Here is a 114852-nt window from a genome sequence, read left to right on the forward strand (position 1 = left end):
CCCGTCAGCGGGTCGCCGTGGTGATCCCGGCGAAGGACGAGTCCCGGCGGATCGCCGCCACGGTCCGCTCCGCCCGGGCGATCCCGCACGTGGACCTGGTCCTGGTCGTCGACGACGGCTCCGAGGACAACACCCAGCACGTGGCCCGCGAGGCCGGTGCCGTGGTGGTCCGGCACTCGCACAACCGGGGCAAGGCGGCCGCGATGGAGACCGGCGCCGCCGTGGTCGCGATGCGCGACGCCCCGGACCGTCCGCCCCGCCTGCTGCTGTTCATCGACGGCGACCTGGGTGACACCGCCGTCAACACCGCACCGCTGGTCCCGCCGGTGCTGGAGGGCACCGCCGACGTGTCGATCGCGCTGCTGCCGCCCCAGCCGGGTGCCGGTGGCCGCGGCATCGTGGTCGGCGCCGCCCGGCGGGCGATCCAGTCGATGACCGGGTGGACGCCCACCCAGCCGCTGTCCGGCATGCGCTGCCTGACCCGGGAGGCCTTCGAGGCGGCGACCCCGCTGGCCCGGGGCTGGGGGGTCGAGACCGGGATGACCATCGACCTGCTGCGCAAGGGGTTCGTCGCGGTCGAGGTGCCGTGCGACCTGCGGCATCGCCCGTCCGGGACCGACCTGCGCGGTCAGCTGCACCGTGCGGCGCAGTACCGGGATGTGCAGCTCGCGGTTGCCGCGCGCCGGGTGCGGTCCGTGGGCGGCAAGCGCCGCTGACCCCGCGCTCGGCTGCGCCGCCGAGTCGGCGAGTCCGAAGGCCCGCTCCGGGGTGCCACGATCGGCCTCAGGGCCCGCGCCGCCCGGGTCAGGGGTGGGTCGTGGGTTCCAGACCCGCCACCGTCCCGCGCGGCTGCAGCGTCAGCATCCAGGTCGCGCACGCCGCCACCAGCAGCGGCACCGCCATCCCGATCCCGGTCGCGGGCACGACCACGCCTGAGTCGTTCAGCGCGAAGCCGAGGAAGAGCGTCACGCCCAGCCCGACCAGCCCCGGCATCAGCACCGGCGCGTCGGTGGCCAGGCGGCGCAGCGGGGCACCGGCCGACAGCCAGGCGTAGGGGCCACCGTCGGGGGCGTCGACAGCCATCCGGGCCGGGCGGCCGAGCAGCAGCACGACCAGCAGGACACCGCCGATCGCCAGCAGGGTCTGCTCGCTGCCGAACAGGATGCCGAGGTTGGCCTGGCCCTTGCGCAGCAGCACCGTCCAGAGGCCGCCGTCCAGCACCGTCTCGATGAACCGGCCCAGGTGGGTGCGGTCGTCGGCGGGTCGGGCGTAGTCGATCAACGCGAGGCCGATCACCACGACGGCGCCCGCCAGCAGGACGCCGAGCACCCGGCGCCAGTTCAGTCGGACCCCGGCGACCAGCAGGGCCATGATGGCGAAGCCCGGCACCAGGGCGGGCGGGCCACCGAAGTCGGCGCCGATGGACGGCATGCCGTCGACGACGGTGGCGACGATCCCGAGGACAGCGACCACCCCGGCGGCCGCCCAGCGGCGACCCCGGCGCACCAGCGGATTCGCCAGGGCCAGCGCCACGAGCACCATCGCGGCCGCGAACAGCGCGAACGCCGGGTTGCCGAAGCCGTAGAACCGTCCGGCGACCAGGGATCCCGGCCCCATCATCGAGTCCAGGGCCAGGCGCGCACCGGTGGCGACGTCCCAGGCCAGCACCAGGGCGGTGATCCCGGCGACCGTGCCCAGCGGGCCGAGGAAGCTGGTCCGCCACGGCGGCAGCAGCGCGATCAACGCGATCAGGACGGAGAACAGGGCGACCACCCCGGCCAGCGCCCAACCCTGCGATCCGGCGCGCCACCAGGGCACCAGGTTCGCCAGGAAGGTGGAGACCGGCACCGCGGCCACCACGACCGCCGCGGCGCGCAGGATGCGCAGCACCCGGTCGGGTGTCACCCGGAGCCGGCCGCGTACGCGGTTCGGGCGCCAGCGGTCCAGCAACCGGACGAACCACTGGCCGACCCGGTTGTTCAGCCCGACGGTGACCAGGGCGTAGAGCGCGAGGTTCAGCGCGACCCAGAGCACGTAGAACGAGCTGACCAGCGGCTTCGCTGCTTGGGCGTGCCGGTTCTGGTCGATCAGGTAGGCGACCCGTGCCGTGGCGGTGTCGTCGTCGATCCGTTGGCCGATCACGCTGCCGACCAGGGCTCCGCCGGGTGCCTGGTCCCGGATGCCGAGGGCGGTGAGCAGGGTCGGCGCGAGGTCGGTGACCTGGAGGTAGCCGTCCTGCCGGGTCGAGCCGGAACGCAGCATGCCGCCGGTGTACTCGCCCCCGCCGATCGCCGGGCCGCTGGCCGCCGCGAGTTGGAGGTTCGCCCGCCGGGAGGAGTCGGCCAGGGACATCACGTAGACGGTGGCCTCGGTGCCGGAGTCGTCGAGGCCGTCCAGCACGGCGGCGATCCGGGCGTCGATCTCCTGCACCTGCTCGGCGCGGGTCGGCTCGATCACCACATCGGTGCCGGAGACGTCCGGGGTCTCGCCCTCGCCCTCGGCCGTCTCCCCGTCGCTGCCGGAGCGTCCGCGGGTCTGGTAGCCCGGGTCGCGCACGGTCCCGGCGTCGACCACCAGCAGGTGGGAGTCCGCCATCGCCGATGCGACCTGATCCGCCAGCTCGTCGGTGTCGGCGGGGCCGCGCAGATGGGTACCGACCGGCATGCCGTCGGCGTCGGCCAGCGCGATCGCGGCGCCCGGGCCGATGCCGGTGGCGGTCAGCCCGGCCGTGGCCACCGTGTCGCCGAGCAGGCCGAGCCGGGAGTCGTAGCCGGAGGCCTTCGTGGCGGTGACGTAGTCGTCCCAGCCGGGCACGCCGCCGTCGGGGAGCGGATCGCGCAGCGTGCGACAGGTCCCGTCCGACACCGACAGGTCGTCCGAGCGGCCACCGGCCGACACCGCGAGCCAGCCCGCGGACGGGCAGGTGAAGGAGCGCTTGGAGCGGACGACGCTGGTGCCCACCGACCCCTCGCGGGACAGCGACCACAGCGCCGGGGTGGTCAGCGAGCCGATGTCGTCCCAGCGCAGGCCGGTCACGCCGACCAGCACCACGGGGGCGTCGGTCTCCTGCTCGGCTGCGGCGGCGGGGGATGTCGGGCCGAGCCCGGTCAGCAGCACCACCAGGGCCAGACCGGTGGCCAGCAGCCCACGCAGGGGTCGTCGGGACACGGCGGCAGGCAGGATGGACGTCGGCACCGACCCAGCGTACGGGCGCACTACTCTCGGCAGGGTCGCGCGCCGGGGCTGTGGACTGCATGTGCACGCCCGTCCCACGGGGCGCGCACGCCCTGGACACACCCGCTCGGAGGAACGCTGCGATGACTCGACCTCGGTACGCCTACCTCGGCCCGGCCGGGACCTTCACCGAGGCGGCCCTGCGCCAGGTGGTGTCGGAGCACGAGGCCGACTTCCTGCCGCAGACCGATGTCACCTCGGCGATCGAGGCGGTCAGGTCCGAGGACGCGGACTACGCCGTCGTGGCGATCGAGAGCACCGGCGAGGGCGGGGTGACCGCCACCCTGGACGCGTTGGCGGTGGGCAGCCCGCTGGTGCTGCTGCGCGAGATCCTGGTCCCGGTCGCCTTCACCTTGGTCGCCCGGCCCGGGATCGCGCTGAGCGATGTGCGCCGGGTCAGCGCCCACCCGCACGCCTGGGTGCAGTGCCGCCGCTGGCTGGCCGAGCACCTACCGGCGGCCGTGCACGTCCCGGCGACCTCGAACACCGCCCCGGCGGCCCTGATCGCGCAGGATCCCGAGGGTGCCGGAGCGCTGGGCTTCGACGCCGCGCTGGTGCCGCCACCGGCCGTCGCCCTGTACGGCCTCGACGTCCTCGCCGACGGCATCGCCGACAACCCGGACTCGGTCACCCGGTTCGTGCTGCTCGGTCGGCCGGGGGTGGTGCCGGAGCCGACCGGTGCGGACAAGACCACCCTGGTGGTGCACCTGCCGAGCAACGAGTCCGGCGCGCTGCTGGCGATGTTGGAGCAGTTCGCGGTGCGCGGGGTGAACATGTCCCGGATCGAGTCCCGGCCGATCGGCGACGCGCTGGGCCGGTACTCGTTCTCCATCGACATCGAGGGGCACATCGCCGAGCCACGGGTCGGTGAGGCGCTGATGGGGCTGCACCGGACCTGCCCGCAGGTGCGCTACCTCGGGTCGTACCCCAAGGCGGACGGTCGGGCGACCGACATCCGGCTGGGCACCGGCGACCAGGAGTACCAGGGTGCGCTCGCCTGGGTCGCGGCGGTGCGGAGCGGTCAGGCGTTCTGACCCGACGGCGGGGCGGCGTCGCCGGTCACCAGGGCCGGTCGACCCCGCCGCCGGAGCCGTCGCCCTCGTCGCCCTCGTCCTCGCTCTCGGAGCCGCCGCCGCCCTCGCCCTGGTTGCGCTCCTGCAACTCCTGCTGGCGGTCCTGCTCCTCCTGCTGTTCCTGCTGCTGTTGCTGTTCCTCCGACTGCTCGCCCTGCTCCCCTTGCTCGCCCTGCTGGCCCTGATCGGTGTTCGGGTTCAGCTGGTCGCCCAGGTCCTCCGCGCCGTCGGCCTTGTCCTGCAGGTCCTGTGCCTGGTCCTCGGCCTCCTGCTGCTCGGAGTCGGAGCGCTGGTCGTCGCAGCTCGGGTCCAGCAGCGCCTCCGCGGCGGCCGCGTAGTTGTCCTGCGCCTGCTCGGTCAGGTCCTGACCGGCGTCGACCAGCTCGCCCAGGGTCCGGTCGCCCCACTCCGGGTCCTCCGGCAGCGGCTCGCCGGAGCCGCGCAGCCGGGACAGCTCGGCGATCCAGACCGCGTACTGCCCGGCCTCGGCCATCGCCTCGTCGGCGACCCCGGACAGCGCGACGGCGCGGTTGGTCTGCACGTCGCACCGGGCGTCCTCCGGGGCGAGTCGCAGCGCGCGGTCGAAGGAGTACAGCGCCAGGCGGGCCGATTGGCCGTCGGCCATCCGCGCGGTGCCCTCGTCGTAGGGCGCCTTCCACTGTTCCATCGGTGCCCACTGGTCGAGCCAGGCGAAGGTGTCGGCGCCCCGGCCCGCGTCGCCGTCCCGGTATGCCGAGGCGGCCGACCGCGCCGACAGGGTCATGCCCAGCAGCAGGGCGGCAACCACCAGGGCGGGCAACCAGACGAACGCCGACCAGCCGATCAGCGCACCACGGGCCGGACGCCGGTCGCGCGGGGGCAGCAGGGGACGTCGGCTCATCTCTCCACCCGTCCCTTCCTGCGCATCGGCACCCAGCCTCGCACCAGCAGCCACGCCTCGACCAGCAGGATCAGGGCCAGGGCGATCGCCGCGGGCCAGACCACCGGGTTCCAGATCATGATCTGTCGGCCCTCGGCGCGCAGCTCGCTCTCCGCCTGCACGTCGCCCACCAGGTCGGTCAGCTGCGCCTGGTCCGGGCCGACCCGGTGCACGTAGGGGATGCCCAGCTCGGAGGCGACGGTCTGCAGGGCGGCCTCGTCGATCACCGACACGGCCTCGGCACCCGCGGAGTCGGTGATGTACCCGCTGCCGTCGTCCTTCTTCATCCGGCCGCCCTCGGTGGTGCCGTAGCCCAGCACCGCACCACCGTCGACCAGCGAGGCCATCGACGCGTAGGACGGGACCTCCTCGTCGTCGGTGGACTCGCCATCGGACAGGAAGAACACCAGGCGCACGTGATTCGGCTGCGCCTCGGCTGCGCTCTGCAAGGCGTCGGCCAGCAGCTCCACCGGGCGGCCGACATTCGACCCGCGGGACTGGGCCGTCGGCTCCTGGCGCAGGGTGTCGGCCCAGCTGCGCACCGCCTGGCCGTCACTGCTGAGCGGCAGCTGCCGGGTCGCCGACGAGTCCCAGGACAGGATCGAGTAGCGCGCGCCGGGCACCGCCTGGACCAGCGCCGGGAGGTCCTGCTGCACGCCGGACAGTCGGGTGCTGCCGTCCACGTAGTCCTCGGCGACCATCGACCCGGTGCGGTCCACCACCAGGAACACGTCCACCCCGACGCCGACCTCTTGGCTGCTCGGTCGGCTGACCGAGGGACCGGCGCCGATCACGGCCAGGGCGATCACCGCCACGATCCGCAGCACCCAGTGCCCGGTGCCGCCGATGGTCAGGCCGCGCCCGGAACCACCGGACGAGGACCTGCGTTGCACGAACGCCTGCCAGACGCAGAACGCCAGCAGCGGCAGCAGCAGGACGACCAGCGCTGCCACCGGGATCAGGGGACGCAGCGTCATGACCTCACCCGCCACTGCAGCACCCAGAAGCCCGCCAGCGCGAGGACCAGTCCGAGGAACCAGGTGCGCGGGGTGTCGGTGATCCGGATCTCCGGGTCGGTGTCCAGGACGGCGGTCTGCTGCTGCACCACCTCGTCCAGGATCCCGTTGATGGCATCGGCGTCGTCGGCGAACCAGGTGTGCCCGCCCGCGTCCTGGATCAGGCTGCTGAACTCGATCTCCAGCGCACTGCCGCGCAGCGCGGCCGGTCCGCCGTACAACCCGAACAGGGTGATGTCGCGCTCCGAGGTCAGGTCGATGGCCTGGGCCAACGAGTACACCGGGTCGCCCAGCAGCTCGTTGTCGGTGACCAGGATGATCGACCGGGACCGGGTGTCGTCCTCCTGGTCGAACAGCAGACCGCAGGACGCCAGACCGTCACCGATCAGGGACGCCTGGTCGTCGCCGAGGTTGATCGTGCCCGCCGTCCAGCGCTCGTAGGCGTCCAGGGCCTCGGTGGAGAAGAACCCGCCGGAGACCCCGTCCAGCACCCGCGCGCCCTCGTCGATCTCGTCCAGGGCGATCGGGTAGTCGTCGGTCAGTGGGAAGACCGTGCGGCTGGTCGAGTTGAAGATCGACAGCCCGACCCGCTCGCCGCGGAAGTTCTCGATCAGCTCGGTGAACCGGTTCAGCACCGCGGCGTCGTAGTCGACCATCGACCCGGACACGTCCAGGCAGATCACGATGTCCCGGGTGCCGAGTCGCTCGGAGATGGTCTGCTGGTGCATCGGCCGGGCGATCAGCACCGCGGCGCAGGCCAGGCAGACCGCCAGCATCCCGGCGCCGAGGGCGCGCAGCCAGACGTACCGGCGCAGGGCGGTCCTGACCTCGGGGATCGCATCCAGGTCGGCGGTCGACGCCACCCAGCGGGTACGGCCGGTCCGCCGACGGTCGCGGCGCAGCCAGGCCACCCCGGCCACGGCCAGGGCGACGACGGCCACCACGGCCAGCAGCCAGGGCCAGACGAGTCCGGAGGTCACCATCGGGTGATCACCTCCCGGGCGCGCTCGACCGCCGTCTGCGCCGAGCCGGGCGTCGCACCGGGGGCGGAGAACGCGGGGTCGAGCAGGGCGGCGACCAGCTCGCCGGCGCCGCCGGTCCAGCCCAGTCGACGCAGCTCGGTCGCGGTCAGCGGTTCGGCCTTCACCCCGCGCCGCACACTGGCGAACTCGCGCAGCACCGCCGCGACCTCCAGTGCTGCCACCCGCGGTTCGACCTCTTCGGCGCGCAGTCGGGCCGCGATGTCGTCCAGGTCGGCGAGCCGACGCGACCGGGCACCGGCATAGGGGTCGGTGGGCGTGGCGCCCTGGAGCGGGTCCACCTCCGCGGACCGCTCGGCGCGACCGTCGGCCGGACGGCGGCCCAGCAGCCAGGCGGCGACCAACCAGCCCACGACCAGCAGCACGACGGCGAGGGACCCCCACAGCCAGCCGGCGCCGTAGGTCTTCGGGTCGAGCAGATCGTCAACGCCCACGACGCCTCCGATCCAGCGCCGCCGCCAGTGCGGTGATCGCGTGCTCGGTGTCGAAGACCGTGGCCTGCGGGACACCGAGTCGACGCAGCATCTGGTCGCGGAGCGCCGCCTGGTCCGCCCGGTGCCGGGCCAGCGCCTCGCGGGCCTTCCGATTGCCGCGCAGCACACCGGGCACCGCCCAGCCGTCCAGCACGTCCTGCGAGGGTGCCGCCGCCGGGTCCAACGGATCGGCGTCGGCGACCACCAGGGCGACCACCCGGTGCCGACCGCCCAGCAGGCGGGTGATCGCGGGTGCCGCCGCCGGGGTCAGGCCCGCGGCGTCGGTGACCAGCACCACCAGCGCGGGGGTGCGGGACAGCGCACGCACCCGCTGCAGCACCCGCACCACGTCCGGCGCGGGACCGTCGGTGGTGAGCACCTCGTCCAGACGGCGCAGCAGCAGCTCCAGGTTGGCCCGGCCAGTGCGCGGCGACACCCGGACCAGCCGCTCGGCGTCCCCGGCGACCAACCCGACCGGGTCGCCGCGGTCCAGACCCAGCGTGCCGACGATCCCCGCCAGGTGCCGGGCGATGTCCGCCTTGGTCTCGCCGGAGGCGGCGGTGGCGGCCATCGTGCGGCCGGAGTCCACCACCACCAGCACCGGAGCGGCGGCGTCCCGCTGGAACCGCTTGATCACCGGCACCCCGGTCCGGGCCGACGACTTCCAGTCGATGTCCCCGACGTCATCGCCGGGGGTGTAGAGCGCCAGGTCGTCGAAGTCCTGGCCGTGACCCTGGAGCGTGGAGGCGTGCAGCCCGTCGCGCAGGCTGGTGGCGCGGCGCACCGTGGGCAGGCTCAGGACCGCCCTGGCCTGATCCACCCGTGCCGCCACCGCGTCCAGCGGCGAGCCCTCCTGCTCCTCGGTCATGTCGCGCTCAGGGCGTGGGCACCGCGGCGAACACGGCGTCGATCAAGCTCTCCGCGGTGACCCCGTCCACCAGGGCGTCGAGGGTGCGCACCAGCCGGTGCCGGAGCACCGAGTGCCGCAGCGCCTTGACGTCCTCCGGGATCACGTACGCCCGACCGGCCAGCACGGCCAGCGCCTGCGCGATCTGCATCAGAGCGATCGACCCACGGGGGCTCGCGCCCACCCGGACGTGCCGCTGGAGACCGGCGATCGGAGCCGGGCCGCCGCCACGGGTGGTCGCGACCAGCGCCACGATGTACCGCCGGATCGCATCGTCCACGTACACCCGACGGGTCAGGTCCTGCAGGAACCGGACGTCGTCCAGCGCCACCGGCTGCCCGGTCATCGGCGCCGACTGCGCACCCGAGGAGATCCGACCCAGCACCTCGATCTCCTCCGGCGGCGCCGGATAGTCGAGCACCTCCTTGAGCAGGAAGCGGTCCATCTGCGCCTCGGGGAGGACGTAGGTGCCCTCCTCCTCGATCGGGTTCTGGGTCGCCAGCACCACGAACGGCTTGGGCAGCGGGTGCACCTCGCCGCCGATGGAGGTCTGCCGCTCCTGCATCGCCTCCAGCATCGCCGACTGGGTCTTGGCGCTGGACCGGTTGATCTCGTCCAGGAGCACCACGTTGGCGTGCACCGGACCGAGCTGCGTGCTGAACGCGCCGGTGGAGTAGTTGAGGATCTGGGTGCCGACGATGTCGTTCGGCATCAGGTCCGGCGTGCACTGGATCCGGTGAAAGCTGCCTGAGATCGACGCGGCGAGCGCCTGGGCGGCGGTGGTCTTGGCCAGACCGGGGACCGACTCCAGCAGGATGTGCCCGCCCGCCATCACCGTGCACAGCAGGGCGGTGCGCAGATTGCGCTGGCCCACGACCCGCTGGTCGAAGAAGTTGCCGATCTGCCCCACGAGCGCCTGGGCGTGCTGCAACTCCCGCTCGCTGATCCGGGTGTCCCCGTCGGTCATGGGTGGCCTTCCTGTGTGCCGGTACGTCGCCGCGGGCAAGTATGTCCTGCCGAGAGGCCCGACGGGCGGCCGACAGGTAGTGCGGCCGGGTGTCGTGTGACCCGAATGAGTGGTGCTGGTGGGTGGAGCACGGCTCATGAGGTGGGTATGGGGGCGGGGGTGAAATAGCGCTCGGGGTGCTCGCGGTCGTAGGTGAGGATGTCGTCGGGCGGGGTGAAGCACGGGGTCGAGACGTCCAGGTCGATGTAGTTGGCCCACCCTTCGTCCAGTCCCGCTCGGGTGACGCCGCTGATGACGATTCCAGCGTCGTGATAGTCAAGGGTGACCGACGGCGGGTTCCCGTGGTCGCGATCGTCGCGAACGATGACGGCACCGTCGTTGAGGTAGTCGGCGATGAAGTCGTCGATCAGATCGAGGCCGGGCCGGTCGGTGTCGATCGCGAGACGGGGGCCGGTGGACCACCGGATGGATGCGGGCGGTTCGCCCTGGTCGCGCGGGGTCCAGGTGCAGTCGAACCAGTACTCGCCCTCGTAGTACGAGCGGTACACCTCGATGGGGATGTCGGGGAAGGTGTCGCGGAAGTGCTGGATCAGGTCGTCGGTGACGGTGACGGCGTTGCGGTAGGCAGCGTCGGAGGTGGCGCGCAGGGCGTTCTGGTCGGGTTGTCGGTTGCACCAGGCGGAGGTGGCGAGGACGGCGACGATGAGCAGTCCGATCAGGATCTGGCGGCGGGTCATGGCACATCCACCGTCGGCGGCACGAAGGTCGGGTCGGCCATGGGGTACTCGACGTGATTGCGCAGTTCTCCGCCCGGGCCGCGGTCCCAGACCTCCTGTGGTGGGGTCCAGGTGGTGACGTCACCGCCGATCAGCACGCTGTAGATGTTCTGCCAGGCATCCGGCTTGGTGTCCGAGCCCTCGGTGCCGAAGACGCCCGAGTGAGCGGGGCCGCCCTGGACCAGAGGGCTGTGCGGGTCGGTGCTGTCCACCCGACCGGTCTCCAGGCGGGTGATCCCGGGGAGGACGTTCGGATCGGTGCCGTGACCGAGCGGCCCGACGGACATGCCCTGGGCGTAGATGATCGGGTCGTTCGGTGCCGTCATGACGTAGCGCGGGGTGTCCGGTGCCGCATAGTCCTGAGGGGTGCTGACCCCGGGTCCGGACCCGGCCGACTCGACGTGCAAGACCCGGTCGACGACCATTCCGGCAGCCTCCGCGGCACCGACCACCGACCCGCCGTACGAGTGGCCGACAGCCGTGACCGTCGCCCCGGTGGTCGCCCGGACACCATTCGCGAAGGCCGCCAGGTGCGGGGCGATCGCGCGGGCATAGGCGGAGTCGGCTGCCTCGGCGTAGCCACCGTGCGGCGGATCGGGGGCGATGGTGGCGATGTTCTGCGGCATCGGACCACCGAGGTAGGCGATCACCGCCAGGCCGCCCCCGGCCTCCTTCACGAACTCGGACGCGCGGTCGCGCTGATCCGGCATGTTCTTCAGGTTGGTTCCGGTCCCGCCGACCAGGATTCCAATGCTGGTGGCCTGCACATCGCCGACCACCTCGCCGAACCGGCCGGCATCGGGCTCGAAGAGCACCACCTGATGCCCGGCCGTGTGCCGCGCATCACGCTCGCCCACCACCCAGTAATCGCTCGACTCCGCCAGCAGCTGCCCATACCACCCCTGCCGCGCCTGCAGGTCCGCGATGCTCCCCTCCAACTCCCGCCGCATCGCCACCTGCAGCGGGTCGTTCCCGGTGATGGCGGCGGTCTGCCGTCGCACCCCGGCGATCTGCTCCTCCACGTCCAGGATCGCCGCCCGCACAGCCGTCCGGCTCGCCGCGATCCGCACCGGCAGCGGCATCCCGTCCAGGTTGTGCACCACCCCGGGCCAGGCGCGCGCCAGGTCGGCGAGCTGGTCCGGGCTCATGGATGCGCAGGCGCTCATGACGGCCGCGATCCGAGCATCCGCGTCGACCACACCGAGCGCCGTCGCCAGCGTGGGGTACTCGGCGCCGAACACCTGCCGGTTGCTGTCGCTCATCAGCCGGGTCGCGAGCGCGGGGCAGGCTGCCAGGAGAGCGTCGAGGTCCTGGTCGGAGAGCTGGGTGGCCAACCACCGTAGTGCGGCGTCACCCTGCGGACCGTCGGGCAGACCCCGCGCCCAGGCGGCGATGTCGTGGGTGCCCCGGGCGAGAGCGGTGGGTGGCAGCGTCCCGGTGAGTGTGCCGCCACCTGCCACCCAACTGGGTGGCATCGACCGTTCGAGTCCGGCGCGCAGGCCGTAGTCGGCCTGCTCACGCTCGTCGTCCAGCCGGTCGAGACAGGAGCGGGCACCGCGTTGGTCGTCCTCGCAGCGCTGGACCCGGGCGAGCGCCTGCCAGCGGTCGTCGTCGGTGCTGGACGGGTCGGCGCGCACCCGGTCGAGCTCGTCCTCGGCGCGGGACAGGTCCAGGGTGGTCTGCTGCCACTCGGCGAGGGCCGGAGTGGAGCGGCCCTTGATGCTCGCCACGGTGTACAGGTACAGGTTCAAGGTCTCGGCGCCGACATGTGCTGCGTCGTGGAAGTCGCGGATCGCGGTCACCCTGGGTCGGGCGGTGTCCTCCCATGCGTCGGCACTCCGACCGGACCAGCCGTCGGCGGCCGTGCTGATCGCGCGGTCAGCACGCTCGGCACCCTCCGCCAGATCGGGCAGCACCCGCCCGACCAGGTGGTAGAGCACCTGATCGAAGCTCTCAAGGTCGCAGACTCCTGGGTGGTCCCGGTCCCAGACTCTCATCGCGCGACCTGCACACCGGTGGTCGCCAGACCGTGAGCCAACCGGCCGTCCGCCTCGCCGAGGATCTCGGCAGCTCGCGCAACCTCCTGCGCGCTGACCCGCATCCCTCCCGCCACCGCCCCTGAGGTGACCGACAGCCAGTCGAACCAGGAGTCCACCGCTTCCTGGGCGGAGGTCGACCCAGTGTCCGGCACCGCGGAGCGCAGATCGTGCACCAGATCGTTCGCGACACCGTGCAACTCGCGGTGTGCGGACAGTGCCGCGTCGTGGGAAAGCTCCAGATCAGCCATGCCGAGCAGGGTTCCGGTCGTCGGGCCGCCACGTCCCGGGTTTCGCCGGAATTAAGTAGTGGATCGACGAACTTTGAGTGCGATCACCCAGTCATCGTGCGCCGACCCGGACCACCAGGGCACCCGGGTCCACCCGGGCCGACAGCTCGGTGACCTCGCCGATGACATCGCCGTCCACCTGGACGTGCTCGCCGCCGGCGATGGACACGTGCACCTCGCGGGCGCGGGCGTGGTCGATCCGGCCGATCTTGGCCGGCAGCTGCGGTCGCACCCCGACCCCCTGCAGCACGACCTCGCCGAACAGTTGCGCCCAGCCCGCGACCCCGCCGCGGGTGTCGATGGCGGCGATGTCCAGCCAGCCGTCGTCCAGTTCGGCGTCGGGCAGCAGGGTGATCCCGCCGGGCAGTCGGCCACAGTTGCCGATCAGGAGGCTGCGCACCCGGGTGGGTTCGGTGTCGGCGTCGTCCAGGCGCACGGTGGTCCGCAGCCGGCTGCCGTGCAGGTGCTTGATCCCGGCCACGAAGTAGGCGATCCAGCCGACCTTGGCCTTGAGCTGGTCGTCGGCGTCGGCCACCATCGCGGCGTCGAAGCCGACCCCGGCGATCACCAGGAAGATGTGGTCGCGGGGGATGTCGGTGTCGTCCGGCAGGTCGTCGGAGGCCTCGGCGATGTCGTCGTCGACATTCGACTCGAACTTCAGGACCCGCAGCCAGCCGACGTCGATCGTCCGGTCCATCCCGTCCAGCGCGAGCTGGAACGCCGCCTGCGGGTCACCGATCGGGATGTCGAGGTTGCGGGCCAGCAGGTTGCCGGTGCCGACCGGGACCAGCCCCATCGGCACCCCGGTGTGGGCCAGCGCCTCGGCGACCGCGCGCACGGTGCCGTCACCGCCGAGGGCGACCACCAGGTCCGCGCCCTGCTCGATCGCCTGCTTCGCCTGGCCGATCCCCGGGTCCTCCGGCGTCGTCTCCAGCCACAGCGGCTCGGGCAGGTACTGCTCGGCGCACATCCGGCGCAGCTGCGGGCGCAGGTCGGGCACCCCGGTCTTGGAGGGGTTAGCGACGAAGGCGACCAGTGGCCGCTTCTGCTCCGGCGGGGTCTCCGGCGTCGGCGCCTGCACCGTGCCGCGGAACGGGGCCCGGGCCGGGAGCGCCGCCCGGCGGTTCATCAACCCCAGGATCAGGGCGGCGACCGCCACGATCGTGGCGGCAACGGCGAGCCATCCTTCCCAGGTCATGCACGGGAATCTACGCACATCCGACGACTTCCGCCCGCGACCTGGTCGGATCGCTGAGTAGGCTCGCCTGGTGATCGATCTCAAGCTGCTGCGTCAGGACCCCGACATCGTGCGTGCCAGCCAGGTGACGCGTGGTGACGACCCGGGGCTGGTCGACCAGGTGCTGGACGCCGACGCCCGTCGCCGGGCCGCGCTGACCGACTTCGAGAACCGGCGCGCCGAGCAGAAGTCCCTCGGCAAGCTGGTCGCCGCCGCGCAGGGCGAGGAGAAGCAGGAACTGCTGGCCCGCGCCAAGTCGCTGGCGGAGCAGGTCAAGGCGTTGCAGGCCGACGCGGACGCCGCCGAGACCGAGGCGACCGAGCTGGCCCGCCGGATCGGCAACATCGTGGCCGAGGGTGTCCCGGCCGGTGGCGAGGACGACTTCGTGGTGCTGCGCCACGAGGGCACCCCGCGGGAGTTCGACTTCCGGGTCCGGGACCACCTGGAGCTGGGCGAGGGCCTCGCGGCGATCGACACCGAGCGCGGCGCCAAGGTCTCCGGTGCCCGGTTCTACTACCTGACCGGTGTCGGTGCCCGGCTGGAGCTGGCGCTGCTGAACGCGGCGGTGGACAAGGCGCTGGCCGCCGGGTTCACGCCGGTGATCACCCCGACGCTGGTCAAGCCGGAGATCATGGCGGGCACCGGGTTCCTCGGCGCGCACGCGGACGAGATCTACCGGTTGGAGGCCGACGACCTGTACCTGGTCGGCACCAGCGAGGTGGCGCTCGCCGGCTACCACTCCGGCGAAATCATCGACCTGTCCGCCGGACCGAAGCGCTACGCCGGGTGGTCCGCCTGCTACCGCCGGGAGGCCGGGTCCTACGGCAAGGACACCCGCGGGATCATCCGGGTGCACCAGTTCCACAAGGTGGAGGCGTTCAGCTACACCACGGTCGAGGACGCCGCCGCCGAGCACCAGCGCATCCTGGGCTGGGAGGAGGAGATGCTGGCCCTGGCCGAGCTGCCCTACCGGGTGATCGACACCGCCGCTGGTGACCTCGGGTCCAGCGCCGCCCGGAAGTTCGACTGCGAGGCGTGGCTGCCCAGCCAGGAGCGCTACCTGGAGCTGACCAGCACCTCGAACTGCACCACCTTCCAGGCCCGCCGCCTGGGCGTGCGGGAGCGCACCGCCGACGGTGAGGTGCGCCCGGTCGCCACGCTGAACGGCACCCTGGCGACCACCCGCTGGATCGTCGCCATCCTGGAGAACCACCAGCAGGCCGACGGCTCGGTCCGGGTGCCGGAGGGCCTGCGTCCGTACCTGGGCGGCCTGGAGCTGCTCGAGCCCACCGGAGGAGCATCGCGATGACCCACCCGCGCACCGTGGCCGGGACCCTGATCGCCCTGGACGTCGACGGCACGTTGATGACCTACGACGGGGTGATCTCCGACGAGGTGCGCGCGAGCATCACCGCCTTGCAGGCGGCCGGTGCGCACATCGTGCTCGCCACCGGCCGCGGCGTGCGGGCGACCGTCCCGGTGGCGCACGACCTGGGCATCACCACCGGGTGGGCGGTATCGTCCAACGGCGCCGTCACCAGCCGGCTCGACCCGGAGCTGCCCGGCGGCTACGAGGTCACCCGGCAGATCACCTTCGACCCGGAGCCGGCGCTGCGGGTGCTGCAGCTGGAACTGCCCGAGGCGTACTTCGCGGTGGAGGACCTCGGCCGTGGCTTCCTGGTCACCCGGGGCTTCCCGGAGGGGGAGCTGACCGGCGACCAGCGGGTGTGCGACTTCGAGGAGCTGGTGTCCCGCCCGGCGACCCGTGTCGTGGTGCGCGACCCGGGCCGCACCCCGGAGGAGTTCCGCGAGCTGGTGCGCCGGGTCGGTCTGCACCAGGTCAGCTACGCGGTCGGCTGGTCGGCCTGGCTGGACCTGACCCCGGGTGGCGTGAACAAGGGGTCGGCGCTGGAGGACCTGCGCCGCGACCTCGGCGTCGAGCCCTTCGCCACGGTGGCGGTCGGTGACGGCTCCAACGACGTCGAGATGCTGGACTGGGCGGCCCGCGGGGTCGCGATGGGGCATGCGGGCGACGACGTGCGCGCCGCCGCGGACGAGGTCACCGGCACCATCGAGGACGACGGACTGCTGGACGTGCTGCGCTCGGTGCTCGCCGAGGGCTGACCGGCCCTCAGTGCGGGGCACAGGTGACGGTGGCGGCGCCGATGCCGGGGGAGACGATCGACCAGTCGAAGTACACCGGGTCGGAGGTCCAGCCACCCGGCCCGATCGCCTGGACCTTCACGGTGCCGGACCAGCTGTCGCCGCCGAGTGACCACCCCTCGATCCCCCAGCCGACCTGTGCGGTGTCGGCCGACCAGAACGACTCGCCGAGGGGCAGCATCGGGGTGTTGTCGACGGTGCCGGTCGCCCAGGAGTAGCTGCCGCTGGGCACGTGCGACACCGAGATCTCCACCCGGTACTCCAGCACCGGCAGCCCGTCACCGGCGTCGGTCAGGGTCAGCATGTGCGGCGCACCGCTGACCACGGTGCAGGTGGAGGTCGGCAGCGGCACCTCGTCGGCATCCGCGATGGTGGTGACCGTCTCGGTGCCGAGGGAGCCCGCCCGCGTCCAGCGGTGGCCGCCGCGCAGGGCCACCGCACCCAGGAGCACGATGGCCAGGGCGAGCGCGGTCGCCGCGAGCCGCCGGGATCGGGTGCTCATCACTGCTCCGCCTGCGTGACGGTGAAGGACCAGACGACGTCGGCGTGCGTGCCCTGGTAGGAGTTGGGCGCGTCGGCGGCGAGCCGCATCTCCACGCACAGTCCGGCCGGGTCGGTGCCGTGCGCACCCAGGGGGACCGACGGCTCCGGGCTGACCCAGCCGGTGAGATGGGCGTAACCGGTCGCGGATCCGGCCAGATAGGACGCGTCGGCGGTGAAGTCGGCCGCGCTGCACGGCGCCGTGGAGGCGGTGCGCGCGACCACCCGGTAGTCGACGGCCGCGGCCAGATCACCGACGGCGCTGACGTCGGTGAGTGACAGGTGCGCGGCGGTGTCCGTGTCCGGCGAGGTGCGCACGTTGAACCAGGAGTAGATCGACGGCCCGGCCGCGGGTTCCAGCCGGGTGCCACCCGGTGCGAGTTCCTCCTGGTCCAGGAACAGCTGGGCCGGGTCGCCCGTCGGGTGATGCGCCCACCCGGTCGATCCGGCGGCCTGGCTCTGGGTCTGGAAGGACACGGCGTGGAAGGTCGCGACCGCGTGTTCCCGATCGGTCCAGGTGGCGTCGGTCCACGGCGAACGGCCCACCGCCACCGTCACCGCCAGCGCGCACGCGAGCAGCAGGACGGCTCCCTTCGCGCGGCCGGACAGGTGGGGCGTCATGGCACCCAGCCTGATCCGGGGCGGGATCGGGCGGGGTCGGCCTGCGTGGAAACACGGGGAGCGGGGGGAGGTCTCCCGGCCGGACGCCCGGGTGCTCATCGTCGGGCCGCCGGTGGACCCTGCCCCGCCCGACGATGCACAATCGCCCGCATGGCGCACGGCATCGTCGACGTGGCCCGGGCGGCAGGTGTGTCCACAGCCACCGTCTCCCGAGCACTCCGCGGCCTGCCCAATGTCACCCACACCACCCGGGAACGGGTGCGTCGGGCCGCCGAGGAGCTCGGCTACGTGCCATCGCCCACCGCCGCCTCGCTGGCCACGGGTCGCACCCGCACCATCGGGCTGATCTCGCCCTGGGTGTCGCACTGGTTCTTCGCGCAGGTGATCGAGGGTGCCGAGCGGGCGCTGCGGGCCGAGGACTTCGACGCGCTGCTCTACACCTTCGAGGTCGACCGCGGCACGCGGCGGCTGGCGCTCGACCCGGGGGTGCTCCGGCGACGGGTGGACGGGGTGCTGGTGGTCGGTCTGCCGCTGGAACCTGCCGAGATCGCCGCGCTGGACGAGCTGGGCTACCCGCTGGTCTTCGTCGGACCGGGCGCCCCGGACCACGTCACGGTCGGACTGGACGACGTGGACACCGCGCGCCGGGCGGTGGCGCACCTGGCCGAGCTGGGGCACCGGGTCGTCGCGCACCTGACCGGGGAACCGGACGACGTGCTGGCCTGGTCCCCGGCGGTCCGGCGCGCCCAGGGGTGGCGGCTGGAGGTCGCGGATCGCGGGCTGGACCCCTCGCCGGACCTGGAGGTGCACGGCCACTTCGACGTCGCGGGCGGTCGGGCGTCGATGCACCGCCTGCTGGACGCGCGGCCCGACGTGACGGCGGTGTTCGCCGCCTCGGACGAGATGGCGATGGGCGCGATCCTGGCGGTGCGGGACCGAGGGCTGCGGGCGGGCGAGGACGTGTCGGTGATCGGCGTCGACGGTCACCAGATGTCCGAACACCTCGGCCTGACCACGCTGGCCCAGGACGCGTACGAGCAGGGCGTGACGGCGGCGACGATGCTGCTCGAACTGCTCACCGGCACGCCGGTGCCCCGGGACGTGGTCTTCCCGACCACGTTGATCCAGCGGAGTTCCACCCGGCCTGTGACCGAATTGTGACGCCGCACGGCTTGTCAGCTGGTGATGTAAACGCTTGCATGAGTCCTGATGCACCGGGCGATGAGGCCCGGTAGCCACCACGACGATGTGGAGGACCGCATGACCAGCATCCGTCGGCACCGCAGGAGTGCCGTCATCGCCGGAGGGCTCGGGGTCGCCCTGGCCCTGGCCGCCTGTTCCAGCGGTGGTGATTCCGGGGGCGACGAGACCGCCAGCGGCGGCTCGACCACCACCGACTGTGCCGACTACGACGCGTACGGCGACCTCAGCGGCAAGACGGTGACGGTGTACTCCGGCATCGTGGCGCCGGAGGACGAGCCCTACGTCGAGTCGTACAAGCCCTTCGAGGACTGCACCGGCGCGACCATCGAGTACACCTCGGACAAGAACTTCGAGCAGCAGATCCTGGTGCAGGCCCAGGCGGGCAGCGCGCCGGACATCGCGATCGTGCCGCAGCCGGGTCTGCTGCAGCAGCTGGTCGCCACCGGCAAGGCGGTCGCCGCCCCCGACGACGTCGCCGCCAACGTCGACGAGTTCTGGGGCGAGGACTGGAAGGCCTACGGCACCGTCGACGGGACGTTCTACGCCGCCCCGTCCGGCGCCAGCGTGAAGTCGCTGGTCTGGTACAACCCGCAGATCTTCGAGGCCAACGGCTGGGAGGTCCCGACCACCCTGGACGAGCTATCCGACCTGACCGCCACCATCGCGAAGACCGGCCAGAAGCCCTGGTGCGCGGGCATCGCCTCCGGTGAGGCCACCGGCTGGCCGATCACCGACTGGATGGAGGACATGATGCTCCGGGTGCCCGAGGGCGGCCCGGACGTCTACGACCAGTGGGTCGACCACTCCATCGCCTTCAACTCCGAGGCGCCGACCGCGGCCCTGGACGCCGTGGGCGACTACCTGAAGAACCCGGACTACGTGAACGCCGGCTTCGGTGACGTGAACTCCATCGCCACCACCACGTTCCAGGACGCCGGGCTGGGCATCCCGCAGGGCACCTGCTTCCTGCACCGGATGGCGTCGTTCTACGCCTCGAACTTCCCGACCGACGGTTCGGTGACCGTCGCCGAGGACGGCAACGCCTTCGCGTTCTACCTGCCGGGTGAGACCGCCGAGGACAAGCCGGTGCTCGGTGGTGGCGAGTTCAACCTCGCGTTCTCCGACCGCCCCGAGGTGCAGGCGTTCCAGACCTACCTGTCCACCGACACCTGGGCCAACAACAAGGCCAAGGCGTCCTCGGACATCACCTCCGGCGGCTGGATCTCGGCCAACAAGGGCCTGGACACCGCGAACCTGGTGAACCCGATCGACAAGCTGTCGGCGGACATCCTGCAGGACCCGAACACGGTCTTCCGCTTCGACGGCTCGGACATGATGCCGGCCGCCGTCGGGTCGAACGCGTTCTGGAAGCAGGCGACCAACTGGATCACCGGCCAGTCCACCGCGGACACGCTGGACAAGATCGAAGCGGCCTGGCCCGCCTCCTGATCTGACCTCCCACGACCGGCCCGGACCTCGCGGGGTCCGGGCCGGTCGTCAGCCATCGTCCCCGGTCTCTGGGAGGCACCGTGCACCTCGCCGTCGCCGCCACCACCACAGGCGGCAAGCTCCTCACCATGCTGATCGCGCTGATCGCCTTCGCGGCGGTGGTCGGCATCATCCTGTTCCTGGCCGCCCTCGCCGAGCGACGCGGTCGCCGGCAGACGGCCTGGCTCTTCCTGGCCCCGACCCTGGTTCTGCTGGTGGTCGGCCTGGTCTACCCGGCGGGCCGGACCGTGGTCCGCTCGCTGTACGACGCCGCCGGGTCGCAGTTCATCGGGTTGCACAACTACCTGACGATCTTCAGCTCCGACGAGCAACTGGTCGTGCTGCGCAACACCGTGCTCTGGGTGCTGGTCACCCCGTTCGTCGCCACCGTGATCGGGCTGATCTACGCGATCCTGGTCGACGGGGCACGCGGCGAGTCCTTCGCGAAGGCACTGATCTTCCTGCCGATGGCGATCTCCTTCGTGGGGGCGTCGATCATCTGGAAGTTCGTCTACGAATACCGCGACCACATCGAGAACCTGCTCCCGGGTCAGCAACAGATCCCGCAGATCGGGTTACTGAATCAGGTGATCGTCTGGTTGGGCGGGAAACCACAGCAGTTCCTGATCGACTCACCGTGGAACACGTTCTTCCTGATCGTGGTGATGATCTGGATCCAGGCCGGTTTCGCGATGACCATCCTGTCCGCGTCGATCAAGGCCATCCCGGCCGAGATGACCGAGGCGGCCCGGCTCGACGGCGTGGGCGCCTTCGAGATGTTCCGCTTCATCACCCTGCCGTCGATCCGGCCGACCGTGGTCGTGGTGCTCACCACCATCGCGATCGGCTGCCTCAAGGTCTTCGACATCATCCGGACCATGACCGGCGGGTCGTTCGGCACCAGCGTGGTGGCGAACGAGTTCTACACCCAGTCGTTCTCGGCCGGTAACCAGGGACTCGGCGCCGCGCTGGCGGTGCTGCTGTTCATCCTGGTGGTGCCGATCATCGTCTACAACGTCCGCCAGCTCCGCGCATCGGAGGGTCGCTGATGACCCAGCTCTCTGTTCCCGCGATCCCGGCGGACCCGGGCGTCGACACCGGATCGGGTCGTCGTCGCCGAGGCCGGTCCTCCGCCGCCGACGCCGCCCGGAAGAAGCTCACCTCGCCCTGGGCGTCGCTGGTCGCCGTGATCCTCGCGGTGCTCTGGACCCTGCCCACCTTCGGGCTGCTGGTGACCTCGTTCCGACCCGAGGCCGACATCAAGAACTCGGGATGGTGGACGGTCTTCACCAACCCGACGTTCACCCTGGACAACTACCAGACGGTGCTCGGCTCGACCGGGCAGGACAACCTCGCCCCGTACTTCATCAACTCGATCGCGATCACCCTGCCCGCGGTGATCGCCCCGATCCTGATCGCCGCGCTGGCCGCCTACGCCTTCGCCTGGATGCGGTTCCCCGGCAAGAACACCCTGTTCGTCGCCGTGTTCGCCCTTCAGGTGGTGCCGTTGCAGGTCACGCTGCTCCCGCTGCTGGAGCTGTGGGTCGACATGGGCATCAACCGGACGTTCTGGCCGATCTGGCTGGCGCACACCATGTTCGCCCTGCCGCTGGCGGTGTTCCTGCTGCACAACTTCATGCGGGAGATCCCCGGTGAGCTGATCGAGGCGGCACGGGTCGACGGTGCCGGACACGTCACCGTGTTCTTCCGGCTCATGCTGCCGATGCTCAAGCCCGCGTTGGCGGCCTTCGGCATCTACCAGTTCCTCTGGGTGTGGAACGACCTGCTGGTCGGTCTCACCTTCGGCGGGCAGGCGAACGTCAATCCGCTCACCGTCGCGCTGTTCAACCTGACCGGCACCCGCGGCACCGCCTGGCACCTGCTGTCGGCCGGGGCCTTCGTGTCGATCATCGTGCCGGTGGTGGTGTTCGTCGCCCTGCAGCGGTACTTCGTCCGCGGACTCCTGGCCGGCTCGGTCAAGGGCTGACCCACCCCACCCACCCCACCCACCCACCCCACCCACCCAACCCACCCACTCCGCCCAACCGCCCCGCCCCACCCACCCCGCCTGGCCTCGCCCCGCGTGAGGTCGGCACTTCGCGCCCGAGGTCGGTACTTCGCGCCCGAGGTCGGCACTTCGCCGGGCTCGACCCGGCGCGGAGTGCCGACCTCGGCGCTGTGGTGCGGGTGCGGGTGCGTGTGGGACGTGGGGGTGGTGGGTTGGGGGGTGGGGTGGGTCCGTAGGCTGGGTGGGTGACGAAAGGTGGCCGGATCCCAGCGCCGGTGCTGTTCGTCTTCTCCGGGCTGACCCAGTACGCCGGTGCCGCGCTGGCGGTGGGATTGTTCGCCACGGTCGTGTCGCCGACCGTCGCGTGGCTGCGGATCGCGGTGGCGGCGCTGGTGCTGATCGCCTGGCGTCGACCGTGGCGGGCGCGCTGGACCCGCCGATCCCTGCTGACCGCCGCGCTGTTCGGTGTGGTGCTCGCGGCGATGAACGTGACGTTCTACCTGGCCATCGACGTGCTGCCCCTGGGCACCGCCGTCGCCATCGAGTTCCTCGGGCCGGTGGCGGTCGCCGCCGTGACCGGACGCGGGTGGCGGGAACGGGCCGGGATCGTGGTCGCCGCCGCCGGGGTGGTGGCCCTGGCCGGGGTGCAGCTGCGGGCAGGTGACGATCCCCGGGTGGTGCACGGACTGATCGCCATCGGCGCGGCCGCGGCCTGCTGGGCCGGGTACATCCTGCTGGGCCGGCGGGTGGCCGTCGGCGGTGACCGCACGCCCGAGGACCTCCGCCCGGCCTCGGACGACACGGGCCCGGCGGCCGATGGTGGCCACCCGCCCGTGGACGACGGCCGCCCGGCACCGGATGGTTTCGCCTCGCTCGCGGTCGGCATGCTCGCGGGGGCGATCGTCTTCGCCCCGTTCCTCGCCTCCGGTGCGACCCCGGTGCTGCACGACCCGGGACTGGCGCTCGCGGTGGTGGGCATCGCGGTGCTGTCGTCGGTGGTGCCCTACGCCGTGGAACAGGTCGTCCTGCGCCGGGTCACGGCGGCGACCTTCGCCGTGCTGCTCGCCCTGCTGCCCGCCACCGCCGCGGTGGTGGGGGCGGTCGCCCTGCGGCAGTGGCCGCACGGGTGGGAGGTGGTGGGGCTGCTGTGCGTGTCGGCGGCGATCGTGCTGACGGCGGTGCCCGCCCGGCGCAGGAGGGACGGCTAGAGGTACTGTCCGGGCCCGTTGCCCGGGGATCCGCCCGGCTGCTCGGCGTTCCCCGGCAGCGCTCGACGCATCTGGCCGAGCTGCGCCTGAGCCGCCATCTGCTGCGCGACCAGTGCCGTCTGGATCCCGTGGAACAAGCCCTCCAGCCACCCGACCAGCTGCGCCTGGGCGATCCGCAGTTCGGCGTCCGAGGGCGTGGCGTCCTCGGTGAACGGCAGCGTGATCCGGTGCAGTTCTGCCACCAGTTCCGGCGACAGGCCGTCCTCCAGCTCGGCCAGCGACCGCTCGTGCACCTCGGCCAAGCGGCTGCGGGCGGCGTCGTCCAGCGGCGACGACCGCACCTCGTCCAACAGCTGCTTGACCATGGTGCCGATCCGCATCACCTTGGCCGGTTGATCGACCTGGGGTGCGGAGGATTCTGCGCTGGCGTCGTCGCCGACCACGACGATCCGTGGCCGGTCGGTCGAGTCGTCGGTGGTCATGGTGCGATGCTCCCGCCGACCGACCGGGTGCGCGACCTCAGGGCGTCAACAGCACCTTGCCGAACACCGCGCCCGAGTCCATCAGCCGGTGCGCCTCGGCCGCCTGGTCCAGCGGCAGCGTCGTGTGCACCACCGGGGCGACCCGGCCGTCGGCGATCAGCGGCCACGCGTGCGCGGCGACGTCGGCGATCACCCGGGACTTCTGCTCGACGGTGCGCCAGCGCAGCGTGCTGCCGGTGACGTAGGCGCGCTTGGCCATCAGCTGCATCAGGTCGAGGGTGCCGGTGGCCCCGCGCTGGGTGCCGATCACGACCAGCCGGCCACCGGTGGCCAGCACCTCGACGTTGCTCGCCAGTCCGCCACCGCCCAGCACGTCCAGCACCACGTCGACGCCGCGCCCCTCGGTGGCCTCGTGCACAGCGGCCACGACGTCCTGGGTGCGGTGGTCGATCACCACGTCCGCGCCCAGCTCCCGGCACCGGTCCGCCCGCTCGGGACCACCGGCCGTGGTCAGGACCCGGACCCCCAGCGCCGTGGCGAGCTGCACGGCGATCGACCCGACCCCGCCCGAGCCGCCCTGCACCAGCATGGTCTCTCCGGCGACCAGGCGGCCGGAGTCGATCAGGTTGGTCCACGCGGTGGCGACCGCCTCCGGCAGACCACCGGCCGCGACCAGGTCCACACCGGCAGGCACCGGCAGCACCTGACCGACCGGGACGGTGACCTGCTCGGCGTAGCCACCGCCGCCGAGGAGCGCGGCGACCGGCAGCCCGTCCGGCCAGCCGGCGGCGTCCACACCGGTCCCGCGACCGATCACGGTGCCGGAGACCTCCAGGCCGGGCCAGGACGGCACCCCGGGCGGCGGCGGGTAATGGCCCTCGCGCTGCAACAGGTCGGCCCGGTTCACCCCGGCGGCCGCGACCCGGATCAGCAGCTCACCGGCGCCGGGCACCGGATCGGGGCGTTCGATCACGGTCAGCATCTCGGGTCCGCCGGGCTGTTCCACTTCGATGACGCGCATCCGTCGACGGTACGCCTCGGATGAATCCGTGTTCACCGCTCATGTCCGCGGCTGTTTCGGCCGATGGGGACTGAACGGGTGCCCTCCCACGGGTGGCATCCGCCGACGGCCGTCCGGTCGCGGGGGAACAGGAGGCAGGTCGACATGCTGCGCAGGCTCGGCATCCGCGCCAAGGTGCTGGCGGTGCTCGCGCTGCCCGTGCTCGTGCTGCTGGTCGCCAGTGCCTACATCTCGGTGCAGTCGGTCGGCCAGGCACGGACCGCCGCCGCGGTCAGCCGGGTGGTCCAGGTGCTGCCCCAGTACGCGGCCGCCGTCGAGGCGTTGCAGCAGGAGCGGACGCTCTCGGTGCAGGAAGCCGGTGGCAACGCGCTGTCCGGCAGCCTGTCCGCCGCCCGCACCGCCACCGACAACGCCCTCGCCACGCTCTCCGGCACCGCCGCCGGGCTGGACACCTCCGGCCTGGACGCCCGGGTGGGGGAGGCGATCGACGCCGCGCAGATCCGGCAGTCCGACGTCACCGACATCCGGGAGCGCGTCGACAACGGGACCGTGCCGGTGTCCGTGGTGGACTCCAACTTCACCAGTGTCATCACCGCGCACAACGACGTCCCCGCGCTGATCGCCGAGACGCTCTCCAACCGGTCACTGGCCTCCCGACTGACCGCCTACGCCCAGGTCGCCGAGACCGTCGAGCGGGTGCTGCGCGCCCAGCCGACCGCGCTGGAGGTGTTCGGCGACGACGGTGCCGACGCCAGCAAGGTGCAGGAGCTGGCGGCGCGGTTCGCCGTCGAGGACGAGGTCCGGGCCGAGGCCCGAGCGACCACCAACAACCTGCGGCTGGACGGCATCCAGCTCCCGTCCCGTGACGCCGACCTGGTCGCGATGCAGCTGTCGCTGGAGTCCGGCAACACGCTGACCATCTCCGCGCTGGACCAGACCCGGTGGAACGCGCTGGTCAACGGCGAGCTGGCCACCCTGCGCCCGGTCGCCTCCGACCTGCTGGAGTCCGCCGGTGACCAGGCGTCCGCACTGGCGGCCGCCGCCCAGCGCCAGTCGGCGATCACCATCGGTATCACCATCGCGGCGACCGCGCTGTCCATCGTGATCGCGTTCCTGGTCTCCCGGGGGATCGTCATCCCGCTGCGCCGCCTGACCTCCGCCGCCGGTGAGGTGCGCGAGGAGCTGCCGCGCCTGGTCGAGCAGGTCGCGGAGCCGGGCAAGGCGCCGGACCTGTCGCTGGCCGAGATCCCGGTGACCTCCCAGGACGAGGTCGGCCGTCTGGCCGCCGCGTTCAACTCGGTGAACGCCACCACCATCCAGGTGGCCCGGGACCAGGCCGCGCTGCGTGGCTCGATCGCGGAGATGTTCGTCAACGTGGCCCGCCGTGACCAGGTGCTGCTCGGCCGTCAGCTCGCGTTCATCGACTCGCTGGAGCGCGCCGAGGAGGACCCGGCCACGCTCGCCAACCTGTTCCGCCTGGACCACCTGGCCACCCGTATGCGCCGGAACGCCGAGTCGCTGCTGGTGCTCGCCGGGATCGACTCCGGTCGACGGCTGCGTGAGGCCATGCCGCTGTCCGACGTGGTCCGCACCGCGTCCTCGGAGATCGAGCAGTACGACCGGGTGCAGCTGGAGCTCGGCGTCGACCCGCTGATGCACGGCTTCAACGCCCTGGCCGCTGCGCACCTGATGGCCGAGCTGCTGGAGAACGCCACGCTGTTCTCCGAGCCGGGCACCCCGGTGTTCGTCCGCACCGCCGAGGTCTCCGGTGAGCGCACCGGCGACCGGCAGGTGCTGGTCACGATCGTCGACCAGGGCCTCGGCATGTCCGACGAGGAGCTGGCCGAGGCCAACAACACCATCGGCTCCGCCGCCGCCACCGACGCGATCGGCGCCCAGCGTCTGGGTCTGTTCGTGGTGGCCCGGCTGGCCGCGCGTCTGGGTGCCGCGGTGACGCTGTCCCGGGTCACCGACGGTGGTTCGGGCACTGTCGCCACCGTCGCCTTCCCGGGTCAGCTGTTCACCGCCGAGCCGACGGCGGTCCCGGGTGGTGGCCTGGCGGCCGCCGCGACCGGTGCCGTCCCGGTGGTCGAGCCGGAGGCACCCGCCGCCGTGCCGGTCGACCTGGCGGCGCTCACCGACGGTGCCACCGGCACGGGCCTGCCCCGTCGACGCACCGGACCGGGCGCCGAGCCGGCGGAGGAGCAGCGCGAGGTCGTGCTGCCCGCCCCCGCCGAGGCGACCCTGTCCCCGGAGATCACCGCCGCCTCCACCGGGTGGACCCCGGCCGTCCCGGCGCAGGGTGGTGCCGGGTTGCCCAGCCGCGGCGCCGGGCTGCCGACCCGGGACGCCCTGCCGAGTCGCCGGCCCGCCGATGCCTCGGCCACCGCCAGCGGCACCGGGGCGCCCGACGGCAGCACCACCCCGGCTGTCGACGCCGGTCCGCGATCCGGTCTGTTCGCCGGATTCCGTGGCCGGTCCGCGGTGGCCGGTGAGCCGACCCCCGCGCAGGCCGAGTCGGGCAGCCCGGATTCGCCGGGTGCCGAGCGCACGGCACCGGGGATCGAGTCGCCCGCCGAGGCATCGCCGTTCGCCGCGCCGCTGGACACGCCGCAGGACAGCGCAGAGCAGGACAGCTCGCAGCAGCACGACAGTGCAGAGCCGGATAGCGCCCCCCAGTACCAGGGCCCGCAGGTGGACGGCCACCAGCAGGACACGGACCAGCACGACGCCGATCAGCACGACGCGGACCACAGTGGCACGCCGTCGCAGCAGGACGAGCCCGCCGAGCAGCCCGCGGCCTTCGTGGTCCCGATGCTGATGCCGGACGAGGACCAGCCGGTCGACCCCGCCTGGGGTGAACGGTCCGCCTGGGGCGAGCCGCTGGCCGTCGACTCCTTCGGCGAGCCGGTGGACCCGTTCGCCGCCGCACCCGCCGACCAGCAGGACCTCGCCCTGCCGGCCTGGGACGTGCCGGTCGAGCAGGACCCCGCGCCGTCGACCTGGACGGCCGCCACCGAGCCGCAGCCCGCGCCGCTGGGCTGGGACGAGGCCCGCGCGCCGGAGACCGAGCAGACCGGCTCGCGTGAGCTGCCCTTCGCCGTTCCCGAGCCCTTCGCGCCCATCGGCTCCTTCGACCAGCCGTGGGTGGACGACCACCAGGCAGTCGCCGCGCCGACCTCGGTCGACACCGACCCGGCAGCCGGGTCCGAGCAGCCGGAGGCCGCCCCGTCGGCACCCGAGGCCGCTCCGGTCGCCGCGACCGGTGCGGACGCCGGGATGCCCGACTTCGCCACCCTGGTCCGCGGCGACGGCACGGACGACGTCCCGGCCCGCCGGCGTGAGCGCGGCAGGACCGCCCGCCGTCCGTTGTTCTCCCTGGGCCGCCGCCGCAAGTCCGCCGAGCCGCGACCGGTCACCGGCGCGCACAAGCTGATCGGTGCCACGGAACTCGGCAGCACGCCGCCTGCCGTGTCCGCTGCACCCGCTGGGACGCCGGACGTCGCCCCGGGCTGGGCCCCGGCCCCGACCTGGGCTCCGCAGGAGACTCCGGCCACCGACACCGCGTGGTCCGCCGGGCCCGCGACGGACGCCGTGGCCTCGGGCTGGACGGTCACCCCCGAGCCCGCTGCCGCTCCGGCGTCGCCGTCCGGCGACCTGGCCTGGTCGCCGTCCACGCCGTCCCTCCCGCACTCGTCGGGCGAGGGCAGCCCGGCTCCGGTCGTCCCGGCCCAGGCCGCACCGGCCGCTGCCACCCCGCCGCAGGGCTGGTCGCCGCAGCAGCCGACGGCCGACACCCCCTGGACCCCGGACGCCACCCCGGTGACGCCCGCTCCGCTCGCCTCCGGCGGTCTGCCGACCCGGGTGCGCGGTGAGGTCCCGGCCCCGGTGGACGACACGCCCGCCCCGACCACCGGCCCGCGTCGTGACATGAGCGGCTGGGCCTCCGCCTGGTCCTCACGCGGTGCGGCCCCGGCCGAGCAACCCGCGACGGCGGCCCCGGCAGCACCGACCGGCTGGGCACCGGAACAGGCCGAATCCGACCTCGGCGCCGGTGCGTTCGGCGCCCAGGGCGCTTCCACCCTCGCGATGCGAGCCGACATCCAGGAGCAGGCGTTGAGCGAGCTGAGCCAGCTGTCCGCGTACCGACCGAAGTCGGTCGACCGGCCCGCCGCCTCCCTCGTGCGCCGGACACCCAACGCGGTGCCGGAGGCCCCCGCGATCGCGCCGTCGACCGCCTCGGCCCCGCGTGACGCGGACGCGGTGCGCGACCGGCTCTCCAGTTTCCAGTCCGGCACCCGTCGTGGGCGTCGTGCACTGGCGGACGGCGACGGCAGCGACCAGGCCGCCCAGCCCACCCCGATCTCATGACGACCGCCCCGGCGCAGTCGCCCGACACCCCGATCCCGCAGCCGTCGGCTGCCATCCGCAAGGAGGATGCGTGACCACCCTCAGCACCGAGGCAGCCAACTTCGGCTGGTTGCTGGACAACTTCGTCCGGACCGTGCCCGGCACCCGGCACACGCTGGTGGTGTCCGCGGACGGTCTGTTGATGGCCATGTCGGAGCAGCTGGACCGGACCAACGGTGACCAGCTCGCGGCGATCGTCGCCGGCATGTCCAGCCTGACCCGCGGCGCCGCCCGTCAGCTCCGAGCCGGTGACGTCCGGCAGGCCATCGTCGAGATGGACAACCTGTTCCTGTTCCTGATGAGCGTGTCGAACGGCTCGGTGCTCGCCGTGGTCGCCGACGCGACCTGCGACGTCGGCTTGATCGGCTACGAGATGGCGATGCTGGTCTCGCGCACCGAGGCCACGCTCACCCCGCAGCTCATCACCGAGATGCGGTCGTCGCTCCCCGTCGACGGCGCCACCCGCGCGATCTGAGGTTCGTGATGAGCGAGAGCGAATTCGAGACCCGCACGGTCCGGCCGTATGCCGTGACCGGCGGCCGGGTGCGCTCCGACCGGTCGGACTACCCGTTGGAGGCGCTCGTCGAGCTGCTTCCCGGCGGGGTGGCCGGTCAGGGCCTGACGCCGGAGAAGCGCGCGATCCTGCAGCACGCGTCGCACGGCTACATCTCGGTCGCCGAACTGTCGGCGTTGCTGCACCTGCCCCTGGGCGTCGTCCGGGTCGTGCTGTCGGATCTGGTCGAGGCGGGGTTCGTGCGGGTGCACGGCTCCGACCCGGTCGAGGTCCGCACCGGCCAGTCGCCCGCCCTGTCCCTCAGCGTGCTGGAGAGTGTTCTCAATGGCATTTCCGCCCTCTGACGCCGTCGCGGCCGCGCCGGTGGCCCCCGTGCCCTCGGCCCGCACCGCCGGACCCGGCGAGCAGCCGGGTGCCGCACCGACGGTGGTCAAGATCGTCGTGGCCGGTGGCTTCGCGGTCGGCAAGACCACCTTCATCGGGTCGATCTCCGACATCGAGCCGCTGAACACCGAGGCCGCGATGACCGAGCACTCGGTCGGCATCGACGACGCCGGCGGCCAGTCCGACCGCAAGACCTCCACCACGGTGGCGATGGACTTCGGCCGGATCGCCCTGCCCGGTTCGCTGTGGCTGTACCTGTTCGGCACCCCGGGCCAGGACCGGTTCCTGTTCATGTGGGACGACCTGGTGCGCGGGGCGATCGGCGCCGTGGTGCTGGTCGACACCGACCGACTGGACCAATGCTTCCCGGCCGTCGACTACTTCGAGTCGCGGGGCATCCCGTTCGTGGTCGGGGTGAACTGCTTCGACGGCGTCGCCAAGCACCGTCTGGAGGACGTCCGCGAGGCGCTGGCGATCCCGGACCACGTGCCGGTGCTGTACACCGACGCCCGGTCCCGCGACGCCACCAAGCAGAGCCTGATCCAGCTGGTCCAGCTGGCGATGCAGCGGCTGCGCGCAGCCTGAAGGCCCACTCATCGGCCCGCCGTCACCACCTGGTGCGGCGGGCCGAGCGCTACCCAGGACCACCTACCCGGATAGGCTGGCGACGTGCGGATCTACGCCGATGGCTCGGCGCTCGTCCGCTACCTGACAGGCGATCCGCAGTCCGACGAGTGGCGCCGGTGGGCAGCGGAGCACGAGCCGGACCTCCTCGTCACGTCGTTGTCCCTGAGCGAGCTGCGCGCCGCGGCCGCCGGGCAACCGACGCCCGTCCGGCTGCGCGCGCTCGACGTCGCCGACCGGTTGGCGGAGGTGCGCTACTTCGACCAGGCGCTGAAGCTCGCCTCGATGCTGACCGGTGTGCTCTCCCCCTTCGGTGCCCTGCACGTGGGGGTCGCCGCGGCGCACCCGGAGGTGGGTGTCCTCGCCACCTACGACGCCCGGCTGGCCCAGGTCGCCCGGATGCATCAGCTCGCGGTGGTCAGCCCCGGCCTGCCGGACGGGTGGTTCGCCTGATCCGTCGGGCCTCCCTCAGTGCACCAGCCGCAGCCGTCGGTCGGAGACGCCCAGCGTGACGGTCTGACCCCAGGTCGCGGTGAGTCGGTCCGCCTCCAGCCCGTCGCCGAACACCACCAGCGCATCCGACTCCACCGCCACCTCGAGCCGGGCACCCGACGCCAGCAGCCCGGCGGTGTGGTCGGCCCCGGTGATCGGCGACGGCCACGCCTCGCGGACGAACCAGGCGAGGGTGTCCTCGGCCGTGCCGGGCAGCGCGGGGGCATCGGCCCGTCCGCGGGCCAGGGAGGTCGCCCAGCCCGTGGCGCCGGTCCCGGTGGCGACCACCAGGCCCGACGACGACTGGCGTTCGACCGTGCCGTCCGGCAGCACCAGCCGGTAGCGCGCCGACTGGTGCGAGCGGTGTCCGACGTAGACGTCGTTCAGCGCGTCCAGCCCGGTCCCGTCGTCCAGGGTGGCCCGGACCAGTGCGCGGGGTTCCAGGGTGGCCGACCCCGACTGGACCGCCGCCAGGAGTCGCCCGATCCGCTCGGCCCGGTGCCGCACCAGGACGCCGGGATTGCGGCCCGGCTCGGGGTCGACGCCGATCACCGGCTGTCCGTCCAGGTACTTCGCGGTGTTCGCCACCAATCCGTCCGGCCCGACCACAAGGCACAGGTCGCCGGGGTCGAAGGTGAACCGGTGCAGGTCGCCGCGTTCGACGTCGCCCCGTCGCCAGTCCACCGGGATCGCCGCCCGGGTCCGGGTCAGTGCCTCGGTCACCGCGTCGTGCCGGTCCTGCACCTCCGCGAGGGTGCGGCCCCGGGTGCGCAGGAAGAACTCGACCTGACCGCGGGTGCCGTGCCGGTGCACCAGCTCGTCCAGCTCGCTGCGGCGGTGCACCAGCACGGCCCGGGGTGCCAGGCTCATCTCACTCACCCTCCTTGCGGGTGGTCAGCGCCGCGAGGGCACCGGTCAGCAGGTCCGGGGTGACGGTGAGCTGACCGACCTGCGGCAGGTTCGCCGCCAACTCCTTCAGTGCCAGCGCCATCAGCACCTCCTGCGGCACCTCCGCCTGGGCGGTCAGCAGTGCGCGCTGGGCGTCGGCCTCGGCGAGTCCGCGCTGCCGGGTCGCGTCGGCGTCGGCGGTCGCGGTGAGTCCGCGGCGTTCCGCGGCGGCCCGGGTCTCGATCAGCCCGGCGGCGGCTGCCTCCTCGGCGCGGGCGCGGGCGTTGGTGCCTTCCTGCAGCACCAGCTGCTGCTCCCGGCCGGCGAGTTCGATCCGGTTGCTCAGCTCGTTCTCCGCGATGGCCCGCTCGCGCTCGACGGCCAGTGCCCGCCGCTCGTAGGTCGACCGGTCGGCCTCCGACTGCGCCGCCTCCCGGGCCGGGGTCTGCAGGGCGCGCTCCAGGTCGGCATCGGCCCGGACCGACCGGATGCGGGCACCGAGCACGGTGATCCCGGTGGCGTGCACCCGGTCGTCGGCCAGCAGTGCCGCGGTGACCCGTTCGCGCAGCGGCCCGGTGCCGGAGGAGATCGCCTCGCGCAGGGTGACCCCGGCCAGGGCGTCCATCACGTGCCCGGCGGTCAGCTCGCCGAGGAGGTGGGCGACCTGCTCCAGCGGCGTCCCGGTCCAGGCGCCGTTGCGCGGCGAGATCGACAGGTCGAGGCGGGTCGCCGCCAGCTCCGGGTCGGTGAACCGGTAGGAGACGGTGACCTCGGCGGTGACCTCCTGCAGGTCGGCGGTGCGGGCGTGGGCCACCAGGGGCAGCTCGCGGTCGTCTAGCGGCACCTCGGAGAGCACCGCCGTCAGGGGCCGGAAGTAGAACGCCAGACCGGCCCCGCTGCGCCGGACCCTCCCGTCGTGCAGCTGCACGATGTGCGAGGTGGGCGCTGCCCGCAGGTGCCGGACGAAGGGGTAGTGCGTGATGGTGGCCATCGGGTCCTCCTCGGTTTGTCGTCACAACGACGATAAGTCGTCCAGCGGATTCTCGTCAACCTGACGAGATAAGCTGTCGGCCATGGACTTCCCGCCGTTCGCCGTGACCGTGGACCTGGTGGTGCTCACCATCCGGTCCGGACGCCTGCATGTCCTGCTGGTGCGACGCGGTGCCGACCCGTGGCGCGGAGTCTGGGCTCTGCCCGGCGGATTCGTCCGCCCGGACGAGGACCTGCACGACGCCGCCGAGCGCGAGCTCGCCGAGGAGACCGGCGTCCATCAGCCCGCCGCCCACCTGGAACAGCTCGCCAGCTACGGCGCCCCCGACCGCGACCCCCGGCAGCGCGTCGTCTCGGTCGCGCACCTGGTCCTGGCCCCCGACCTGCCCGAACCCGACGCCGGGACCGATGCCGCCGAGGCCGCCTGGCACCCGGTGGACGAGGTCGGCGAGCTGGCCTTCGACCACACCCGCATCCTGGCCGACGGACTCGAACGCGCCCGCGCGAAACTCGAGTACTCCCCGCTCGCCACGGCGTTCTGCCCGCCGGAGTTCACCGTCGCCGAACTCCGCGCCGTCTACGAGGCGGTCTGGGGCCGGACCCTCGACCCGCGCAACTTCCACCGCAAGGTCACCTCGGTGCCCGGGCTGCTGACCGACACCGGCCGCCGCCGCACCGAGGGCCGGGGCCGCCCGGCCACCGTCTACCGCCCCGGACCTGCGACGGCGATCGTGCCGCCGCTGGTCCGGGACTGACGCGCTGGTAGTCTCGCGGCGCACCAGGAGGGCTGGCTGAGCGGCCGAAAGCGACGGTCTTGAAAACCGTTAGTGCGGTGACCCCGTACTCAAGGGTTCGAATCCCTTGCCCTCCGCCACCCGCTCCACTGGTCGCCCGCAGCCGCACGGGCCTACGCTGGATCGTCGACCCCGGTCGGCAGCAGGAAGGCGAGGCGACCCGGACGTCGCCGATCACGGCGCGATGCCGTCACAACGCGGACTCCTGCCCGCGCGGACAACCACGGAGCCACCGGTCATGGCGTGCCAGCCGCTGCTCCACCATCGAAGAGCGGCGATGCCCGTCGGCGGAACCCCCTCCTGGCGACGGGCATCGTCACGTCACGGGAGGGCCGGATGCAGATCGACGCGGTGCTGGGCGACATCACGACGGCGCGGGTGGACGCGATCGTCAACGCGGCGAACTCCTCGCTGCTGGGCGGTGGTGGGGTGGACGGTGCGATCCATGCCGCCGCCGGGCCGCAGCTGCTCGCCGAGTGTCGGGAGCTGCGCCGCACCGTGCTGCCGGACGGGCTGCCGGTGGGGGAGGCGGTGGCGACCGGTGCCGGGGCGCTGCCCTGCCGGTGGGTGATCCACACCGTCGGGCCGAACGCGCACCGGGGGCAGACCGCCCCGGCGCTGCTGCGTGCCTGCTTCACGCACAGTCTGGACGAGGCCGCTCGGGTGGGTGCGCGCACGGTGGCGATGCCGGCGGTGTCGGCGGGTGTCTACGGCTGGGCGGCGACGGAGGTGGCCCGGGAGGCGGTGTCGGCGGTCCGCGACTGGCCCGGGACCGGGGTGGACCAGGTGCGGTTCGTGCTGTTCTCCGAGGCGGTGCTGGCAGCCTTCGCCGCCGAGCTGTGACCCCACCGCCGCCCGCCGCTCCGCACGGCTCCGCCGGTTGTTGCACTGTCGCCCACCCCTGAGAGCACGTACCGTTCGCGCAGGAGTGCGTCGATGCAGGTCGGAGGTGGGGTGCGGTGAGTGCTGGACCGCAGCAACAGGTGACGAGGGTCAGCATCGTCGAGGACGAGACCCTGATGCGGGCGATGCTGGAGCAGACGTTCCAGCGGACACCCGGCGTGCGGGTCGTGCACTCGCTGCCGGGTGCCACCGAGGCACTGCTCGCCATCACCCCGGGCAGCTCCGACGTCGCCCTGCTGGACATCAACCTGGCCGACGGCAACGGGATCGCCCTCGGGCTCCAGCTGGAGCGCGCCAACCCCGACCTGCGGATCGTGCTGCTGTCCAGCCACGACATGATGGGCGTCTTCACCACCGTGCAGGACGAGGTGCGGCACGCCTGGAGCTACCTGTCCAAGCGATCGGCCTTCGCTCGGGACGTGCTGGTGCAGGCGGTCGTCGCCGCGGCGCAGGGCCGGGTGGTGCTGGATCCCCAGTTGGTGCGGGAATCGGTGCCGCGCGCCGGGACGGATGTCGCCGACCTGACGCCCGCGCAGTTGCAGGTGCTGCGGCTGGTCGCGGAGGGACTGTCCAACCAGGCGGTCGCCGAGCGGCTGAAGATCTCGCCGCGTTCGGTGGAGAGTCATCTGCTGGCGATCTACCGCCGGCTGGAGATCGAGGGCGGCGACGCGAATCGGCGCGTGGCGGCCGTGCTGCGCTTCTTGCGGGAGACCGGCCGCGCATGGGCGCCGGACGCGTAACACCGCCGGCCCCGCGGGACGCCCTCGTCGCGGCCGGGTGGGTCGGCGTGATCAACGCCGCCCTGTGGGCCATCCTGTCGGTGGTGGTCCGGATCTCCTGGGACGTCGAAGGCGTCAACACCGTCGGTCGGGAGCTGCTGGTCGGCCTGATCATCTTCACCATGGGAGTTCTGCTCGTGGTGGTGTGCCTGCAGACCCGGCTGCCGCTGCGCCGGCGGCACGAGCAGTTGGTGGGCGCGATCATCCTCTCGGCGGTGTTGGGGCTGGGGCGGACGGCGATCGACCAGAAGGTGATCCCGTTCGCTGAGGACACCGGCTCCTTCCTCATCTGGTGGGCGGTGGCCGTGGTCGGCAACCTGGTCGTCGCCAGCCCGGCGATCCTGGTCAGCAACCTGGTGGCCCGGCGGCTCCGGGCGGAACAGGCGCGGATCACCGATCGGGAGCGCAACCGGGCTGCCACGGCCGCCCTGGAGGCCGAGGAAGCGGCGATGCGTCGCCAGGTGGCCGAACATCTGCACGGGACGGTGCAGAACCGACTGGTGCTGGTCGGCGCGGGACTGGACCAACTCGCGGTGGAATCCGACGACGAGGGGCGACCCGACCGCGCCGACGCGCTGCGCGGCTGGGCGCGGATGATCGACACCGTCCGCGAGCGTGACGTCCGGGCGATCAGCCACCAGGTCTTCCCCACCGGCCTCGACATCGGACTGGTCCAGGCACTGGGCCTGGTCATGGACCGTCTGCCGCCGTCCGTGGCCACCTCCATGCACTCCGGCGAGGGCCTCCGGGAGGCGGATCAGCGCATCCCGATCGCCGACCGGCTCCTGGTCGCCGCCACCGTGGAGGAGGGGCTGACCAACGCGCTCAAGCACGGCCACGCCACCCGGGTGGCCCTCGACCTGGAGGTCGACGACCACACGCTGAGCGTCACGCTGGACGACAACGGCACCGGGCTGCCCGCCGGTGAGGTGCGGGAGTCGGGTCTGCTGCGACACCGGGCGCGGCTGGAACCGCGGGGCGGCGGCATCGAGCTGCTGCCGGGGGCGGCCGGCGGCACCCGGTTGCGGATGTGGTTGCCGATCAACTGACCGTCATCGCGTGCCCGGGTGGTCGGTTCTCGGAGTTTTCTCGCAGACGTGCGGTCGCGCCGCGAGTGCGTGCGGTGCCCTGGGGTCATCAGGAAGCGCGCACGGCGCTTCACGACCTCCAACGACGGAACCACCTTCACCGACAACCCGACCTCCCCGGGGCTGGCGCTGGACTTCGACGCGACGAACGCCCACCTGTCGCCCGGTGCCACCGCCTACGCCGCCTACGCGGTGCAGCTCTCCGAGGACTCGGACTACGCGGCCGATGTGGCGCTGTCCGGCTCCACCGGGACCGGCGAAGCGGCCGAGGACCTGACCTACACCATCCTGAAGACCGAGAGCTTCGGTTGCACGGCCGCGACCACCGGGACCGCTCTGGTCACCGACCAGCCGGCCACCGCCACCTCGGGCGCCACGATGTTCAGCCTGGACGCCGTCAGCACTCCGGCGTTCCTGTGCGTGCAAGTCACCGCGGGCGAGGGGCTGACCCAGGGTTCCACCGGCACCATCGAGTGGGACCTCACCGGGACGTCCACCGACCAGTTGAGCTGACACCGTGCGGCGCGGCCCCGTCCTGATCGTCGCCCTCGCCCTCCTGCTGGGGGCGGCGGCGACGGTCGGGATCGATCACACGCTCGCCGCGTGGCGGGCCGACGAGCGGTCGGGTGCCGAGTTCGCCGCCGGGGTCTTCCAGAGCCAGTCCCAGACCACCGCCGCCACCGAGTGGCAGACGCACCCGGACGGCGCCGCCGCCGAGCTGGCGGTGACCGACCTGACCGGCCTGGCACCGGGCGGTACCCACGACGCCCCCACCGCGGGGGAGTCGCACTACGTCTGGCTCAACATCCGCACCGCACCCGGTTCGCACTGGGGTGGCCGACTGCATCTGATCGGGAACAGCGGCACCGGTGATCTGGCCCCGGCGCTGGAGTACCGCTTCGCACCACGGGCGGCCAGCACCGCCGACTGCACCGCCGCCGACCTGGCAGCGGCCCCCGCCGACTGGCAGCCGATCACCGACTCGCTCGCCGCCGACACCGGTCTGACCGTGTCGCCGGACGCCGCCGACGCGGTGGGCCTGTGCTTCGAGGTCCGCGTCGCCGCGTCCGCCTCCGGCCCGGCCGGGTCCGCCTACCAAGGAGCCTCGGCCGACCTGCGCTGGGACTTCACGCTCGTCCAGGACTGACCCGAGGAGTGCGCGATGTCCGCGCTGCGTCGCACCGTCACCGACCTGCTGCTCACGGTCGCCGCCGTGCTCGGCGTCTGCTGTGCCCTGCTGGCAGTGGCCGGAACCGTCGCGGGCTTCGGTGTCGTGCTGTTCCGCACCGGGTCCATGTCGCCGACCATCCCCGCCGGTTCGGCCGCGCTGGTCCGCACCGCCCCCGCCGCCGAGCTGCGGATCGGTGACGTGGTGACGGTGGATCGCCCCGGCCGGATGCCGATCACGCACCGGATCGTCAGCATCGCGCCGCTGTCCGGTGACGACGACGCCCGCGAGATCGTGATGCGGGGCGACGCCAACGATGCGAACGACCCGCTGCCGTACCAGATCGAGTCGGCCCGTCGGGTGATCGGGTCGGTGCCGGACGTCGCGCCGCTCATCACCGGCTGGGGGCGCCCCCAGGTGCTCGGCACGGTCGCCCTGTTGACGGCAGCCGGTGTCACGCTGGCGTTCTGGCCGCGCCGACCCGGCCCCGCGACGCCCGGTGGCGCGCCGGACGGGGACTCCGGGGACGACGACGTGGCCCCCGAGGCGCGCGACATCGACCCGGACCTGACCACGACCGGCCCGAAGGCGACCACCGCGCACCGCCGTCGCCGTCGCTCTCCGGCCGTGCGCGCCACCGCCGGGACCGCCCTCCTGCTCTGCGCACTGGGCGTGGTCGGCGCGACCGCCCCGACCAGCGCGCACGCGGCCGTCGACGACGACCGTCATCTCAGCGTCGATTCCTGGGCCAGCGCCACCGGCCCGATGGTCCCCGGTGAGGTGCGGGACTGGGTGCTCACCGTGCGGACGGACGGTGTCCGGGGCCGGGTGACCCGTGACCTGGAAGTGACCGGCACCGGCAATCCGGCGCTGACCGTGCAGGTGGATCGCTGTGCGGACCCCGACTGCACCCGGACCACGCCGCTGGTGTCGGCCCACACCCCGGCGCCGGGTGGCGTGCTCGACCTGCCGGATCAGACGGCGCCGGGCACCGAGGTCCTGCGGGTCCGCGCGACGCTGGACCCGCAGGCTGGGCGCGAAGTACAAGGGCTGCGGACCGGCATGACATTCGTCGCGACCGGTGACGGGGAGATCGTCGAGGCACCCGCCGACGACGCCGACACCCCGCCGGACGACCCGAGCGCCACCCCCGACGGCCCCAGCGGAACCCCGGACGCGCCCGGTGTGACGCCCGAGGGGCCTGCCGACAGGCCGACCGGTGGGCCGGGCACCGATGACGGCGCCACTCCGGGGTCCGGGCACCGGCATCCGGCACTTGCCGTGACTGCACCGCTGGGCGGCCCGCTGACCGCCCTGGTCGCGGTGCTGCTCGGCGCGCTCGGCTGGGCGGTGCTCGGCCTGCGCCGCAGGGAGCGGGAGGCAGGGCCGGACCGGTGAGCCGGGCCGGGAAGGTCGCGATCGGCATGGTGTCGGTCGCTGCACTGCTGGCGGCGCTGATCGGGATCACCTGGTCCGATGCCGGGTTCCTCGCCCACGAGTCGGCGCGGCTGGGGGCCACCGCCGGAGTCGTGCCCCCGGCGGTGACCACCTGCACCCCCGGGGTCGGCAGCCCGCACCTCGTCACGCTGGCACCGACTGCCGGGGGCCTTCCGGCCACCGGATACCGGGTGACCCAGGAGCTTGACGCCGACTTGCCCACGGACTGGATCTGGGTGGACGGGGAGATCAAAGGGGCGCAGCTGACCCCGTTGGGTGATTCTCGCTGGCCGGCGGATCAGTCGACGGTGGGCTTCGGGATCGACTTGCCCTTCCTGGCAGGGGGATCGGCGTCCGGGACCACCACGATCCGGGCGGTCGGCCCGGGTGGATGGGAGTCCGCGGCGATCACCTACGCCTGGTCGATCTCGGCGAGCTGGGGGATCGTCTCCTCCACCTGCGAGCCGTTGGGCGGCTGACGAGGGCGGGGCGACCGATCGGTCACCCCGCCCTCGCGCGTGCTGTCCCGGTCAGGAGTCGCTGAACGACCAGTTCCGCAGCCCGTCACGGTTGCGCACACCGAGCTTGCGCAGCACCGAGGCCATGTGGTTCTCCACGGTGCGGATCGACAGCATCAGGCGACGCGCGATCTCGCGGTTGGTCAGGCCGCGGCGGGCCAGCACGGCGACCTCCCGCTCGCGGGCACTGAGCCGTTGCAGCTGGTCGTCGTGGTGGATGCTCGCCATCGACTCGATCTCCTGCAGGGCCAACGACGGCCGGTCGACGCCGTCCCGACGCAGCAGCTGCACGGCCGCGGTGACCAGCCCGGGCGAGATGACCGGGCTCACCCGGGGCAGGATCTCGGCCATCCCCACGGTTTGCCGGGCGGTGATCGCCCGCGCCAGGGTCAGGTAGTCGTCCAGCATCGGGACCGTGCTCCGCCGGGCGGCGTCCTCGATCCTGCGGACGGTCTCGGGCGAGGGGTGGTTGTCCTGGGCGAGCCAGAACAGCAGCGCGGAGCCGTACTCACCCGCCGCCGCGGCGATGGTGCCCGCCTGTTCCAGACGACGCGAGGCGGCCAGTTCCTCCCCGGTCGCGCGATCCAGTGACGCCTGGGCGATCGCCTGCAGCGGGGAGACCGCCGCCATCGCCGTCACCCGGCTGGTCAGCTCGCGGGCGAGGGGCGTCACCAGGTCCTGGGCGCAGTCAGCGGCCTGAATCGCGGCGCCGATGCTCAGGCCGCGCCGGTAGAAGGAGTTGCCCGCCGGCCCCGGAGTGCCGAGGGCGAGCGAGGTGTTCAGCACCCGCCACGCCTCCTGCGGGCGTCCGGCGAAGGTGAGCACCTCGGTCAGCACGGCCGCGTGCACCCGGATGCCGCCGATCTCCCGCGCCTGGTAGGCGTTCTCCAGCAGGTGTCGTGACCAGTGTTCGGCCTCCACCACCTGCCCCATCATCAGCAGAGCCAGTGCCCGGATCCCCTCGGCGTAGTGCTCGATGGTGCGCGGGTGGTCGGTGCCGGGCAGGTCGACATGTGCCAGCGCCAGGTCGGGTCGACCGGCATCCAGCAGAGCGCCCGCGACCACCACCGCGGACCAGCCGTCCAACCAGGGCGAGCCGGTCGGCTCCGGGGACGGCCAGGTGCTGGTCTCGGGGGTGACTCCGGTGAGCACCGCCGACCGCAGACCGGTCACGCCCTGGCCCACCTCGCGCACCCGGGGGTGGTCGGCGAGCGGCAGCGCCGCCCGCTCCTCCGGGGAGATCTCCGCCCACGCCACCCACTGGGCGCGCTGGAGGCAGAACCGGAGCAGGTCCGGCTCGGGTTCGTCGCCGGTGAGCGGCGTGCGGGTGAACACCTCCTCCAGCAGCGCCCGCGCCGGGCGGAGCATCAGGACCTGGAGGTAGGCGTTGGCGTTCTGCACCGTGGGCTGGAGCTGCCAGGTGCGCTGCAGGGTGGCCTCCACCGCCGCCGCATCGGCGAGGGCGAGGTCGGCGAGCTCCGCCGCCCACCGGTGGTAGTCCTGTTCCGCCCGGTGCCCGGCCCCGCTGAGCAGCGTGCTGACCTGGCGACCGAACAGGTAGGGCAGCGGCACGTCATCGCCGCAGCGGGCGACCACGAAGCGGGCGAAGCTGTGGGCAGTGGCGTCGTCGATCCGGTCCCGGAGGGCGGTGGCCAACGCCGGCGGCGCCACGGTGATCAGGGCGTCCTCGCCTCGGGCGCCCGGGAGCTCCACCAGCCGGCCGGCGGTCCGCAGCCGGATCAGGTCGATGCGATCCACCAGGGCCGTCGCCGTCTCCTCGGTGACCGGACCGAGCCACGACAGCAGTTCCAGCGCACGGACGTCGGCCTCCGGCAGCCCGCCGACCAGGGCGTTCGCCACCGTGTCGCCGGGCACGTCGTCGAACTGGCCGACCTTGCGCCAGACGCCGTGGTCGCGGTCGATCACCCGGGCGTGCCGGGCGGCGCTGGCCAGGGCGAGCGCGACCCGGGGGTTACCGCCGGAACGGGACAGGATGGCGGAGGCCAACGGCACGTCCACCGGCCCGCCCAGTGCTTCCACGATCAGGCGGTACATCCCCTGGAAACCGAAGTTGACCAGCCGCTCCACGGCGGGTGCCCGTTCGGTCACCAGGCGGATCATCGCCTGCGGCAGGTCCTGGATCCGCGCGGTCCGCGCCGTGGCGACCAGGGAGATCGTCGATCCGCGCAGCACCCGGGCGATCACGGCGGCGGAGACCGGGTCCAGGTCGTCGATGTCGTCGACCAGGAGCACGGCATGGCGGCCGGTCAGCTCGGAGATCAGCCACGAGGTGGCCTCGCCCACGGTGTGGCTGGTGGTGGTCTGCACGAACGACTGCTGGGTCAGGAAGGCCGACAGGGGGCTGTCACCTCCCGCCCGGATCAGGACGGTGGGTGAGCGCTGCTGCGTGCTGCGGGTGAGCAACTCGGAGAGCACCAGGCTGCGGCCGGAGCCGACATCGCCGGTGATGAGGACATCGCGACCGAGGGAGAGCCAGCGGCGCACCGCGATGAGCGCGTCCTCATTACCCTCCAGCAGGGGTGAGATCTCGGAACGAGGGGTGGACATCGAGGCTTCCTTCGGCTGTGCCGCGGTGGCGGCTGTCACAGGGGCGTGGACGGGGGACCGCCCGGGCCGAGCGTCAGGACTGTGCAGCACTCACGTAGGTACCTGCCCGGCAGGCGGTGCACCCACTGGCGCGCCCCGCACCCACATGCCGCTCCATGGCGATCTGGCTAGGTGGATCCGAGTCGGAATTAGGTGGAGAACGCCGGTGCGGCTGAGGGTGAAGGCGGGTAGGGGTGTACCGCAGCCACCAGTGCACTCGGTGCCCGCGCTGAGGGGAGGACCACCTACGAGGAACCACGGGCCGCCCCGCGTGGTGGCGCCCGGTCGGGCTCAGCCCCGGGCGGGCAACCTGCCGAGGCCGGTGCGCAGGTCGTCGGCGGAGGCGGTCAGCGACACCCGCACCCAGCCCTCGCCCCGGCTGCCGAAGGCCGACCCCGGGGCGACCGCCACCCCCTGCCGGAGCACCAGCTCCTCGGCGAAGGCCGCCACGTCACCGTCGGTGGCGTGCGACAGATCGGCCCAGAGGTACAGGCCGCCCCGGGCCGCCAGCGACGGGATGCCGAGGCCGTCGAGCACCTCGGTGGCCAGCGCGCGGTGCGCGGCGTAGGTGGCCCGGGCGGTTTCCACGTCGTCCTGCGGTCCGGTGAGCGCTGCCAGGGCGGCGTACTGGGCCGGGGTGTTCACGCAGGACACGATCGCCTCCTGGACGGTCGGCATCAGCGGCGCGAGCTGGTCCGGCACCACCAGGGCACCGACCCGCATCCCGGTCATCGCGTGGTCCTTGCTGAAGGTGTGCAGGGTGAGGACCCGGCCGTCGGTGTCGTGGGCGGCGGGCGGCACGTGCTCACCGTCGGCGAACTCGGCGTAGCACTCGTCGGAGAGCACCCACAGGTCGTGCCGCCGGGCGATGGCCATCAGGTCGGCGACCAGGGCGTCCGGCAGCGTCGTGCCCAGCGGGTTGGACGGGGAGTTCAGCACCAGCAGCCGGGTGCGGTCGGTGATCGCCGCCTCGACGTCGGCGGGGTCGGGCAGGAACCCGCGCTCGGCGTGCAGCGGGTAGGGGTGCGGGGTGGCCTGCAGCAGGTGCGCGGCCATGCTGAACGGCGGGTAGCCCGGGTCGGGGACCAGGACCTCGTCCCCGGCGCCGACGGTGAGGCTGAGCGCCAGGTGCAGCGCCTGCGCGCCACCAGCGGTGACCCAGACGTTGTCCCGGCGGACCGGCAGCGCGTGCGTCGGGTCGAGTCGGGCCGCCAGGGCGTCGCGCAGGTGCGGGATGCCGCCGTTCGGGGTGTAGCGGGTGTCGTCCCGGTCCAGGGCGTCGTGTGCCGCGGCCAGGATGTGCGGCGCGGTGGGCAGATCGGGTTCGCCGACGCTGAGCACGATCGTCCCGGGGGTGGCCCAGGCCAGCTCGGTGACCCGGCGGATGCCGGAGGCGGGGACGGTGGCGGCGTGGCTGGCGATCCGGGGCACGACGAGCACGCTAGTACCCGGATCGCATGAGCCAGGTCACACCGGGAACCGGTCGAAGCGGATGGCCGTTATCAACATCGGCACATAAGCTGCCACAGCCTGGATCCCCCTGGATGAAGAAGAAGGACTTTCATGGCAGAGCTGCTCTACCGGCTGGGCCGGTTCTCCGCCCGACGCGCCTGGGTCGTGATCGTCGGGTGGGTGCTCGCCCTGGCGCTCGCGGGCGGGGCCTACACGCTCTGGGGCGGCACGCTCAGCTCCACGGTCGACATCCCGAACACCCCCACCTCCGAGGTCACCGACCGGTTGCAGGAGGACTTCGCGGCGGCCAGCGGTGGCACCGGGACCATGATCTTCAGCACCGAGGACGGCTCGGCCTTCACCGCCGAGCAGCAGCAGGAGATCAGCGACACCCTCACCGAGATCGGGAAGATCGACGGAGTGTCCGCCACGGTCGACCCGTTCGCCACCGAGGCGCAGCGCGCCCAGCAGGCCGACCAGCTCGCGCAGGGTCAGGCGAAGATCGACGGCGGCCGCGAGCAGATCGAGCAGGGTCAGGCGCAGATCGACGCCGGTCAGGCGCAGATCACCGCCGGTCAGCAGCAGCTCGACCAGGGCAAGGCGGCGGCCGAGGCAGCCGGTGCCGATGCCGCCACACTGGCGCAGTTCGCGGCGCAGCAGTCGGCCATCGACGCCCAGCAGGCCGAGCTGGACACCCAGCAGCAGGCGTTGGACGCCTCGCGCGCTGAGCTGGAGGCCGGTGAGCCGCAGCTCCAGGACGGGCAGACGCTGCTCGACCTGGCCGCCGACCTGCGCACCGTCTCCGCGGACGGGTCGGCCGCCGTCGCCACCGTCTCCTTCGACGAGCCGCTGATGAACGTCACCCCCGAGACCAAGGAGCAGGTCGAGGACACCGCCTCCGGCGCGGACATCGCCGGAGTGACGGTGGACTTCTCCTCCGACCTGGCCGCCGGGGTGCCGAGCATCGGTGGCGCCGCGGAGATCATCGGTGTCGCGGTCGCGGCGATCGTGCTCTTCATCATGCTGGGCACGCTGATCGCGGCCGGGTTGCCGCTGCTCACCGCGCTGATCGGCGTGGGGGTCGGCGCCGCCGGATCGCTGGCGTTCTCCGGTGTGGTCGACATGATTTCGGTGACGCCGATCCTCGGCGTGATGCTCGGCCTGGCGGTCGGCATCGACTACTCGCTGTTCATCCTGAACCGGCACCGGCGTCAGCTGCGTGAGGGTGCCGCCGTGCACGAGTCGATCGGGCTGGCCAACGGCACCTCCGGCAATGCGGTGGTGTTCGCCGGGACGACGGTGCTGATCGCCCTGCTGGCGCTGAACGTCACCGGGATCCCGTTCCTGGGCATGATGGGCTCGGTGGCCGCGGCGTCGGTCGCCATCGCGGTGCTGGTCGCGATCACCCTGACCCCGGCGCTGTTGGGCCTGGCGGGCAAGCGGGTGCTGCGCAAGAAGTTCCGGGACGCCGCGCCGGTGCCGGTGAAGGCCGACCTGAAGCCGATGTCCACCGGCTCCGCCGTGCTGCGGGTGGTGGCGGGTGTCGCCGCGCTGGCCGTGATCGCCCTGCCGGCACTCGGGATGCGTCTGGGTCTGCCGGACGGGTCGCAGGAGGAGCCGGACACCACGCAGTACCGGGCGTACACGATCACCGCGGAGAAGTTCGGCGCCGGGGTGAACGGGCCGCTGCTGGTGGTCGCCGATGTGGAGAAGCCGGCTGCCGACACTGCCGACACCGCCGAGGCGGAGCTCACCCACCTGCAGGCCACCATCGGCCAGCAGATCATGGACCAGAAGGACGTGGTCGCCGTCGCTCCGATCGGGGCATCGGAGTCCGGCACCATGATCGCCTTCCAGGTGATCCCGGTGGACGGCGGCACCTCCGAGTCCACCGAGGACCTGGTGCACCGGCTGCGCGACCTGACCCCGGAGGGTGCGACCCACGCCCTGGGCGTCGCGGGGATGGCATCGGGCAGCATCGACATCTCGGAGAAGCTGGCGAGTGTGCTGCCGCTGTACCTGGCGGTGGTGATCGGGCTGTCGCTGATCATCCTGATCATCGTGTTCCGGTCGCTGATCGTGCCGCTGATCGCCACCCTCGGCTTCGTGCTGTCGGTGTTCGCCGCCTTCGGTGGTGTGACGGCGATCTACCAGTGGGGCTGGCTGGGATCGGTGTTCGGGGTGCACGAGCCCGGTCCGGTGCTGAGCTTCCTGCCGACGATCCTGATCGGCGTGCTGTTCGGCCTGGCGATGGACTACCAGCTGTTCCTGACCTCGGGGATGCGCGAGGCCTACGCCCACGGGTCGTCGGCCCGGTTGGCCGTCACCGAGGGGGTGCGGGCCGGTCGCGCGGTGGTGACCGCCGCGGCGATCATCATGATCAGCGTCTTCGGCGGGTTCATCTTCTCGCACACCGCGATGATCCGGCCGATGGGCTTCGGCCTGGCGTTCGGTGTGCTGGTGGACGCGTTCGTGATCCGGATGCTGGTGATGCCGGCGCTGATGCACCTGTTCGGCGAGAAGGCCTGGTGGCTGCCGAAGTGGCTGGACCGGATCCTGCCGAACGTCGACGTCGAGGGTGCGAACCTGGAGCGGGCGCACCACGCGACGCCGGTCACCGCCGGAGCGGAGCACGCGACCTCCGGGGCGCACGCCGCCGCCGAGGTGCCGGTGGACGCGCCGTCGCACGCCGAGCACCCGGGTGACGGTCCGGCGCACAAGGCCTGATCGACCACGAAGGCCGGTGATCCCGCGGGATCACCGGCCTTCGTCGTGCGTCAGACGGTGAGGAAGGCCAGTTCGTCCCCGGCGGTGGTGGGCACGAACTCCGTCACGGTGTAGGCCGCGACCCCGGCCACGGTGAACGGGTCCTGCGCCACGATCGCCTCGATCCGGTCGCGTGCGCCACGCGCCAGGATCAGGCCGCCGGTGCGCGGCTCCTTCCGGCCGGACAGCAGGAAGGTGCCGTCCGCGTAGTGCGGGGCCAGGAAGGCGCGGTGCGCGGGCATCAGGGCGTCGATCTCGCGCACGTCGGCCAGGTAGGACAGGTCCAGGACGAAGCAGTTCATCCGGTCAGTGTGCCGCCCAGTGCTGGGCGATGGCCCGCACCTCGGTCGGGGACAGCGCGGGCTCCAGCGGCCCGCGGTCCGGTGCGTTGCGCAGCCCGTCGGTGAGGATGCGCAGGTAGCGACGGTAGGCGTCCGGTCGGGTGTCCATCGCGTGGGCGGCCAGCTCGGTGACCATCCACAGGATCATCCCGAGGTCGTCCTCGGTGGCTCCGGGCCGCAGGTCGCCCTCCTCCCGGGCGCGCTCCATCAGGGTGCAGCTGATGTCGGAGAACGGGTGCAGGTGCTCGTCCAGGTCGTGCCGGGTCTCGTCCGATGACAGCGCGGCGTCCCGGAGACCGAGGTTGCGGGTGAGGAGCTCGGCGCCGCGTTCGATCAGCATCATCAGGCCGTCCCAGGCGCGGGGGGCGCGCCTCGCCTGTTCCGCCACCTCGGTCATCTCGCGCAGGGGTCCGGCCAGGGCAGCGCCGATCAGCGAGCGCTTGTCCGGGAACCGCCGGTACACGGTGCCGACGCCGAGGCCCGCGTGGTGGGCGACCTCGTTCAGGCCGACCCCCAGGCCCCGGGTGGCGAAGAGCTCGCTGGCGGCGGCGACGATCCGTTCCCGGTTCCGCGCGGCGTCGGCGCGCAGGGGGCGGGCCGGGTCGACGTCCTCGTCGATGGGGGTGGGGTCGCTGGGCACCGGTCGAGTTTATCGAGTTGATAGCAGTGATCCACTTGTGCGCGGTGCGCGCCGCTCGCGGCACAATGGCGGCATGTCCGATTCGCCGACCGCCGGTCCGTCCCCGGCCGGTGCCCTCCTCGGTGTCGCCGCCGCCGCCCTCGGTGGCTGGCTGCTGCACCTCGGTGCCCGCGACGCGTCGCTGGTCAGGTGGGAGTGCGCCGTCAGCACCTGTGGCACCGACGACCTGGCCGGTGCCGCCCCCGTCCTCGGCATCCTCGCGCTGGTCGTGGCGGCCGGGCTGCTCACCCGCACCCTGCGCACCGTCGCCCCGCCGCTGCTGATGCTCGTCGGTGCCGGTGCCGCGCTGCTCGGGTGGCGCGACGCCGTCGACCAGGGCCTGGTGACCGCTGCCTCGGTGCAGTCCTGGCAGATGGTGGTGGGGCTGGTCGCGGCGGTCGCCCTGGTGGTCACGGTGCTGACCGCGATCCGCGAGCTGCGCCGCTCGTCGGGCTACTGGGTGCTGCTCGGGCGGCGTGGCACCTGGGGCCGGGTGACGGACTACGCCAGCGACGGCACCGCCACCGTGCACTTCGACGACGCGGACGGGAACCGGTACAGCGTGCGGACCTCGGTGCCCCGCGACGCCTTCAAGCGCGCGCCCCGGGTGTACTACGACCCGGTCGCGCCCACCGATGTCGGCCGGCTCCGGGTCGGGCTGCCCGGGCAGCCGCTGACCGCCACCGCCCGGCGGGACCAGTTCGACGCGGTCCGCCGCCTGCTGCCGCTGCCCGACGACGACCTCAGGTCCGACGCCACCGCCGCGATGGACATCGCCCCCGATGGCACCCGCACCACCACGACCACCGGTGCCTACGGCACCCGGAGGACCACGGTCGCGCCGGACGGCACCCGCACCACGACCACGATCGCGCCGGACGGGAACACGACCACCCGCAGCAGCACCGTGCGATCCAGCACCACGCGATCCAGCTCCACGCGGTCCAGCACCGAGACGGTCACCGACGTGTCGGTCGCCCTGGAGCGGCTGTCCGCCCTGCACCGGGAGGGCGCGTTGTCCGACCAGGAGTTCGCCGCCGCGAAGGCCGCCGTGCTGCGCCGATGATCCCCGCCGCGGAGGTGCGCGTCCTGCTGGCCGAGCGCCGACGGGAGGCCGAGCAGCGCCTGGCCGGCACCGCCGCCGAGCGGGCGGCCGTGGTCGCCGCCTCCCGGGACTCCAATGCCGACGACGAGCACGACCCCGAGGGCGCGACCATCGCCTACGAGCGCGGGATGCTCGACGTCCTGGCCCAGCGGGTGCGGCAGACCCTGACCGATGTGGCGGTGGCCGAACGGCGGCTGGCGGCGGGGGAGTACCAGGTGTGCGAGCGGTGCGGCGGGCCGATCGCCGACGACCGGTTGCGGGCGCTGCCGACGGTGCGGACCTGTCGGGAGTGCGCCGGGCGGTCGACCTAGACTGCCCGGGTGTCCGAGCCCTCCCCGCCGCTGCGGGTGCGCGTCCTGGGGCAGGTCGCTGCCGCCGGGCCGGACGGTGCCGCACTGGCGCCGGTGGCCGGACGCGGCGCCGATCTGCTGGCGGCGTTGGTGCTGCTGGACGGGGCACCCGGATCGGCGGAGCGGCTGATCGACGAGGTGTGGCCGCAGGACCCGCCCGGCTCCGGCCGGGCCGCGTTGCAGACCGTGGTCTCCCGGCTGCGGGCTGCGTATGGCGCTGATCTGGTGCGGTCGGTGGCGGCGGGCTACGCGCTCGGGGTCGGTGCCGAGCAGGTCGACCTGTGGCGGGCCGAACGGGCGGTCACCGCGGCCAGGGCGGCAGGTGCCCGGGCCGACACCGACACCGCGACCGCGTTGGCCGAGCTGAGCAGCACGGAGTCCGGCGTTCCGGATCCCGTGCTGCGCGACGCGGTCGAGGCGCGGGCCCGACGGGCGTGGACGGCGCTGGCGCGTGACCGGGTGACCGCCCTGCTCGAAGGACCGGCACCCGCCGACGCCCTGCCGCTGGCCGAACGACTGGCGGACCTCGCCCCGTGGGACGACAGCGCACAGCTGGCCTTGATGCGGGCCCTGCACGCCGCCGGTCGCAGCTCGGTGGCGATCGCCGCCTTCGCCGGGTACCGGGAACGACTGGCCGACGAGCTCGGCACCGACCCGTCCAGCGCGGTCGCCGCCTTCCACCTCGAGCTGCTCACCGCCGAGGCGGCGCCGACCCGGCAGCGGGTGCTCGGGGTCAAGGCCACGCCCGGCGACCTGCTGGGCAGGGCCGAGGACCTGGCGACGGTCGAATCCGCGCTGCGGAAGTCGGCGGTGGTGACCGTGCTCGGCATCGGCGGACTGGGCAAGACCCGGCTGGTGCAGGAGGTAGCACGCCGGGCCGCCGACCGGGGTGAGGCGGTGGCGGTGGTGGAGCTGGCGGCGGTGCGTGACCCGGAGGACCTGCTGCCGGTGCTCGGCAGCGCCCTGCGGGTGCCGGAGCCGGTGCGCACCGCGGCCTCGTCGGCCACCGACCTGCGCGGGATCCAGGACCGGGTGCGTGACCGGCTGGCCGAGCAGCCGCCGCTGCTGGTGCTGGACAACTGCGAGCAGGTGTTGGCGGCGGTGGCGGTGCTGGTCGCGGACCTGACCAGCACGGTGCCGGGGCTGCGGGTGCTGGCCACCAGCCGGGCACCCCTGGGCGCGCCTGGGGAGCGGGTGCACCCGCTGCTGCCGCTGCCCAGCACCGGACCGGACGGTGCACCGGGACCCGCGGTGGCGCTGTTCGTGGAACGGGCCCGGGCGGTCCGCCCGGACGTGGCGCTACCGCCCGAGGTGCTGACCCGGCTGTGCCGGCGCCTGGACGGCCTGCCGCTGGCGATCGAGCTGGCGGCGGCCCGCACCCGGTCGTTGACGGTGGAGGAGATCGAGCGGCGGCTCTCCGACCGGTTCCAGCTGCTGACCGGTGGTGGCGCCGGACTGCCGGAACGGCACCGCACCCTGCACGCGGTGATCGACTGGAGCTGGGACCTGCTCACCGGGTCGCAGCGCGAGCTCGCCCGGCGGGTGGCGTCCCTGCCGGACGGCTTCGGGATCGACGTCGCGGTGGCGCTGGCCGGGCGGGACGAGTTCGCGGTGCTGGACGACCTGGACGCCCTGGTCGGCCAGTCGCTGCTGCGTGCCGAGGAGCATCGGCCGACCCGGAGCATGCGGTACCGGATGCTGGAACTGGTCCGCGAGTTCGGTCAGCGCGAGGCCGAGCGCGCCGGGGAACAGGACCTGATCGTGACCGCCCTCGGGCGGTGGGGGCGTGACCTGGCGACGCAGCGGATCGGACGCGACGGCCCGGACCGGGTCCAACTGGACCCGGTGGTGGAACGCGAGCAGGACAACCTGATCGACCTCCTGCGCACCGAGCTGGCCCGCGGGGCCGAGGCGCGGCCGGACGTGCTGGTCGCCGTGTTCGGGATCAGTGCGATGCGCTGGTTGTTGCAGGGAGCGCACGAGGAACTGGCCCAGCTGCAGCGGCAGGTGCTGGACCGCGCCCGGTTCTGGACGCCGGAGCCGGAGGTGGCCGATGCCGCGGTGCTCGGCTTCAGCATCGCGGCGGTGATCGAGGTGACCTGGGGCGACCTGCGACACGGGGCGCTCGCCCGCCGTCTGGCGCTCCGGGCGCTGGGAGCGGGTGCGGTGTCGCCGGTGAACCGGTTCCTGGCCGCACTGGTCCGGCACATCGGCGACCAACCGGCGCTGGACCGGCTGCTGGCCGAGGCGCGGGAGTCGTCGGACGGGCCGACCCGGCGGTTCAGCCTGCTCGGGTCCTGGACGATCGCGGAGAACGACGGCCGGATCGACGACGCGATCGGCTACGCCGACGGCGCCTACCGACTGGGGGTGGCCCAGAACGATCCGTGGACCATCGCGCTCGCGTCGGTGCAGCTCGCCGGGGCCTACACCCAGAGTGGCCGTGCGGCCGAGGCGATGCCGTGGGTCGCGGTGACCGATCGGGCACTGGAGCGGTTGCACGAGCTGGAGGCCGGGCCCGCCATCGCCGCGATCGAGGAGGGGCTGTGGCAGGTGCGCTCGGCGATGCTGCTCGGCCTGGGCGACTTCGACGCCGCCGAACGGGTGTTCAGCCGGATGGCCGAGCAGGCGCACGACCAGCGCGAGGCCCAGTTGCTCGGTCGGTTGGGCGCCGCCGAGACCGCCTTCGGTCGGGGTGACCTCGACCGCGCGCTGGTGCACTACCGGGAGCTGCTGCTGCTGACCCAGGTGGAGGACTACCGGCAGAACCCGTGGCAGATGGTGGTGGCCGGTGCCTGTCTGGCCGCCCATGCCCTCGCCGGGCGCACCGACCTGCCGGAGCTGACCGAGGTCGCCGAGTCGGTGCGGGACCTGCCGATCCAGGCCGGGAACCGTGGGGTGCCCTACGCCGACCGGCCGGTGCTGGGCACGGTGCTGGTCGGAGTGGCGGCCTGGCGGATGGCCAGCGGCACCCGGGAGGACACCGTGCTGCCGCTGCTGGCGCTGGCCGAGCAGATGCGGTCCCGGCAGGACTACCGACCGTTGCAGCGCGAGCAGCACTGGGCCCGCGCCACCGCCCGTTACGGCGCGGCGGCCGTGCGGGCGGCGCGGGCGGCGCAGCAGGCGGTCGACCGGACGGACGAGCTCCGCCGGGCGGCCGCGCTGCTGCACGGCTGAGGTCAGGCCCGGCGCATGTAGGCCCGCACCGTCAGCGGCGCGAAGATCGCGACCACCACACCGGCGCCGAGCAGCGCCCAGCCGGCGTCGGCGGTCCACGCGCCGTCGATGGTCAGCGAGCGGGCGGCCGTCACCAGGTGCGACACCGGGTTGACGTCCACGAAGGACTTCAGCCAGCCGGGCAGGGAGTCGGCGGGCACGAAGGCGTTCGACGCGAAGGTCAGCGGGAACAGCACGATCATCGAGATGCCCTGCACCGAGGACGCCGATCGCGCGATGACGCCGAAGAAAGCGAAGATCCAGCTCAACGACCAGCAGCTGAGGATCACCAGCAGCCCGGCCCCGACCACGCCGAGGAACCCGCCGTCCGGCCGCCAGCCGATGATCAGGCCCATCACGAAGGTCAGCGTGGTGGCGATCGCGTAGCGCACCGTGTCGGCCAGCAGCGCCCCGGACAGCGGCGCGATCCGGGCGATCGGCAACGAGCGGAACCGGTCGAACACGCCCTTGTCCATGTCCTCCCGCAGTTGGACGCCGGTGACCACCGAGGTGGTGATGACGGTCTGGACCAGGATGCCGGGGATGAAGAACGGCAGGTAGGAGGCGACGTCACCGGCGATCGCGCCGCCGAAGATGTAGGTGAACATCAGCGTGAAGATGATCGGCTGCACCGTCACGTCGAAGAGCTGCTCCGGGGTGCGCTTGATCTTCAGCAGCCCGCGCCAGGCCATCGTGAACGACTGCCGCACCGTGGTGAGCAACGGGACGTGGTTGGACGCCTGGGCGGCCAGGGCGGTGGGGTTCAGGGTGACGGCGCTCATGCCAGCACCTCCTCGGGAACGGCGGTGGTGTCGGCGCTCGCGGGCCGACCGGTCAGGGTGAGGAAGACCTCGTCGAGGGTGGGCTGCTGCACGGCCACGTCGGACAGGTGGATACCGGCCGAGCGCAGCGCGACCAGCACCTCCCCGGCGGAATCGGCGGCGGGCACCGGAGCGGTCAGGTGGCCGTCCGGGGTGCGCACCGGCGCCACACCCAGCACGGCGCTCGCCAACCGGGTGGCCTCCGGCAGATCCGCCTCGTCGGCCAGGCCCAGGTGCAGCCGGGCGGTGCCCACCGACGCCTTCAGCTCCGGGCCGGTGCCCTCGGCCACCACGGTGCCGCGGTCGATCACCGCGATCCGCTCGGCCAGCTGGTCGGCCTCGTCCAGGTACTGGGTGGTCAGCACGACGGTCGAGCCGCCGTCGATCAGCCCGCGCACGGTGTCCCACATCTGCAGGCGGGTGCGCGGGTCCAGGCCGGTGGTCGGCTCGTCCAGGAAGATCAGCGGCGGCCGGGCGATCAGCGAGGCGGCCAGGTCCAGCCGCCGTCGCATGCCGCCGGAGAAGTTCTTCAGCGGCCGGGCCGCCGCCTCGGCCAGCCCGAACTCCTCCAGCAGTCCGGCGGCGATCCGCTGCGCGTCCCGGCGGGAGAGGCCGTGCAGCCGGGCGAAGAGCACCAGGTTCTCGGTGGCGGACAGGCCCTCGTCGACCGAGGCGTACTGGCCGGTGACGCCGATCAGTCGGCGCACCGCCTGCGGTTCGGACCGCACGTCCCGGCCGAAGACGGTGGCGGTGCCAGCATCCGGCTTCACCAGGGTGGCGAGCATGCGGATGGTGGTGGTCTTGCCGGCACCGTTCGGGCCGAGCACGCCGTAGACGGCGCCGGTCCGGATGTTCAGGTCGATGCCGTCGACCGCGCGGTTCTGGCCGAAGGTCTTCACCAGACCACGGGCCTGGACGGCCCAGGGGGCGTCAGTGGGGTTCATGGCGACGATCCTGCGCGGGGCCGCTGGCACCGCACTGACATCGCGCTGACAGGTGGTAGCACCCGGTGACAGCTCAGACTTCTGCACCCTCGGGCCGATAGGACTGTCGCGCCGATGGTCGGCGTCGTCGCCTGGTCGCGGCGTGCCCCATCAGGAGCTCTCCGTGGCACCCATCCTCTCCGGCCGTCGTGCCGGGCTGGTGCTCGCGCTGGCAGCGATTCTCGCGCCGCTCGGCATCGGCACAGCTCAGGCGGCGACCCCGCCGCCGGTCCAGGTCACCCAGTCACCGAGTGGTGCCGTCTTCACGCCGATCCCGGTCCAGTTCGCCTGCTCCGGACCCGGTGCGACCTCGCTCACCTGGCGGACATCGCAGGCGGAGACCGGCACCGTGACCATGTCCGACGGCGTCGTGGACGGCACCGCGTACTACACCGCCAAGCCGACCTACAACTCCCGCGGTGGTCACTGGATCGAGGCGTTCTGCGTGGATGCCGGGGGTCCGTCCTCCACCTGGACGTACACCCCGGTCTCGGTGAACACCATCCCGAGCACCACGACGCTGAGCGTGACGCCACCGGCCTTCCCGGGCGACGCGATCACCGGCACCGTGACCACCACCGGCACGGCCGGACCGCAGTACGGCTTCTTCAGCGTGTACGTCGACGGCGTGCCGAAGACCTTCACCCAGGCCGTCGGGTCGACCCCGTTCCGGATCACCGGCACCTTCCCGGCCAGCGTCAGCGTCTACGGCGCGTTCACCAGCACCGGTGAGATCTACCAGGACTCGCAGTCGGCACCGCAGACCGTGCTGATCCCGCAGGAGCCGGTCAAGGTGCAGCCGACCGTCACGGTGCAGGTGCCCGCCACCGCCTACGCGAACTCGACCTTCCCTGCCACCGCCACCGTCACCGGCAGCGCCGGTGGCCCGGTGCCCACCGGTGAGGTGGAGTTCCGGTACAGCGAGGGCGCGTCCCTCGGCCGGGTGCCGTTGGTGAACGGCGTCGCGACCGCCGACCTCGGGCTGGGCTTCACCGGCACCGTCGACATCTACGCCACCTACTTCGGCGACGAGCACTACACCGACCGCAGCTCGGCCCGGCAGTACGTCACCCTCAGCCCGGTGCCGACGCCGATCGTCACGGTTGACGCCCCGAAGACCGGCACCAGTGACAAGGGCGTCACCGCCACCGTCACCGTCGCCGCCCCGGACAGCTCGCTACCCACCCCGGGCGGTGGGGTGCAGCTGCTCGTGGTCAAGCCCGGCACCGGCCTGGTGGCCGACGCCGGCGGGGTGCTGGCCAACGGCGTCATCACCCTGTCCACCGGCCCGCTGCCGGTCGGCGAGTACACCCTGCTGGCGCACTACTCGGGCGGCGGTGACCACCCGTACCAGCAGACCGACTCCGCCGAGCAGAGCCTGGTGATCAGCGCCCCGGTCGTGGAGACGCCCACCCCCGGGACCCCGACCCCGGGCACCCCGGAGACGCCGAAGCCCGAGACGCCCACCCCGGCGACCCCGGTTCCCGCCACCCCCATCCCCTCGACCCCGGTCGTCACCCCGGCACCGGTGATCCCGGTGGTCACCACCGACAAGGCGCTGGCGCAGGCGGGCGCCCGGGTCACGCTGCGCGCCGAGGGCTTCGTCCCCGGCGAGACGGTGCGCTTCGTGCTGCACTCGGAGCCGGTGTTCCTTGGGACCGCGGTGGCCGACGCGAACGGGGTCGCCACCCTGGTCGTGGCCCTGCCGGACGGTGTCCCGGCCGGTCAGCACCACGTGGTCGCGACCGGAGTCGACTCCGGCCGGGTCGCTGAGGTGCCGATCCTGGTCGCCGACCCGCGCGGCACCGGGGCGCGGCTCGCCACCACCGGCACCGACCCGGCGGCGCTGACCGGACTGGTCGCGGCCCTGCTGGTCGCCGGTGCCGGACTGCTGGTGGTCGCGCGGGTGCGTCGCCGCGCCGCCTGATCGCCGCCTGATCGCCGGGTCATCGCCCGCACGACGGCCGACGCCGCCCGTTCCCGGTTCCGGGGGCGGGCGGCGTCGTCGTGTGGCACGTGGGCGGACGCCCCGCGGTCCCCGCAGCCGTGGTCGGGGTGGGTGTCGTCGTGCGGGCGTCGGCCGGATGGCGGACACTCGTCGGCGTCGATGTCGCCGCCCGGGGAGCGCCCATGTCCGTCACACCGTTCCTGTGGTTCCACGCCCACGCCGAGGACGCCGCGGCGTTCTACGTCACGCTGTTCCCCCAGTCCCGCATCCGGCACACGGTGATGACGAACAGTGCGATCCCCGGTGACGACGACGGGGTGCTCACCGTGGACTTCGAGCTGGACGGGCAGCGGATCATCGCGATGAACGGCGGCCCCGCCTTCACCCTGGACGAGGCGTTCTCGCTGTCGGTCGAGGTGGACGGCCAGGAGGAGGTCGACCGGCTCTGGGACGCTCTGACCGCCGACGGGGGCGAGCCGAGCCGGTGCGGTTGGTTGCGGGACCGGTTCGGACTGTCCTGGCAGATCATCCCGCGCGAGTTGCACCAGCTGATGGCCGATCCGGACCCGGAACGGGCGTCCCGCGCCGCCGCCGCGATGATGACGATGGGCAAGATCGACGTCGCCGCGCTGCGGGCGGCGGCGGACGGGTAGGTGCGCCCGGCCTACCCTGGTCCGGTGACTCAGCCCCGCCGCGGCCGCGTGACCATGCAGGTCCGCTGGTCCGATGTCGATCTGTTCGCCCATGTGAACAACGCCGCCTACCTGCGCTTCCTGGACGACGCGCGCTTCGCGCTGTTCCCGAGCATGGGGGTGGACCCGGCGGGTCGCCCGACCGATTCGATGCTGGTCGTGGTCAAACACGAGATCGACTACCTGGCGCCCCTCGCGTTCCGGCCGGAGCCGGTGGCGGTGGAGGTCTGGGTGCCGCGGATCGGCACGTCGTCGGTGGACTTCGCCTACGAGATCGTGGACGAGCCGTCCGACCCGGACCGCACCGTCTACCTGCGTGCCCGGTCCCGGATGGTGCAGCTGGACCGGCTGACCCTGGCCCCTCGGGCGTTCAGCGACACCGAGCGCGCCGTCTTCGAGCGCTTCCCGGGGGAGGGGCCCGACCTGCACGCCTGGTGAGGGTCGACCACTCAGCTTCCCCGGCACCACCTAGCAAAACCGGCCACTGACCCTCAAATCGGACACCGCCACCACCTATTTCGGCCGGGAACGGCCACTCCCCGGTGGCAACGTTCGAAGGGTCCGAGGGCCGGTGCCCGCCCACCGCCCTCGGACTCCAGCCATAGGGGCAGTGGCTGGCGCACCCCGCGTCCGCACTCCCTCGGACGTCGGAAGGCACATTGATGAAGATCCAGACCCTGCACCGCCTGCGCCTCGGTAGCGCGCTGATCGCCACGATGCTGGTCACGCCGCTCGGAGCCGGTGTGGCGAGCGCCGCGGCCGTCGAGCCGGACCCGACGGTCGCCGTGACCGCGTCGGACGAGGCCGGTGCATCGGAGGTCACCGCGTCCGAGACGGCCCCGGTCGAGTCCGAGGCCGCGCCGGCCACCGAGAGCGACGACGCCGGCTCCGCGTCGGACGACCCCACGGAGGTCACCGAACCGGCTGGCGAGGCCACCGCCGATGACGCCCCGGCCGACCCGAGCACCGGTGACGTCACCAGCACCGAGGACCCGGCCGCCGAGGCGACCGTCCCGACCGGGGCCACCGCACCGACCGGGACCACGACACCGCGCGCCGCCGCGATCCCGGAGGGCGTGCTGATCACCAGCCTCGCCGTCGACGCCACCGTGTCGCCGGTGCAGCAGCCGTGGAATACGCGGGGGGCCTACGCCGCCACGCTCACCGTGCACGATGTGGTCGGCACCGGCAGCGACACCCTGAGCTACGCCGGGCTGGTCGCGGACAGCGCCTTCACCCTCAGCGTCAACGGCGGCACCCCGACCGCCGTCCAGCCCGCCACCGACGGCACCGTCCCGGTGACCGGGATCGTCGAGGGGACGAACTACCTGGTGCTGAACGTCCAGTACGCGAACCCGGAGGCGCCCGCGGTGACGGCGGCGGCGAGCTACTACGTCGAGCTCAGGGTGCTCACCCAGGCGGAGACCGTCGACCTGGTGCGCGAGGACACGGCGTCCACCGGGGTGAACGAGGGCACCCGGTACCAGGGGGAGCAGGTCACCGTGGTGGCGCCGGCCGGGACCTACACCCCGGGCGAGGTCCTGACGGTGACGGTCTACGACGAGAACGACGTCGCGGTGGACACCGTGACCGCCGTCGCCGCCGCGGACGGTTCGCTGTCGGTGACCTACTCGGTGCCGCCGACCATGACCCCGGGCGACTACCTGCTGTACCTGAGCGACGCGGCGGGTCAGCCGGCCGGCTCGTACATCCTGCACGTGCTGGAGCGGGTCGCGGAGCCGGTCACGCCGGTGGACAACACCGTCACCGCCACCGACACCACCCAGCAGGTGAAGACCGACCCGGCGGTGTCGACGGTGCGTTCCGCCGCGCTGGCCGACCGGCTGGCCACCACCGGCTCGGACTCCTCCGCCGCGCTGTGGGCCGCCGGTGGTCTGGCGGCTGCCGGTGCGGTGCTGGCCGGTGGTGCGGCGATGCTGCGCCGTCGTCGGTCCGTGGACTCGTGAACCGACATCCCTGACCGCGAGGCCCGGAGGTTCCGCCGACCTCCGGGCCTCGCGACGGGTCAGAGCGTGATGCCCAGGACGGCGGCGATGGTGCTGACCACGCCGCCGCGCTGGTTCGACGGCACCACGTAGGCGGCCGCCGCGCGGACATCGGGGTGGGCGTTGTCCATCGCGCAGGACCACCGGGCCGCGGCCAGCATCCCGAGGTCGTTCCGGTAGTCGCCGAAGGCCATCGTGTGCTCCGGTCCGATGCCCAGATCGCGCTGCACCCGCCGCAGCGCCACCCCCTTGTCGGCCTCCGGGCTCATCAGATCCAGCCAGTGATGACCGGAGACCAGCACCCGCACGGGCCCGTCCAGATCGGCGAACACCGGGGCGGTCCGGTGCTCCACCGACCCGGCGTCGTGCACGGCGACCTTGAGCGGCACGTCGTCGATCGCGGTCAGGTCCGGCACCTGGGTGACCACGGTGTAGTGCTTGCGGACCTGCGTGGCGAACTCGCCCTCGAAGTGCTCGACATAGGCCGAACGGGTGCCCGACACCACCACCCCAACGGGTAGACCTGCGGCCGCCAGCTCCCGGGTGTGGGCGACGGCGCGCGGCACGATGCCCTCCGGCAGGGCGGTGGTGGACAGCACCTGGTCGCCCCGTCCGACGTAGGCGCCGTTCTCCGCGATGCACACGTAGTCGTCGGCCCGTTCACCCAGCTGAGCGCGGATGTTCGCGAACTGCCGCCCGCTGGCCGGGCAGAAGGCGATGCCCCGCCGGTCCAGCTCGGTCAGCAGCCCCCAGATGCCGTCCGGCATGCGTCCCGCGTCGTCCAGCAAGGACCCGTCCATATCGGTCGCGATGAGCCGAATCCGGTCGATGTCGGGCAGAGTGGGCGGCACGATGACCGGAGCGGGTGTCGACATGCCGACATCCTCTCAAGCCACCGCCGACCGATCGGTCGGCTCCGATCACCACAGGGGATCTTCATGCGACTCCACCGCGGCCTCACCGCCGTCGCCCTGGGCGCCGTCACTGCGCTCGCGCTCACCGCCTGTTCCGGCGACGATTCGGCCCCGGCCGCGGACTCGCGCACCACCGCCGCCGCCGACGCACCGACCGCGGTCGTCGAGGAGGAGACCACCGGCCTGACCCCGGAGAACTTCGCTCAGCGCACCGTCGCGGCGCTGGTCAAGGCGGAGACCATGTCGATGGGCATGGAGATGGCGGCCGAGGGGCAGACCGTCACCATGACCGGCCAGGTCCGGATGACCAAGTCCACGATGGACATGACGGTCGACTACGACATGCTCGGCATGACCTTCGACATGATCATGATCGACGGCAAGGTCTACATGGGCACCGGCGGCCAGTACCAGGAGATGTCGCCGCAGGAGATGGGCGCCGACTCGGTGGACGAGCTGATGGCCCAGACCGACGCCCGCGCCCAGATCGAGAGCCTCAAGGGCGCCATCGTGTCGGTGGAGCCGCAGGGCGAGGAGGAGATCGAGGGGATCCCGACCACGCACTACCTGGTCACCGTCGACCCGACCAAGCTCACCAACGTCGACCCGGCCGCGGCCGCCGCGATGGGTGACTCCTTCGGCTACGACTACTGGCTGGACGAGGCGGACCGCACGGTGCGGATGGCCTACGCCGTGCAGGGCGTGGACGCGTCGATCACCTACTCGAACTTCGGCGAGCCGGTGGAGATCACCGCTCCGGACCCGAGCACGCTGACCACCGGCCTGTTCTGAGCCGACCGACGAGGGCGACGGATCCGCTGACGGCGGGTCCGTCGCCCTCGTCGTTCACGGGGTCAGGAGGTCGTGCAACATCGCGGACACCGCATCGCGATGCTTGCGGCCGTTCAGCGCCGCGCCCCCGGAGTGGGTGAGCCGGACCGAGCCCCGCCAGACGGCATCGGCCAGCACCAGGGCCGCGTCATGCTCGTGGACCCAGGTCTCGAGTTGGGCACGGTTCATCGGACTGCTGAACAGCGCCGCCAGCAGTTCGCCGTAGACCACCGCGCGGCGCGCCTCCTCCTGGACCTGTCGACGGGCATGCGGCATGGGGACGGACCTCCGGCATCGAGGGGGCCCGGACTGTCCGAGCCGTCCTGGCCAGCGTCGACGCCCGGTCGGAGGTCCGACGGCGCGGTCCCGTGCTCCCGGTGGTCCACGTCGGTGGAACCACGGCCCCGGGCGCCCGCGCCGGGGTGGCGGCGCGGATCAGCCGCGCTCGATCAGCTCCGCGACCAGGTCAGGCACCGCGTCCTCGATCGGTGTCCGGATCACCCGGCTGGCGTGGTGGTCGTAGGGCGTCGGCTCCGCGTTCACGATGATGACCTCCGCACCGGACTCCGCCGCGATCCCGGTCAGGCTCGCCACCGGCTGCACGGTCAGCGTGCTGCCGATCGCCACGAAGACGTCCGCGTCCTGCGCGGCGGCGATCGCCCGGCCCAGGGCGTCCTCCGGCAGCCGCTCGCCGAAGTACACGACATCCGGCTTCAGGATGCCGCCGCACTCCAGGCAGTCGGGGTCGCCGTTCCGGTCGAGTCGCGCCAGCACCGCCGACGTCGCCTGACGAGCGCCGCAGCGCAGGCAGCTGGTGGTGCGCAGTCCGCCGTGCAGCTCGATCACGGGGGAGTCGTGCCCGGCCGCCTGGTGCAGGCCGTCGAAGTTCTGGGTGAGCACCGCCTCCAGCAGCTCGGCGCGCTCCAGCTCGACCAGCGCGCGGTGCGCTGCCGAGGGGGTGGCGGTCCACGCGGGGTGATCGCGCCACATCGCCCACCCGGCCCGCCGCACCGCCGGGTCGTTCACCAGCCGGTCGATCTCCAGCAGCTCGGCCTGGTCCGGGTGCCGAGTCCAGGTGCCCTCCGGACCTCGGAAGTCCGGGATGCCGGAGCCGGTGGAGATCCCGGCACCGGTGAGGACGGTGATGTGCGAGCCAGGGCGACGCTGATGCATGGCACGACTCTGCTCCTGCCCGCCCCGCCCGGCCAAGTCGACCCGGCGCGGCGGTGGGTGCGGACGGCCATGTCCGCACCCGCCGGTGGATCAGCCCTTGTACAGCACCGTGTAGCCCCACGTGCCGTTCGCGTAGCGCACACAGTCCTGGCCACCGTGGACGGTGCCACCGCGGCCGGCCAGGACGCCGAGGAACATCGACCGCGACAGTTCGCAGACCGCCTGCGACGGGTGCCCGTTCGACACGTGCAGTTGGGGGTCGGCGGCCGACGCGGCGGCAGGGGCGGCCAGGCCGAGGCCGGCGGTGAGCATGAGGGCTGCGGCTGCGGTCGTGACGCGCTGACGGAGCTTCATCTGTCCTCCAAGGTCCGGTTGGGTCGGTCTCACCCACCGTTCCAGACCTCTGTGACCTTCACCACTGCGGGCGCCGTCAGCGGCCGCGGCGCTTCCCCCCACCCGGGCGCCCCGGCTGCCGACGGGACGACTGCCCGGGCTTCGCGGCCCGACCGGGCTTCCCGGTCCCGGACCTCGCGGGTGCGCCCGCACTCGGCTTCCTGGTGCGCTCCGGTTCCGCCGGGGCGGTGGTGCGTCCGCGCGAGCTGTTGGCGGTGCGGCCACGGATGATGCCGATCAGTTCCTCGATCAGCGGGTCGTCCTCCCGTGCGCGGGCCCAGGCGAGGGCGGCCTGGCTGGTCGGCGCCTCGGTGATCGGCCGGTAGGTGAGGTCCTTGCGGTGGTGCAGCCGGGCCAACGACATCGGGACGATCAGCAGGCCGACCCCGGAGGCGACCAGCTCGACGGCGTCGGCGGTGGTGTCCGGGGTGGGCAGCAGGGAGGGTTCGCCGGGCGGGGTGGTCCAGCGGATCACGTCGTCGGCCGGGGTGATCAGGGTCTCCTCGGCCAGGTCCTCGGCGGTGAGCTGGTCCAGGGCGGTGAGCAGGTGGTCCTTGGGCAGGACGACCACCGTGACCTCGGTGAACAGCGGGATGGCATGCAGGGTGTCCCGGTCCACCGGGAGCCGGAGCAGGGCGGCGTCGGCCTCGCCGGCGACCAGTGCCGGACCCGCCTCGGCGTCGGTGAGCTGGAGCAGGGTGAGCGGGTGGTCGGGCAGCCGCTCGGCCCAGGTACGAGTCCACGAGGTGGGCTGCATCCCGGGGGTGAGAGCGAGCCGGAAGTGCTGGTCCGGGGTGGTCATGACGTCGGCGGTCCTTCCGGTCGCTGGCCGGTCCAGGGTAGTGGCCAGCGACCGGAAGTACGTCAGTGGGCGCCGACCGGCTCGGGGGCGACCGGCGCCGCGTCCTCCTCGGTGAACAGGTCCTCGGCCTGGGCGCGGTCGTACTGGGCGCGGTCGAGGATGCCCTCCCGCTTGGCGACGATGGTCGGTACCAGGGTCTGCCCGGCGACGTTCACCGCGGTGCGGCCCATGTCCAGGATCGGGTCGATGGCCAGCAGCAGCCCGACGCCCGCCAGCGGCAGCCCCAGGGTGGACAGGGTCAGGGTGAGCATCACGATCGCGCCGGTCAGCCCGGCGGTGGCGGCCGAGCCGACCACGGAGACGAAGGCGATCAGCACGTAGTCCCAGAACGACAGGTCGATGCCGAAGATCTGCGCCACGAAGATCGCCGAGATCGCCGGGTAGATCGAGGCGCAGCCGTCCATCTTGGTGGTCGCGGCCAGCGGCACCGCGAAGGAGGCGTACTCCGACGGCACGCCCAGGTTGCGCTCGGTGACCCGCTGGGTGACCGGCAGGGTGCCGATCGACGACCGGGACACGAAGGCGAGCTGGATCGCGGGCCAGGCGCCACGGAACCAGCGCGTGATGCTCAGGCCGTTCGTCCGCAGGATGACCGGGTAGACCACGAACAGCACCAGGGCGAGGCCGATGTACACCGCGATGGCGAACCGGCCCAGCGAGGCCAGCGACTCCCAGCCGTAGGACTCGACCGCGTGCCCGACCAGGCCCAGGGTGCCCAGCGGGGCCAGCCGGATGATCCACCACAGCACCCGCTGGATCACGGTGAGGGCGCTCTGCACGAAGGACAGGAACGGCTCGGCCTTGGCGCCGGTGCGCAGCACGGCGATGCCGATCACGATCGCGATGATCACGATCTGCAGCACGTTGAAGCTCAGCGAGGTGCTCAGGCTGCCGTCGTCGGCCGCGCTGGTGTTCGCGGTCAGGCCGAGCGGGTTACCGGGGATCAGACCGTCCAGGAAGTCCAGCCAGGACCCGGTGCGGCCCGCCTCGTAGCCCTGGTCGGCCGACAGCGTGGTGTGCCGACCCGGTTGCAGGATCAGGCCGAGACCGATGCCGATCACCACCGAGACCAGCGCGGTGACCGCGAACCAGCCCAGGGTGCGGGCGGCGAGGCGGGCGCCGTTGGTGACGTTCCGCAGGTTGGCGACCGAGGCGACGATCGCGGTGAAGATCAGCGGCGGGACGATGGCCCGCAGCAGGGTGACGAAGGACGACCCGATGGTGTCCAGGGTGGTGGCGAGCCAGTTCGGCGAGTCGTCGGCGGCGGGGCCGATCGCCAGGGCCACCCAGCCGAGGGCGACGCCCAGGACCAGGGCGGCGATGATCTGGAAGCCGAAGTTGCCGAGCACGGAGCGCAGGCGCGAGGACATGAGGACCTTTCAAGCGTGGTGCGGTGAGCTGATGTCGGAGCTGGAAGAACGCTCAACGACACAGCGCGCTGGCCACGCGGCGCAGGTCGACGGCACGACGCGTGGTGAGGTCCACCCCGGTCATCTCGCCCCCCTGATCCTCGCTGCGGTCCGGAGCAGTCTAGGCACTGCTCCGGACCGCGCGCAGGGTGTTCAGTCGGCGGGACGGGCCAGCCCCTGCTGGATCAGGTCCATCACCGAGGCATCGGCCAGGGTGGTGGCGTCCCCGACCTGCCGGTGCTCGGCGACATCGCGCAGCAGACGGCGCATGATCTTGCCGGATCGGGTCTTCGGCAGCTCCGGCACCACCAGGACGGTGCGGGGCTTGGCGATCGGTCCGATCAGCTTGGCGACATGGGCGCGCAGTTCCTCGCCGACGGTCTCCGGGTCGGTCCGGGCGTCACCGCGCAGGATCACGAAGGCGACCACGGCCTGACCGGTGGTGTCGTCGGCGGCTCCGACCACCGCCGCCTCCGCGACCGCCGGATGCGCGACCAGGGCGGATTCGATCTCGGTGGTGGACAGCCGGTGACCGGACACGTTCATCACGTCGTCCACCCGGCCGAGCAGCCAGATGTCACCGTCCTCGTCCTTCTTGGCCCCGTCCCCGGCGAAGTAGATCCCCGGGAACCGGGACCAGTAGGTGTCCTCGAAGCGCTGCTGGTCGCCCCAGATGCCGCGGAGCATGGCCGGCCAGGGTTCGGTCAGCACCAGGTAGCCACCGGCGCCGTTCGGCACCTCCTGGGCGTCGTCGTCGATCACGGTGGCGGCGATGCCGGGCAACGGGACCTGGGCGGAGCCGGGCTTGGTGGCGGTGACCCCGGGCAGCGGGCTGATCATGATCGCGCCGGTCTCGGTCTGCCACCAGGTGTCCACCACCGGGGTGCGATCGGCGCCGATCACCCGGCGGTACCAGGTCCAGGCCTCGGGGTTGATCGGTTCGCCGACCGACCCGAGCACCCGCAGGCTGGACAGGTCGCGGGCGGCCGGGATGTCCTCGCCCCACTTCATGCAGGTACGGATCGCGGTCGGCGCGGTATAGAGGATTGACACCCGGTACTTCTGCACGATGTCCCACCAGCGGCCCTTGTCCGGGGTATCCGGGGTGCCCTCGTAGATCACCTGGGTCGCGCCGTTCACCAGCGGGCCGTAGACCACGTAGGTGTGCCCGGTGATCCAGCCGACGTCGGCGGTGCACCAGTAGACGTCGGTCTCCGGCTTGAGGTCGAAGACGTTGCGGTGGGTCCAGGCGGCCTGGGTGAGGTAGCCGCCGGTGGTGTGGAAGATGCCCTTCGGCTTCCCGGTGGTGCCGGAGGTGTAGAGGATGAACAGCGGGTGCTCCGCCTCGACCGGCACCGCCTCGTGCTCCGCGCTCGCGCCGTCCACCACGTCGCGCCACCACAGGTCCCGGCCGTCGGTCCAGTCGACCTCCTGCCCGGTGCGGCGGACCACCAGGACGGTGCGGACGATCTCCCCGCTGCCCTCCGCCAGCGCCTCGTCCACCGTCGACTTCAGCGCGCTCGGGTTGCCGCGCCGGTAGCCGCCGTCCGCGGTGATCACCAGCTTGGCGTCCGCGTCCACGATCCGGGAGTGCAGGGCCTGGGCGGAGAAGCCGCCGAAGACCACCGAGTGCGGGGCGCCGATCCGGGCGCAGGCGAGCATCGCGATCACCGCCTCCGGGATCAGCGGCAGGTAGATCGCCACCCGGTCACCGGTGCGCACCCCCAGATCGGTCAGCGCGTTGGCCGTCTTGCACACCTCGCGCAGCAGGTCGGCGTAGGTCAGGGTGCGGGTGTCGCCGGGCTCGCCCTCGAAGTGCAGCGCCACCCGGTCCCCGTGGCCCGCGGCGACGTGCCGGTCCAGGGCGTTGTAGGCGGCGTTGAGGGTGCCGTCGGCGAACCAGCGGGCGACCGGCGCCTGCGACCAGTCGAGGGTCTGGGAGAACGGTGTCGCCCAGTCGAGCAGGCTCCGTGCCTGGTCGGCCCAGAAGTCGAGCCGGTCGGCATTGGCCCAGGCGTAGACCTCGGCGTGGGCGTTCGCCTGGGCGGCGAACTCCGGGTCGGGGGCGAAACGACGGTCCTCGGCGAGCAGGTTCTCCAGCCCCGGGCGGGCAGGGGTCGGCTGGCCGGTGGTGTCGTCGGTGTTGTGCAGGACCACGGTGTCCTCCCAGCGTGCGGCAGCGCGACGGTCGTCATCGACCGCCGTTCAGCACCTTACTGGGACCTAGGTCCTATTGGGCACCGCACGGGCGAATCGATGACGATGCAGCACAGCGCACACGATCCCGGTCGCCAGCAGCAGCGCACCGACCACGAACAGGGTGCCCGAGGTGGCCACCACCACCGTGCGCTCCACCGAACCCCGGGTGCCGTCGGTGGCGAGCCAGGACACCGTGTCGGCATGGGTGGTCGCGGGCACGTAGAGATACACCACGCCGATCACGGTGCTCAGCAGCCCGGCGGTCACCGGCGCGGCGGCCGACCACAGCCCGGCGGCGATCAGCGCCGCCAGGACCAGCACCCCGAGGGTCACCAGCACCACACCCAGCGGGTCGTAGGAGGCGTCCCAGCCCGGCGCCTGCACGCCGAGGATCCGGGACTGGCCGAACAGCACGAGCCAGACCCCGACCGCGCCGACGACCAGGCCGACCAGCAGTCCGAGCAGCAACCGGCCGACACCCCCGCGTCGCGGGGCCTCGACCGGCACCGACTCGGCGACCGGGCGTTCGACCGGCGGCTGCTCGGTGGCCTGGCCCGGCGGGACGAGGACGGTGTGCTCCGGCACCTCGGCCGTCGCATCACCGAGCGGCACCTGGTCGTCCGAGGGGCCGGTGCCGGGCAGATCGGGGTACGGGACGGCGGGCGGCGGGGTGGTCCCGTAGCCGGTGGGCGCGGTCAGCGGGCTGTCGTAGTCCGAACGGAAGCTGGTGCGGCGCACGGCGGCGGACTCGCGCGGACCCGGCTCGGCGGGCGGGACCGGCGGCAGGTCGTCCAGCGGTGCGTGCAGCGGGGCGTCCAGGGGCGGCAACGTGGTGGTCGGCGCGGTGTCGGGACGGACCGGGTCCCCGGCGGCGGACACGTGCGGGTAGTCGTCCTCCGGCGACGGCTCCGGCGGCACCGGGGTCGGCCGCGCCTGGAGGTGGGCGCCCCGGCCGGGGGTGGTGGTCGGCGCCTCGTCGGGCTGCTTCTGTCCGGGCTGCGCCTCGTCGGGCCGCGGGTCGGCGGGCTTGTCGGTGGCCGACCCGGGGTGCGCGGACGTGTCCTGGTCGGCGGTGGTGTCCGGGGTCACCGGCGACTCCGGGTCGGGGGTGGTGCCGGGACGGGTCTCGTCCTTCGGGGTCGGGGTGGTGCTCATCTCGGACTCCTCGCGGTCGCCACCGGACGTCCCCGGGGCTGATCTCGACCCGTCACTGCCTGATCAGGGGTCTGCGTTCCCCACGACGGTAGGCGGGCGGGCCCCGGAGCGCGCGGCGGCACGCCCGGATCGGGTCGGACGGGGTCGGTGCGGCACCCGTGGCTGTCGGGACCGGCTCAGGCGTCGACGGTCTCCGGGACGCGGGGCTGCGGGACCGCGGGGGCCGGCGCGGGCGACGCGGCGACCACGTTCGCGGCCCCGACCAGCAGCCCGCCACCGACCAGGTTGCCCAGGCCGACGAACAGCACGTTGCGGGCGAACTCGCCGACGGTCGCCCCCGGCACCCCGTCGAACAGCCCGAAGCTGAAGGTGGTCATGTTGGCGACGACGTGATCGAAGCCGGAGGTGATGAAGACCATCACGCAGGCGAAGATCACCACGATCTTGGCGACCTCGTTCTGCAACCGGCCGGCACACCAGATCGCCAGGCAAACCATCAGGTTGCAGAGCACACCGCTGAAGAACAGCTGCACGTTGGTCTCGCCGGCCTTGTGCTCGATCATCCCGGCGATGGCGCGACCGGCGGCGGTGTCGGCGTTCAGGGTGTTCGAGAAGTGCACGATCGCCGCGAAGACGATCGCGCCGAGCAGGTTCCCGGCCAGGCACGCCAACAGGGTCCACGCGGCGCGGGCGAGGCTGATGGACCGGCGCAGCACCCCCTGGGTGAAGACCATCATCGCGCTGGTCGCCAGCTCGCCACCGGCCACCACCACGATGGTCAGCGCCACCCCGAAGACCATGCCCTGCACCAGCGGTGCCAGACCCGACCCGGCGTCCTTCAACGGCCCACCGGCGGTCACCATGATGACCACGCCGATGCCGATGTACGCCCCGGCGAGCATGGTGTTCACCAGGTACACCCACGGCCGGCGCGCCAGGTCGGTCTTGGTCCGCGCGGCGCTGGTCTGGTAGTCGAGGTCCTCGGTGACGGTCAGCACCCGTTCATGGTCCCGGACCGCGTGCGCGCAGACCTGGGACGAAAAGCCCCTCAATCCCGGCGCAGCAGGACGGCGACCTCGTAGTGACCGGTCTGCGGGAACATGTCCAGCAGCCGGGCGCGCACCGGACGCAGCGAGGGCATCGCCGCCAGGTCCCGGGCCAACGACACGGCGTTGCAGGACGAATACAGCACGTCCCGCACCCCGGACGCCTCCAGCCACCCGGCCAGCGGCACCCCGATGCCCCGACGCGGCGGGTTCACGATCACCAGCTCCGGCGGCTCGGCGGCGGACCGCGCGAACTCCGTCGCATCCCCGGCGGCGAACCGCAGGCCCGGCAGCCCCGACTCGGCCACCGTCTGCTCCGCCGAGGCGATCGCCTCCGCACTCCACTCGATCCCGGTGACCTGCCGGTCCGGTGCCGCGACGTGCACGGCGAAGCCACCGACCCCGCAGTACAGGTCCCAGACCGTGCGCGGCCCGACCTCCGCCACCCAGTCCCGGCCGGTCCGGTACAGCGCGGCCGCCACCTCGGTGTTGGTCTGGAAGAAGCTCTGCGGCCGCAGGTGCAGGTCCAGGCCGTTCACCCGCATCCGCAGGGTGTCGTCCTCGGTGAGCACGATCTCCCGCTCACCCTCCAGCACCGCCTTGTGCTCCGGCAGCACGTTCACCGTCGCCACCCGCAGCCCCGGAAGCTCGGCCCGCAGCGTCGGCAGGTGCTTGCGGATCCGGGCCAGCGCCTCGGTGCTGCGCAGCACGAACCGCACCATCAGCTCACCGTCCGGCGACTGCGTCACCAGGATGTTCTTCAGCTCACCGCGGCGGTTCGGCACGTCGTAGGGCACCAACCGGGCCAGCGTGACGAACCGGGCCAACGGGTCGAAGGCCGCCTGCAACTGCGGCGGATACAGCGGACAGTCCCGCAGGTCCACGCCGCCGCCCGCCGGATCCAGGATGCCCAGCGTCGGAGCGTCGACCGTGCCCGCGACCACCAGCTTCGCCTTGTTGCGGAAGCCGCTCGGGGCGCTCAGCACCGGGTCCAGCCACTCCAGGCCGGGGGCGGCGATCAGGTCGTGGCAGCGCTGCTGCTTGTCGGCGACCTGTACGGCGTAGTCCAGCTCGATCAGCGTGCAGCTCCGGCACCGGTGGGCGTCGTAGTGGTGGCAGAGCAGGCGGGGCACGGGGTCCAGGGTACGGAGTGGTACCGCCGAGGTCGCAGCGCGGACAGAGCGACTCAGTACCCGGGCAGCACCGCGATCGCCCCGGTGTCGGCGCGCGGCTCGCTCCCGGCGGAGGCGACCTCGGTGACCGCTGCCGCGACGATGCCCGCGACGTCCGGGTGGAACACGCTGGGGATGATGTACGCCGGGTTGAGCTCCTCCGGGGTGACCACCGAGGCCAGGGCGCGGGCGGCGGCGAGCAGCATGTCGTCGGTGATGGTGTGCGACTGCGCGTCCAGCAGCCCGCGGAAGACACCCGGGAAGGCGAGCACGTTGTTGATCTGGTTCGCCACGTCGGAACGGCCGGTGCCGACCACCGCCGCGTGCTGGGCCGCCACGGTCGGATCGACCTCGGGGCGCGGGTTGGCCAGCGCGAAGACGATCGCGTCCTGGTTCATGGTGGCCAGGTCGTCGCCGGTGAGGATGTCCGGGGCGCTCACCCCGATGAACACGTCCGCCCCGGCGACGGCCCCGCGCAGCGACCCGGACAGCCGCCGCGGGTTGGTCTGCTCGGCGATCCAGCGCAGCTCGGGGGACGCCAGGTCGCGGTCCGGGTGCACGATGCCGTCGATGTCGGCGACCACCACGTCCCGGGCGCCGTCGGCGAGCAGCAGCTTGAGCACCGCGGTCCCGGCGGCACCGGCACCCGAGAGCACGATCCGCACGTCCTCGATCCGCTTGCCGACCACCCGCAGGGCGTTGGTCAGTGCGGCGGTGACGACGATCGCGGTGCCGTGCTGGTCGTCGTGGAACACCGGGATGTCCAGGCGCTCGCGCAGGCGACGCTCCACCTCGAAGCAGCGCGGGGCCGAGATGTCCTCCAGGTTGATCCCGGCGAACACCGGCGCGACCCGGACCACCGTCTCCACGATCTCGTCGACGTCCTGGGTGTCGAGGGCGAGCGGGAAGGCGTCGATCCCGGCGAACCGCTTGAACAGCGCCGCCTTGCCCTCCATCACCGGCAGGGAGGCCAACGGGCCGATGTCCCCCAGCCCGAGCACGGCGCTGCCGTCGGTGACCACGGCGATGGTGTTGCGCTTGATCGTCAGCCGCCGGGCGTCGTCGGGCCGGGCGGCGATGGCCTCGCAGACCCGGGCGACCCCGGGGGTGTAGGCCATCGACAGGTCGTCGCGGTTGCGCAGCGGAACCTTGGGCTCGATCGACAGCTTGCCGCCCAGGTGCATCAGGAAGGTGCGGTCGGACACCCGCTCGATGTCGACCCCCGGCAGCGCCCGGATCGCGTCCACGATCTGCGCCGCGTGCTCCTGTCCACTGGTGGCGCAGGTGACGTCCACGGTGAGGCGCTGCTGGCCGGAGGCGGTGACGTCCAGCGCGGTGACGATCCCGCCGCGTCTCTCGATCGCCCCGGTGAGTTCGCTCACCGCCGTGGGTCGGGCCTCGATCTGCAGGCGGGCGGTGATGGACGAGGACACGGTCGGCGTCGACATGGCCCCCATTGTGTCCTGCATCACGTCCGCCGCATCCCCATACCCTGACCAGGTGACATCTCTCCCGGCGCCGCAGGGTCGGCGCGGCCCGCTCGCTGCTGCCGCCGACGACCCGTTGGCGGGACTGCTGGGGCTGGACGGGGTGGCGGAGGCCGTGGACGGTGCCCGGGCAGCCTGTGAGGACCTGCGGTGGCACGAAGGGTTCCGGCGGCGATGGCGTGAGGTGCGAGCCGAGGCCGACCTGCGTGCGGTGCGGGGCAGTGCCGCCGTCGACGGTGCCCGGGTGCCCCTGACGGCGGTGCGACGGCTGGCGGTGGGTGCGGCGGCCGACGACTCCGAACTGCGCGTGGTGGCCGGTGCGCTGCGGGCGACCACCCTGGCGGCGCGCTGGCGTCCGGACCTGGGGGCGCGGAGCGGTCCGCCGCTGCCGCCCTGGGGCGAGCTGCTGGCCCGGCTGCACACCGCCGCGATGCGGGACCTGCTGTCGCCCGAGGAGCTGGGTCGGCTGCGTGCCGACGACCAACCCCGGGACCTGACCGGGCTGGGACCGGCCCCGGTGGGTGCGGTGCTGGCCGGTCGGATGACGTTGCTGAGCAGGACGCTCGACGCCACCCGGGTCCCGGCGCTGGTCGCCGCGGCGGTGCTGCACGGCGAGCTGCTCACCCTGCGGCCCTTCGTGGCGGGGAACGGGGTGGTGGCCCGGACGGCTGCCCGGCTGCTGATCGGGGCGCGTGGCCTGGACCCGACCGGCGCGGTGGTCGCGGAGTCCGGCTGGGCGCAGTCGCCGAATCCGTACCTCGGGGCGGCGGCCGGGTTCGGCACCGGGACGGCGCAGGGGGTCGGGGCGTGGATCGGGTTCGTCGCGCGGTCGGTGGTGGCGGGGGCCGATGTCGGGCGCGAGGTCGCGGACGCCGTGCTGGCGGGGCGGTTGGGTGAGCCGCCGGTCGGGGAACTGGCCGCCGGAGCCCCGGACACAGACGACGGCGCCCACGAGGAGCGCCGTCGCTGAACATCTGGTCTGCGGGGGTTAGCAGGCGTGCAGTGATGACGTCGCTACGGGACCAGCCCGGTCGACGCGTCCTATGCGTGGACGGATCGCGCGTGGGTTCCCCCGAGACCATTCTGTTGTGAGGCCGATCACAGCACCGTCGACGTCGCAGCGGAAGGGCTCGGCACGAAGTCGCAGGTGAATCCCCTGGCGGCGTCCGGGCTGCGAGATCCGCGTCTCACGGATCGACTCATGCCGTGGCGACCCGGCCCGGGACGCGGATCACCGGGGCCGACGCGCTGAGCGGGACACCCGCCACACCAGCGCCCCCACGAGCGCCGACCCGATCACCCCGGCACCCCACCGCACACGGCGCCGCCCCTGCACCGCCACCTGCGCTCCCCGGAACGACAGTCGATGCCACCCGTGCTGCTCGGCCAACCGCCGCAGTCCCCGGTCCGGGTTGACCACGTACCCGTGACCGACCGCCGCCAGCATCGGTGCGTCGGTCGTGGAGTCCGTGTACGCCGAACTCGCCGCCAGGTCATAGCCCTCGCGCTCCGCCAGCTCCCGCATGGCCACGGCCTTCGCCTCGCCGTAGGCGTAGAAGTCGATCTCACCGGTGTAGCGCCCGTCCCGGATCGCCATCGAGGTCGCGATCACCCGGTCCACCCCGAGCAGTCGGGCGATCGGCCGGACCAGTTCCGCGGCCGATGCGGACACGATCACGACGTCCTGACCCGCGGCGTGGTGCGCGGCGATCAGCTCCGCGGCCTCCGGCTGCAGCACCGGCTCGATCGCCCGTTCCACATGGGCGGCGACCAGTTCCTCGACCCGGGCCACCCGCCAGCCGGTGACGGTCCGGGCGAGGGCGAGCCGGAGCCGTTCGGTGCGGCCCTGGTCCGCGCTGCCCAACAGGAAGGTCACCTGGGCATAGGCGGAGCGCAGCGCCGCACGCCGGGTGAGCAGGCCCCCGGCCAGGAACGGGCGGGCGAAGGCGGTCGCGCTGGAGGTCGCGATCACCGTCTTGTCCAGGTCGAAGAAGGCGGCGCCGCGCCGGGGCCGGGGAGCCTGCGGTGCGGTGATCGTCGCGGTGCCGCGTCGGCGGGACCGCGACCGCGCACGGGCGTGCCGTGGCGGGCCGAGCGGCGGTTCCGGGGCGGACTGCGCGGGGGTCATCGGGAGGCTCCTGTTCGTCCCGATCCAGCCTAGGTCGGTGGTTCCGCGGCGACGAACTGTCCACAGGGGGCCGAGGGCCCTGGCGGTCCCCAGCGTGCGGCGTCCGGCGGTGACAGCGGCCGTCGACCTCCGGAGGCTGGTCCGGAGCGGGTCCGCCGGAGGGGTGGTGCCCACGAGGGCGGGAGGGCGGTGGTGGAGTGGTGAGCGCGGGCTCGGGTGGTGAGCGTCGGGGCGGGGCTCGTGGACTGACGGGCACCGGGTCGGTCGATGGCGTGAGCGCGGGTGGCGGACGGCGATCGGGGCGGCGGGACGGGGGAACGACCGGCGTGCTCGGCGCACGTGGCGGCGCGGGGTCCTCGACCCTGGCCGCCCTGCTCGCCCACTCCCTCGCCCGGGACGGCCGCACGGTGCTGGTGCAGGTCGGCTCGGGTGCCTCCCTCGATGCGGTGCTGGGCACCGAAGGGGAGACGGGTGTGCGGTGGCCCGATCTGGGTGAGGCGCGGGGGGAGGTCGACCCCGACCAGCTCGGGCATGCGCTGCGGCGGTGGCGGCGCTGCGCCGTGCTGTCCCTGGACGACGACCGACCCGCGCGGATCCCCGAGGCGGTGGAGCGGGACGTGCTTCTGGCGCTGCGGCGGGGCCATCGGCACCTGGTGATCGACCTCGACCGGGAATCGGTGCAGGACGGCGGGAACCGCCCGGCGCTCGACCAGTGCGATCGGGTGCTGCTGCTCGTGCCTCGGGACATCCCGGCGGTGGCGGGCGCGCGACTCCTGCTGTCCCGGCTGCCGAACGACCTGCGGGTGGGGATCGTGACCCGGCGACCGGCACCCGGTGGACTGCACGGCGCCGAGATCGCCACCGCCCTGGGGCGCCCGTTCCTGGCCGACCTGCCCGGTGGCCGCCTGATCGCCCGCTCGGTGGACTCCGGCGTCGGGCCGGTGCTCGGTCCGTGGGCGGCGCGCTCCGTCCGGCAGCTGATCCGGTCGCTGCCATGACGGGCCGGCACCCGGTCGACGAGGGTCTGGTCACCGCCGTGCGGGAGCACCTGGCGCGGCGACCGGGTCCGGTCACGCCCGAGCGCGTCACCTCGGCGCTGCGGGACACCGGCACGGTGGTCGGGAGTGCGGCGATGGAGCAGGTCGCCGGGGCGCTGCGGGCGGAGCTGCTGGGCGCCGGGCCGTTGCAGCCGCTGCTGGACGACCCGGAGGTCACCGACGTGGTGGTCAACGGCCCGCGGGACGTGTGGGTCGACCGGGCCGGGCGGCTGCACCCGGTGCCGATCGACCTCGGCGACGCGGCGGCGGTGCGGATGCTCGCGGTCCGGCTGGCGGCGACCGGCGGGCAACGACTCGACGATGCCCGGCCGACGGTCGATGCCCGGCTGCCGGACGGCACCCGGCTGCACGCGGTGCTGCCGCCGGTCGCTGACGGCTGCACCCTGCTGTCGCTGCGGGTGGTCAGGCACCGGGCGTTCACCGTGGACGAGCTGGTCGCCGCGGGCACCCTCGCCCCCGGTCTGGATGCGGTGCTCGCGGCCCTGATCCGGAGCCGGGCGAACCTGGTGGTCTCCGGCGCGACCGGGACCGGGAAGACGACGCTGCTGTCCACGTTGTTGTCCCTGGCCGATCCCGCCGAGCGGATCGTCTGCATCGAGGAGGCGGGCGAGCTGACGCCCCGGCACCCGCACGTCGTCCGGCTGGTGGTTCGGCGGCCCAATGTGGAGGGTGCCGGGGAGGTGTCGCTGGCCGATCTGGTCCGGGAGTCGCTGCGGATGCGCCCGGACCGGGTGGTGCTCGGCGAGTGCCGGGGCGCCGAGGTGCGCGATGTGCTGGGGGCACTCAACACCGGCCACGACGGCGGTTGCACCACGCTGCACGCCAACACCGCCCAGGACGTCCCGGCGCGGTTGGAGGCGCTCGGCGCGCTGGCCGGGATGTCCCGGGAGGCGCTCGCCGCCCAGGCGGTCAGCGCCCTGCACGCGGTGATCCATCTGCGCCGGGACCGCGGCCGTCGTCGGGTCACCGAGATCGCGGTGGTCGACCGGGACCCGGACCGTGGCGCGCTGACCGTGCGCACCGCGGTGGCGGCGCCGGAGGCCGGCGGCACGGTGACCGGCCCGGGGTGGGCGGCGCTCGCCGACCGCATCGACTGGGCCGGGTGAGTCCGGGGTGAGCGCCTCGGCGGTGGCGGCCTCCCTGGCGTGCTGGCTGGCGCTCGTCCTGGCCGGGGGAACGGCGCACCGCCGGCTGCCGTCGACACCCGGCCGGTGGCGGATTCGTCCCCCGCACGCCGGTGCACCCGCCGCTGAGCTGCTGCGGACGCTGGCGGCCGTCACCGCCGGGCTGCGCGCGGGAGGCTCCGCCGCCGAGGTGTGGCAGTCGGTCACCGGGTTCGGCGGGGACGTCCAGGGCGTGCCCACCGTCGGAGCCTTGCTGGCGGGCGCGACCGATCACCGCGGCGCGGTCACCCGGCACGCCATCGGGGTGATCGCCGCCTGCCGGGTCGCGGCGGAACTGGGGGCACCGCTGGCTCCGGTGCTGGAGCGTGCGGCGATCACGATCGAGGCGGAACTGACCGCCGAGTCCGAGTCCGAGGCCGCCCTCGCCGGGCCGCGGCAGACCGTGCGGCTGCTGACCTGGCTCCCGCTGTGGGGCGTGCTGCTCGGCCTCGTGGTCGGGGCCTCGCCGGTGCGGGTCCTGCTGGACGGCGGGATCGGCTCGGTGTGTCTGGTGGGCGGGGTGGTGTGCTCGCTGGTCGGACGCTGCTGGATGCGCCGGCTGCTCGCACGCACCCGGGCGGCCGGGTTGCCGGGGACCGACGATGAGTGAGCTGGTGGTGCCGTTGGTGCTGGCCGCCGCGCAGCTGCTCGGGCCGACCCACGCCCGGATCGGGACTACCCGCCACCGACAGCAGCCCACCGAGCCGGTCGATCCCGCGCTGGTGCTCGACCTGCTGGCGACCGCCGTGGAGTCCGGTGCCGATCTGCCGCGCGCGCTGACGACGGTGGGTGCCGCAATCGACGGGGACGGGGGCGAGGCCCTGCGTCGCGTGGCCGCCGCCCTCCTGCTCGGCGCCGAGTGGTCGGTGGCCTGGAACGCGGCGCCGCCCTCGCTGTCGCCTGCGCGCGACGTGCTGGCCCCGGCATGGATCACCGGCGTCTCGGCCGCTCCGGGCCTGCGTTCCGCCGCGACCGAACGACGGCAGCAGCGTCGCCACCGCGCACGCCGAGCGTCGGCACGGCTGGCGGTGCGCCTCGTACTGCCGCTGGGGTTGTGCTTCCTGCCGTCGTTCGTGCTGATCGGTGTGACGCCGGTGGTGATCGCCCTGGCTGGTGAACTCGGGTGGTGACCGGGCTGTCGACTGTCCACAGGACGGGGCGTCGGCTGTCGTCCCCAGATCGACGGATCGGGCCCTGTGCCGAGGCGTGCGCGGTGGCGAGGGTGGTCGGGCCCGGCAGGGAGCCGGAGCAGGGAGAGGGACACAGATGACGACACAACTGTGGTGGCCGACGATCATCCGGACCGGCGTCGGCGACGGCCCGGGCCTGGCGCCCGATGCCGCGGGGGCGGTGGGAGCGGCGATCGACGGCCCGGCACCGGTGGCCGGCGGGACGGCCCTGGAACGGAAGGTCGGTGGAGCAGGTCCGGTACCGGTGGCCGGCGGGGCAGCGCTCGAACGGGTGGCTGGTCGGGCGGGACTGGCGCCGGTGCTCGCGTTGCCCGTCCGACGGCGGAGCATCACCAACCAGCAGTCCGGGCTGAGCTGCCGAGATGAACACCCGGCACGTGGGGAGCGGATCGCAGTCGACGGCGAGCGGTCTCCGGGCAGCGCAGGCCCACGTCACCAGGGCGGACGGCGGCGCCGACCGTGGCGACGTGGGTTGCCGGACGCCGGGATGGCCACCGCCGAGTACGCGGTGGTGCTGCTCGCGGCGGTCGGGTTCGCCGGGTTGCTGATCGTGATCCTCAGCTCCGACGAGGTGCGCGGCATGCTCACCGGCCTGATCCGCGAAGCCCTCACGGTGTGACGCCGTGGTGCCCACCGCCCGACCCGCCGACAGCGGCACCGTGACCGCCGAGTTCGCGGTCCTGCTCCCGGCCGTGACGATGCTGATCGCGGTCCTGTTGGTCATCGCCTCCTGTGCGGTGACGCAGATGCGCTGCGCGGACGCTGCCCGTGCCGGTGCCCGCGGGGCGGCCCTGGGTGAGGCGGACACGGTGGTCGCGGAACTCGCGCAGCGCGTGGGCGGGACGGGGATCCGGGTGGGGGTGCATCGCGCGGGGGAGTGGGTGCGGGTCGCCGTGCAGCAGGAGGTCGGGCCGGCGTTGCCGGTGGTCGGGGCGATCACGGTGGCGGCGGAGGCGACCGCGTGGGTGGAACCGTGAGGCGCGGTCGCGCGGGCGCCTCGCCTCGGAACGGGGGCGGCTCCGGTGTCCCACCCCGCCTGGTCGGCGACCGTGGTGCGGGCACGGTGCTGGCACTCGCCCTCATCGCGGGCGTGCTGATCCTCGGCGGCGGGTTGGCGTTGCTGGCTCAGGCGCAGTCGGCGCGGGGCCGAGCGCAGATCGCTGCCGACCTCGGAGCGCTCGCCGGAGCGACAGCGCTGCGCGGCTCGGGTGATGCCTGCGGGGTGGCGGCGAGCACTGTCCGGCGCAACGGTGCCCGGCTGGCCGCATGCGAGCTCGTCGGCGGGGAACAGGTGCGGGTGCGAGTCGTGGTGCGCACAGGACCGGGCGAAGCGGGTGCGGCGGCACGGGCAGGCCCGGCGAGTGCGCGGGGGTGAACGAGGTGTGGGGCGGTCATCCCGACCGGAGGGAGTTCATGCGCGGTCGAGCGGGGTCCGTCGTGTCGAACCGGTCAGGTGTGGGAGAGCACCGCGTCCAGGAGTCGGACGGCGGCGGCCTTCTCGAGCGGATTGTTGCCGTTCCCGCACTTCGGCGACTGTACGCAGGCCGGGCATCCGGTCCGGCACGGGCAGGTGGCCACGGCGTCCCTGGTGGCCCGCAGCCAGGTCGCGCCGAGGTCGAAGCCCCGCTCGGCGAATCCGGCACCACCCGGGTAGGCATCGTGCACGAAGACCGTCGCCATCTCGGTGTCGGCATGCATCGCGGTGGACACCCCGCCCAGGTCCCACCGGTCACAGGTGGCGAGCAGCGGGAGGAGGCCGATCGACGCGTGTTCCGCCGCGTGGAGCGCCCCCGGGGCGAGCTCCTGGGTGACCCCTGCCTGCTCCAACACCGAGGCCGGGGCCGTCCACCAGACCGCGGTGGTCCGCAGGGTGCGGGCTGGCAGGTCGAGGGTCTGCGAACCGAGGATCTGCAGGTCCGGGATCCGCTTGCGCTGGTAGCTCATCACCTGACTGGTCACGTCGACCACGCCGAAGCCCCAGGTGATCGGCCCCCATCGCTGTTCCTGCAGGGTCTCCTGGATCTCCACCGTGGTCAGCCAACGGGACCAGGTGCCGTAGTCGACGTCGCGGCGTTCGGCGAGGGCGACGCCGTCGGCCAGGTTCAGCTCGGACACCACGTAACTGGCGCCCTGGTGCACGTACACCGCGCCCTCGTGCACGGTGGAGTCGGCGGAGGCGGCGTCGACGGTGCCCAGCAGCCGCCCGGTCGCCGACTCCACCACCCGCACCGGATCGCCGCCGGTGCCGCGCAGATCGGTGAGTCGGGTCGCCGGTTCGGGATGGGTCCAGTACCAGCCGGAGGGCCGTCGACGCAGCGCACCCTGGGCGACCAAGACGTCCAGCAGATCCCGGGTGTGCGGCCCGAACAGGTCCAGTTCCTCGGCGCGCAGCGGGGTCTCGGCGGCGGCGGCGCACAGGTGCGGGGCAAGGACGTACGGATTGCCCGGGTCGAAGACGGTCGCCTCGACCGGGGCGTCCAGCACCGCCTCCGGGTGATGCACCACGTAGGTGTCCAGCGGGTCCTCGCGGGCCACCAGGATCACCAGCCCGTCGGCCCCCGCGCGTCCGGCCCGGCCCGCCTGCTGCCACAGCGACACCCGCGTGCCGGGCCACCCGGCGATCACCACCGCGTCCAGCCCGGAGATGTCCACCCCCAGTTCGAGGGCGTTGGTCGTGGCCAGCGCCCGCAGCCTCCCGGTGCGGATCGCCTCCTCCAGCTCGCGGCGCTCCTCCGGCAGGTATCCGCCCCGGTAGGCGGCCACCGCTGCGGCGAGGTCGGGATGGGCCGGGTGCAGGCGCTCGCGGGTGACGGTGGCGACGGACTCGGCGGCCCGACGCGACCGGGTGAAGGCCAGCGACCGGGCACCCGCGGCGGTCAGGTCGGCGAGCAGCTCTGCGGTCTCGGCGGTGGCGGAGCGGCGCGGGCGTTCGGTGTCCTCGGCGACCAGGTCCTCCCCGGTGCCGACCGGTCCGTGTCCCTCCCCGGCGACCGGGTCGGGCGAGCCGGTGGCGGCACCGACCCGACCGTGCACGTCGCCGTGCTCCTCGGACTCCCTGTGCTCCTCGGATTCGTCGCGCTCGCCGGGGTGCGCGGGGCCCGAGCCAGGGCGTCCACCCGTCGCTGGACCCGCCACGGCATCATCGGTCCCGGTCCCGGTGCCGCCCGGTCCCCGGGCATCGGTCACCGAGGCCGCTGCGAGGTCGGTGCCCTCCTGCACCCCCGCGTCCACCGGCACCGCGCCCAACGGCAACGCCCACGGGTCCTCCTCCGGGAGCAGATCCGACCACGGCCCGGTGGCGCCCGGCAGCTCGGGTGGCTGCCACAGCGCGATGGTCTTGCGACCGGCCGGGGAGGCGTCCTCGTGCACCGAGTGGATCTGCTCCGGATCGGCGCCGATCAACCGTCCGGCGCTCGCGGCCGGATCGGCGGTGGTGGCGGAGGCGAGCAGGAAGGTCGGCTCGGCGCCGTACAACGCGGCGAGCCGGCGCAACCGGCGCAACACCGCCGCGACATGCGCGCCGAACACGCCCCGGAAGGCGTGGCACTCGTCCAGCACCACGTACCGCAGCGACCCGAGCAGCCGGGACCAGCGCCGGTGCTGGGGCAGCAGCGCGAAGTGCAGGAAGTCGGGGTTGGTCAGCACCACGTCCCCGTGGTCGGCGATCCAGCGACGTTCCTCGCGCGCGGTGTCGCCGTCACAGGTGGCGACCCGGACGTCGCGGATGCCCCCGGCGGTCAGCACCCGGTCGACGGCGCTGAGCTGGTCGGCGGCCAGGGCCTTGGTCGGGCACAGGTAGAGGACGGACCCGCGGCGGCTGACCGTCTCGATCCGTCCCCGGTCGGCGGCGGACACCTGGCGACCTGCCCGCACCGAGGTCAGCGCGGGCAGCCAGAACGCCAACGACTTCCCGGAGCCGGTCGAGGTGGACAGCACGGTGTGCCGTCCCGACCAGGCCGAGTCGGCGGCATCGGCCTGGTGCTGCCACGGCTCCCGGACGCCGAGCTGCTGATAGCCCGCGATCAGCGCCGGGTCGGCCCACTGCGGCCACGGTGCCGTGCGGCCCTCGCGCTGCGGCAGCTCGCGCAGGTGGGTGAGCCGACCGTCACGGCTGCCATCGGCCAGCAGTCGGTCCAGAAGCGAGTCCACGGCACCATCCTCTCCCCGCCGACGGACACCGCGGTCCCGCGCAGCTCACGCCGATCCGAACCCGCCGCCGCGGACCCGCACGCCGACAGCGCAGACCGCGACCCCGTCCGTCTGTTTGAATGCTCCCAGCAGGGGAGGGAGTGCAGCCGTGGACGTCACCGTGTCGAACACCAGCGAGAACGGCCGGACGGTCGTCGACGTCACCGGGGAGGTGGACGTCTACACCGCCCCGGCCCTGCGCGAGCGCCTCATCGCACTGGTCGAGTCCGGCCGCACCGACCTGGTCGTCGACCTCACCCAGGTGCGGTTCATGGACTCCACCGGGCTCGGACTCCTGGTCGGGGTGCTGAAGCGGATCCGAGGCCTGGGTGGTCAGCTGCAGCTGGTCATCGACGCCGAGCGGTTGCTCAAGGTCTTCCGGATCACCTCGCTGGACCAGGTGTTCACGATCCGCGCGAGCCGGGACGAGGCGATGGCCGCCCGGGGGAACGCGGCTGACTGAGCCGAGGTTCCTACGAGGCGAAGATGCTCACCATCTGGCGAATCTCGCCGCCCCGAACGTCCAACCAGTATCCGCCGTCAAAATCCTCACCGCTCCCGGTCGAATAGTCGCAGCCCGGAGTAGGGCTGACCAGGTACTCGATAGGCGATTCCCTCATGTATCCCTCGGGTGATGCCTGGCACCAGCTGTAGATGCGCGCGTCGACCGGGACGGTCATCCGCTGGGTGCCGAATGCCGTCGGGGAGTAATTGACAGCCGGGGTCATGTCGCCGTCCTCGTCCACGGAATAGGGCTCGTTGACCTTCGCCCACTCGATGGCATCGTCACCGAGGCGCATGATCTCGATCGTGGCATCGAAACTCCTGGTCGTGGGATCGATGTTCTCGACCGCAGCCCAGTAGCGGCCGTCCGGGAGCGGCTGTGTCGCACCAGGGTCGTCGCTGGTGAAGGGCTCCTCGCCGAGATTGAAACCGTTCGCCTCCGGCAACGGCTCCCACCCCGCCGACGGGTCCACCACCACCTCCTGCTCCACCTCCCGCAACGTCACGTCCATCGGCGCCGACACCACGGCCCCCGCCGCCCCGTCCGCCACCGCGACCAACTGGTACTCCCCGGCAGCCAGCGCCCCGCCGCACGCCTCCAACACCCCGCTGATCGCTGCCGGATCAGCACCGGCCGCGCCTTCGACGGTTGATGCCGGGTCCGCCGCCTCCGAGCCCTCGGTCTGCGCGATCACCACGCCGTCGGCCAGCAGCGCCAGGGACACCGACCGTCCGGTCAACACGCCTGCCGCCGCCTCGACGGTTCCGGTCGTGGCAGCACCGAGGGTCTGCTCCGGCTCCGCGGTGAGGGTCAGTTCGACCGGGATCCCCTCGGTGCCACCGCCACACACCGGCGGCGCCACGGGCGGGATGGTCGGCGCGGGGCTGGGGCTGACGCTCGGGGTCGGGACGGCCGGTGGCACCGGGGTGTCGTCCGGGCCGTTCAGCACCCCGGCGACCACGGCGACGGCGGTGAGTCCGGCCGCGATGCCCCCGGCGCCGACGGTGCGGGTGACGGCGCGGCGGCGTCGGCGCTGGAAGATGATCGCCTCGACCGGGAGCGCGGGGCTGGCGGCGGCTGCCTGGTCGGCGACGTCGGACAGGATGCGGTGCAGGTCGTTGCTCATCGTGCGCTCCTCTCGACGATCACCGTGGTGACCGGGGAGTCGATCGGGCCGATGACGGCCTCGAGGCGATGGATGGCGTCGGACAGGTAGCGCTTGACGGTGCCGGTGGACAGGTTGAGGGTGTCGGCGATCTGTGCCACCGACAGGTCCTCGAAGTAGCGCAGGACGACGCAGGAGCGTTCTCGGGGCGGCAGGGTGCCGAGCGCCTCGCGGACCGCGACCTGCGCGGTGATCCGGTCGGCGGTGTCCGGCACCGACTCGTCGGCGTCCCGACGGAACTTGGGCAGTGCGTCGGTCCATCGCCGCCACCGCCGCCGACCGTCGACGAAGGTGCTGGCCATCACCCGGCGCACGTAGGCCTCGGCGGTGTCCAGGTCCAGCCCGGAGCGGGTGCGCACCACGGTCTTCACCAGCGCGTCCTGGGTGAGGTCCTCCGCGTCGCGCATGTCGCCGGTCAGCAGATAGGCGTAGGCCACCAGCGCTCGACCACGTTCGCGGGCCAGCGCCGCGATCACGTCGTCCCCTCGGTTCACCACACCATCCTTCCGATCCGCGCCCGTCATCAGCTGGGACGAACGGGCCGTCGAAAAGGTTGGGTGCGAGTCGGCTTCGTCCTACAGTGACGCTCTGCTCGGCAACGGGGCCGGGCTCGATCCGCCGTGGCACGCACCTCGGTGCGCCCCGGTGCGAGGGGGAACGATGGTCGATCTCGGCTCGGGAAGTCTGGTCATCGTCACGGTGGTCGCCGTGGTGGCCGTGGCAGCGCTGGTGATGGCGGTGGTCCTGCGACGGCAGGTGCTCGCCGCCGACGAGGGCACGGCGTCGATGCGGGAGATCGCCGCGGCGGTGCAGGAGGGTGCGCAGGCGTACCTGTCCCGGCAGCTGCGGACGCTGAGCGTGTTCGCGGTGGTGGTGCTGCTCCTGCTCCTGCTGCTGCCCGGTGACGCGAGCGTGAAGATCGGCCGCTGCGTCTTCTTCGTGCTGGGGGCGGCGTTCTCGGCGTCGATCGGGTATCTCGGGATGTGGTTGGCGACCCGGGCGAACGTCCGGGTGGCGGCGGCCGCGTCCAGGCCGGGTGGCCGGGCGGAGGGGGCCCGGATCGCGCTGCGCACCGGTGGTGTGGTCGGGATGAGCGTGGTCGGCCTCGGGCTGCTCGGTGCCGCCGGTGTGGTGCTGCTGTACCGGGGCGACGCACCGGCGGTGCTGGAGGGCTTCGGGTTCGGTGCGGCTCTGCTGGCGATGTTCATGCGGGTCGGCGGCGGCATCTTCACCAAGGCGGCAGATGTCGGCGCGGACCTGGTGGGCAAGGTGGAGCAGCACATCCCGGAGGACGACCCGCGCAACGCCGCCACGATCGCGGACAACGTGGGCGACAACGTCGGTGACTGCGCGGGGATGGCGGCCGACCTGTTCGAGTCCTACGCGGTGACGCTGGTGGCTGCGCTGATCCTGGGGCGGGCGGCGTTCGGGGAACACGGGTTGGTGTTCCCGCTGATCGTGACCGCCATCGGTGCTGTGGTGGCGGCGCTCGGGGTGGCGATCACCCGGGTGCGCGGCTCGGAGAGCGGCCTGACGGCGATCAACCGCGGCTTCGCCGTCGCGGCGGTGGCCGGTGCGGTGCTGGCCGGGATCGCGGCGCTGCTGTACCTGCCGTCGACCTTCGACGCCCTCGGCGGCAGCGCCGGTCTGGACGCCCACCCCGGCGACCCGCGGTGGGTGGCGGCGGGTGCTGTGCTGATCGGGGTGCTGCTGGCCGGGCTCATCCTGTGGGTGACCGGGTACTTCACCGGCACCGACTCCAAGCCGACGATCCATGTCGCCCGCACCACCCGGACCGGCGCCGCGACCGTGGTGCTCTCCGGGATCGGGGTCGGCTTCGAGTCGGCGGTCTACACCGCGGGGATCATCGCCGCCGCGATCTGCGGGGTGTTCCTCTTGGCCGGGGGGTCGATCGCGCTGTCGCTGTTCCTGGTGGCGCTGGCCGGTTGCGGGCTGCTGACCACCGTCGGCGTGATCGTCGCGATGGACACCTTCGGCCCGGTGAGCGACAACGCGCAGGGCATCGCGGAGATGTCCGGCGACGTCTCCGAGGAGGGCGCGCAGATCCTCACCGACCTGGATGCGGTGGGGAACACCACCAAGGCGGTCACCAAGGGGATCGCGATCGCCACCGCCGTGCTGGCCGCCACCGCGCTGTTCGGCTCCTACGCGGATGCGGTGAGCACCGCGATCTCCGGCCTCGACCTGGCGTCGGTGCCGGGCGACATCGTGCTGGCGATGACCGACTACCAGATCATCAGCCCGGTGACCCTGGTCGGTGTGATCCTCGGCGCCGCGACCGTCTTCCTGTTCAGCGGTCTGGCCATCGACGCGGTGACCCGGGCCGCCGGGGCGATCGTGCTGGAGGTGCGCCGCCAGTTCCGGGAGATGCCCGGCATCATGACCGGCGAGCAGCGCCCGGAGTACGGCCGGGTGGTCGACATCTGCACCCGCGACTCCCTGCGCGAACTCGCCACCCCCGGGCTGCTCGCCGCTTCGGCGCCGATCGCGGTCGGCTTCGGGCTCGGGGTCGGGCCGCTGGCCGGGTTCCTGGCCGGGGCGATCGGGTCCGGGGTGCTGATGGCGGTGTTCCTGGCGAATGCCGGTGGCGCCTGGGACAACGCGAAGAAGCTGGTCGAGGACGGTCGCTTCGGTGGCAAGGGCTCGCCGGAGCACGAGGCGGCGGTGATCGGCGACACCGTCGGTGACCCGTTCAAGGACACGGCCGGCCCGGCGATCAACCCGCTGATCAAGGTGATGAACCTGGTCGCGTTGCTGATCGCCCCCGCTGTCGTCACGATCAGCGTCGGCGAGGACGCGAACACGGTGCTGCGGCTGACGATCGCGCTGGCGGCGACCGCCGTGGCCTTCGGCGCGGTGATCATGTCGCGACTGCGCGCGGCTCGGGTGGATACCGCGGCGGAGGTGACGGGGGACTCGCTCGACTCGCGGGTGTGAGGCAGGCTGACGGCATGCGCCTCGCCCACGCCGTCGCCGGCCTCGTCCTGGTCGTTCCGCTCGCCGCCTGCTCCGGAGGGGGTGACGACGACGCGACGACCTTCTGCGAGCAGGGGGAGGCCACGCTGGCCCAGTTCGACGCGGTCGGGGCCCTCGGCGACGACCCGGCCGGGTTCGCCGACGCGATCACCGAGATCAGCAAGGGCTTCGCGGACGCCGACCCGCCCTCCGCGATCGCCGACGACTGGTCCACGATCAGCGCCGCCTTCGCCGACCTCGACCAGAAGCTGCAGGGCGTCGACCCGGACGACCAGGAGGCATTCGCCACCGCGTTGAACGACTTCTCCGAGCAGGCGAACTCCACCGCGCTCTCCGACGCGTCGGACCGGGTGTCGACCTACGTCTCCGAGAACTGCACCGAGTGACGATGCGCCTGCACCTGATCCGGCACGGCCAGACCCCGTCCAACCTGATCGGCGCCCTGGACACCGGCGACCCCGGACCGGCGCTGACCTCGGAGGGCGAACGGCAGGCGGCGGCGGTCGGCGCCGTGTTCGCCGACCAGCGCCTGGACGCGGTCTACGCCTCGCAGCTGACCCGTGCCCGGCAGACCGCCGCCGCCGTCGCCCAGCCGCACGGGCTGGAGGTGCTGATCCGACCCGGCCTGCGGGAGATCCTGGCCGGTGACCTGGAGATGCGCACCGACCGGGACTCGGTCACCCGCTACCTGGGCACGATGGTCGCCTGGGCCGCCGGTGACCTGGACGCCGTGATGCCCGGCGGTGAGTCCGGCCGCCAGACCCTGGCCCGCTTCGACGAGGTGGTGGCCGAGGTGGCGACGACCGGTGCCCAGGAGGTCGCGCTGGTCAGCCACGGCGCGATGCTCCGGTTCTGGGCCGTGCTGCGCGGCGAGAACCTGGATCCGGACACCGCCGCTGACCGCTGGCTGGACAACACCGGTGTGGTCTCCCTGGTGGGTGAACCGGGTGCCTGGCAGGTGACCCGGTGGCAGGAGGAGCTCATCCCGCACACCACCCCCGACGGCCCCACCGCCGAGCCGCTGCCCCGCTGAGCACGCGTCGCGCGCCCCAGCCCCGCGTTCCGGCGCCCGAGTTCGGCACTTCGCGCCCGAGTTCGGCACTTCTCCACCGCGCATCTGGCGCGAACTGCCGACCTCGGCACCGCGCCCGTGCAGCCCGGGCGTCGGGACCGCGCCCGTGCAGCCCGGGCGTCGGGACCGCGCCCGTCCAGCCGGGGCGTCGGCCCCGCAGCCCGGTGCGGGAGGATGGTCCGGTGGATCCCGACACGCTGACCGTTGACCCCGCGCTGATCGACGCCCTGCGCGCCGACCTCACCGCCGCCCAGTTCACCGTCGACGGCGTCGAGGACCTGCTCGGCCCGATGGCCGCCGCCGCCCTGCACCGCGAGGAGCCGCTCCCGGCTCTGCGCGCGACGGGGACCGCCAGCGACCCGCGCGCCGCGCTGGTGCGCACCTTCGTGCTCGGTGCCGACGTCGACGCCTCGGCGGTCGCCGCCGCACTGCCCACCCTCGGCCTGGACGGCGCAGCCCGGCTCGGCCTGGTCGACGCTGCCGGGGCGGACAGCCATGACCCGGTGCACGCCCGGGTGGACCTGCGCCCCTACCAGGCGGCCGACGGCGCCGGTCAGGTGGACTGGTGGATCGCCTCCGACCTGGGTGAGCTCGCCACCGGCGGCGCACTGCGCACCGACCACGTGCTCGGGGTCGGCGGCGCCTCGACCACCCTGGCGCAGGTGACAGTCCGCGATCACCGTGCCCGCACCCTCGACCTCGGCACCGGCTGCGGCATCCAGGCCCTGCACGCCTCCCGGCACAGCGACCGGGTGGTCGCCACCGACATCTCCACCCGGGCGCTCGACTTCGCCCGGTTCAACGCCGCCCTGGCCGGCACCACGCTGGACCTGCGCGCCGGGTCGATGCTGGAGCCGGTGGCCGGGGAGGTCTTCGACCTGGTGGTGTCCAACCCGCCCTTCGTCATCACCCCGCGCGGCCGGGACGACGTGCCGCAGTACGAGTACCGGGACGGTGGCCGGACCGGCGACGCGATCGTGCGCGAGCTGATCACCGGGGTCGGCGGCGTGCTGGCCCCCGGCGGTGTCGCCCAGCTGCTCGGCAACTGGGAGGTGCGCCGCGGCGACGACTGGCACGAGCGGGTCGGTGCCTGGCTGGACGAGTCGGGGCTCGACGGCTGGGTGGTGCAGCGCGAGATCCAGGACCCGGCGCAGTACGCGGAGACCTGGATCCGGGACGGCGGCACCTCCCCGGACCGCGACCCGGTGGGCTGGCGGGAGCGCTACGGCGCGTGGCTGGACGACTTCGCGCAGCGGGACGTCGAGGGGATCGGCTTCGGCATCGTGGTGCTGCACCGGCCGGTCGACGACCGACCCCGGCTGCGCCGTCTGGAGGAGATCACCGGCACCGTGCGCCAGCCGCTCGGCCCGGTCATCTCCGCCGCACTGGCCGCGCACGACCGCCAGGCGACCCTGGACGACGACGCGCTGTCAGCGCTGCACCTGCGGGTCGCCCCGGACGTCACCGAGGAGCGCTACCTGCGGCCCGGCGACACCGACCCGCAGATCGTCCTGCTGCGCCAGGGCGGCGGCTTCGGCCGGACCGTCCAGGTCGGCACCGCGCTGGCCGGGTTCGTCGGTGCCTGCGACGGGGAGCTGTCGGTCGGGCAGATCGTCGGGGCGCTGGGCGCGCTGCTCGGCGTCGGCGCGCAGGCGGTGGCCGCCGACGTGCTGCCGGAGGTGCGCGGCCTGCTCGCGGACGGTCTGCTGCTGACCTGATCCCGCAGCCACACCCCCACAGCTCGGCCACAGCCACCTGCTACGGCCGCCCCAGCAGCTCTCCCTAGCGTCGGATCAGCGGCGCGGGTCGGGTGCGTGTCCCCCGCGCACCGGACCGTCGTGAGGGAGAACATGCTGTCGCTGTGGAGGCGGACCCGCCTGTGGATGCGGATCGTGAGCGTGGGGGCCGTGGTCGTCGTCCTCGCCGGCGCGGGGGTGTACTGGTTCGGCCTGCGGGGTGGGCCGGCGACGGCTGACGCCGCGGCATCGGGCACCAGCACCGTCACCGCGAGCACCACCACCTTCGAGCAGTCGGTGTCGGCCACCGGCACCCTGACCCCGGCGGTGCAGGAGGACGTGTCGTTCGCGGTGTCCGGCACGGTGACGGCGGTGGATGTCGCCGCCGGTGACACGGTGACCGCGGGCCAGCGACTGGCGACGGTCGACACCCTGCAACTGAACGCCGACCTGTTGGCGGCGAAGGCCGACCTGGTCAGTGCGCAGGCGGACCTCTCGGACGCGCAGGCCGATTCGGACGGCACCAGCACCGCCCTGGCCCAGATCGCGTCACTGTCGGCCAAGGTCGACGTGGCACAGGCTGCCTACGACGAGGCCGAGGCGGATATGGCGGCTGCGACGCTGACCGCCCCGGTGTCCGGTCTGCTGACCGAGGTCAACATCGAGGTCGGGGACGCGGTGACCGGCTCCGGGTCGTCCGGCGGCACGGGGGGATCGTCCGGGGCGAGTGGCTCGTCGGGGTCCGGCAGCTCGGGTGGCTCGGCCGCGACCGGCATGAGCGGCTCGACCAGCTCCGGCAGCACCAGCTCCAGCGCCCAGTTCGTCATCATCGGCACCGACTCCTGGACGGTCGGCGTGACGGTCGACGAGACCGATGTGGCGCTGATCGCGGTCGGCGACCAGGTCGAGCTCACCGGCGACGCGGTGGACGACACGCTGTACGGCACGGTGAGCACGGTCGGACTGGTGTCCACCAGCACCGGGGGCGTCGCCGCCTACCCGGTCACGATCCAGGTCACCGGTTCACCGGAGGGCCTGCACGACGGCACGTCGGTCACCGCCGCGATCATCTACGAGCGGCGGACCGATGTCCTGGCGGTGCCCAGTGCGGCGGTCAGCACCGAGGACGGGCAGTCGGTGGTCACCCAGCTGGGTGCCGACGGCGAGCAGGTGAGCACCCCGGTCACCGTGGGGGAAACCTCCGGGACGATGGTCGAGATCACCGCGGGGCTGTCCGAGGGCGACGAGGTGCTGGTCACCACGTTCACGCCCGGTGCGGGAACCACCCAGGACGGGTCGGGCGATCAGCAACGGCAACAGCAGCAACCGGGCGAGATGCCCGACTTCAGTGGCGGGATGCCGGGCCAGATGGGTGGTCCGAACAATGGCTGAGCTGCTGCTGGACCACGACGCCCTCGACCAGGGCCGACCCGGCGACCCGGTGATCGAGCTGACCGGTGCACGGAAGACCTACCGCTCCGGCAGCATCGAGTTCGAAGCGCTGCGCGGCATCGACCTGCTGATCGGCCAGGGCGAGTACGTGGCGATCATGGGCCCCTCCGGCTCCGGCAAGTCGACGCTGATGAACATCATCGGGTGTCTGGACGTGCTCACCCAGGGCAGCTACCACCTCGCGGGGGAGGACGTCGGCGAACTCGACGAGGTCGATCTGGCCGAGGTGCGCAACCGGCGGCTGGGCTTCGTCTTCCAGCAGTTCCACCTGCTGCCCGCGCTGTCGGCCTGGCGCAATGTCGAACTCCCGCTGATCTACCGGGGCATCCCGGCGGCCGAACGGCGGGACCGCGCGGTGGCGGCCCTGGAACGGGTCGGCCTGGGTGAGCGCCTGGACAACCGGCCCGGCGAACTGTCCGGCGGTCAGCAGCAGCGGGTGGCGGTGGCCCGGGCACTGGTCGGGGAACCGGCGCTGATCCTCGCCGACGAGCCGACCGGGAACCTGGACTCGGTCTCCACCGAGGACGTGCTGGCCCTGTTCGACGAGCTGCACGCCCAGGGCCGCACCATCGTCCTGATCACCCACGAGCTGGAGGTGGCCGAGCGCGCCCGCCGGATCGCCTTCGTCAAGGACGGTCTGGTCCAGTCGGACGAGGTGAATCCCCGATGAGCTGGGCCGAGACCTTCCGCACCTCCTGGTCGGCAGTGCGCGGGCACGCGCTGCGTTCGCTGTTGACGGTGCTGGGCATCCTGATCGGGATCGCCGCGGTGATCCTCACCGTCGGCCTCGGGTTGGGCACCCAGAAGGACGTCAGCGAGCAGATCAGCTCGCTGGGGTCGAACCTGCTGATCGTCACCCCGGGGTCGAGCACCGACTCCGACGGGATGCGCGGCGGATTCGGCACCGCCGCCACCCTCACCCGGTCGGACGCCGAGGCGCTCGCCTCCTCGGTGAACGCCCCGGACGTCGGTGCGGTGGCTCCGGAGAAGGAGACCTCCACCTCGGTCGAGGCCAACGACACCAACTGGACCACCACCGTGGTCGGCAGCACCGTCGACTGGCTGGACGTCCGTTCCCGGAGCGTGGTGTCCGGCGAGTTCTTCACCAGCGACGACGACGATGCCGGGGCCCTGGTGGCGGTGATCGGGCAGACCACCGCCACCGAGTTGTTCGGCACCACGAACGTGGTCGGACAGTCGATCACCATCGCGGACACCAGCTTCCGGATCGTCGGCGTGCTGAACGCCGCCGGGTCGAGCACCGACGCCGATCTGGACGACCTGGTCGTGGTGCCGCTGACCACCGCCGCGAACACCGTCTCCGGCGGGCTCGACCGCAATGCGCTGTCTACGATCTACGTGCAGGCGGCCTCGGCGGATCACCTGTCGGCGGCGTACCAGGAGTCGCAGACCCTGCTGCTCAACCTGCACGGGATCACCGACGCGGACTCGGCGGACTTCAGCATCGACTCCCAGGACTCGCTGGTCAGCACCGCGACGTCGGTCTACCAGACCCTGACCGTGCTGCTCACCGGGATCGCCGCGCTGTCCCTGCTGGTCGGCGGGATCGGCGTCATGAACATCATGCTGGTCTCGGTCACCGAGCGGACCCGGGAGATCGGTCTGCGCAAGGCGCTCGGGGCCCCGCCGTGGGCGATCCGTCGCCAGTTCCTGGTCGAGGCGGCGGTGCTCGGCCTGGCCGGCGGGCTGCTGGGTGCCGCGCTCGGGATCGTCGGTGCCCTCACCCTGCCCTCCGCCCTGGGCACCTCCATCGTGATCTCCGGTGCGGCGGTGGGCGGCTCGGTCGCCGTCGCCATCGCCATCGGGATCGTCTTCGGGGTCTACCCCGCCACCCGCGCGGCCAAGCTCGCGCCCATCGACGCCCTGCGGTCCGAGTGACCGTGCGCCACCACCCAAGGAGAACCATGTCCCGCTCACTGTCGTCCCGTTCCCGCGCCCTGCTGGCCCTGCCGGCGGCCGCCTCCGTCCTGGTGCTGCTCGCCGCGTGCTCGTCCGGTTCGGACACCACCAGCACCGGCTCGGACACCGCCACCTCGAACTCCCAGCCCGCCGGCGGTGACCGGATGCCGGGCGTGGGCGGTGTGTCCGGTGAGATCGCCGAGGTGTCGGACACCCTGATGCAGGTCCAGGGCGACGACGGCCAGACCGCCGTCAGCTGGGACGCCTCGACCACGATCAGCCAGACCGTCTCGGCGGCGCTCTCCGACGTGACGGTGGGGGTCTGTGTCAGTGCCGTCCTGGACGACGATGACCTGGCGACGTCGATCACGATCAGTGAGCCGGTGGACGGGGAGTGCACCGGTGGCGTCGGGATGGGCGGCGGTGGGGGGATGCCGCAGGGCGGTGAGCTGCCCGACGGCGCGCCCACCGGCATGCCGGAGGGCGAGGCACCCGCCGACATGCCGACCGACGCACCCGACGGTGGCGGGTCGGGTGGCGGCTTCCGCCAGGTCACTTCCGGCCTGGTGACCGCCGTCGACGGCAGCACCCTCACCGTCGACGCGGTGTCCATGGGCCGGCCCGGCGACGACTCCGCCGACGCCAGCACCGAGTCCACGGTCGTGACCGTCGCCGACACCACCACCTACACCGCCACCGCCGCCGCCGACGCCACCGCGATCACCGTCGGCCGGTGCGTCGTGGCCCAGGGCGACCAGGACGACTCCGGGCAGATGACCGCCACCAGCCTCACCTTGTCCGACGCCACCGACGGCGGCTGCTCCACCGGCTTCGGTGGACGTCCGCAGGGCGGTGACGACTCCGATGCGTGACCTCGTGTGCCGTCGGCGCCGGCATTCCGCGCCGGTGACCTCGGGAGCCGCCCGACGTCGGGCACTGCGGCGCCGCCGACTCGTCACCGTGGGCGTCGCCGGTGCCCTGGTGCTCAGCCTGCTCGGTGGCGGGGTCGCCCTCGCCACCCGCTCGGGAAGCACCGGGTACACCACCGCCATCGCCGCGGTGGCCGGAGTCGATCAGACCATCGACACCACCGGCACCGTCGCCTCCGCCACCACCCTCGACCGGTCGTTCTCCGTGGCGGGCACCGTCGGATCGGTGGATGTCGCGGTCGGTGACACGGTGACCGCCGGAGAGGTGATCGCCTCCTTGGACACGACCTCGTTGCAGGACGCGGTGGACGCTGCGCAGGAGGCGGTGACCGAGGCGGAGCAGAAGCTCGCCGACGACCAGGACTCGCAGACCGCCAGCTCGTCCTCGTCGTCCAACAGCTCCTCCGGGAGCGGTTCGAGCGGGTCGGGCTCCGGCGGTTCGTCGTCTGGTGGCAGCGCGACCGGGTCCGGCGGTGCCGACGTGGGGTCCGCAGCGGCATCGGGTTCCGGCGGTTCCGGCTCGGGCAGCTCGGGCAGTTCGGGGTCCGACGGGTCGGGGTCCGGCAGCTCGGGGTCCGACGGGTCGGGTTCCGGCGGCGCGGCCACGGGCGGCGGTGACGGCACCGAGGGTGACGGCGCGACGGAGGACCCCGCCGTCACCGAGGCGATCACCGCCGTGACCACCGCCCAGGAGGCGCTGCTCACCCAGTACCAGGCTGCTCAGGCCGCCCTCGCCGACTCCAGCACCGCGGTCACCGACTCGGGCACCATCTGCGCGCCACTCCTCAGCGCGACCTCGGACACCGGGTCCAGCGACTCCGGTTCCACGGACTCTGGTTCCGCGGATTCCGGTTCCGCGGACTCCGGTTCCACGAGCTCCGGTTCCGCCGACTCTGGATCCACCGGCACCGGGTCGACCGATGCCGGCTCCGGTGACGCGGGCACGTCCGGGTCGGGCGACGCCGGGAGCACCGACACGACGGCCTCTGGCGTCACCACCACCAGCACCACCGCCGACGACCTCACTGCCTGCCAGGACGCGATCACCGCCGTCCTGACCGCGCAGACCGCCGTCGACGACGCCCAGCAGGCACTCACCGCGGCCGCTGACACCCTGAACACCGCTGTCGCCGCCGCCCAGGAGGCGCTCGCCGCCGCCGGGTCCGGCTCCACCGCCACACCGGGCGGCTCGGGCACCGGATCCACCGACGGCAGCGCCGAGCCGGGAACCAGCACCGGTACCGGCTCCGACTCGGGGTCCACCGCGTCCCAGACGCCCAGCAGCGGGTCGGGCACCACGGGCACCGCCTCGGGGGCCAGCGCATCCGGCTCGTCCGATGCCACCGGCTCGTCGGCCGCCGCGGGGATGTCCGGTGGGTCGTCGTCCGGCTCCGGCAGCGCGTCCGGCTCCGGCGGCTCATCCGTGGCGACCGCCGCCGACCTGCTCGCGGACCAGGCAGCGATCGACCAGGCCAATGCCGACCTCGCGCTGGCGCAGAGCAAGCTCGCGCTGGTGGACCTCACCAGCCCGGTGAACGGCACCGTGGCCGCGGTGGCGCTCGCGGTCGGCGATGAGGTCGAGGCATCCTCCGACTCCGCGGTCATCACGATCATCGGCGACGACGGCTACCTGGTGTCCACCGCCGTCTCGCTCAGCCAGGTCGATCTGGTCGAGGTCGGCCAGCAGGCATCCCTCACCGTCACCTCGCAGGACGAGGCGCTCACCGGCACCGTCAGCTCGATCGGGGTGCTCAACTCCTCGACGAGCTCCGACCCGGCGTACACCGTGGAGATCGCCGTCGACGACCCGGAGGTCACCCTGTTCGACGGACAGTCGGCACAGGTGTCCATCGCTGTCGCCGCCGCGGACGACACGCTCACCGTGCCGTCGTCGGCCGTGCACCTGGACGGCAGCACTGCGACCGTGAACGTGCTCCGGGACGGTGCTGTCGAGTCGGTGGAGGTCGAGCGCGGCGCGGTCGGCACCGAGCTCACCGAGATCACCGACGGGCTCACCTCCGGGGACGAGGTCGTGCTCGCCGACCCGAACCAGTCGCTGAGCACCGACGACGACGCCGAATCCACCGGCCTGAGCGGGCTCGGCTCGACCGGTTCCTCGGACTCGTCCGAGGCAGGCGGTTTCACGCCGCCGGATCAGGGGTCGTTCCCCGGTGGCCAGCTGCCCGTGGCGCCCGGACAGTGACCGACCGGGTGCCGACACCGGGTGACCCGGCGTCGGCACCCGGCCGACCTCGCCTCCCGCGCCCCGCCGGATAGGCTCCCGGTGTTCGGACAGCACCGCAGGGAGGACCCCCGATGAGCCAGACCAGCACCGCACAGCCCCGGGCCGGCGTGCTCGGCGGGGGAGTGATGGGCGAGGCGCTGGTGTCGGCGCTGCTCACCGCCGGATGGGACATGGACGATGTCGCGGTCACCGAGCGCAGTGCGATCCGGGCGAACGAGCTGTCCAGCCGGTACGGCGTCCGCTCAGCCGATCCGAACCCCAAGGTGGTGCGCTCCGCGGGGCTGGTGATGATCGCGGTCAAGCCGCAGGTGGTGCCCGCACTGCTGGACGAGATCGCCGACGCGGTCCGACCGGACACCCTGGTGGTGTCGGTCGCCGCCGGTGTGCCGCTGTCGGTCTACGAGCGGGCGCTCCCCGAGGGCACCCCGGTGGTCCGGGTGATGCCGAACACCCCGGCGCTGGTCGGCAAGGGTGCCTCCGCCATCGCCCCGGGCACCCACGCCACCGACGAGCACCTGGAGCTGGTGGAGCGGGCGCTCGCGGCGACCGGCCTGGTGGTCCGGGTGCAGGAGAAGGACCTGGACGCGGTGACGGCGATCTCCGGCTCCGGCCCGGCGTACGCGTTCTACCTGATCGATGCGATGGCCGAGGCCGGGGTGCTGCTCGGGCTCACCCGGGACCTGGCCACCCGGCTCGCGGTCGCCACCGTCGAGGGCTCGGCGGCGCTGGCGGCGCAGACCGGTGACCACCCGGTGGTGCTGCGCGAGCGGGTGTCGTCGCCGGGCGGCACCACCGTCGCCGGGGTCGCGCAGCTGGACGCCCATGGTGTCCGGGCCGGGATCGTCGCCGCCGCGCGGGCCGCCCACGACCGCTCGCAGCAGCTCGGTGCCGCCGCCGCTCCCGCGCCGGATGCCGCGCCGTCGGGGCACACCCAGCCCGCCTCGGACGCCGAGCAGTCGGGACCCGCGCGGTAACCTCCGGCTCAGCCGCCACCCGACCAGCCCAGGACCCACCCCGCCATGACCCCACCGCCCCGCCCGCCCGCGATGAGCGATGTCGCCGCGCGCGCCGGGGTGTCGCACCAGACCGTCTCCCGGGTGCTGAACGACCACCCGAGCGTCCGGCCGGAGACCCGCGACCGGGTGCTGGCGGCCATCGCGGAGCTCGGCTACCGCCGCAACAGCGCCGCCCGCGCCCTGGTCACCCGACGGTCGGGGGCGTTCGGGGTGCTGACCACCGCCACCGGCCACCACGGTCCGGCGAGCACGCTGCTGGAGGTCGAGCGGGCGGCCCGGGAGGTCGGCTACTACGTGAGCGTGGCCGCGGTGGACCGGTTCGAGCCGGACACCCTGCACGCGGCGCTGGACCACTTCATGGACCAGGGCGTCGAGGGGGTCGCGATCATCGCGCCGCAGGTGGACGTGGCGGACGCGGTCACCGCGTTCGCGGCGCCGGTGCCGACCGTGATGGTCACCTCCGACGGCGGTCGACCCGCGTCGGAGCGGTTGATCAGCGTGGGTGTCGACCAGCGGGCCGGGGCGCGGGACCTGGTCCGGCACCTGGTCGGCCTGGGGCACCGTGACATCGTGCATCTGGCCGGCCCGCAGGACTGGTTCGACGCCCGGGACCGGCTCGCCGGGTGGGCGGAGGAGTGCGAGGCCGCCGGCCTGACCCCCCGTGACCCGATCCTGTGCGACTGGTCCGCCGACGCGGGGTACCGGGCGGCGCAGCGGCTGATCGCGGAGGGTCTGCCCTCGGCGGTGCTCGCCGCGAACGACCAGCTCGCCCTCGGGGTGCTGCGCGCCTGCTGGGAGCACGGGATCGACGTGCCGGGCCGGTTGTCGGTGACCGGTTTCGACGACGAGGTCGGTGCCGGGTACTACACCCCGCCGCTGACCACCGTGCGCCAGGACTTCGCGGCCCTGGGCCGGGCGGCGGTGGATGCGCTGGTGCGCTCGCTGGCCGGGGAGTCGCCGGTGGACAGCACCATCCCGGCGACCGTGGTCCTGCGCGCGAGCACCGCCGCCCCGCGCTGAGCGGCCCGACACCGCAGCCTCACCGGAAGACGGCTCCGCTCGCGGCGACACCCCCGGTGTGCCCGAAGTCCGAGCACCTCGACGCGACTCGATGTGAGCGCTAACATGCATGACAGGCCGCCGATGTCCGGCGGTGCCCGACGCCCGCAGCCAGTTCCCCGGCCGGGCCGACCGACGGAGGAATCGGCGATGGCGCAGGACACCACCTGGCTGGGCATCGAGCTCGGCTCCACCCGGATCAAGGCCTGTCTGATCGGCGCCGATCACACGCCGCTGGCCACCGGGTCGCACGCCTGGGAGAACCAGTTCGTCGACCGGCTGTGGACGTACTCCCTGGACGACGTGTGGACGGGTCTGCGCGCCGCCGTCGCCGACCTGCTGCGGGACGCCGCCGAGCGTGGCGTCCCGGTGACCGGGATCTCCGGTCTGGGCGTCTCGGCCATGATGCACGGCTACCTGGCCTTCGACGCCCAGGACCAGCTGCTGGTCCCGTTCCGCACCTGGCGCAACACCAACACCGGCCGGGCCGCCGCGGAGCTCACCGAGCTGTTCGGCACCAACATCCCGCTGCGCTGGTCGATCGCCCACCTGCACCAGGCGGTGCTGGACGAGGAGCCGCACGTCCCGCAGCTCGACTTCGTGACCACGCTCGCCGGGTACGTGCACTGGCAGCTCACCGGGCAGAAGGTGCTCGGCATCGGCGACGCCTCCGGCATGTTCCCGATCGACTCCGCCACCCACGACTACGACGCCACCATGGTCGCCGCGTACCCCGGCCCGGATGTCACCGCGCTGTTCCCCCGGGTGCTGGTGGCCGGTGCCGATGCCGGAACGCTGACCGCCGACGGCGCAGCCCTCCTCGACCCCAGCGGCACCCTGACCGCGGGCATCCCGCTGGCCCCGCCGGAGGGCGACGCGGGCACCGGCATGGTCGCCACCGGGTCGGTCGCCCCGCGCACCGGCAATGTCAGCGCCGGGACCAGCATCTTCGCGATGGTGGTGCTGGAGCACCCGCTGTCCGAAGTGCACCACGAGCTGGACCTGGTCACGACGCCCGCCGGTGACCCGGTGGCGATGGTGCACTGCAACAACGGTGCCTCCGAGCTCGGTGCCTGGGCGGAGGTCTTCGGGCAGTTCGCCGCCGCGAGCGGGCACCCGATGCAGCCGGACGAGGTCTACGGCGTGTTGTTCCGGGCCGCCCTGGACGGTGCCGCCGACGGTGGCGGCCTGATCGCCTACAACCATCTGTCCGGTGAACCGATCGCCGACCTGACCGAGGGTCGCCCGATGATCGTCCGCACCCCGGACAGCACGCTGAACCTGGCCAACTTCGCCCGGACCCAGATCGCCGGGGTCTTCGGCACGCTGAGCCTGGGCATGCAGGTGCTCGCCGGTGAGGGCGTGGCGATCGACAGCATGTTCGCGCACGGTGGCCTGTTCCGGACCGCCGGGGTGGCCCAGCGCCTGCTCGCCGCCGCCATCGACGCGCCGGTCGCGGTCGGGGAGACCGCCGCCGAGGGCGGCGCCTGGGGCATCGCGGTGCTGGCCGCCTACCAGGGGCAGTCCGAGGGCGTGTCGCTGGACGACTACCTGGCGCACCGGGTGTTCGCCGACGCCCACCTGGACGTCACCGACCCGGACCCGGCCGACGTCGCCGGATACGCCACCTACCTCGACCGCTACCGCGCCGGACTCGCCGCCGAGCGCGCGGCAGCCGAAGTCCTCTGATCCCATCCACCCCTCGCCAGGAGGTCCCATGCAGCTCACCGACTATCCCGACCATGTCCGCGAGGCGGTGGCCGCCACCCGTGAGGTGGTCGCCCGCCTGCACGCCGAGCTGCCGCGCTGGGGCCTGGTCGTGTGGACAGCCGGCAATGTCTCGCAGCGGGTGCAGGTGAACGCCGACGGGCCGTCCGCCGACGACCTGCTGGTGATCAAGCCCTCCGGCGTCACCTACGACGAGCTGACCCCGGAGTCGATGGTGGTCTGCGACCTGGACGGCACACTGATCGACGGCGACCGCAGCCCGTCCAGCGACACCGCCGCACACGCCTACGTGTACCGGCACATGCCCGAGATCGGTGGTGTGGTGCACACCCACTCCACCTACGCCACCGCCTGGGCCGCCCGGGCCGAGCCGGTGCCCTGCGTGCTGACGATGATGGCCGACGAGTTCGGCGGCGACGTCCCGATCGGCCCGTTCGCGCTGATCGGCGACGACTCCATCGGTCGCGGCATCGTCGAGACGCTGCGCGAGTCCCGCAGCCCGGCGGTGCTGATGCGCAACCACGGCCCGTTCACCATCGGCAAGGACGCCAAGGCAGCGGTCAAGGCCGCCGTCATGGTGGAGGAGGTGGCGCGCACCGTGCACATCTCCCGGCAGCTCGGGGAGCCGACCCGCATCCCGGCCGAGCAGGTCGACTCGCTGTACGCCCGGTACCAGAACGTCTACGGCCAGGGCAGCGCCGCCCCGGCCGCTGAGCCCACCACGAAGGAGCAGGACGCATGAACTCACCCCACGGAACCGCTCGCTCCGCTCCCGCTTCCGCGGGGACCCCGAGCAGCAAGCCCTACACCGAGCGAGCCGGAGCCGAGGTCTGGTTCTTCACCGGCAGCCAGGACCTGTACGGCGAGGAGACGCTGCGCCAGGTCGCCGAGCAGTCCCAGGAGGTCGCCCGCACCCTGGACGAGTCGGCCGACGTGCCGGTCCGCATCGTGTGGAAGCCGGTGCTGAAGGACTCGGTGTCGATCCGCCGGGCGATGCTCGACGCGAACTCGGACGACAAGGTGCTGGGCGTCATCACCTGGATGCACACCTTCAGCCCGGCCAAGATGTGGATCGCCGGCCTGGACCAGCTGCGCAAGCCGCTGCTGCACCTGCACACCCAGGCGAATGTCGAGCTGCCCTGGGACAGCATCGACATGGACTTCATGAACCTCAACCAGGCCGCGCACGGTGACCGCGAGTACGCGTACATCGCCTCCCGGCTCGGCGTCGCCCGGACCACCGTCGTCGGCCACGCGTCGAACCCGGCCGTCACCCAGCGGGTCGGCACCTGGGTGCGGGCCGCCGCAGGCTGGGCGGCGACCCACGAGCTGAAGCTGGTCCGGTTCGGCGACAACATGCGCAACGTCGCGGTCACCGAGGGCGACAAGACCGAGGCCGAGCTGCGGTTCGGCGTCTCGGTGAACACCTGGGGCGTCAACGACCTGGTCGCCGCGGTGGACGCGGTGGCCGACGTGGACATCGACGCGCTGGTTGCCGAGTACGAGGAGCTCTACGACGTGGTGCCCGAGCTGCGCCGCGGCGGTGAGCGCCACGAGTCCCTGCGGTACGCGGCCCGCCAGGAGATCGCCCTGGAGACGTTCCTGACCTCGGTGGGTGCGAAGGCGTTCACCACCAACTTCGAGGACCTCGGGGACCTGCGTCAGCTGCCGGGTCTGGCCGTGCAGCGCCTGATGGCGAAGGGCTACGGCTTCGGTGCCGAGGGCGACTGGAAGACCGCCGTCCTGGTGCGTGCCGCCAAGGTGATGGGTGAGGGCCTGCCCGGCGGCGCGTCGCTGATGGAGGACTACACCTACGACCTGACCCCGGGCGCGGAGAAGATCCTGGGCGCGCACATGCTCGAGGTCTGCCCCTCCCTCACCACGTCGAAGCCGAAGGTGGAGATCCACCCGCTGGGCATCGGTGGCAAGGAGGACCCGGTGCGGATGGTCTTCGACGCCGACCCGGGCGAGGCGGTGGTGGTGTCGCTGGCCGACATGCGCGACCGGTTCCGGATGACCGCGAACGTCGTCGACGTGGTGCCCCCGAGCCAGGAGCTGCCGAACCTGCCGGTCGCCCGTGCGGTCTGGGAGCCGCGACCCGACTTCGCCACCTCGGCGGAGGCGTGGCTGACAGCGGGCGGCGCGCACCACACGGTGATGTCCACCGCCGCGGGTGTCGAGGCCTTCGAGATCTACGCCGACATCGCGGGCACCGAGCTGTTGGTGATCGACCAGGACACCACCCGGCGCGGGTTCCGCGATCAGGTGCGCTGGAACCAGGTCTACTACCGGGTCGCCCAGGGCCTCTGACCCCGTCGAAGCCGCCCATCCCCAGCTGGGGGATGGGCGGCTTTGTGTTTGCGTACAAAACTCAATCACCCGACCGGATCAAGCCCTCAGAAGCCCTCGCTCCCCCTGTCGCGAAGCCTCTGACCTGCACAAACACCCGTCAATCAGCCCGCTGAGGACCCGTTACCCATCTGCAACCTGCTGTGACTCGGCTTTGGCTTGACTTCTTGAACTCAACCCCCGAGAGTTTCAGCGTGCCCGGCACCGACGCCTGGACGTGCACCGGAAACGGCCCGATGACGGTCCGCTCCGGCTCAGGGGGACATGAGCGAGAACGGTGGCTGTGACGCCACCCGTGACGACGAGGTCAGCACCCCTCTCAAGGAGGAGAAGGACATGAAGAGCATCAAGTTCGCGGTCGTGGCCGGGGCGCTCGCCCTGGGCCTGGCGGCCTGCTCCGGCGGTGGCGCCGGCAGCGGCGGCGGTTCCGGCAGCGGCGAGAGCGCCGACCCCGGCGACCAGACCATCGGTGTCGCGATGCCGACCGAGACCTCCGAGCGGTGGATCGCCGACGGCAACGCCGTCAAGAGCCAGCTCGAGGACGCCGGGTACAACGTCGACCTGCAGTACGCGGCCGACGACATCCCGACCCAGTCCCAGCAGATCGACCAGATGATCACCAAGGGCGTCGACCTGCTGATCGTCGCCTCCATCGACGGCACCGCGCTGGCCAACCAGCTGCAGGCCGCCGCCGACGCCAACATCCCGGTGATCGCCTACGACCGGCTGATCAACGGCACCGAGAACGTCGACTTCTACGTCACCTTCGACAACTACAACGTCGGTGTGCAGCAGGCGACCTCGCTGCTGGTCGGTCTCGGCCTGCAGAACGCGGACGGCTCCGCCGGCACCGCCACCGGTCCGTTCAACATCGAGCTGTTCGCCGGCTCGCTGGACGACAACAACGCGCACTTCTTCTTCGACGGCGCGATGGACACCCTCAAGCCGTTCATCGACGACGGCACCCTGGTCGTGAAGTCGGGTCAGACCGACATCGAGCAGGTCGCCACCCTGCGCTGGCTGCAGGAGACCGCCCAGAAGCGCATGGAGGACCTGCTGACCTCCACGTACTCCGACGGCAGCAAGGTCGACGGTGTGCTCTCGCCCTACGACGGCATCTCCCGCGGCATCATCACCGCGCTGCAGAACGCCGGCTACGGCGACTCGATCGAGGGCGGCCTGCCCATCGTGACCGGTCAGGACGCCGAGATCGCCTCGGTCAAGCTGATCAACGACGGTGTGCAGTTCTCCACCATCTTCAAGGACACTCGCAAGCTCGCCGAGCAGGCGGTCATCTCCGCGAAGGCGTACCTGGCCGGTGACGAGCCGGAGGCCAACGACACCGAGTCCTACGACAACGGCGTGAAGGTCGTCCCCTCGTACCTGCTCGAGTCGGACATCGTCTACCAGGACAACATCCAGTCGCTGCTCATCGACTCGGGGTACTGGACCGAGGACCAGGTGGCCAAGGGCCAGGCCTGATCCCCCTCTCCACCCGAACGCTCCCCGGGGCCGGCGCGATCCGGCCCCGGGGGCACCCCATCGCATGAGGAACGAGGACGGCTGCATGAGCGACCACATCCTTCAGATGCAGTCCATCACCAAGACTTTCCCGGGCGTCAAGGCCCTGCAGGACGTGAACCTGAGCGTCCGACGCGGCGAGATCCACGCGATCTGCGGCGAGAACGGCGCCGGGAAGTCGACTCTGATGAAGGTGCTCTCCGGGGTCTACCCGCACGGCACCTATGACGGCGAGATCCTGTTCGACGGAGAGAAGGTCGAGTTCGGCTCGATCAACGACTCCGAGGACAAGGGCATCGTGATCATCCACCAGGAGCTCGCCCTGGTGCCCTACCTGTCGGTTGCCGAGAACATCTTCCTGGGCAACGAGCGCCAGCACGGCGGCGTCATCGACTGGAACCGGGCCAACTCCGAGGCCGCCCAGCTGCTGGCCCGGGTCGGCCTGGACGAGAACCCCACCACCCCGATCGGTCAGCTCGGTGTCGGCAAGCAGCAGCTCGTGGAGATCGCCAAGGCGCTCTCCAAGAAGGTGAAGCTGCTGATCCTGGACGAGCCGACCTCGGCCCTCAACGACTCGGACTCCGAGCACCTGCTCGACCTGCTGCGGCACCTGCGCGGCCAGGGCATCACCTCGATCATGATCTCGCACAAGCTGAACGAGATCGCCGACATCGCGGACTCCACCACGATCATCCGCGACGGCAAGACGATCGAGACCCTGGACATGGAGGCCGATCAGGTCACCCAGGAGCGGATCATCCGCGGCATGGTCGGCCGTGACCTGGACAGCCGGTTCCCCGAGCACACCCCCACCATCGGCGAGGAGGTGTTCCGGGTCGAGGACTGGCACGTCGAGCACCCGACCCAGCCGGGACGCGTGGTGGTCGACGGCGCGAACTTCGCGGTCCGTGCCGGGGAGATCGTCGGGATCGCCGGCCTGATGGGTGCCGGGCGCACCGAGCTCGCGATGAGCGTCTTCGGTCGCTCCTACGGCCGCAACATCTCCGGCCGGGTGTACCTGCACGGCAAGGAGATCAAGGTCCGCTCGGTGCAGGAGGCGATCGGCCACGGCCTCGCCTACGCCACCGAGGACCGCAAGACCTACGGCCTCAACCTGATCGACGACATTCGCCGGAACATCTCCGCGGCGGCACTGAAGAAGATGTCCACCGGCGGATTCGTGAACGGCAACGAGGAGATCAAGGTCGCCGAGGAGTACCGGCGGTCGATGAACATCAAGGCACCCACCGTGCTGGCCCTCACCGGAAAGCTCTCCGGCGGTAACCAGCAGAAGGTGGTGCTCTCCAAGTGGATCTACACCGACCCCGAGGTGCTCATCCTCGACGAGCCCACCCGTGGGATCGACGTCGGTGCGAAGTACGAGATTTACACGATCATCAACAAGCTCGCGGATGCCGGGAAGGGGGTCGTGGTCATCTCCTCGGAGCTGCCCGAGCTCCTCGGGATCTGTGACCGCATCTACACCCTCGCGTTCGGCCGGATCACCGGTGTCACGGACCGACGGGACGCGACTCAGGAAGGGCTGATGGAGCTCATGACGCAGGAACGCGACCACTCGACGGGTGCGGTCCGGTGACCGCCGTGACCGGGCTGCGGGACATCTTCACGAAGAACCTGCGCCAGAGCGGCATCTACATCGCGTTCGTGGCGATCATCGCCCTGTTCGCGGTCCTGACCGGCGGCACGCTGCTGCAGCCGGGCAACATCACCAACATCGTCCTGCAGTACTCCTACATCCTGATCCTCGCGATCGGCATGGTGATCGTGATCATCGGTGGTCACATCGACCTGTCGGTGGGATCGGTGGTCGCCCTCACCGGCGCCGTCTCCGCGGTGCTGGTGATCAAGAACGGCAACCCGTGGTGGGTCGGCATCCTCGCCGCCCTGGCGGTCGGTCTGGTGGTCGGCGCCTGGCAGGGGTTCTGGGTCGCCTACGTCGGGATCCCGGCGTTCATCGTGACCCTGGCGGGCATGCTGCTGTTCCGTGGTCTGACCCTCCAGGTGCTGCAGAACGTGTCGCTGTCTCCGTTCCCGGGCACCTACCAGAAGGTCGCCGGTGGCTTCCTGAACGGTCTGTTCGGCGGTAACGGCTACGACGTCTTCACCCTGGTGATCGCCGCGGTCGCCGTGGTCGGCTACGCCTTCGCCGCCTACCGCTCGCGGATGGGCCGGGTGCGCTACCAGCAGTCGGTCGAGGCGATGCCGCTGTTCATCCTCAAGATCGTGGCCATCGCGGTCGTGGTGATGCTCTTCGCCTGGCAGCTGGCGCACTCCCGTGGCCTGCCGATCGTGCTGATCATCCTCGCGGTGCTGATCCTGGCCTACAACGTGGTCACCAACCGGACCGTCTTCGGTCGGCACGTGTACGCGATCGGTGGCAACCTCAACGCCGCGCAGCTGTCCGGTGTGAAGGTCAAGCAGGTCAACTTCTGGATCTTCGTCAACATGGGCCTGCTGTCCGCGGTGGCCGGTGTCATCTACTCCTCGCGTGCCAACGGCGCCCAGCCCGCGGCGGGCAACATGTTCGAGCTGGACGCGATCGCCGCCTGCTTCATCGGTGGCGCGTCGACCACCGGTGGTGTCGGCCGGGTCACCGGCGCGATGGTCGGTGGTCTGATCATGGCCGTGATGTCCAACGGCATGCAGCTGATGGGTGTCCCGCAGTCCACCCAGCAGATCGTCAAGGGCCTCGTCCTCCTGCTGGCCGTCGCCTTCGACATCTACAACAAGCGCCGCGCGGGCACCGCGCGCTGATCCACCCCGGCGAAGGCCCGGACCCCTTGGGGTCCGGGCCTTCGCCTTGCCCGGGGGCTTTGCCTGCTCGGGCCTTCGCCTTGCCTGGGCTTTCGCCCGCCCGGGCTTTGGCTCTGCCCGGCCCTCGGCTCTGCCCGGCCCCTCGCCCCGCCGGTCCTTCGCCCCGCCCGGCCCTGGGCATTTGCCTGGCCCTGGCCCTGGCCCTGGCCCTGGCCCTGGGCCTTCGCCCCGCCCGGCCCCTCGCCTTGCCGCCCTGACAGGGCGCCGAGACTACGGAAACCGGCGCTGGAGACGGCCGAATGCGTCAAATTCCGTAGTCTCGAGGCTCAGGGCCGACGGCTCACGGCTCGCGGCTCGCGGCTCACGGCTCGCGGTCCGCGGCTCGCCGCGCCGCGGGGGCACGCGCCCGGCCGCGTGGGGTCAGCGTGCGAGGGCGGCGTCCTGGGCCAGGAGCAGCGCGCCGCGGGCGGGCGCCGCCGCGCCGAGGACCCCCGCGACCACCTCGACCACGGCCCCCGAGGTCACCGCCGTCCGCTCGGCCAGCACCTCGCGCAGCGGGTCGAGCAGCAGGTTCCCGGCCCGGGAGAGTGCCCCGCCCACCACCAGGACGTCCGGGTCCAGCACGGTGCAGACCGAGGCCATCGCGGTGCCGAGGTGCCGTCCCACGTCGGAGAGCACCCGCCGGCAGCCCGGGTCGCCTTGCGCCGCCAGGTCCAGCACCTCGGCCACCGACAGTCGGCCGTGGCTGGCGGCGAGCAGCCCGATGATCGCCTGCGACCCGGCGTACACCTGGAGGCAGCCCCGGTTGCCGCAGGAGCACACCGGTCCGTGCGGGTCGATCGTCAGGTGACCGAGCTCGCCCGCGGTGCCGGTGCGCCCGTGCACCAGCTCGCCGTCGTGCACGATCCCGCCGGAGACGCCCTGGGACAGCGACACCTGCACCACCGTGGCGCGTCCTCGCCCGGCGCCGAGTCGAGCCTCGGCCAGGGCGGAGAGGTTGCCCTCGTTGTCGAAGTCCACCGGCCACGGTCCGAACGCGCCGGGGGTCGCCACCACGGTTCCCCACCCGTCCCGCACCCCCGCGCCGCCGACCCGGGCGGTCCGGACCTCGACCGGCGCCGGGATGCCCACGGCGGCCCGCAGCACCCGCCCGGGATCGATGTCGGCGGCGGCGAGCAGGTCGGCGCTCAGCTCGCGCGCGGCCGTCGCGGCGAGCTCGGCACGGTGTCCGTCCGGGAGCACCCGGATCGCCTCCGACCAGGCTCGCCCGTCCCCGGGATCGAGCAGCACCCGCACCTGATCCAGGTAGCAGTGCACTCCGATCAGCGGCCCGCCGGGTCCCGCGAGGCTGACTGCCCGCGCCCGGCGCCCGGTGCGGACCACGTCGCGCACCCGGACCACGCCGTCGTCGATCAGCCCGCCGACCACCGTCGACACCGTCCCCGCCGTCAGGCCGGTGGCGGCGACGATCTCGACCTGGGTGAGCTCACCCGCATGCCGCAGCGCCGTGAGCACGGCGGTCCGGCTGCGCGGCACGGCCGAGGCGCTCACGGTCGGGCCGCGAACCTCTCCAGCAGATCGGCGTGCCCGGAGACCACCAGCAGGTCGTTGGCGGAGATCCGGGTGTCCGGCGAGGCGTACACGAAGTCGATCCCGGGGCTCTTCACCCCGATCACGGTCACGCCGTACCGCTCGCGGATCCGCGACTGGGCGATCGTGAAGCCCTGGGTCTCGCGCGGCGGCCGCATCTTGACCACGGTGAAGCCGTCCTCGACCTCGATGTAGTCGAGCATCTTGCCGGACACCAGGTGCGCCACCCGGGACCCGGCGTCGGCCTCCGGCAGCACCACGTGATGGGCGCCGATCCGCTGCAGGATGCGGGCGTGCTCGGCACTGATCGCCTTGGACCAGATCTGCGGGGTGCCGATGTCCACCAGGTTGCCGGTGATCAGGACCGACGCCTCCAGGTAGGACCCGACGCCGACCACCGCCACGGAGAAGTCCCGGGCGCCCAGCTGCTCCAGTGCCTCGGGGTTGGCGGCGTCCGCCTCGACCAGCGGGATGCGCCCCGACCACTGCGCCACCAGCTCCGGGTCGCGCTCCACCGCGAGCACGTCCTGCCCGAGCCGGTCCAGGGTCGCCGCGATCGCGCTGCCGAACCGGCCCAGCCCGATCACCAGCACGCCGGAGTCGCGTCGGGGGTCCTTGCGCTTGTCCTTGCGCTCCCACGGCCGGTCGTGCGCGGTCGCCTCTTCCCGCGGTCCGCGCCCGCCCAGCCGCGCTCCACGCTCCGGCGACTCCTCGCGCTGCCGCGGCTCGGGGCGCCCGCCACCGGGGCCACGGGCGTCCCGGGGCTCACGGCCCGGTCGTCGACCGAAGGGCCCGGGTCCGGTGGGTGCGGAGTCGGAGCTCAGCTCGTCCTGGTACGGACCGTCGCCGGTCCGGGCGTTGTCATCCAATGATCGGCCTTTCCTCGGGCAGCCGGATGACCCGACGACGACTGCGCAGCGCCAACGCCGCGGCCAGCGTCATCGTGCCGGTCCGGCCGATGAACATCAGGACGGTGAGCACGTACTTGCCCGCGTCCGGCAGGTCAGGGGTCAGTCCGGTGCTCAGCCCACACGTCGCGAAGGCGGAGATCACCTCGAACAGCACCACGTCCAGCGTCTCGCCGGGCACGATGGCCAGCAGCAGCAGGGACGCGGTCAGCACCACGGTGGCCGACACCAGGGAGACCGCGATCGCCACCTGCAACGCCTCGCGCGGGATCCGGCGACCGTAGGCCTCGACGTCCTTGTCGCCCCGGGCCTCGGCGCGGATCGCCAGCAGCATCACCGCCAGCGTGGTCACCTTGATCCCACCGGCGGTGGACGCCGAGCCGCCGCCGACGAACATCAGGGCGTCGTTCAGCAGCCAGGTGCTCTCGTGCATCGCGGCGATGTCGACGGTCGCGAAGCCGCCTGATCGCGGCATCACCCCGGCGAACAACGAGGCCAGCAGCGTCTCGTTCCAGCCCACTCCGCCCAGGGTGCGCGGATTCGTCCACTCGAAGGCGGCGACCATGAGGGTGCCGAAGGCGACCAGACCGAGGCTGGTCACAATGGTGAGCTTGGAGTGCAGGCTCCAGCGCCGCGGCCGCCGCAGCCGCTTCATCACGTTCAGGATCACCGGGAAGCCGAGCGAGCCGATGAACACGCCGATGATGATCGGCAGCAGCATCCACCAGTCACCGGCGAACGGTCGCAGCCCCTCGGCGGTGGGCACGAAGCCCGCGTTGTTGAAGGCCGACACCGCGTAGAACAGCCCGTGCCAGGCGGCCTCGCCCCAGGAGTCGCCGACGATCCGCAACCGGGGGACCAGCACCAGCGCGATCACGACCTCGAGCAGCGTGGAGGTCACGATCACGGTGCGCAGCAGCGAGCCGACCTCGCCCAATCGGGTGGTCTTGGTCTCCGAGGTGACCAGCAGCCGCTGGGTCAGTCCGATCCGCCGCGACACGGCCAGGCCGAGGATCGACGCCAGCGTCATCACGCCGAGTCCACCGATCTTGATCGCGATCAGGATCACGACCTGCCCGGCGGTGGACCAGTAGGTCCCGGTGTCGACGGTGACCAGCCCGGTGACGCAGACCGCCGAGGTGGCTGTGAACAGTGCGTCGACGAAGGGCGCACGGTGGCCGGAGGTGGTGGCGAAGGGCAGCGACAGCAGTGCTGTGACCAGCGCGATCACCCCGGCGAACACGCCCAGTGCCAGGCGTGCGGGTGACTGGCGTGCCAGGCGGTCGACGAGTTCGCGGCCCGACCAGAGCACACCGGGCAGACCCCGTGCCATCGACCCTCCGTCCACTGCTCGTCCGTCTTCCGGCGGCCAACTCTCCCACGCGCGCGGGCCCGTCTACGGTAGGGGCATGTCGCAGCGGGTGCGCGTGGTGTGGACCCCCGAGCTGCTGGATTACGACTTCGGCCCCGGGCACCCCATGGCTCCCCTGCGGTTGGACCTCACGATCCGGCTGGCCGGGGCCCTTGGTCTGCTCGATCACGCCGATGTGCAGGTGGTGGGTGCCGAGCCCGCGTCGGACGAGCTGTTGCTGACCGTCCACGACCCGGAGTACGTCGCGGCGGTGCGCCGGGCCTCGGACGGGGGAGCCGGGGACCCTGCCCGGGGGATCGGCACCGAGGACGACCCGGTGTTCCCGGCGATGCACGAGGCGGCCGCCCGGGTGGTGACCGGCAGTCGGGACGCGGCACTGGCGGTCTGGCGTGGCGAGGTGACGCACGCGGTGAACCTGACCGGCGGGATGCACCATGCGATGCCGGGCGCCGCCTCCGGTTTCTGCGTCTACAACGACGCGGCGGTCGCGATTCGGGAGCTGCTGGCGGCGGGCGCGGAACGCGTCGCCTATGTCGACATCGACGCCCATCACGGTGATGGGGTGCAGGCGGCGTTCTGGAACGACCCGCGGGTGCTGACCGTCTCGGTGCACGAGAGCGGCCACACCCTGTTCCCCGGCACCGGCGATCCGGTGGACATCGGTGGCCCGGCGGCGATCGGCGGAGCGGTGAACCTCGCGCTGCCGGCGCACACCGGGGACGCCGGGTGGTTGCGGGCGATCGACGCGGTGGTGCCGGAGGTGCTGCGCGCCTTCGACCCGCAGTTCCTGGTGACCCAGCACGGCTGCGACGCCCACGTCGAGGACCCGATCGCCAACCTGGACGTGAGCGTGGACGCCGAGCGGCTGGCGACCTCGTGGCTGCATGCCCTGGCGCACGAGGTCGCGGACGGTCGCTGGCTCGCACTGGGCGGCGGTGGCTATGCCGTGGTGGACGTGGTGCCGCGCGCCTGGACGCACCTGCTGGGCGAGGCCACCCACCGCCCGGTCGATCCGGCGGCCCGGGTTCCCCGGGAGTGGCTGGACCAGGTGGTGGCGCTGTACGGCCGGGAGGCTCCCGGGTCGATGACCGACGGCGCTGACCTGCGGTGGCGGCCGTGGAGCGCCGGATTCGACCCGGACGACGCGGTGGATCGGGCCATCACCGCGACCCGGCGGGCGGCCTTCCCGGCGCTGGGGCTCGACCCCGCTGTCGACTGAGTGAACCTCACCCGTCCCACCTTTCACAGGGAACCCCCTAACCACTACAGTTGCCCCGTCCACCCACCGCACCCGACGTGCCACGACGAAATGAGCGGCCAGCATGAGCGAGCAGCCCCGGCGCGTCCGGTTCCTCACCGTGGCCGAGGTCGCCGAGGCGATGCGGGTGTCGAAGATGACCGTCTACCGCCTGCTGCACTCCGGTGAGATGCCGGCGGTGCGGGTCGGTCGCTCGTTCCGGGTTCCGCAGGACGCGTTGGACCAGTACCTGGCCACGGCGCAGTTCGACGTGGAGTCGGCGGAGCAGGACGGCGGTTCCGGTGCGGCTGGTCAGCGCCGGATCTCGTCCTGATCTTCGACCTCTGAGGCGGTCGTGGCGCGGTCACTGCGTCGGATCGACTAAGGTGGGGGCGGACTTTCCCGTGCGCGGGGGTCTCGCGGGCTTCGTCCGCGGGGCGTGCTGCGCGTCGATCGACCACAACCGGCGGACGCCCCACGCGCTCGCCACCGGAAGCGAGTGAGGACCCATGGGCTCCGTCATCAAGAAGCGCCGCAAGCGCATGGCGAAGAAGAAGCACCGCAAGCTGCTGCGCAAGACGCGTCACCAGCGTCGCAACAAGAAGTGATCACCGCCGCCCGTTGAGGCGGCTGTGAACCGGAGGCGTCCCGTCGACCCAGGTCGGCGCGGGCGCCTTCGTCATGTCCGATTCCTGCGGTTCTCTACAACGATGTACCAAACCCTTGACGCCGCATGCCCCCGCTGCTTCACTCACTTCCGGCGGCTCTTCAACGTTGAAGAACCAGGCGCCTGACGCGCGCCAGCCTGCAGGTGGAGGAGGTCAACGGTGATCTCACCGAACAGTCAGGGCATCAGCCGGCGGTCATTGATCCGCGGCGCGATGCTCGGAGCCGGCGCCCTCGCCGGCTCGTGGGCGCTGAGTGGTTGTGGCGGATCGGCCGCCGCGACCGGGGCGACCCGGATCCAGATGTGGCACCTGTTCACCGGCGGTGACGGCGGCATCTTCCAGCAGATGCTCTCCGAGGTGCAGAACGAGGACCCCCGGCTCGCCATCGACCCGGTGGTGCTGACCTGGGGCGCTCCCTACTACACCAAGCTCATCATGGCGTCGGTGGGTGGTCGCTCACCCGACCTGGCCGTGATGCACCTGACCCGGGTCGCCGGCTGGGTCCCCGGCGGAGTGCTCGACCCCTGGGACCTGGACCTGCTCGCCGAACACGGCGTCACCGAGGACTCGTTCCCGCCCGCACTGTGGGAGCGGGCCACCATCGACGGCCAGCTCTGGGCCGTCCCGCTCGACTTCCACGCCTTCCTGCTGTTCTTCGACCGGGGACTCGCCGACCAGGCGGGCATCCTCGGCTCGGACGGCAAGCTGACCGGTGTCGATTCCCCGCAGGGCTTCCTGGACGCCGGACGCGCGATGGCCGAGGTCACCGGGTACGCCGGGATCGGCTACGGCTACACCGGCGACGGCTCGCAGATGTCCCGGATGCTCTGGGGCCTGTACGGCCAGACCGGCGGCGAGATCACCCTCACCCCCGGCCAGGACGCGGTGCTCGACCGGGACAAGCTGATCGAGGTCGTCACCTTCGTGCAGTCGATGCTGGACGACACGGTGGCGATCGCGAACAGCGACTACAACGCCGCCGTCGCCTCGTTCAGCACCGGCCGGGTCGGCATGTGCTTCAACGGGAACTGGGAGCTGCCGACCTTCCAGAACGCGGGGGTGGACGTCGACGCGATGCCGATGCCCACCCTGTTCGGCACCCCGGGCACCTACGGCGACTCGCACTGCTTCGTGCTGCCGCACCAGGTGAACGCCGACCCGGCCAAGCGCGACGCCGCCTACCGCACGGTGGCCGCGATGCTGAACAAGTCGCTGCTGTGGAGCCAGGGCGGACACATCCCGGCCAACCGGACCGTCACCGAGTCGGCCGACTACCAGGCCGAGGTGCCGCAGGCGCACTACGCCTCCGCCAGCGAGAACGCCGTCTTCGATCCGCAGGCGTGGTTCACCGGCTCCGGGTCGGACTTCCAGGCCCGGGTCGGCGAGGTGCTGCAGGCGGCATGGCTGGACAAGGGATCGCCCGAGACGGCGGTGGACGGGCTGATCGACCGCCTGAACGCCGCCCTGCAGACCAAGCCGCCGGCGTGAGGAGACCGTGATGACCACGCAGATCAATCCCACCCGCACCGGCGCCGCCGCCACCGCGCTCACCGACCCCCGTCCGCGCCGACGCCGGGGAAGGGAGGGTCGTGGCTGGCCGTTCGTGGTCCCGTTCCTGGTGATCGCCGTCCTGTTCCTGATCGTGCCCACCCTGTACGGCCTGGGCTTGAGCTTCACCGAGCAGTCGTTGATGGGCAACGGCGGCTGGGTCGGCTTCGACAACTACACCGAGGCCCTCGGTGACAGCACCATGTGGGCCACCCTCGGCCACACCATCGCCTTCACCGTGATGAGCACCGTCCCGCTGGTGCTGGTCGCGCTGGTGATGGCGCTGCTGGTCTACACCGGCCTACCCGGTCAGTGGCTGTGGCGGCTGGCCTTCTTCGCCCCGTACATGCTGCCGGTGGCGGTCGTGGTGCAGATCTGGGTCTGGCTGTTCCAGCCCGAGATCGGCTTCCTCAACTACTGGCTGGACCGGTTCGGTCTGGACAAGGTCGGCTGGCTGACCGACACCAACGTCGCGATGTGGTCGATGGTGCTTCTCACCCTGTGGTGGACGGTCGGGTTCAACTTCCTGCTCTACCTGTCGGCGCTCCAGGCGATCCCGGACCAGATGTACGAGGCCGCCGCGCTGGACGGTGCCGGCTCCTGGCGACGACTGTTCTCGATCACGCTGCCGCAGCTCAAGGGCACCACGGTGCTGATCACGGTGTTGCAGGTGCTGGCGTCGCTGAAGGTCTTCGACCAGATGTTCATCGCCTTCAACGGCGGCTCCGGACCCGGCGGCGTGACCCGGCCGATCCTGCAGTACATCTACGACACCGGCTTCACCGGCTACCGGATGGGCTACGCCTCCGCGATGTCGTACATCTTCTTCGCCCTGATCATCGTGGTGACGCTGGTGTTCCAGCTGATCACCACCCGTCGTCGGGAGGCCGGCCGTGGCCGTTGATTCGATGAGACTGCGCCGCGGCTGGATCGAGCGCCGCGACGACAACCGCCGGACCCGGGCCCTGGTGCTCGGCCAGTCCAAGGTCGCCACCACCCTGGCGGTGATCATCCTGGTCGTGATGGCCGCGAGCTGGCTGCTGCCGATGCTCTGGGCGATCAGCACCAGCTTCAAGACCGAGGCGCAGGCGCAGGCCACGCCGTTGCAATGGATCCCGGACGGCGGCTTCACGCTGGCGAACTACACCACGGTGCTCTCCCGCGGTGAGGTGATGCGCTGGATGGGCAACACGCTGCTGATCGCCGGTGCCGTCACGATCCTGACCGTCGCCCTGTGCGCGCTGGCCGGCTACGGCTTCGCCCGTACTCGGTTCCGCGGCCGCAACCTGCTGTTCGCCGGGACGATCGCGCTGATCGCCATCCCGGGACAGATCCTGATCGTGCCGCTGTTCCGCCAGATGCAGGCGATCAACGCCGTCGACACCTACTGGGGCGTGATCCTGCCGCAGCTGGTCGCACCGGTGATGGTCTACATCTTCGCCAAGTTCTTCGCGGAGATCCCGCAGGAGCTGGAGGACGCGGCGCGGGTGGACGGTGCCGGGCACTGGCGGACGTTCTGGTCGATCGTGCTGCCGATCTCCCGGCCCATCGTGTCCGCGGTCGGGATCTTCGTGTTCATCGGGGCCTGGAACAACTTCCTCTGGCCGTTCATCGTGACCAACAACCCAGACCTGATGACCCTGCCGGTCGGACTGTCCACGGTGAAGAACGCCTACGGCACGATCTACGCCCAGACGATGGCATCGGCCATGATCGCGGCGGCCCCGTTGATCATCCTGTTCATGCTGTTCCAGCGCCAGATCGTCAAGGCGGTGGCGACGACCGGACTCGGTGGGCGCTGATGTGCTAGAACCACGGGGGGTCGGAGCGAGGAGGCCACAGTGAGTGCTGCCCGACGCAGCAGCGGGGCCACCATGCACGATGTCGCCCAGCTGGCCGGGGTGTCGGTGAAGACCGTGTCCAATGTGATCAACGGCTACCCGCACATCCGCCCGGCCACCAAGTCCCGGGTCGAGGACGCGATCAGCGAGCTCGACTACCGGGTGAACATCACCGCCCGGAGCCTGCGGCAGGG

106 protein-coding genes and 1 tRNA gene (2 of these 107 only partly in view) are annotated in these 114852 nt (G+C 72.5%); 65 read left to right on the forward strand and 42 right to left on the reverse strand.

Annotation, left to right across the window (positions count from 1 at the left end; all coding sequences use genetic code 11):
- On the forward strand, positions 1-716 hold the 3' portion of the coding sequence (locus HGK68_RS01015) for a glycosyltransferase family 2 protein (protein WP_425483657.1). It extends 82 nt beyond the left edge of the window; only the last 716 of its 798 coding nucleotides appear in the window; its start codon lies beyond the left edge, outside the window; its stop codon occupies positions 714-716.
- Between the two features lie 88 nt (positions 717-804).
- On the opposite strand, the gene HGK68_RS01020 is transcribed toward HGK68_RS01015, so the two are convergent.
- Entirely contained in the window at positions 805-3195 is a 2391-nt protein-coding gene (locus HGK68_RS01020; RefSeq protein WP_246260471.1) for a hypothetical protein, read from the reverse strand.
- Positions 3196-3317: 122 nt separating this feature from the next.
- On the opposite strand from HGK68_RS01020, the gene pheA reads away from it, so the two are divergent.
- A complete protein-coding gene (pheA, locus tag HGK68_RS01025) occupies positions 3318-4268 on the forward strand; it encodes a prephenate dehydratase (RefSeq protein WP_169164291.1) in 951 nt (316 codons plus the stop codon).
- Between the two features lie 25 nt (positions 4269-4293).
- Here the strand turns inward: pheA and HGK68_RS01030 are convergent, their stop codons facing one another.
- The 10 genes from HGK68_RS01030 to HGK68_RS01075 form a co-directional block, all read right to left on the reverse strand.
- Positions 4294-5187, reverse strand: coding sequence for a hypothetical protein (locus HGK68_RS01030; protein WP_169164292.1), 894 nt, complete (start codon positions 5185-5187; stop codon positions 4294-4296).
- A complete protein-coding gene (locus HGK68_RS01035; RefSeq protein ID WP_169164293.1) occupies positions 5184-6203 on the reverse strand; it encodes a VWA domain-containing protein in 1020 nt (339 codons plus the stop codon). The genes HGK68_RS01030 and HGK68_RS01035 overlap by 4 nt, the downstream gene beginning before the upstream one ends.
- Positions 6200-7225, reverse strand: coding sequence for a vWA domain-containing protein (locus tag HGK68_RS01040; protein ID WP_169164294.1), 1026 nt, complete (start codon positions 7223-7225; stop codon positions 6200-6202). Before HGK68_RS01040 ends, HGK68_RS01035 begins: the two co-directional genes overlap by 4 nt.
- A complete protein-coding gene (locus HGK68_RS01045; protein ID WP_169164295.1) occupies positions 7219-7716 on the reverse strand; it encodes a hypothetical protein in 498 nt (165 codons plus the stop codon). The genes HGK68_RS01040 and HGK68_RS01045 overlap by 7 nt, the downstream gene beginning before the upstream one ends.
- Positions 7706-8623, reverse strand: a complete 918-nt coding sequence (locus HGK68_RS01050) for a DUF58 domain-containing protein (RefSeq protein ID WP_169164296.1) — start codon at positions 8621-8623, stop codon at positions 7706-7708. The genes HGK68_RS01045 and HGK68_RS01050 overlap by 11 nt, the downstream gene beginning before the upstream one ends.
- Before the next feature lie 7 nt (positions 8624-8630).
- Positions 8631-9629 (reverse strand): AAA family ATPase, encoded by a 999-nt coding sequence (locus HGK68_RS01055; RefSeq protein ID WP_169164297.1) that lies wholly within the window; start codon positions 9627-9629, stop codon positions 8631-8633.
- Between the two features lie 134 nt (positions 9630-9763).
- Positions 9764-10366, reverse strand: coding sequence for a hypothetical protein (locus tag HGK68_RS01060; protein WP_169164298.1), 603 nt, complete (start codon positions 10364-10366; stop codon positions 9764-9766).
- On the reverse strand, positions 10363-12402 hold the full coding sequence (locus HGK68_RS01065; protein ID WP_169164299.1) for an alpha/beta hydrolase: 2040 nt from the start codon (positions 12400-12402) through the stop codon (positions 10363-10365). Before HGK68_RS01065 ends, HGK68_RS01060 begins: the two co-directional genes overlap by 4 nt.
- Complete coding sequence (locus HGK68_RS01070; RefSeq protein ID WP_169164300.1) at positions 12399-12692, reverse strand: hypothetical protein; 294 nt, start codon at positions 12690-12692, stop codon at positions 12399-12401. The genes HGK68_RS01065 and HGK68_RS01070 overlap by 4 nt, the downstream gene beginning before the upstream one ends.
- A gap of 91 nt (positions 12693-12783) precedes the next feature.
- The gene (locus HGK68_RS01075; protein WP_169164301.1) at positions 12784-13929 is read right to left on the reverse strand and encodes a diacylglycerol/lipid kinase family protein; all 1146 of its coding nucleotides are present in this window, start codon (positions 13927-13929) and stop codon (positions 12784-12786) included.
- A 70-nt stretch (positions 13930-13999) separates the two neighbouring features.
- Between HGK68_RS01075 and serS the strand changes: the two genes are divergently transcribed.
- Together serS and HGK68_RS01085 are read left to right on the forward strand one after the other, a co-directional pair.
- Positions 14000-15277 carry a serine--tRNA ligase gene (serS, locus tag HGK68_RS01080; RefSeq protein ID WP_169164302.1) on the forward strand — a complete coding sequence of 426 codons (1278 nt, stop codon included), beginning with the start codon at positions 14000-14002 and terminating at the stop codon, positions 15275-15277.
- Positions 15274-16092 carry an HAD family hydrolase gene (locus HGK68_RS01085; RefSeq protein WP_169164303.1) on the forward strand — a complete coding sequence of 273 codons (819 nt, stop codon included), beginning with the start codon at positions 15274-15276 and terminating at the stop codon, positions 16090-16092. The genes serS and HGK68_RS01085 overlap by 4 nt, the downstream gene beginning before the upstream one ends.
- Before the next feature lie 7 nt (positions 16093-16099).
- On the opposite strand, the gene HGK68_RS01090 is transcribed toward HGK68_RS01085, so the two are convergent.
- Positions 16100-16633: a hypothetical protein gene (locus HGK68_RS01090; RefSeq protein WP_169164304.1), complete on the reverse strand. Its 534-nt coding sequence runs from the start codon at positions 16631-16633 to the stop codon at positions 16100-16102.
- Positions 16633-17292: a hypothetical protein gene (locus HGK68_RS01095; RefSeq protein WP_169164305.1), complete on the reverse strand. Its 660-nt coding sequence runs from the start codon at positions 17290-17292 to the stop codon at positions 16633-16635. The genes HGK68_RS01090 and HGK68_RS01095 overlap by 1 nt, the downstream gene beginning before the upstream one ends.
- Positions 17293-17442: 150 nt before the next feature.
- Here HGK68_RS01095 and HGK68_RS01100 point away from each other — a divergent pair, with 150 nt between their 5' ends.
- The 5 genes from HGK68_RS01100 to HGK68_RS01120 all read left to right on the forward strand — a co-directional run bounded on the left by HGK68_RS01100 (position 17443) and on the right by HGK68_RS01120 (position 23199).
- Positions 17443-18453, forward strand: coding sequence for a LacI family DNA-binding transcriptional regulator (locus HGK68_RS01100; RefSeq protein WP_169164306.1), 1011 nt, complete (start codon positions 17443-17445; stop codon positions 18451-18453).
- A 99-nt stretch (positions 18454-18552) separates the two neighbouring features.
- Positions 18553-19944 carry an ABC transporter substrate-binding protein gene (locus HGK68_RS01105; protein ID WP_169164307.1) on the forward strand — a complete coding sequence of 464 codons (1392 nt, stop codon included), beginning with the start codon at positions 18553-18555 and terminating at the stop codon, positions 19942-19944.
- Positions 19945-20072: 128 nt separating this feature from the next.
- Entirely contained in the window at positions 20073-21032 is a 960-nt protein-coding gene (locus tag HGK68_RS01110; RefSeq protein ID WP_169166863.1) for a carbohydrate ABC transporter permease, read from the forward strand.
- The gene (locus HGK68_RS01115) at positions 21032-21970 is read left to right on the forward strand and encodes a carbohydrate ABC transporter permease (RefSeq protein ID WP_169164308.1); all 939 of its coding nucleotides are present in this window, start codon (positions 21032-21034) and stop codon (positions 21968-21970) included. Before HGK68_RS01110 ends, HGK68_RS01115 begins: the two co-directional genes overlap by 1 nt.
- A gap of 284 nt (positions 21971-22254) precedes the next feature.
- The gene (locus HGK68_RS01120; RefSeq protein WP_169166864.1) at positions 22255-23199 is read left to right on the forward strand and encodes an EamA family transporter; all 945 of its coding nucleotides are present in this window, start codon (positions 22255-22257) and stop codon (positions 23197-23199) included.
- Here the strand turns inward: HGK68_RS01120 and HGK68_RS01125 are convergent.
- Positions 23196-23681, reverse strand: a complete 486-nt coding sequence (locus tag HGK68_RS01125) for a bacterial proteasome activator family protein (RefSeq protein WP_246260473.1) — start codon at positions 23679-23681, stop codon at positions 23196-23198. The genes HGK68_RS01120 and HGK68_RS01125 overlap by 4 nt on opposite strands.
- A gap of 37 nt (positions 23682-23718) precedes the next feature.
- Positions 23719-24702 carry an NAD(P)H-quinone oxidoreductase gene (locus HGK68_RS01130; RefSeq protein WP_169164309.1) on the reverse strand — a complete coding sequence of 328 codons (984 nt, stop codon included), beginning with the start codon at positions 24700-24702 and terminating at the stop codon, positions 23719-23721.
- A 144-nt stretch (positions 24703-24846) separates the two neighbouring features.
- Between HGK68_RS01130 and HGK68_RS01135 the strand changes: the two genes are divergently transcribed.
- From HGK68_RS01135 to HGK68_RS01155, 5 genes are all read left to right on the forward strand, one after another.
- Positions 24847-29073, forward strand: coding sequence for a sensor histidine kinase (locus tag HGK68_RS01135; protein WP_169164310.1), 4227 nt, complete (start codon positions 24847-24849; stop codon positions 29071-29073).
- A gap of 70 nt (positions 29074-29143) precedes the next feature.
- Positions 29144-29587, forward strand: coding sequence for a roadblock/LC7 domain-containing protein (locus tag HGK68_RS01140; RefSeq protein ID WP_169164311.1), 444 nt, complete (start codon positions 29144-29146; stop codon positions 29585-29587).
- Positions 29588-29595: 8 nt separating this feature from the next.
- Positions 29596-29970 (forward strand): DUF742 domain-containing protein, encoded by a 375-nt coding sequence (locus HGK68_RS01145; RefSeq protein ID WP_169164312.1) that lies wholly within the window; start codon positions 29596-29598, stop codon positions 29968-29970.
- On the forward strand, positions 29951-30595 hold the full coding sequence (locus tag HGK68_RS01150) for a GTP-binding protein (RefSeq protein WP_169164313.1): 645 nt from the start codon (positions 29951-29953) through the stop codon (positions 30593-30595). Before HGK68_RS01145 ends, HGK68_RS01150 begins: the two co-directional genes overlap by 20 nt.
- Before the next feature lie 84 nt (positions 30596-30679).
- Entirely contained in the window at positions 30680-31087 is a 408-nt protein-coding gene (locus tag HGK68_RS01155; protein ID WP_169164314.1) for a PIN domain-containing protein, read from the forward strand.
- 15 nt (positions 31088-31102) lie between these two features.
- Here the strand turns inward: HGK68_RS01155 and HGK68_RS01160 are convergent, their stop codons facing one another.
- Positions 31103-31996: an NAD(+)/NADH kinase gene (locus HGK68_RS01160; RefSeq protein ID WP_169164315.1), complete on the reverse strand. Its 894-nt coding sequence runs from the start codon at positions 31994-31996 to the stop codon at positions 31103-31105.
- A gap of 1 nt (position 31997) precedes the next feature.
- Positions 31998-33005, reverse strand: coding sequence for an SPFH domain-containing protein (locus HGK68_RS01165; RefSeq protein WP_169164316.1), 1008 nt, complete (start codon positions 33003-33005; stop codon positions 31998-32000).
- 82 nt (positions 33006-33087) lie between these two features.
- Between HGK68_RS01165 and HGK68_RS01170 the strand changes: the two genes are divergently transcribed.
- From HGK68_RS01170 to HGK68_RS01210, 9 genes are all read left to right on the forward strand, one after another.
- A complete protein-coding gene (locus tag HGK68_RS01170; RefSeq protein ID WP_169164317.1) occupies positions 33088-33759 on the forward strand; it encodes an NUDIX hydrolase in 672 nt (223 codons plus the stop codon).
- Positions 33760-33785: 26 nt separating this feature from the next.
- A tRNA-Ser gene (locus tag HGK68_RS01175) sits at positions 33786-33878 on the forward strand.
- Positions 33879-34134: 256 nt separating this feature from the next.
- A complete protein-coding gene (locus HGK68_RS01180) occupies positions 34135-34641 on the forward strand; it encodes an O-acetyl-ADP-ribose deacetylase (RefSeq protein ID WP_169164318.1) in 507 nt (168 codons plus the stop codon).
- Between the two features lie 140 nt (positions 34642-34781).
- The gene (locus tag HGK68_RS01185; RefSeq protein WP_246260475.1) at positions 34782-35441 is read left to right on the forward strand and encodes a response regulator transcription factor; all 660 of its coding nucleotides are present in this window, start codon (positions 34782-34784) and stop codon (positions 35439-35441) included.
- Positions 35423-36529: a sensor histidine kinase gene (locus HGK68_RS01190; protein ID WP_169164320.1), complete on the forward strand. Its 1107-nt coding sequence runs from the start codon at positions 35423-35425 to the stop codon at positions 36527-36529. The genes HGK68_RS01185 and HGK68_RS01190 overlap by 19 nt, the downstream gene beginning before the upstream one ends.
- 69 nt (positions 36530-36598) lie before the next feature.
- Complete coding sequence (locus tag HGK68_RS01195) at positions 36599-37081, forward strand: hypothetical protein (RefSeq protein ID WP_169164321.1); 483 nt, start codon at positions 36599-36601, stop codon at positions 37079-37081.
- A gap of 4 nt (positions 37082-37085) precedes the next feature.
- Entirely contained in the window at positions 37086-37715 is a 630-nt protein-coding gene (locus tag HGK68_RS01200; protein ID WP_169164322.1) for a hypothetical protein, read from the forward strand.
- 15 nt (positions 37716-37730) lie between these two features.
- Positions 37731-39134 carry a signal peptidase I gene (locus tag HGK68_RS15900; protein ID WP_206155781.1) on the forward strand — a complete coding sequence of 468 codons (1404 nt, stop codon included), beginning with the start codon at positions 37731-37733 and terminating at the stop codon, positions 39132-39134.
- Positions 39131-39652: a hypothetical protein gene (locus HGK68_RS01210; protein WP_169164323.1), complete on the forward strand. Its 522-nt coding sequence runs from the start codon at positions 39131-39133 to the stop codon at positions 39650-39652. Before HGK68_RS15900 ends, HGK68_RS01210 begins: the two co-directional genes overlap by 4 nt.
- Before the next feature lie 51 nt (positions 39653-39703).
- On the opposite strand, the gene HGK68_RS01215 is transcribed toward HGK68_RS01210, so the two are convergent.
- Both HGK68_RS01215 and HGK68_RS01220 read right to left on the reverse strand, forming a co-directional pair.
- Positions 39704-42259, reverse strand: a complete 2556-nt coding sequence (locus HGK68_RS01215) for a helix-turn-helix transcriptional regulator (RefSeq protein WP_169164324.1) — start codon at positions 42257-42259, stop codon at positions 39704-39706.
- Between the two features lie 330 nt (positions 42260-42589).
- On the reverse strand, positions 42590-43729 hold the full coding sequence (locus tag HGK68_RS01220) for a pyridoxal phosphate-dependent aminotransferase (RefSeq protein WP_206155782.1): 1140 nt from the start codon (positions 43727-43729) through the stop codon (positions 42590-42592).
- A 132-nt stretch (positions 43730-43861) separates the two neighbouring features.
- Between HGK68_RS01220 and HGK68_RS01225 the strand changes: the two genes are divergently transcribed.
- On the forward strand, positions 43862-46477 hold the full coding sequence (locus HGK68_RS01225; protein WP_169164326.1) for an MMPL family transporter: 2616 nt from the start codon (positions 43862-43864) through the stop codon (positions 46475-46477).
- A gap of 50 nt (positions 46478-46527) precedes the next feature.
- On the opposite strand, the gene HGK68_RS01230 is transcribed toward HGK68_RS01225, so the two are convergent.
- A complete protein-coding gene (locus tag HGK68_RS01230; protein ID WP_169164327.1) occupies positions 46528-46818 on the reverse strand; it encodes a YciI family protein in 291 nt (96 codons plus the stop codon).
- Positions 46819-46822: 4 nt separating this feature from the next.
- The gene (locus HGK68_RS01235) at positions 46823-47497 is read right to left on the reverse strand and encodes a TetR/AcrR family transcriptional regulator (protein WP_169164328.1); all 675 of its coding nucleotides are present in this window, start codon (positions 47495-47497) and stop codon (positions 46823-46825) included.
- Between the two features lie 73 nt (positions 47498-47570).
- Between HGK68_RS01235 and HGK68_RS01240 the strand changes: the two genes are divergently transcribed.
- From HGK68_RS01240 to HGK68_RS01250, 3 genes are read left to right on the forward strand one after another with little or no spacing between them, the layout of a single operon-like run.
- Positions 47571-48602 (forward strand): SHOCT domain-containing protein, encoded by a 1032-nt coding sequence (locus tag HGK68_RS01240; RefSeq protein WP_169164329.1) that lies wholly within the window; start codon positions 47571-47573, stop codon positions 48600-48602.
- Positions 48599-48952, forward strand: a complete 354-nt coding sequence (locus HGK68_RS01245) for a TraR/DksA family transcriptional regulator (protein ID WP_169164330.1) — start codon at positions 48599-48601, stop codon at positions 48950-48952. Before HGK68_RS01240 ends, HGK68_RS01245 begins: the two co-directional genes overlap by 4 nt.
- 9 nt (positions 48953-48961) lie before the next feature.
- Entirely contained in the window at positions 48962-52168 is a 3207-nt protein-coding gene (locus tag HGK68_RS01250) for an ATP-binding protein (RefSeq protein ID WP_169164331.1), read from the forward strand.
- 2 nt (positions 52169-52170) lie between these two features.
- On the opposite strand, the gene HGK68_RS01255 is transcribed toward HGK68_RS01250, so the two are convergent.
- Positions 52171-52989 carry an ABC transporter permease gene (locus HGK68_RS01255; RefSeq protein ID WP_169164332.1) on the reverse strand — a complete coding sequence of 273 codons (819 nt, stop codon included), beginning with the start codon at positions 52987-52989 and terminating at the stop codon, positions 52171-52173.
- Positions 52986-53972 (reverse strand): ATP-binding cassette domain-containing protein, encoded by a 987-nt coding sequence (locus HGK68_RS01260; RefSeq protein WP_169164333.1) that lies wholly within the window; start codon positions 53970-53972, stop codon positions 52986-52988. The genes HGK68_RS01255 and HGK68_RS01260 overlap by 4 nt, the downstream gene beginning before the upstream one ends.
- Before the next feature lie 163 nt (positions 53973-54135).
- Between HGK68_RS01260 and HGK68_RS01265 the strand changes: the two genes are divergently transcribed.
- The 4 genes from HGK68_RS01265 to HGK68_RS01280 all read left to right on the forward strand — a co-directional run bounded on the left by HGK68_RS01265 (position 54136) and on the right by HGK68_RS01280 (position 58618).
- Positions 54136-55938, forward strand: a complete 1803-nt coding sequence (locus tag HGK68_RS01265; protein ID WP_169164334.1) for an Ig-like domain-containing protein — start codon at positions 54136-54138, stop codon at positions 55936-55938.
- 203 nt (positions 55939-56141) lie between these two features.
- Entirely contained in the window at positions 56142-56612 is a 471-nt protein-coding gene (locus HGK68_RS01270; protein ID WP_169164335.1) for a VOC family protein, read from the forward strand.
- Positions 56613-56636: 24 nt separating this feature from the next.
- On the forward strand, positions 56637-57089 hold the full coding sequence (locus HGK68_RS01275) for an acyl-CoA thioesterase (protein ID WP_246260477.1): 453 nt from the start codon (positions 56637-56639) through the stop codon (positions 57087-57089).
- Positions 57090-57313: 224 nt separating this feature from the next.
- Positions 57314-58618 carry a hypothetical protein gene (locus tag HGK68_RS01280; protein WP_169164336.1) on the forward strand — a complete coding sequence of 435 codons (1305 nt, stop codon included), beginning with the start codon at positions 57314-57316 and terminating at the stop codon, positions 58616-58618.
- Between the two features lie 59 nt (positions 58619-58677).
- On the opposite strand, the gene HGK68_RS01285 is transcribed toward HGK68_RS01280, so the two are convergent.
- Positions 58678-59532 (reverse strand): HAD-IIB family hydrolase, encoded by an 855-nt coding sequence (locus HGK68_RS01285; RefSeq protein WP_169164337.1) that lies wholly within the window; start codon positions 59530-59532, stop codon positions 58678-58680.
- 63 nt (positions 59533-59595) lie between these two features.
- Here HGK68_RS01285 and HGK68_RS01290 point away from each other — a divergent pair, with 63 nt between their 5' ends.
- Positions 59596-60363: an LppX_LprAFG lipoprotein gene (locus HGK68_RS01290; RefSeq protein WP_169164338.1), complete on the forward strand. Its 768-nt coding sequence runs from the start codon at positions 59596-59598 to the stop codon at positions 60361-60363.
- A gap of 54 nt (positions 60364-60417) precedes the next feature.
- Here HGK68_RS01290 and HGK68_RS01295 read toward each other — a convergent pair whose 3' ends face one another.
- The 11 genes from HGK68_RS01295 to HGK68_RS01340 form a co-directional block, all read right to left on the reverse strand.
- Positions 60418-60678 carry a hypothetical protein gene (locus HGK68_RS01295; RefSeq protein WP_169164339.1) on the reverse strand — a complete coding sequence of 87 codons (261 nt, stop codon included), beginning with the start codon at positions 60676-60678 and terminating at the stop codon, positions 60418-60420.
- A 159-nt stretch (positions 60679-60837) separates the two neighbouring features.
- Positions 60838-61575, reverse strand: a complete 738-nt coding sequence (locus HGK68_RS01300) for an SIR2 family NAD-dependent protein deacylase (protein ID WP_169164340.1) — start codon at positions 61573-61575, stop codon at positions 60838-60840.
- A gap of 90 nt (positions 61576-61665) precedes the next feature.
- On the reverse strand, positions 61666-61929 hold the full coding sequence (locus HGK68_RS01305) for a hypothetical protein (protein ID WP_169164341.1): 264 nt from the start codon (positions 61927-61929) through the stop codon (positions 61666-61668).
- 76 nt (positions 61930-62005) lie between these two features.
- The gene (locus HGK68_RS01310; protein WP_169164342.1) at positions 62006-62770 is read right to left on the reverse strand and encodes a LysR family substrate-binding domain-containing protein; all 765 of its coding nucleotides are present in this window, start codon (positions 62768-62770) and stop codon (positions 62006-62008) included.
- Positions 62771-62832: 62 nt separating this feature from the next.
- Complete coding sequence (locus HGK68_RS01315; protein ID WP_169164343.1) at positions 62833-64200, reverse strand: dicarboxylate/amino acid:cation symporter; 1368 nt, start codon at positions 64198-64200, stop codon at positions 62833-62835.
- A gap of 52 nt (positions 64201-64252) precedes the next feature.
- Positions 64253-64324 (reverse strand): putative leader peptide, encoded by a 72-nt coding sequence (locus tag HGK68_RS16340; RefSeq protein ID WP_425483670.1) that lies wholly within the window; start codon positions 64322-64324, stop codon positions 64253-64255.
- A gap of 68 nt (positions 64325-64392) precedes the next feature.
- Positions 64393-66390, reverse strand: a complete 1998-nt coding sequence (gene acs, locus HGK68_RS01320) for an acetate--CoA ligase (protein WP_169166866.1) — start codon at positions 66388-66390, stop codon at positions 64393-64395.
- A 72-nt stretch (positions 66391-66462) separates the two neighbouring features.
- Positions 66463-67593 (reverse strand): hypothetical protein, encoded by a 1131-nt coding sequence (locus HGK68_RS01325; protein ID WP_169164344.1) that lies wholly within the window; start codon positions 67591-67593, stop codon positions 66463-66465.
- A gap of 176 nt (positions 67594-67769) precedes the next feature.
- Entirely contained in the window at positions 67770-68591 is an 822-nt protein-coding gene (locus HGK68_RS01330; RefSeq protein ID WP_169164345.1) for a formate/nitrite transporter family protein, read from the reverse strand.
- Between the two features lie 50 nt (positions 68592-68641).
- On the reverse strand, positions 68642-69763 hold the full coding sequence (gene rlmC, locus HGK68_RS01335; RefSeq protein ID WP_169166867.1) for a 23S rRNA (uracil(747)-C(5))-methyltransferase RlmC: 1122 nt from the start codon (positions 69761-69763) through the stop codon (positions 68642-68644).
- A 62-nt stretch (positions 69764-69825) separates the two neighbouring features.
- On the reverse strand, positions 69826-71259 hold the full coding sequence (locus HGK68_RS01340) for an NAD-dependent malic enzyme (protein WP_169164346.1): 1434 nt from the start codon (positions 71257-71259) through the stop codon (positions 69826-69828).
- 52 nt (positions 71260-71311) lie between these two features.
- On the opposite strand from HGK68_RS01340, the gene HGK68_RS01345 reads away from it, so the two are divergent.
- Positions 71312-72268 (forward strand): Fic family protein, encoded by a 957-nt coding sequence (locus tag HGK68_RS01345; RefSeq protein WP_246260479.1) that lies wholly within the window; start codon positions 71312-71314, stop codon positions 72266-72268.
- A 261-nt stretch (positions 72269-72529) separates the two neighbouring features.
- On the opposite strand, the gene HGK68_RS01350 is transcribed toward HGK68_RS01345, so the two are convergent.
- A complete protein-coding gene (locus tag HGK68_RS01350; protein WP_169164348.1) occupies positions 72530-73426 on the reverse strand; it encodes an HAD family hydrolase in 897 nt (298 codons plus the stop codon).
- A 326-nt stretch (positions 73427-73752) separates the two neighbouring features.
- On the opposite strand from HGK68_RS01350, the gene HGK68_RS01355 reads away from it, so the two are divergent.
- From HGK68_RS01355 to HGK68_RS01385, 7 genes are all read left to right on the forward strand, one after another.
- Positions 73753-74424, forward strand: coding sequence for a CpaE-like family protein (locus tag HGK68_RS01355; RefSeq protein ID WP_169164349.1), 672 nt, complete (start codon positions 73753-73755; stop codon positions 74422-74424).
- Positions 74421-75590 (forward strand): TadA family conjugal transfer-associated ATPase, encoded by a 1170-nt coding sequence (locus HGK68_RS01360; protein WP_169164350.1) that lies wholly within the window; start codon positions 74421-74423, stop codon positions 75588-75590. Before HGK68_RS01355 ends, HGK68_RS01360 begins: the two co-directional genes overlap by 4 nt.
- A gap of 7 nt (positions 75591-75597) precedes the next feature.
- Positions 75598-76257, forward strand: a complete 660-nt coding sequence (locus tag HGK68_RS01365; RefSeq protein WP_169164351.1) for a type II secretion system F family protein — start codon at positions 75598-75600, stop codon at positions 76255-76257.
- Positions 76250-76777 (forward strand): type II secretion system F family protein, encoded by a 528-nt coding sequence (locus tag HGK68_RS01370; protein WP_169164352.1) that lies wholly within the window; start codon positions 76250-76252, stop codon positions 76775-76777. Before HGK68_RS01365 ends, HGK68_RS01370 begins: the two co-directional genes overlap by 8 nt.
- A gap of 136 nt (positions 76778-76913) precedes the next feature.
- The gene (locus HGK68_RS16000; protein ID WP_169164353.1) at positions 76914-77456 is read left to right on the forward strand and encodes a DUF4244 domain-containing protein; all 543 of its coding nucleotides are present in this window, start codon (positions 76914-76916) and stop codon (positions 77454-77456) included.
- 4 nt (positions 77457-77460) lie between these two features.
- Positions 77461-77814 carry a TadE family type IV pilus minor pilin gene (locus tag HGK68_RS01380; RefSeq protein WP_169164354.1) on the forward strand — a complete coding sequence of 118 codons (354 nt, stop codon included), beginning with the start codon at positions 77461-77463 and terminating at the stop codon, positions 77812-77814.
- Positions 77811-78212: an Rv3654c family TadE-like protein gene (locus HGK68_RS01385; RefSeq protein WP_246260481.1), complete on the forward strand. Its 402-nt coding sequence runs from the start codon at positions 77811-77813 to the stop codon at positions 78210-78212. The genes HGK68_RS01380 and HGK68_RS01385 overlap by 4 nt, the downstream gene beginning before the upstream one ends.
- 74 nt (positions 78213-78286) lie before the next feature.
- Here the strand turns inward: HGK68_RS01385 and HGK68_RS01390 are convergent, their stop codons facing one another.
- Positions 78287-80986: a DEAD/DEAH box helicase gene (locus HGK68_RS01390; protein WP_246260483.1), complete on the reverse strand. Its 2700-nt coding sequence runs from the start codon at positions 80984-80986 to the stop codon at positions 78287-78289.
- 148 nt (positions 80987-81134) lie between these two features.
- Here HGK68_RS01390 and HGK68_RS01395 point away from each other — a divergent pair, with 148 nt between their 5' ends.
- Positions 81135-81488, forward strand: coding sequence for an STAS domain-containing protein (locus HGK68_RS01395; RefSeq protein ID WP_169164355.1), 354 nt, complete (start codon positions 81135-81137; stop codon positions 81486-81488).
- A gap of 10 nt (positions 81489-81498) precedes the next feature.
- Here the strand turns inward: HGK68_RS01395 and HGK68_RS01400 are convergent, their stop codons facing one another.
- On the reverse strand, positions 81499-82656 hold the full coding sequence (locus HGK68_RS01400; protein WP_169164356.1) for a hypothetical protein: 1158 nt from the start codon (positions 82654-82656) through the stop codon (positions 81499-81501).
- Positions 82653-83189, reverse strand: coding sequence for a SigE family RNA polymerase sigma factor (locus tag HGK68_RS01405; RefSeq protein WP_246260485.1), 537 nt, complete (start codon positions 83187-83189; stop codon positions 82653-82655). Before HGK68_RS01405 ends, HGK68_RS01400 begins: the two co-directional genes overlap by 4 nt.
- A 166-nt stretch (positions 83190-83355) precedes the next feature.
- On the opposite strand from HGK68_RS01405, the gene HGK68_RS01410 reads away from it, so the two are divergent.
- From HGK68_RS01410 to mmsB, 17 genes are all read left to right on the forward strand, one after another.
- A complete protein-coding gene (locus HGK68_RS01410; RefSeq protein ID WP_169164358.1) occupies positions 83356-85653 on the forward strand; it encodes a sodium-translocating pyrophosphatase in 2298 nt (765 codons plus the stop codon).
- 14 nt (positions 85654-85667) lie between these two features.
- Positions 85668-86078 (forward strand): hypothetical protein, encoded by a 411-nt coding sequence (locus HGK68_RS01415; protein WP_169164359.1) that lies wholly within the window; start codon positions 85668-85670, stop codon positions 86076-86078.
- Positions 86079-86080: 2 nt separating this feature from the next.
- On the forward strand, positions 86081-86725 hold the full coding sequence (locus tag HGK68_RS01420) for a histidine phosphatase family protein (protein ID WP_169164360.1): 645 nt from the start codon (positions 86081-86083) through the stop codon (positions 86723-86725).
- A gap of 221 nt (positions 86726-86946) precedes the next feature.
- On the forward strand, positions 86947-88482 hold the full coding sequence (locus tag HGK68_RS01425) for a DUF7059 domain-containing protein (RefSeq protein WP_246260487.1): 1536 nt from the start codon (positions 86947-86949) through the stop codon (positions 88480-88482).
- A gap of 120 nt (positions 88483-88602) precedes the next feature.
- On the forward strand, positions 88603-89892 hold the full coding sequence (locus tag HGK68_RS01430) for an efflux RND transporter periplasmic adaptor subunit (protein WP_246260489.1): 1290 nt from the start codon (positions 88603-88605) through the stop codon (positions 89890-89892).
- A complete protein-coding gene (locus tag HGK68_RS01435; protein ID WP_281358381.1) occupies positions 89885-90622 on the forward strand; it encodes an ABC transporter ATP-binding protein in 738 nt (245 codons plus the stop codon). Before HGK68_RS01430 ends, HGK68_RS01435 begins: the two co-directional genes overlap by 8 nt.
- Entirely contained in the window at positions 90619-91851 is a 1233-nt protein-coding gene (locus HGK68_RS01440) for an ABC transporter permease (protein ID WP_169164361.1), read from the forward strand. The genes HGK68_RS01435 and HGK68_RS01440 overlap by 4 nt, the downstream gene beginning before the upstream one ends.
- A 26-nt stretch (positions 91852-91877) precedes the next feature.
- Complete coding sequence (locus HGK68_RS01445; RefSeq protein WP_169164362.1) at positions 91878-92744, forward strand: hypothetical protein; 867 nt, start codon at positions 91878-91880, stop codon at positions 92742-92744.
- A 34-nt stretch (positions 92745-92778) separates the two neighbouring features.
- Entirely contained in the window at positions 92779-95004 is a 2226-nt protein-coding gene (locus tag HGK68_RS01450; protein ID WP_169164363.1) for a permuted SH3 domain-containing protein, read from the forward strand.
- Between the two features lie 113 nt (positions 95005-95117).
- The gene (gene proC, locus HGK68_RS01455; protein ID WP_169164364.1) at positions 95118-96020 is read left to right on the forward strand and encodes a pyrroline-5-carboxylate reductase; all 903 of its coding nucleotides are present in this window, start codon (positions 95118-95120) and stop codon (positions 96018-96020) included.
- Positions 96021-96065: 45 nt separating this feature from the next.
- Positions 96066-97082 carry a LacI family DNA-binding transcriptional regulator gene (locus HGK68_RS01460; RefSeq protein ID WP_246260491.1) on the forward strand — a complete coding sequence of 339 codons (1017 nt, stop codon included), beginning with the start codon at positions 96066-96068 and terminating at the stop codon, positions 97080-97082.
- A gap of 189 nt (positions 97083-97271) precedes the next feature.
- Positions 97272-98810 (forward strand): xylulokinase, encoded by a 1539-nt coding sequence (locus HGK68_RS01465; protein WP_246260493.1) that lies wholly within the window; start codon positions 97272-97274, stop codon positions 98808-98810.
- A 28-nt stretch (positions 98811-98838) separates the two neighbouring features.
- On the forward strand, positions 98839-99591 hold the full coding sequence (locus tag HGK68_RS01470; RefSeq protein WP_169164366.1) for an L-ribulose-5-phosphate 4-epimerase: 753 nt from the start codon (positions 98839-98841) through the stop codon (positions 99589-99591).
- A complete protein-coding gene (araA, locus tag HGK68_RS01475; RefSeq protein WP_169164367.1) occupies positions 99588-101159 on the forward strand; it encodes an L-arabinose isomerase in 1572 nt (523 codons plus the stop codon). The genes HGK68_RS01470 and araA overlap by 4 nt, the downstream gene beginning before the upstream one ends.
- 375 nt (positions 101160-101534) lie before the next feature.
- A complete protein-coding gene (gene chvE / locus HGK68_RS01480) occupies positions 101535-102680 on the forward strand; it encodes a multiple monosaccharide ABC transporter substrate-binding protein (protein ID WP_169166874.1) in 1146 nt (381 codons plus the stop codon).
- An 85-nt stretch (positions 102681-102765) separates the two neighbouring features.
- Positions 102766-104316 carry a multiple monosaccharide ABC transporter ATP-binding protein gene (gene mmsA / locus HGK68_RS01485; protein WP_169164368.1) on the forward strand — a complete coding sequence of 517 codons (1551 nt, stop codon included), beginning with the start codon at positions 102766-102768 and terminating at the stop codon, positions 104314-104316.
- Positions 104313-105494, forward strand: coding sequence for a multiple monosaccharide ABC transporter permease (gene mmsB, locus HGK68_RS01490; RefSeq protein WP_169164369.1), 1182 nt, complete (start codon positions 104313-104315; stop codon positions 105492-105494). The genes mmsA and mmsB overlap by 4 nt, the downstream gene beginning before the upstream one ends.
- A gap of 420 nt (positions 105495-105914) precedes the next feature.
- On the opposite strand, the gene HGK68_RS01495 is transcribed toward mmsB, so the two are convergent.
- The 3 genes from HGK68_RS01495 to HGK68_RS01505 all read right to left on the reverse strand — a co-directional run bounded on the left by HGK68_RS01495 (position 105915) and on the right by HGK68_RS01505 (position 109325).
- Positions 105915-107045 (reverse strand): ROK family transcriptional regulator, encoded by a 1131-nt coding sequence (locus HGK68_RS01495; protein WP_169164370.1) that lies wholly within the window; start codon positions 107043-107045, stop codon positions 105915-105917.
- Positions 107042-107677, reverse strand: coding sequence for a potassium channel family protein (locus tag HGK68_RS01500; protein WP_169166875.1), 636 nt, complete (start codon positions 107675-107677; stop codon positions 107042-107044). Before HGK68_RS01500 ends, HGK68_RS01495 begins: the two co-directional genes overlap by 4 nt.
- A gap of 268 nt (positions 107678-107945) precedes the next feature.
- Positions 107946-109325, reverse strand: a complete 1380-nt coding sequence (locus HGK68_RS01505) for a TrkH family potassium uptake protein (protein WP_169164371.1) — start codon at positions 109323-109325, stop codon at positions 107946-107948.
- Positions 109326-109401: 76 nt separating this feature from the next.
- Between HGK68_RS01505 and HGK68_RS01510 the strand changes: the two genes are divergently transcribed.
- The 7 genes from HGK68_RS01510 to HGK68_RS01540 all read left to right on the forward strand — a co-directional run.
- Positions 109402-110583: an acetoin utilization protein AcuC gene (locus tag HGK68_RS01510; protein WP_169164372.1), complete on the forward strand. Its 1182-nt coding sequence runs from the start codon at positions 109402-109404 to the stop codon at positions 110581-110583.
- A gap of 103 nt (positions 110584-110686) precedes the next feature.
- Positions 110687-110935, forward strand: a complete 249-nt coding sequence (locus HGK68_RS01515; protein ID WP_169164373.1) for a helix-turn-helix domain-containing protein — start codon at positions 110687-110689, stop codon at positions 110933-110935.
- Between the two features lie 175 nt (positions 110936-111110).
- Positions 111111-111209 (forward strand): 30S ribosomal protein bS22, encoded by a 99-nt coding sequence (locus tag HGK68_RS01520; RefSeq protein ID WP_003792170.1) that lies wholly within the window; start codon positions 111111-111113, stop codon positions 111207-111209.
- 219 nt (positions 111210-111428) lie between these two features.
- On the forward strand, positions 111429-112757 hold the full coding sequence (locus HGK68_RS01525; protein WP_169164374.1) for an extracellular solute-binding protein: 1329 nt from the start codon (positions 111429-111431) through the stop codon (positions 112755-112757).
- A 10-nt stretch (positions 112758-112767) separates the two neighbouring features.
- Positions 112768-113721: a carbohydrate ABC transporter permease gene (locus HGK68_RS01530; protein ID WP_169164375.1), complete on the forward strand. Its 954-nt coding sequence runs from the start codon at positions 112768-112770 to the stop codon at positions 113719-113721.
- A gap of 4 nt (positions 113722-113725) precedes the next feature.
- The gene (locus HGK68_RS01535; protein ID WP_169164376.1) at positions 113726-114619 is read left to right on the forward strand and encodes a carbohydrate ABC transporter permease; all 894 of its coding nucleotides are present in this window, start codon (positions 113726-113728) and stop codon (positions 114617-114619) included.
- 39 nt (positions 114620-114658) lie between these two features.
- Positions 114659-114852 carry the 5' end (the start) of a LacI family DNA-binding transcriptional regulator gene (locus HGK68_RS01540; RefSeq protein WP_343036982.1) on the forward strand. 832 nt of this gene lie beyond the right edge of the window, so only the first 194 of its 1026 coding nucleotides appear in the window; its start codon is at positions 114659-114661; the stop codon falls past the right edge of the window.

This window comes from Cellulomonas taurus (genome assembly GCF_012931845.1).
Classification (GTDB): domain Bacteria; phylum Actinomycetota; class Actinomycetes; order Actinomycetales; family Cellulomonadaceae; genus Cellulomonas; species Cellulomonas taurus.

Coding starts and splice junctions, on each gene's coding strand:
- araA (WP_169164367.1), top strand. CDS start 99,588: ATGAACTCACCCCACGGAACCGCTCGCTCCGCTCCCGCTTCCGCGGGG.
- HGK68_RS01530 (WP_169164375.1), top strand. CDS start 112,768: ATGACCACGCAGATCAATCCCACCCGCACCGGCGCCGCCGCCACCGCG.
- HGK68_RS01050 (WP_169164296.1), bottom strand. CDS start 8,623: ATGACCGAGGAGCAGGAGGGCTCGCCGCTGGACGCGGTGGCGGCACGG.
- HGK68_RS01105 (WP_169164307.1), top strand. CDS start 18,553: ATGACCAGCATCCGTCGGCACCGCAGGAGTGCCGTCATCGCCGGAGGG.
- chvE (WP_169166874.1), top strand. CDS start 101,535: ATGAAGAGCATCAAGTTCGCGGTCGTGGCCGGGGCGCTCGCCCTGGGC.
- HGK68_RS15900 (WP_206155781.1), top strand. CDS start 37,731: ATGTCCGCGCTGCGTCGCACCGTCACCGACCTGCTGCTCACGGTCGCC.
- HGK68_RS01310 (WP_169164342.1), bottom strand. CDS start 62,770: ATGACCACCCCGGACCAGCACTTCCGGCTCGCTCTCACCCCCGGGATG.
- HGK68_RS01515 (WP_169164373.1), top strand. CDS start 110,687: ATGAGCGAGCAGCCCCGGCGCGTCCGGTTCCTCACCGTGGCCGAGGTC.
- HGK68_RS01165 (WP_169164316.1), bottom strand. CDS start 33,005: ATGGCCACCATCACGCACTACCCCTTCGTCCGGCACCTGCGGGCAGCG.
- HGK68_RS01445 (WP_169164362.1), top strand. CDS start 91,878: ATGTCCCGCTCACTGTCGTCCCGTTCCCGCGCCCTGCTGGCCCTGCCG.
- HGK68_RS01415 (WP_169164359.1), top strand. CDS start 85,668: ATGCGCCTCGCCCACGCCGTCGCCGGCCTCGTCCTGGTCGTTCCGCTC.
- HGK68_RS01115 (WP_169164308.1), top strand. CDS start 21,032: ATGACCCAGCTCTCTGTTCCCGCGATCCCGGCGGACCCGGGCGTCGAC.
- HGK68_RS01100 (WP_169164306.1), top strand. CDS start 17,443: ATGGCGCACGGCATCGTCGACGTGGCCCGGGCGGCAGGTGTGTCCACA.
- HGK68_RS01055 (WP_169164297.1), bottom strand. CDS start 9,629: ATGACCGACGGGGACACCCGGATCAGCGAGCGGGAGTTGCAGCACGCC.
- HGK68_RS01145 (WP_169164312.1), top strand. CDS start 29,596: ATGAGCGAGAGCGAATTCGAGACCCGCACGGTCCGGCCGTATGCCGTG.
- HGK68_RS01400 (WP_169164356.1), bottom strand. CDS start 82,656: ATGAGCAACGACCTGCACCGCATCCTGTCCGACGTCGCCGACCAGGCA.
- HGK68_RS01085 (WP_169164303.1), top strand. CDS start 15,274: ATGACCCACCCGCGCACCGTGGCCGGGACCCTGATCGCCCTGGACGTC.
- HGK68_RS01420 (WP_169164360.1), top strand. CDS start 86,081: ATGCGCCTGCACCTGATCCGGCACGGCCAGACCCCGTCCAACCTGATC.
- HGK68_RS01095 (WP_169164305.1), bottom strand. CDS start 17,292: ATGACGCCCCACCTGTCCGGCCGCGCGAAGGGAGCCGTCCTGCTGCTC.
- HGK68_RS01135 (WP_169164310.1), top strand. CDS start 24,847: ATGCTGCGCAGGCTCGGCATCCGCGCCAAGGTGCTGGCGGTGCTCGCG.
- HGK68_RS01270 (WP_169164335.1), top strand. CDS start 56,142: ATGTCCGTCACACCGTTCCTGTGGTTCCACGCCCACGCCGAGGACGCC.
- HGK68_RS01150 (WP_169164313.1), top strand. CDS start 29,951: ATGGCATTTCCGCCCTCTGACGCCGTCGCGGCCGCGCCGGTGGCCCCC.
- HGK68_RS01180 (WP_169164318.1), top strand. CDS start 34,135: ATGCAGATCGACGCGGTGCTGGGCGACATCACGACGGCGCGGGTGGAC.
- HGK68_RS01280 (WP_169164336.1), top strand. CDS start 57,314: ATGAAGATCCAGACCCTGCACCGCCTGCGCCTCGGTAGCGCGCTGATC.
- HGK68_RS01315 (WP_169164343.1), bottom strand. CDS start 64,200: ATGTCCTCGCGCCTGCGCTCCGTGCTCGGCAACTTCGGCTTCCAGATC.
- HGK68_RS01255 (WP_169164332.1), bottom strand. CDS start 52,989: ATGAGCGCCGTCACCCTGAACCCCACCGCCCTGGCCGCCCAGGCGTCC.
- HGK68_RS01040 (WP_169164294.1), bottom strand. CDS start 7,225: ATGGTGACCTCCGGACTCGTCTGGCCCTGGCTGCTGGCCGTGGTGGCC.
- HGK68_RS01070 (WP_169164300.1), bottom strand. CDS start 12,692: ATGGCTGATCTGGAGCTTTCCCACGACGCGGCACTGTCCGCACACCGC.
- HGK68_RS01440 (WP_169164361.1), top strand. CDS start 90,619: ATGAGCTGGGCCGAGACCTTCCGCACCTCCTGGTCGGCAGTGCGCGGG.
- proC (WP_169164364.1), top strand. CDS start 95,118: ATGAGCCAGACCAGCACCGCACAGCCCCGGGCCGGCGTGCTCGGCGGG.
- HGK68_RS01090 (WP_169164304.1), bottom strand. CDS start 16,633: ATGAGCACCCGATCCCGGCGGCTCGCGGCGACCGCGCTCGCCCTGGCC.
- HGK68_RS01305 (WP_169164341.1), bottom strand. CDS start 61,929: ATGAAGCTCCGTCAGCGCGTCACGACCGCAGCCGCAGCCCTCATGCTC.
- HGK68_RS01300 (WP_169164340.1), bottom strand. CDS start 61,575: ATGCATCAGCGTCGCCCTGGCTCGCACATCACCGTCCTCACCGGTGCC.
- HGK68_RS01510 (WP_169164372.1), top strand. CDS start 109,402: ATGTCGCAGCGGGTGCGCGTGGTGTGGACCCCCGAGCTGCTGGATTAC.
- HGK68_RS01065 (WP_169164299.1), bottom strand. CDS start 12,402: ATGAGAGTCTGGGACCGGGACCACCCAGGAGTCTGCGACCTTGAGAGC.
- HGK68_RS01285 (WP_169164337.1), bottom strand. CDS start 59,532: ATGTCGACACCCGCTCCGGTCATCGTGCCGCCCACTCTGCCCGACATC.
- HGK68_RS01465 (WP_246260493.1), top strand. CDS start 97,272: ATGGCGCAGGACACCACCTGGCTGGGCATCGAGCTCGGCTCCACCCGG.
- HGK68_RS01215 (WP_169164324.1), bottom strand. CDS start 42,259: ATGTCCACCCCTCGTTCCGAGATCTCACCCCTGCTGGAGGGTAATGAG.
- HGK68_RS01075 (WP_169164301.1), bottom strand. CDS start 13,929: ATGACCTGGGAAGGATGGCTCGCCGTTGCCGCCACGATCGTGGCGGTC.
- HGK68_RS01340 (WP_169164346.1), bottom strand. CDS start 71,259: ATGTCGACGCCGACCGTGTCCTCGTCCATCACCGCCCGCCTGCAGATC.
- pheA (WP_169164291.1), top strand. CDS start 3,318: ATGACTCGACCTCGGTACGCCTACCTCGGCCCGGCCGGGACCTTCACC.
- HGK68_RS01460 (WP_246260491.1), top strand. CDS start 96,066: ATGACCCCACCGCCCCGCCCGCCCGCGATGAGCGATGTCGCCGCGCGC.
- HGK68_RS01295 (WP_169164339.1), bottom strand. CDS start 60,678: ATGCCGCATGCCCGTCGACAGGTCCAGGAGGAGGCGCGCCGCGCGGTG.
- HGK68_RS01435 (WP_281358381.1), top strand. CDS start 89,885: ATGGCTGAGCTGCTGCTGGACCACGACGCCCTCGACCAGGGCCGACCC.
- mmsA (WP_169164368.1), top strand. CDS start 102,766: ATGAGCGACCACATCCTTCAGATGCAGTCCATCACCAAGACTTTCCCG.
- HGK68_RS01260 (WP_169164333.1), bottom strand. CDS start 53,972: ATGAACCCCACTGACGCCCCCTGGGCCGTCCAGGCCCGTGGTCTGGTG.
- HGK68_RS01240 (WP_169164329.1), top strand. CDS start 47,571: ATGTCCGATTCGCCGACCGCCGGTCCGTCCCCGGCCGGTGCCCTCCTC.
- HGK68_RS01130 (WP_169164309.1), bottom strand. CDS start 24,702: ATGCGCGTCATCGAAGTGGAACAGCCCGGCGGACCCGAGATGCTGACC.
- HGK68_RS01290 (WP_169164338.1), top strand. CDS start 59,596: ATGCGACTCCACCGCGGCCTCACCGCCGTCGCCCTGGGCGCCGTCACT.
- HGK68_RS01535 (WP_169164376.1), top strand. CDS start 113,726: ATGAGACTGCGCCGCGGCTGGATCGAGCGCCGCGACGACAACCGCCGG.
- HGK68_RS16000 (WP_169164353.1), top strand. CDS start 76,914: ATGACGACACAACTGTGGTGGCCGACGATCATCCGGACCGGCGTCGGC.
- HGK68_RS01350 (WP_169164348.1), bottom strand. CDS start 73,426: ATGACCCCCGCGCAGTCCGCCCCGGAACCGCCGCTCGGCCCGCCACGG.
- HGK68_RS01230 (WP_169164327.1), bottom strand. CDS start 46,818: ATGAACTGCTTCGTCCTGGACCTGTCCTACCTGGCCGACGTGCGCGAG.
- HGK68_RS01170 (WP_169164317.1), top strand. CDS start 33,088: ATGGACTTCCCGCCGTTCGCCGTGACCGTGGACCTGGTGGTGCTCACC.
- HGK68_RS01470 (WP_169164366.1), top strand. CDS start 98,839: ATGCAGCTCACCGACTATCCCGACCATGTCCGCGAGGCGGTGGCCGCC.
- HGK68_RS01060 (WP_169164298.1), bottom strand. CDS start 10,366: ATGACCCGCCGCCAGATCCTGATCGGACTGCTCATCGTCGCCGTCCTC.
- HGK68_RS01325 (WP_169164344.1), bottom strand. CDS start 67,593: ATGAGCACCACCCCGACCCCGAAGGACGAGACCCGTCCCGGCACCACC.
- HGK68_RS01125 (WP_246260473.1), bottom strand. CDS start 23,681: ATGACCACCGACGACTCGACCGACCGGCCACGGATCGTCGTGGTCGGC.
- HGK68_RS01520 (WP_003792170.1), top strand. CDS start 111,111: ATGGGCTCCGTCATCAAGAAGCGCCGCAAGCGCATGGCGAAGAAGAAG.
- HGK68_RS01160 (WP_169164315.1), bottom strand. CDS start 31,996: ATGAGCCTGGCACCCCGGGCCGTGCTGGTGCACCGCCGCAGCGAGCTG.
- HGK68_RS01110 (WP_169166863.1), top strand. CDS start 20,073: ATGCTGATCGCGCTGATCGCCTTCGCGGCGGTGGTCGGCATCATCCTG.
- HGK68_RS01360 (WP_169164350.1), top strand. CDS start 74,421: ATGACGGGCCGGCACCCGGTCGACGAGGGTCTGGTCACCGCCGTGCGG.
- HGK68_RS01035 (WP_169164293.1), bottom strand. CDS start 6,203: ATGACGCTGCGTCCCCTGATCCCGGTGGCAGCGCTGGTCGTCCTGCTG.
- HGK68_RS01245 (WP_169164330.1), top strand. CDS start 48,599: ATGATCCCCGCCGCGGAGGTGCGCGTCCTGCTGGCCGAGCGCCGACGG.
- HGK68_RS01190 (WP_169164320.1), top strand. CDS start 35,423: ATGGGCGCCGGACGCGTAACACCGCCGGCCCCGCGGGACGCCCTCGTC.
- HGK68_RS01505 (WP_169164371.1), bottom strand. CDS start 109,325: ATGGCACGGGGTCTGCCCGGTGTGCTCTGGTCGGGCCGCGAACTCGTC.
- HGK68_RS01225 (WP_169164326.1), top strand. CDS start 43,862: ATGGCAGAGCTGCTCTACCGGCTGGGCCGGTTCTCCGCCCGACGCGCC.
- HGK68_RS01370 (WP_169164352.1), top strand. CDS start 76,250: ATGAGTGAGCTGGTGGTGCCGTTGGTGCTGGCCGCCGCGCAGCTGCTC.
- HGK68_RS01410 (WP_169164358.1), top strand. CDS start 83,356: ATGGTCGATCTCGGCTCGGGAAGTCTGGTCATCGTCACGGTGGTCGCC.
- HGK68_RS01030 (WP_169164292.1), bottom strand. CDS start 5,187: ATGAGCCGACGTCCCCTGCTGCCCCCGCGCGACCGGCGTCCGGCCCGT.